Source organism: Kitasatospora arboriphila (assembly GCF_039528095.1).
GTDB classification, from domain to species: domain Bacteria; phylum Actinomycetota; class Actinomycetes; order Streptomycetales; family Streptomycetaceae; genus Kitasatospora; species Kitasatospora arboriphila.
In genome coordinates this window covers 56,952-145,491 of sequence record NZ_BAAALD010000011.1, presented here as the reverse complement: position 1 = coordinate 145,491, position 88,540 = coordinate 56,952, and the positions used below count along the sequence as shown (strand labels likewise).

69 protein-coding genes and 1 pseudogene (1 of these 70 running past the window's edge) are annotated in these 88,540 nt (G+C 72.3%); 38 read left to right on the top strand and 32 right to left on the bottom strand.

Annotation, left to right across the window (positions count from 1 at the left end; genetic code table 11):
- Together ABD353_RS09150 and ABD353_RS09145 are read right to left on the bottom strand one after the other, a co-directional pair.
- The coding region (locus ABD353_RS09150; protein WP_344622986.1) for a DEAD/DEAH box helicase at positions 1 to 1,324 on the bottom strand (1,324 nt) is incomplete at its 3' end.
- Between the two features lie 251 nt (positions 1,325 to 1,575).
- A complete protein-coding gene (locus ABD353_RS09145) occupies positions 1,576 to 1,779 on the bottom strand; it encodes a cold-shock protein (RefSeq protein ID WP_030918248.1) in 204 nt (67 codons plus the stop codon).
- Between the two features lie 458 nt (positions 1,780 to 2,237).
- On the opposite strand from ABD353_RS09145, the gene ABD353_RS09140 reads away from it, so the two are divergent.
- Positions 2,238 to 2,462, top strand: a complete 225-nt coding sequence (locus ABD353_RS09140; protein WP_030277647.1) for a hypothetical protein — start codon at positions 2,238 to 2,240, stop codon at positions 2,460 to 2,462.
- 258 nt (positions 2,463 to 2,720) lie between these two features.
- On the opposite strand, the gene ABD353_RS09135 is transcribed toward ABD353_RS09140, so the two are convergent.
- Both ABD353_RS09135 and ABD353_RS09130 read right to left on the bottom strand, forming a co-directional pair.
- Complete coding sequence (locus ABD353_RS09135) at positions 2,721 to 4,433, bottom strand: SpoIIE family protein phosphatase (protein ID WP_344622985.1); 1,713 nt, start codon at positions 4,431 to 4,433, stop codon at positions 2,721 to 2,723.
- An 876-nt stretch (positions 4,434 to 5,309) separates the two neighbouring features.
- Positions 5,310 to 5,735, bottom strand: coding sequence for a CBS domain-containing protein (locus tag ABD353_RS09130; protein WP_344622984.1), 426 nt, complete (start codon positions 5,733 to 5,735; stop codon positions 5,310 to 5,312).
- A gap of 260 nt (positions 5,736 to 5,995) precedes the next feature.
- Here ABD353_RS09130 and ABD353_RS09125 point away from each other — a divergent pair, with 260 nt between their 5' ends.
- The 3 genes from ABD353_RS09125 to ABD353_RS09115 all read left to right on the top strand — a co-directional run bounded on the left by ABD353_RS09125 (position 5,996) and on the right by ABD353_RS09115 (position 9,163).
- Positions 5,996 to 6,445, top strand: coding sequence for a DUF5994 family protein (locus tag ABD353_RS09125; RefSeq protein WP_344622983.1), 450 nt, complete (start codon positions 5,996 to 5,998; stop codon positions 6,443 to 6,445).
- Positions 6,446 to 7,476: 1,031 nt separating this feature from the next.
- A complete protein-coding gene (locus ABD353_RS09120; RefSeq protein ID WP_344622982.1) occupies positions 7,477 to 7,911 on the top strand; it encodes a CBS domain-containing protein in 435 nt (144 codons plus the stop codon).
- 232 nt (positions 7,912 to 8,143) lie between these two features.
- The gene (locus ABD353_RS09115) at positions 8,144 to 9,163 is read left to right on the top strand and encodes a site-specific integrase (RefSeq protein ID WP_344622981.1); all 1,020 of its coding nucleotides are present in this window, start codon (positions 8,144 to 8,146) and stop codon (positions 9,161 to 9,163) included.
- Here ABD353_RS09115 and tnpA read toward each other — a convergent pair.
- A complete protein-coding gene (gene tnpA, locus ABD353_RS09110) occupies positions 9,126 to 9,554 on the bottom strand; it encodes an IS200/IS605 family transposase (RefSeq protein ID WP_344622980.1) in 429 nt (142 codons plus the stop codon). The genes ABD353_RS09115 and tnpA overlap by 38 nt on opposite strands.
- A gap of 23 nt (positions 9,555 to 9,577) precedes the next feature.
- On the opposite strand from tnpA, the gene ABD353_RS09105 reads away from it, so the two are divergent.
- Positions 9,578 to 10,738 (top strand): RNA-guided endonuclease InsQ/TnpB family protein, encoded by a 1,161-nt coding sequence (locus ABD353_RS09105; protein WP_344622979.1) that lies wholly within the window; start codon positions 9,578 to 9,580, stop codon positions 10,736 to 10,738.
- Positions 10,739 to 10,843: 105 nt separating this feature from the next.
- Here ABD353_RS09105 and ABD353_RS09100 read toward each other — a convergent pair whose 3' ends face one another.
- Both ABD353_RS09100 and ABD353_RS09095 read right to left on the bottom strand, forming a co-directional pair.
- Positions 10,844 to 11,137 (bottom strand): DUF1330 domain-containing protein, encoded by a 294-nt coding sequence (locus tag ABD353_RS09100; protein WP_344622978.1) that lies wholly within the window; start codon positions 11,135 to 11,137, stop codon positions 10,844 to 10,846.
- Positions 11,138 to 11,170: 33 nt separating this feature from the next.
- Positions 11,171 to 12,205 (bottom strand): MFS transporter, encoded by a 1,035-nt coding sequence (locus ABD353_RS09095; RefSeq protein WP_344622977.1) that lies wholly within the window; start codon positions 12,203 to 12,205, stop codon positions 11,171 to 11,173.
- A 772-nt stretch (positions 12,206 to 12,977) separates the two neighbouring features.
- Between ABD353_RS09095 and ABD353_RS09090 the strand changes: the two genes are divergently transcribed.
- Entirely contained in the window at positions 12,978 to 14,402 is a 1,425-nt protein-coding gene (locus tag ABD353_RS09090; protein WP_344622976.1) for a hypothetical protein, read from the top strand.
- Positions 14,403 to 14,912: 510 nt separating this feature from the next.
- On the opposite strand, the gene kdpF (ABD353_RS09085) is transcribed toward ABD353_RS09090, so the two are convergent.
- The 5 genes from kdpF (ABD353_RS09085) to ABD353_RS09065 all read right to left on the bottom strand — a co-directional run bounded on the left by kdpF (ABD353_RS09085) (position 14,913) and on the right by ABD353_RS09065 (position 20,841).
- The gene (gene kdpF, locus ABD353_RS09085; RefSeq protein ID WP_043175968.1) at positions 14,913 to 15,002 is read right to left on the bottom strand and encodes a K(+)-transporting ATPase subunit F; all 90 of its coding nucleotides are present in this window, start codon (positions 15,000 to 15,002) and stop codon (positions 14,913 to 14,915) included.
- 276 nt (positions 15,003 to 15,278) lie between these two features.
- Positions 15,279 to 15,515: a hypothetical protein gene (locus ABD353_RS09080; protein ID WP_344622975.1), complete on the bottom strand. Its 237-nt coding sequence runs from the start codon at positions 15,513 to 15,515 to the stop codon at positions 15,279 to 15,281.
- 511 nt (positions 15,516 to 16,026) lie between these two features.
- Positions 16,027 to 17,976, bottom strand: a complete 1,950-nt coding sequence (locus tag ABD353_RS09075; RefSeq protein WP_344622974.1) for a potassium transporter Kup — start codon at positions 17,974 to 17,976, stop codon at positions 16,027 to 16,029.
- A gap of 107 nt (positions 17,977 to 18,083) precedes the next feature.
- Complete coding sequence (locus tag ABD353_RS09070) at positions 18,084 to 19,628, bottom strand: Na+/H+ antiporter (protein ID WP_344622973.1); 1,545 nt, start codon at positions 19,626 to 19,628, stop codon at positions 18,084 to 18,086.
- 457 nt (positions 19,629 to 20,085) lie between these two features.
- The gene (locus ABD353_RS09065) at positions 20,086 to 20,841 is read right to left on the bottom strand and encodes a DUF4118 domain-containing protein (RefSeq protein ID WP_344622972.1); all 756 of its coding nucleotides are present in this window, start codon (positions 20,839 to 20,841) and stop codon (positions 20,086 to 20,088) included.
- A gap of 536 nt (positions 20,842 to 21,377) precedes the next feature.
- Between ABD353_RS09065 and kdpB (ABD353_RS09060) the strand changes: the two genes are divergently transcribed.
- From kdpB (ABD353_RS09060) to ABD353_RS09010, 12 genes are all read left to right on the top strand, one after another.
- Positions 21,378 to 23,504, top strand: coding sequence for a potassium-transporting ATPase subunit KdpB (gene kdpB / locus ABD353_RS09060; RefSeq protein WP_344622971.1), 2,127 nt, complete (start codon positions 21,378 to 21,380; stop codon positions 23,502 to 23,504).
- A 227-nt stretch (positions 23,505 to 23,731) separates the two neighbouring features.
- Complete coding sequence (locus ABD353_RS09055) at positions 23,732 to 24,079, top strand: hypothetical protein (RefSeq protein WP_344622970.1); 348 nt, start codon at positions 23,732 to 23,734, stop codon at positions 24,077 to 24,079.
- Between the two features lie 366 nt (positions 24,080 to 24,445).
- Positions 24,446 to 25,261 (top strand): SDR family NAD(P)-dependent oxidoreductase, encoded by an 816-nt coding sequence (locus ABD353_RS09050; RefSeq protein WP_344622969.1) that lies wholly within the window; start codon positions 24,446 to 24,448, stop codon positions 25,259 to 25,261.
- A 32-nt stretch (positions 25,262 to 25,293) separates the two neighbouring features.
- A complete protein-coding gene (locus ABD353_RS40365; protein ID WP_380419867.1) occupies positions 25,294 to 25,368 on the top strand; it encodes a 50S ribosomal protein bL37 in 75 nt (24 codons plus the stop codon).
- Between the two features lie 214 nt (positions 25,369 to 25,582).
- Complete coding sequence (locus tag ABD353_RS09045) at positions 25,583 to 27,436, top strand: APC family permease (RefSeq protein ID WP_344622968.1); 1,854 nt, start codon at positions 25,583 to 25,585, stop codon at positions 27,434 to 27,436.
- Between the two features lie 196 nt (positions 27,437 to 27,632).
- Positions 27,633 to 29,666, top strand: coding sequence for an APC family permease (locus ABD353_RS09040; protein ID WP_425555105.1), 2,034 nt, complete (start codon positions 27,633 to 27,635; stop codon positions 29,664 to 29,666).
- A 331-nt stretch (positions 29,667 to 29,997) separates the two neighbouring features.
- Positions 29,998 to 30,087 (top strand): K(+)-transporting ATPase subunit F, encoded by a 90-nt coding sequence (gene kdpF, locus ABD353_RS09035; RefSeq protein WP_043175966.1) that lies wholly within the window; start codon positions 29,998 to 30,000, stop codon positions 30,085 to 30,087.
- 1 nt (position 30,088) lies between these two features.
- Entirely contained in the window at positions 30,089 to 31,750 is a 1,662-nt protein-coding gene (gene kdpA / locus ABD353_RS09030) for a potassium-transporting ATPase subunit KdpA (RefSeq protein WP_344622967.1), read from the top strand.
- Positions 31,750 to 33,849 (top strand): potassium-transporting ATPase subunit KdpB, encoded by a 2,100-nt coding sequence (gene kdpB / locus ABD353_RS09025; protein ID WP_344622966.1) that lies wholly within the window; start codon positions 31,750 to 31,752, stop codon positions 33,847 to 33,849. Before kdpA ends, kdpB (ABD353_RS09025) begins: the two co-directional genes overlap by 1 nt.
- Before the next feature lie 16 nt (positions 33,850 to 33,865).
- Complete coding sequence (gene kdpC / locus ABD353_RS09020; protein ID WP_344622965.1) at positions 33,866 to 34,483, top strand: K(+)-transporting ATPase subunit C; 618 nt, start codon at positions 33,866 to 33,868, stop codon at positions 34,481 to 34,483.
- A gap of 173 nt (positions 34,484 to 34,656) precedes the next feature.
- Complete coding sequence (locus ABD353_RS09015) at positions 34,657 to 37,206, top strand: ATP-binding protein (RefSeq protein WP_344622964.1); 2,550 nt, start codon at positions 34,657 to 34,659, stop codon at positions 37,204 to 37,206.
- A complete protein-coding gene (locus tag ABD353_RS09010) occupies positions 37,203 to 37,877 on the top strand; it encodes a response regulator (RefSeq protein ID WP_344622963.1) in 675 nt (224 codons plus the stop codon). The genes ABD353_RS09015 and ABD353_RS09010 overlap by 4 nt, the downstream gene beginning before the upstream one ends.
- A 312-nt stretch (positions 37,878 to 38,189) precedes the next feature.
- Here the strand turns inward: ABD353_RS09010 and ABD353_RS09005 are convergent, their stop codons facing one another.
- The 3 genes from ABD353_RS09005 to ABD353_RS08995 are packed head-to-tail and all read right to left on the bottom strand — an operon-like array spanning position 38,190 to position 40,001.
- Positions 38,190 to 39,155: a pirin family protein gene (locus ABD353_RS09005; protein ID WP_344622962.1), complete on the bottom strand. Its 966-nt coding sequence runs from the start codon at positions 39,153 to 39,155 to the stop codon at positions 38,190 to 38,192.
- Positions 39,148 to 39,660 (bottom strand): OsmC family protein, encoded by a 513-nt coding sequence (locus tag ABD353_RS09000; protein WP_344622961.1) that lies wholly within the window; start codon positions 39,658 to 39,660, stop codon positions 39,148 to 39,150. Before ABD353_RS09000 ends, ABD353_RS09005 begins: the two co-directional genes overlap by 8 nt.
- 35 nt (positions 39,661 to 39,695) lie before the next feature.
- The gene (locus ABD353_RS08995) at positions 39,696 to 40,001 is read right to left on the bottom strand and encodes a GNAT family N-acetyltransferase (RefSeq protein WP_344622960.1); all 306 of its coding nucleotides are present in this window, start codon (positions 39,999 to 40,001) and stop codon (positions 39,696 to 39,698) included.
- Between the two features lie 216 nt (positions 40,002 to 40,217).
- Between ABD353_RS08995 and ABD353_RS08990 the strand changes: the two genes are divergently transcribed.
- A complete protein-coding gene (locus ABD353_RS08990; RefSeq protein WP_344622959.1) occupies positions 40,218 to 40,979 on the top strand; it encodes an SDR family NAD(P)-dependent oxidoreductase in 762 nt (253 codons plus the stop codon).
- Positions 40,980 to 41,173: 194 nt separating this feature from the next.
- Here the strand turns inward: ABD353_RS08990 and ABD353_RS08985 are convergent, their stop codons facing one another.
- Positions 41,174 to 41,431 carry a lipopolysaccharide assembly protein LapA domain-containing protein gene (locus tag ABD353_RS08985; protein ID WP_344622958.1) on the bottom strand — a complete coding sequence of 86 codons (258 nt, stop codon included), beginning with the start codon at positions 41,429 to 41,431 and terminating at the stop codon, positions 41,174 to 41,176.
- Between the two features lie 129 nt (positions 41,432 to 41,560).
- Between ABD353_RS08985 and ABD353_RS08980 the strand changes: the two genes are divergently transcribed.
- Positions 41,561 to 41,839 carry a hypothetical protein gene (locus ABD353_RS08980; RefSeq protein WP_344622957.1) on the top strand — a complete coding sequence of 93 codons (279 nt, stop codon included), beginning with the start codon at positions 41,561 to 41,563 and terminating at the stop codon, positions 41,837 to 41,839.
- Positions 41,840 to 41,945: 106 nt separating this feature from the next.
- Here ABD353_RS08980 and ABD353_RS08975 read toward each other — a convergent pair whose 3' ends face one another.
- The 6 genes from ABD353_RS08975 to ABD353_RS08950 form a co-directional block, all read right to left on the bottom strand.
- Positions 41,946 to 42,689, bottom strand: a complete 744-nt coding sequence (locus ABD353_RS08975; protein WP_344622956.1) for a CBM20 domain-containing protein — start codon at positions 42,687 to 42,689, stop codon at positions 41,946 to 41,948.
- A gap of 376 nt (positions 42,690 to 43,065) precedes the next feature.
- On the bottom strand, positions 43,066 to 43,917 hold the full coding sequence (locus ABD353_RS08970) for a hypothetical protein (RefSeq protein WP_344622955.1): 852 nt from the start codon (positions 43,915 to 43,917) through the stop codon (positions 43,066 to 43,068).
- The gene (locus ABD353_RS08965) at positions 43,917 to 44,438 is read right to left on the bottom strand and encodes a SigE family RNA polymerase sigma factor (protein WP_344622954.1); all 522 of its coding nucleotides are present in this window, start codon (positions 44,436 to 44,438) and stop codon (positions 43,917 to 43,919) included. The genes ABD353_RS08970 and ABD353_RS08965 overlap by 1 nt, the downstream gene beginning before the upstream one ends.
- Before the next feature lie 675 nt (positions 44,439 to 45,113).
- The gene (locus ABD353_RS08960) at positions 45,114 to 47,588 is read right to left on the bottom strand and encodes a DUF3376 domain-containing protein (protein WP_344622953.1); all 2,475 of its coding nucleotides are present in this window, start codon (positions 47,586 to 47,588) and stop codon (positions 45,114 to 45,116) included.
- 185 nt (positions 47,589 to 47,773) lie between these two features.
- Positions 47,774 to 48,214: an Lrp/AsnC family transcriptional regulator gene (locus tag ABD353_RS08955; RefSeq protein WP_344622952.1), complete on the bottom strand. Its 441-nt coding sequence runs from the start codon at positions 48,212 to 48,214 to the stop codon at positions 47,774 to 47,776.
- 91 nt (positions 48,215 to 48,305) lie between these two features.
- Positions 48,306 to 49,655: a transaminase gene (locus ABD353_RS08950; protein WP_344622951.1), complete on the bottom strand. Its 1,350-nt coding sequence runs from the start codon at positions 49,653 to 49,655 to the stop codon at positions 48,306 to 48,308.
- Positions 49,656 to 49,906: 251 nt separating this feature from the next.
- Here ABD353_RS08950 and ABD353_RS08945 point away from each other — a divergent pair, with 251 nt between their 5' ends.
- Both ABD353_RS08945 and ABD353_RS08940 read left to right on the top strand, forming a co-directional pair.
- Positions 49,907 to 50,365 carry a Zn-ribbon domain-containing OB-fold protein gene (locus ABD353_RS08945; RefSeq protein ID WP_344622950.1) on the top strand — a complete coding sequence of 153 codons (459 nt, stop codon included), beginning with the start codon at positions 49,907 to 49,909 and terminating at the stop codon, positions 50,363 to 50,365.
- Positions 50,362 to 51,485: pseudogene (locus ABD353_RS08940) on the top strand (SMI1/KNR4 family protein); the annotation flags it as partial. The gene ABD353_RS08945 and the pseudogene ABD353_RS08940, both read left to right, overlap by 4 nt.
- A 32-nt stretch (positions 51,486 to 51,517) precedes the next feature.
- On the opposite strand, the gene ABD353_RS08935 reads toward ABD353_RS08940, so the two are convergent.
- The gene (locus ABD353_RS08935) at positions 51,518 to 52,888 is read right to left on the bottom strand and encodes a helix-turn-helix domain-containing protein (RefSeq protein ID WP_344622949.1); all 1,371 of its coding nucleotides are present in this window, start codon (positions 52,886 to 52,888) and stop codon (positions 51,518 to 51,520) included.
- A gap of 279 nt (positions 52,889 to 53,167) precedes the next feature.
- Between ABD353_RS08935 and ABD353_RS08930 the strand changes: the two genes are divergently transcribed.
- From ABD353_RS08930 to ABD353_RS08915, 4 genes are all read left to right on the top strand, one after another.
- A complete protein-coding gene (locus tag ABD353_RS08930) occupies positions 53,168 to 54,532 on the top strand; it encodes a M64 family metallopeptidase (RefSeq protein ID WP_344622948.1) in 1,365 nt (454 codons plus the stop codon).
- Positions 54,533 to 54,763: 231 nt separating this feature from the next.
- Entirely contained in the window at positions 54,764 to 55,621 is an 858-nt protein-coding gene (locus ABD353_RS08925) for a (Fe-S)-binding protein (protein WP_344622947.1), read from the top strand.
- Positions 55,618 to 57,075: a LutB/LldF family L-lactate oxidation iron-sulfur protein gene (locus ABD353_RS08920; protein ID WP_344622946.1), complete on the top strand. Its 1,458-nt coding sequence runs from the start codon at positions 55,618 to 55,620 to the stop codon at positions 57,073 to 57,075. The genes ABD353_RS08925 and ABD353_RS08920 overlap by 4 nt, the downstream gene beginning before the upstream one ends.
- Entirely contained in the window at positions 57,072 to 57,731 is a 660-nt protein-coding gene (locus ABD353_RS08915; protein WP_344622945.1) for a LutC/YkgG family protein, read from the top strand. Before ABD353_RS08920 ends, ABD353_RS08915 begins: the two co-directional genes overlap by 4 nt.
- A gap of 68 nt (positions 57,732 to 57,799) precedes the next feature.
- On the opposite strand, the gene ABD353_RS08910 is transcribed toward ABD353_RS08915, so the two are convergent.
- Entirely contained in the window at positions 57,800 to 58,549 is a 750-nt protein-coding gene (locus ABD353_RS08910) for a TioE family transcriptional regulator (RefSeq protein ID WP_344622944.1), read from the bottom strand.
- A 58-nt stretch (positions 58,550 to 58,607) separates the two neighbouring features.
- Between ABD353_RS08910 and ABD353_RS08905 the strand changes: the two genes are divergently transcribed.
- Together ABD353_RS08905 and ABD353_RS08900 are read left to right on the top strand one after the other, a co-directional pair.
- Positions 58,608 to 59,831: an erythromycin esterase family protein gene (locus tag ABD353_RS08905; protein ID WP_344622943.1), complete on the top strand. Its 1,224-nt coding sequence runs from the start codon at positions 58,608 to 58,610 to the stop codon at positions 59,829 to 59,831.
- 140 nt (positions 59,832 to 59,971) lie between these two features.
- A complete protein-coding gene (locus ABD353_RS08900) occupies positions 59,972 to 61,399 on the top strand; it encodes an FAD-binding oxidoreductase (protein ID WP_344622942.1) in 1,428 nt (475 codons plus the stop codon).
- 69 nt (positions 61,400 to 61,468) lie between these two features.
- Here the strand turns inward: ABD353_RS08900 and ABD353_RS08895 are convergent, their stop codons facing one another.
- The 5 genes from ABD353_RS08895 to ABD353_RS08875 all read right to left on the bottom strand — a co-directional run bounded on the left by ABD353_RS08895 (position 61,469) and on the right by ABD353_RS08875 (position 68,973).
- Positions 61,469 to 62,941, bottom strand: a complete 1,473-nt coding sequence (locus ABD353_RS08895) for a SulP family inorganic anion transporter (RefSeq protein WP_425555104.1) — start codon at positions 62,939 to 62,941, stop codon at positions 61,469 to 61,471.
- A 46-nt stretch (positions 62,942 to 62,987) separates the two neighbouring features.
- Positions 62,988 to 63,587, bottom strand: a complete 600-nt coding sequence (locus tag ABD353_RS08890) for a carbonic anhydrase (RefSeq protein ID WP_344622940.1) — start codon at positions 63,585 to 63,587, stop codon at positions 62,988 to 62,990.
- Positions 63,588 to 63,773: 186 nt separating this feature from the next.
- Positions 63,774 to 64,145: a hypothetical protein gene (locus tag ABD353_RS08885; RefSeq protein WP_344622939.1), complete on the bottom strand. Its 372-nt coding sequence runs from the start codon at positions 64,143 to 64,145 to the stop codon at positions 63,774 to 63,776.
- A 277-nt stretch (positions 64,146 to 64,422) separates the two neighbouring features.
- Positions 64,423 to 64,941 (bottom strand): pyridoxamine 5'-phosphate oxidase family protein, encoded by a 519-nt coding sequence (locus ABD353_RS08880; RefSeq protein WP_344622938.1) that lies wholly within the window; start codon positions 64,939 to 64,941, stop codon positions 64,423 to 64,425.
- A gap of 369 nt (positions 64,942 to 65,310) precedes the next feature.
- A complete protein-coding gene (locus ABD353_RS08875) occupies positions 65,311 to 68,973 on the bottom strand; it encodes a LamG-like jellyroll fold domain-containing protein (protein ID WP_344622937.1) in 3,663 nt (1,220 codons plus the stop codon).
- A gap of 856 nt (positions 68,974 to 69,829) precedes the next feature.
- On the opposite strand from ABD353_RS08875, the gene ABD353_RS08870 reads away from it, so the two are divergent.
- From ABD353_RS08870 to ABD353_RS08855, 4 genes are all read left to right on the top strand, one after another.
- Positions 69,830 to 77,248: a ricin-type beta-trefoil lectin domain protein gene (locus ABD353_RS08870; RefSeq protein ID WP_344622936.1), complete on the top strand. Its 7,419-nt coding sequence runs from the start codon at positions 69,830 to 69,832 to the stop codon at positions 77,246 to 77,248.
- 11 nt (positions 77,249 to 77,259) lie between these two features.
- Positions 77,260 to 77,625, top strand: coding sequence for a hypothetical protein (locus ABD353_RS08865; RefSeq protein ID WP_344622935.1), 366 nt, complete (start codon positions 77,260 to 77,262; stop codon positions 77,623 to 77,625).
- A 513-nt stretch (positions 77,626 to 78,138) separates the two neighbouring features.
- Positions 78,139 to 79,788, top strand: coding sequence for a phosphoglucomutase (alpha-D-glucose-1,6-bisphosphate-dependent) (pgm, locus tag ABD353_RS08860; RefSeq protein ID WP_344622934.1), 1,650 nt, complete (start codon positions 78,139 to 78,141; stop codon positions 79,786 to 79,788).
- Between the two features lie 52 nt (positions 79,789 to 79,840).
- Positions 79,841 to 80,368 carry a PadR family transcriptional regulator gene (locus ABD353_RS08855; protein WP_344622933.1) on the top strand — a complete coding sequence of 176 codons (528 nt, stop codon included), beginning with the start codon at positions 79,841 to 79,843 and terminating at the stop codon, positions 80,366 to 80,368.
- 12 nt (positions 80,369 to 80,380) lie between these two features.
- On the opposite strand, the gene ABD353_RS08850 is transcribed toward ABD353_RS08855, so the two are convergent.
- Positions 80,381 to 81,403: a hypothetical protein gene (locus ABD353_RS08850; protein ID WP_344622932.1), complete on the bottom strand. Its 1,023-nt coding sequence runs from the start codon at positions 81,401 to 81,403 to the stop codon at positions 80,381 to 80,383.
- A gap of 337 nt (positions 81,404 to 81,740) precedes the next feature.
- Here ABD353_RS08850 and ABD353_RS08845 point away from each other — a divergent pair, with 337 nt between their 5' ends.
- Complete coding sequence (locus ABD353_RS08845; RefSeq protein ID WP_344622931.1) at positions 81,741 to 82,370, top strand: class I SAM-dependent methyltransferase; 630 nt, start codon at positions 81,741 to 81,743, stop codon at positions 82,368 to 82,370.
- A 181-nt stretch (positions 82,371 to 82,551) separates the two neighbouring features.
- Here the strand turns inward: ABD353_RS08845 and ABD353_RS08840 are convergent, their stop codons facing one another.
- A complete protein-coding gene (locus tag ABD353_RS08840) occupies positions 82,552 to 82,755 on the bottom strand; it encodes a cold-shock protein (protein ID WP_045694210.1) in 204 nt (67 codons plus the stop codon).
- Positions 82,756 to 83,430: 675 nt separating this feature from the next.
- Between ABD353_RS08840 and ABD353_RS08835 the strand changes: the two genes are divergently transcribed.
- From ABD353_RS08835 to ABD353_RS08820, 4 genes are all read left to right on the top strand, one after another.
- Complete coding sequence (locus ABD353_RS08835; protein ID WP_344622930.1) at positions 83,431 to 83,793, top strand: hypothetical protein; 363 nt, start codon at positions 83,431 to 83,433, stop codon at positions 83,791 to 83,793.
- An 877-nt stretch (positions 83,794 to 84,670) separates the two neighbouring features.
- Complete coding sequence (locus ABD353_RS08830; RefSeq protein ID WP_344622929.1) at positions 84,671 to 86,059, top strand: hypothetical protein; 1,389 nt, start codon at positions 84,671 to 84,673, stop codon at positions 86,057 to 86,059.
- Between the two features lie 577 nt (positions 86,060 to 86,636).
- Positions 86,637 to 86,939: a DUF4193 domain-containing protein gene (locus tag ABD353_RS08825; protein ID WP_344622928.1), complete on the top strand. Its 303-nt coding sequence runs from the start codon at positions 86,637 to 86,639 to the stop codon at positions 86,937 to 86,939.
- Positions 86,940 to 87,174: 235 nt separating this feature from the next.
- Positions 87,175 to 87,468 (top strand): hypothetical protein, encoded by a 294-nt coding sequence (locus ABD353_RS08820; RefSeq protein ID WP_344622927.1) that lies wholly within the window; start codon positions 87,175 to 87,177, stop codon positions 87,466 to 87,468.
- 26 nt (positions 87,469 to 87,494) lie between these two features.
- On the opposite strand, the gene ABD353_RS08815 is transcribed toward ABD353_RS08820, so the two are convergent.
- A complete protein-coding gene (locus ABD353_RS08815) occupies positions 87,495 to 88,055 on the bottom strand; it encodes a hypothetical protein (protein WP_344622926.1) in 561 nt (186 codons plus the stop codon).
- A 104-nt stretch (positions 88,056 to 88,159) separates the two neighbouring features.
- On the opposite strand from ABD353_RS08815, the gene ABD353_RS08810 reads away from it, so the two are divergent.
- On the top strand, positions 88,160 to 88,540 hold the 5' portion of the coding sequence (locus tag ABD353_RS08810) for an FBP domain-containing protein (protein ID WP_344622925.1). It continues 120 nt past the right edge of the window; 381 of the gene's 501 nt are visible here — the first part of the coding sequence; it begins with the start codon at positions 88,160 to 88,162; the stop codon falls past the right edge of the window.

Here is an 88,540-nt window from a genome sequence, read left to right as displayed (position 1 = left end):
CGGCGATCACGGTGGGGATGCCGGCGGGTACGCGGGCGCCGGTGATGCGGGCCAGCTCCTGGCCGCCGGCCAGCACCGCGGTCGTGACGGGGACGAGGCCCGCCGTCGTCATCGTGCGTGCCATCCGACGGCGCTGGTTGGGCAGCACCAGTGTGACGACGGTGCCGGACTCGCCGGCCCGGGCGGTGCGGCCGCCCCGGTGCAGGTAGTCCTTGTGGTCCGTGGGCGGCTCCAGGTTGACGACCAGGTCGAGCCCGTCGACGTGGATGCCGCGGGCGGCGACGTTGGTCGCGATCAGCGCGGTGACCTGGCCGGCCCGGAACTGCTCCAGCGTGCGGGCACGCTGGGGCTGGGACTTGCCGCTGTGCAGGGCTGCGGCTCTGACCCCCTGCGTGAGCAGGTCATCGACCAGGCGGTCCGCACCGTTCTTGGTGTCGATGAACATGATCACCCCTCCGTCACGGGAGGCGATGTGCGCGATCGTGGCGTTCTTGTCGGAGTGCTGAACGTGCAGCACGTGGTGCTCCATCGTGGTGACCGCGGCGGCGGACGGGTCGACCGAGTGCGTGACCGGGTCGGTGAGGAAACGCTGGACCAGACGGTCGACGTTGCGGTCCAGGGTGGCGGAGAACAGCAGGGTCTGGCCGCCCGGGGCCACCTGTTCCAGCAATTCGGTGACCTGGGGCAGGAAGCCCATGTCGGCCATCTGGTCGGCCTCGTCCAGCACCGAGACGGCAACGTCGTCGAGCAGGCAGTCACCGCGGCCGACGAGGTCCGCGAGCCGACCGGGAGTGGCCACGACGACATCGGCGCCCCGGCGGAGCTGGTGGGCCTGGCGGCCGATCGGCAGCCCGCCCACCACGGTCGCCATCCGCAGCCGTACCGCGCGGGCGTACGGGGTGAGGGCCTCGGTGACCTGCTGCGCGAGGTCACGGGTGGGGACCAGGACGAGCGCCAGAGGGCGGCGCGGATCGGCCTTCCGCCCTGCAGTGCGGGCCAGCACTGCGAGTCCGAACGCGAGGGTCTTGCCCGAACCCGTCCGTCCGCGGCCGAGCACGTCGCGGCCGGCCAGCGCGTTCGGCAGCGTCGCCGCCTGGATCGGGAACGGCCTGTCGAGGCCCTGGCGTGTCAGTACGGACAGCAGCTGGCGCGGCATGTCCAGTGCGTCGAAGGACTCCACGGGCGGCAGTGCAGGAGTGGTGCCCACCGGCACCGCGAACTCGACCTGCGCAGGGTGGCCCTGACCGGCGGCCCGGCGGCCGGAACGTCCGTCGGCGACCGCTCGGCCGGAGTTCTGGTGCGAGGAGCGACTGGAGCGATTCATGCAGGGACCTTCCTGAGGGGGCACGTCGCCAGGAAGACCCCGTGGCGCGGGGCACCGGAGGAGACCACGAGAACGGGCCGAACGAGTGACGGGCTGGGAAGGGACGGAGGACCTGCGGCACGGCTCCTGCGGTCGATGCCGACCGGAAGGGACGGGAGCAGGGGCGCCGCCCCGCACATGCCGAGGGGCCCGCACCGTGCGTGTACGCGGTACGGGCCCCTCGCTGCCGGGCGGGTGCCTTCGGCGAAGAACTACAGGGGGCGAATGTTCTCGGCCTGCGGGCCCTTCTGGCCCTGCGTGACGTCGAACTCGACCTTCTGGCCCTCGAGCAGCTCACGGAAGCCGTTGGCGTTGATGTTCGAGTAGTGGGCGAAGACGTCCGGGCCGCCACCCTCCTGCTCGATGAAGCCGAAGCCCTTCTCCGCGTTGAACCACTTCACAGTGCCATTAGCCATAAAAAAATCTCCTAAACAAGGGCTGTTCGATACCCGCACGTGCGGATATCGAGTCGCCGCGGAGCACCCACCCGGAAAGATCCGGGAAACAAAAATGCGCCTGCGATACATCAGCAGGCGCACACAAAGTTCATGGGAACCACTACTGCAACTGAAACGACTGTAGCAGGTCGAGGCGTGCCGTGGGGTGAAAATTTCGCACCAGGTTTTGTGCAGGTCCCGTCCTCGGCTTCCGGGCCGGTGCTGGAGGGCACGTCAACTAGCTAAAGGGAAAGGCTGGTTGACGCCATCCGGCGGCTTCGCCCTGCCGGCGGCACTCTTCTGCAGGAGGTGTCGGTCGGGGAGTGCGCGCTTCCGATTTCGGGGACCGCGCCCGGGGCGGACGGCCCCCGTGGCCCTCCGCATCACGTTTTTTCGAACAGCCGCATCATCCCGCTTGCTGGCGCATACTTGTAAAAATGACCGACCATTCCGCTCGCCGTCCCCTGCCCACCAGCCCCTTCAGGACCCGGGCCGAAGCTCCGCAAAAGCGGTTCGCCGTCGGCGACCGGGTGACCCACGACGCCTACGGCCTCGGCCGCGTCATCGGCGTCGAAGGCGACAGCAACACCGCCGTCCTCGTCGACTTCGGATCGCAACAGGAGCGGATCACCCCGCCGTACGCCCCCATGCACAAACTCTGATCCCACGGGGGACGGACCCCGCCCTCGTCGCTCCACGGCCGTGGGCTCCTTCGTGCAGCGGATCGCCCGCTGTTCCCCGTCCGCCCGGGTCGGCGCCATCGGCACGCACCCGTGGACCGCGACGGACCACGCGGCCGGGACGGCGCAGGCGCGGCACCGGACAGGCGGTCGGAGTTCGGATCCGTCCCGGATGCCGGTACGGGCGGGCACGGCGGCCGGGTCACGTCCCGCACGCGTCCGGCACCGTGGCCGGGCTGCTCAGTTCGGTGGTACTCGGAGCGCGAGGAGGGCTGTGTCATCGGTGCTGCCGGGGGGTACGACTCGAAGGATCTGGTCGCAGAATTCCTCCAACGGGTGCGCCGCCATGCTGGCGGCGTGGCGGCGCAGCCTTTCCAGGCCGGCGTCGAGGTCGGTGCCGGGGGCTTCGACGAGTCCGTCGGTGAACAGCAGCAGTGTCGAGCCTGCCGGTAGGTCTTCGGTGCCATTGGGGCGTTCGGGGTCTCCGCCTGCTCCGAGGATGAGTCCCTGGCCGGCCTCCAGGTAGCGTGCGGCGCCGCTGTGGGACGGTGTTCCGGCGGCGGGTAGCAGTAGGGGCGGCGGGTGTCCGGCGCTTGTCCAACGCAGTCGCCAGGGCCCGTTCGGGCGTTTCTCGGTGTAGGCGAGGACCATGGTGGCCATGGGGATGTCGGTCAGACTCGTCATCGCGTCGTCGAGCCGCGTGACGACGGCAGCCGGCTCTTCGTGGCGGTCCCAGGCCAGCGTGCGCAGGATGTTGCGGAGCTGGGCCATCCGGGCTGCGGCCTGCAGGTCGTGCCCGATCACGTCGCCGATGACCAGTGCGGTCGCGCCACGGCTGAGCGGAAAGGCGTCGTACCAGTCGCCACCGACCCGCGAACCGGCCGGAGCCGGCTGATAACGGGCGGCCAGCTGCATGCCCGGACCGCGCGGCAGTTCGGTCAGCAGGTGGTGCTGCATGGCGGTCGCGATGTCGCGCTGTTCGCCGAACAGGCGGGCGTTGTCGATGGCCACCCCCGCCCGGTGGCCGATGTCGGCGAGCAGGGCGAGCTCGCCCTCGGCGAAGGGACGCCCCGCACCGGTGCGCACCGCCGTGATCGCCCCGGTGACCTCGCGGGCGCTGCTCAGCGGAACCACGGCGGCGGAGGTCGCGCCCAGCGCGCGCAGGAACCCGGCTTGGACCGCGGCAAGCGGGGCATCGGGTGGTTCGGCCATCTCCCGCGTGCCGAGCACGAGGGGTTCCGCGCCTTGCAGCACCCGCACCAGCGCGGAACGCGAGAGGGCCGTGGGCGGTGGCAGCGGACCCCGCCACGCCTCAAGGGCGGAGTCCCGCCCGGACGGACCGAGAACGGCCACGCGGCGGACCTCGCCGTCGGGGGTCCGCAGATCCACGGCCACCCAGTCCGCCAGCTCCGGGACGAGTAGTGGGCCGAGCCGGTCCACCGCCTCCTCGACGTCCAGTGTTTCCGAGAGCACCTCGGTGATCGCGCCGACGAGGGTCAGCCGTTCGGTCAGGTCCTTGAGGAGGCCCACCTGGACGGCCTCCGGCCCGACGGGCGCACTGCTTCCCGCAACGTCGGCGAACAGCACGGCCATGCCCACCGGTCGGCCCCCGGCCACGACGGGCGCCGCCGACCAGCGCACCGGCAGGGCCCTGCCGTCACCGGTCAGGAAGGCATCGCTCGCGCCCCAGGCCGGCCGCCCGGTTTCCACGACCGCCAGCAGCGAACACCGCGCGCGCGGAACGGCGGCACCCTCGGGACCCCGGTGCAGCAACTCGTGCGCATCCGCTCCCGTCATCGCCGCCGCCCCGCGGCCCAGCAACTCCTCGGCCCGCGGATTGACGGCCAGGATCCGCCCGTCCGCATCGATCAGCAACACCCCGGCCGCCAGCCCTCCGAACGCCGCGGCCAGCAACCGCTGCTCGTCTTCCCAACTGCCGTCGCCGGGCACCATCGCGCCGCCAGCCCGCCTACAGCCGCTGCTCTGGGCCGGAGGTCGCCGGTGCTCCGGAGCCGCCGGTCACCGGCGCGTACGCATGTGCCCGATCCACCGGCGCACGGTGGTGCTGCCCGCTGTACCGGCCGAGGGACCGGGTTTGCGCACCGATCGCCCACTGCAGCTCGGCGCGTGCTTCCGTCTTCGGCGACAAGCCCGGAGCCGAAGATTCATTCGCTGCCATCACGTCCCCTCTCGCGGTCCGCCCTGGGGTCCGGCACTCACCATCCACGGTGACCTCAACGACTCCGCACTGCGACCCGGCGGGAAGCGGTGGCCCGGGCAGGATCGACTGTCCCGTAGTGCGCACGACTGCAAGATCCTGCGCATGAACAGCCACCCCGATCACCGAGGCCCGCGCCAGGACGGGGGTGCCGACGCGGCAGGTCAGCGCCGAGCAGGAGCACGTCGCCGCAAGGCCGCGGCGAGGCCGTCCCTGCCGTCCCGCACGACGAACCACGGCGCCGGATCCTCGCAGAGAGCGGGTGACCCACCGCTTCGCACGGAGACCACTTCTCGTGCGGTCGGGAAGTACGCCACTGCCGACCGGGACGGCATCCAGCAGGTCTTCCACGCCGTCGACCTCCTCGCCGAAGACCCCTGCCCGGCCGGCGCCTTCACCGTCGGGGCCGGCGGCATCCACCGCACTCCGGTCGGCTCACGGGTCCAGTGCCGTATCCACGAGCAGACCGTCACCGTCACGGTCTTCCACCCCGGTCGAGTCCGACCGCCCGGACGGCACCCGGTCTGCCCGTCCCACCCGGCTGACGCTTGCCTGCGGCCCGCGTGCCGCAAGCCGCTCCCGCGGGCTCCGGTCGTGCGCCGCTCGGGGGTTCATACCGGCGTGGCGGCGAGCAGGACGGTGGCGCGGTCCGACGTCAGCACACCGAGGGTGTAGCCGTCGTCGTCGACGACGGGCCATACCGTCAGGTGCTTGATCCGCATGGTGATCGCTGCGAGGGCCAGGTCCATGGTCGGCCGGGCGAACGGGCCGTGCTGGTGCGTGGTGGAGCTGATCGCGGTCCGTTCGGTGTACCAGGAGCGGGTCAGGAACGGTCGCAGTCCCGCGCGGGTGACCAGCCCTTCGCAGCGGCCGTCGTGGTCGCGGACGAGCAGGTAGTCGACGGGGACGCTGCGGATGACGTCGTTGGCCCGGTCGACGGTGCTGTCGTCGGCTATCTGGTAGTCGCAGGGTTCCATGGCGTCGGCGACCGTGTGGCCGTGGCCGGGCCGTGCCGACCGGAGGGAACGAGTGGTCACGGTGTTCACCGCTTCCCGTCTCCGGGCCCACGTGGTCTGCCCGGGAAATCCCTTCACCCAGAACGAAGCCGGAACGGGTTCCGGGATGCGGAAGGCCCTGGATGTCTTCGAGGCTACTCCTGCTCCCGGTCCGGGCGGCCGGGCGCACCGTCGCCGCGGAGTACGGTTGAGACAACCGAGGACATTTTGCACACCGGCATCAGTGCCGACGTCGCCCTGGGTCATGAGTGGTCCCGCGTGGACCGGACGGGCGGCCCCGAATGATGCCGATCCCCCTCCCTGTTCCCTCCTCTCCCGGGCCGTGGTCGGTGCCCGGGGCTCCGACGTTGCCCCGTCTGGCCCTGGAACCGACGATGTTGCGGCAGGGTGTCTTCGACGGTGCCTGGTGGCCCCGTTCCCATCACGTCCTCGCCGAACTGCCGGACCTCATCACCGCGCTCGCCGCCCATCTCGGACGCATCGTCCGGGTGGGCCTCGACACCCCGGCCTGGGAGGGCGTGCCCCGCACCCTCGTGGTCGACGGCACGGTGATCAAGATCGGCCGGTTCGCCGGCAGCGATGCGACGATCAGCCTCACACGAGGCTTCCAGGACCACTTCCTCCTCCTGGTGGTGCCGCCCGGCACCCAGCCGGAAACAGCCTCCTCGGCGATGACGGGAGCCGCAGCAACCGGCAACCACACCCCAGCGGCAGAACTCCTGCACGGCTGACCGGACAGGCCGTACCCCGCGCAGTCCGACCGCCGAGCGGCATCGCCGTCACGGACTCCTCAAGACCGGTGCGGCCGCGATCGGCAACTGACCGCCCGTCGACCGGTTCGCCGACCGAGGCCACGAACCGGTGGCCGTCCCCCGGCCCGTGCACCCGGGTTCCGGGTAACCGTGCCAGCCAGATGTCGTGGTGATCGACCATCAAGATGGAACAGCCGGTCTCCACGACGGTGCCGCAGGCCCCGGCCCACCCGACAGCTCGACCACCGCACGACGCACTGCACCGGCGGCGACCCCGCACGCACGAACGGTCCCGGGAAGCGGTACTCCGGGCCGACACGTGAACGGCAACGGCCGCAGCGGTGGCGTAGGGGCGGGCGGTAGACCGTTGCCGCCTCGTCGGCGCCACGCTCGCCGGGATCCGATCCGCCGAACGCCGGCCACCGGCCGGGCCGGGGCGCACGCGTGCCGATGCAGGGTTCGCCGTGCTCGGTCCGCCGCTGCGTGGTGTGCCACGACACCCGGGAGGAGGCGCCGGCCGTGACACAGCCGGTGTCCCCGAAGCCCGTGCCCGCACGTCACTCCGGGCCCGTTCACGTTCACTCCGTGCCGCGTTCGGGAGCTGCGCGAGCGGCCCCTGCGTCAGCTCCCCTCCTGTTTTCCGGCCGTCGTTCGGATACCCGGGCGAGCACGACACCGCCACTGTTCCTCATCTCCGGGGCCGGCCTTCACGGCATCCACCGGCTCCTCGTGCGGGCGCCCGGCGCTGACGCGGCCCTCGCGGCCACCGGCTCCGGGGCGGCCTCGACGCCGATTGCCGCAAGGAGGTCCTGCCGGTCCGCCGTGTCTGCACCCACCATCCGAGCCGCCCGCCCTCGGGCACCCTCTCCACCGGCACAGGTCGGGGCCGATGAGCGGCGTAGTGTGGGAGGCAGTGTTCGGGGCTTGTCGATCCCGGCTGCCATGTCGGCCTCGTCCTGGGTGCGCGGAACCGGCAATGGGACGGCGCCGGGACGGGATTCGGTGACGCCATGACCGCCAAGAAGCACCCGACAGTCCCGGATGCCGTCGAGAACCGCAGGCTGACGGTCGCTGACGCGATGGAGCCCTGCGGGCCGCGCATCACCGGGGGCGCCGGCCTCGAGCAGGCCGAGCGCCTCCTCACCGATACCGGCGCCGCCTACCTGTCGGTGTGCACGGACGACGGCCGGTGCCAGGGCCTGGTGACCCTCGCCTCGCTCGCCCCGTTCCTCGCCTGCACCTGGTACACCGCCCACTCCCAGGTCAGCGACGCGACGCGCCACCGCGAACCGTTCGCCTGGCCCACCCTGTCCCTCTCCCTCGCCGCGGCGACCATGCACGTCCGACGCCTCGACCTGTGGCCCGTCGTCGATGACGACGGCCGGCTCCTCGGCATCCTCACCGGTACCCGCGTCACCGCCCTCCTCGCTGTCCCCAAGTCCTGAGCGGACGCGCCCCGGGGAGATCCGACCCGTCGGACGCACCGGCTGCGGGTGCGCGCACACGTGGTGCTGCACGCCGCGCGTGGACGCCCCAACGCCTGCACCCCACCTGCACCAAGCACATCCACCGAGCACATCCACCAAGCCCGGTGTCGCCGGGCCGGGGAACGAAGAGCGGGATCCCTTCCGGCATCTCCACACGGCGGACCCGCGTGCCGCGGGAGAGCTGCGGGAAATGCGCGGTGAGGTCGCCTCCCCGGCACAGCTCCGGACCCTCCGCACGGCCGGCGACGGCGCCTTCCGGCTGGTCGTCGACCTCATGAGCGGCTGCGGGCTGCGCCACGGCGAAGCGTACGCCGTCAACATCGACAACGTCGTCGCCGACGACGTCCACCGGGTCACCGAGCAGGTCAACCGGACCACCAAGCACTATGCGCCGCTCAAGCACCGGGCCGCCGGCGACTACCGCGACGTCCCGCTCCCGGCCCGCACCAGGCAGAGCATCGCGTGGTACGCCGACACGTACGGCACCGTGGACGGCTACCTCCCGCGCCACCCGCAGGACATCACGAGGCCGTTCCAGCACTACTCCATCAACAACCAGGCGTGTGCCCAGGCCCGGCAGCTGCTCGCCCCGCAGAGGTCCGCGGTCGACGCCCTCGCCCTGCTGCTCGCGAGGGAGCTCAGCGGTGCCCCTTCACGTGCGCGTCACCGAGGCGCCGGCCGACGCCTCGGTCATCCGCTGACGACGCCTCGGCCGGCGTCGCGGTCCGGCAGACCCAGGGCAACGCGGCGCTGCGGACGGCCGGGCACGGCGGCATGCCGGGGGCGTGGTGGCCCACCCGCGCCGGTCGACACCGGGTCGGGTGAACCCTCGGACGGGCCGGATTGCGTGGGGCCTTCGCCGGACAGCCGCGGCCTGATCCCGCCCCCCGACACCTCACACACCACCCGCCACCAACCTGCTCCGCGCCCTGCTCGTCCTGACGAACCTCGAACTCGACCGCTGACAGACGATCAAGACCGAAGACAGCCGCCCACGACCAGCACGAGCACCCACGAATCCCGCCGCACCAGCAGCCGCAGCAGCGAAAACCACGATGGTCGGATCTTCAGCGTGATCTTGCGAGGAACCCCGGCCGTTTACGGCCGGGAGGAATCGCATCCTTCGCGCTGCGGCGCGGAGCGCCACAGCATCGCTCCGGAAAGCTGGACGGTCAGTCGGATCGCTTCTGGTTCTCGATATACTCCTTGATGATGCTCAGTGGCGCGCCGCCGCAGGAGGCGGCGAAGTAGCTGGGGGACCAGAAGTGTTCGCCCCACAGGTACGTGCGGATGTGGCCCGGGAACTCCTGGCGGAGCCTGCGGGCGGAGACACCCTTGAGTGAGCCGACCAGCCGGGACAGGGCAACCTTCGGCGGGTAGTGCACGAGCAAATGGACGTGGTCCTTCTCGCCGTTGAACTCGACCAGCTCGGTTTCGAAGTCGGCGCAGACCGCGCGCATGATCTCCTCGCAGCGTCGAAGGATCTCGTCGGTGAACGGTCCGCGCCGGTACTTGGTAGTGAAGACCAAATGCGCATGCAGCGTGTAAACGACTCTTCGACCCCTGCGGATATCGGGGTTTGGCTCCCAGCGTGGTGACATAGATCAATGCTAGGGTCGGGGCCGTGAAGGTCGTGGTGCAGGTGAAGCTGACGCCGGAGGCCGACCAGGCCGCCGGCCTCCGGGCGACCCTGCGCACGGTCAACGAGTCGGCGAACTGGGTATCGGTGGTGGCGTTCGAGCGTGGGGTACCGCGTGAGTACGAGCTTCGCAAGCACACCTACGCCGAGTTGAAGGCGCGCGGACTGGGGGCACAGGCCGCCCAGCACGTCATCAAGAAGGTCCGCGACGCCTACACCACCCTGAAGGCGAACATCCGCGCCGGGAACCTCGGCAAGCCCGGTTCCAAGCGCCGCCGCAAGGCGGAGTCCAAACCGGTCACGTTCCGCCCCGCAGCCGCGCAGCCCTACGACGACCGCTGCCTGTCCTGGCAGCTGGACCAGCAGACCGTGAGCATCTGGACGACGGCCGGACGCCTCAAGGCCGTGCGCTTCGCCTGCTCGCCGGACGCGCTCAAGATGCTCCGCGACCACCGGCAGGGCGAGTCCGACCTGATCGAACGCGACGGCGTGTTCTACCTGATCGCCACCTGCGACGTTCCCGAGGCTCCGCCGAACGAGAACCCGACCTTCTTCATCGGAGTGGACCTCGGCATCGCCAACATCGCCACCGCCTCGACCGGGTACCGGGCCGCCGGGCGCGGCCTGAACCGGCACCGCAAGCGGCAGCTCGACCTCCGCGAGAAGCTCCAGGCCAAGGGCACCAAGGCTGCGAAACGCCTCCTCAAGAAGCGCTCCCGCAAGGAAGCCCGGCACACCGCCAACGTCAACCACATCGTCGCCAAGACCGTCGTCACCACCGCTGAACGCACCGGCTCCGGAATCGCCCTGGAAGACCTCACGGGCATCCGCAGCCGGGTACGGCTCCGCAAGGACCAGCGGGCCACCGTGCACTCGTGGAGCTTCCACCAGCTCGCCGCCTTCGTGGAGTACAAGGCGAAGCGGGCCGGGGTGCCGCTGGTGTACGTCGATCCGGCGTACACCAGCCAGGAATGCTCCCAGTGCCACCACATCGACCGGCGCAACCGCCAGTCACAAGCAACGTTCGCGTGCCGCGCCTGCGGCGTCATGATGCACGCGGACGACAACGCGTCCCACAACATCGCCCGCAAAGGCGCGACCGCGTGGACCGCGGGGCGTGAGTCACGCGTCCCAGCCACCCCATAGGCGGCTCAGACGTGGGAGGCCACGCGGCAGCCAGCCGCGCCCTACCCACAAGCCCGGTCCCTTCAGGGCCAGGTCAAGTTGACTGAAGATCCGACCGGACCTCGGTCAGTCGATGCCTTCGACGATGCGGAAGTCGCGCTCGACGCCGTCGGAGAGGGCGGCCAGCGCCTCCTGGTAGGCCGCACTCTCGTGCGCCGCGACGGCCTGCTCGAAGCTGTCGAACTCGACCAGGATGGTGCGCTCGGCGATTCCGGCGTCATGCGCCACGACCCGACCGCCACGGACGAAGGTCCGACCGCCTGCGGCCTTGACGGCCGGACCGGCCAGCTCGTTGTAAGCGGCCAGCTTCTCAGGGTCTGAAATGGTGCGGTATACGCTGACCCAGTAGCCCTTGGGCATGGCACCTCCAGTGTTGTAATAAGTGTACCTAGCTTACGAGTTGGCCTCGGACGGGCGTCGGCGGGCGAGGGCTAGGCCCGTCAGCGTCGTGATCGCCATGGCGCCGATGCCGGCCAGCGCCGCGGTGGTGTAGGCGCTGTCGTCGGGGAAGAGGTGGCCGGGGCCGGTGCCCGCGGCGAGGATCAGGCCGCCGATGGCGCTGCCCAGGGAGTACCCGACGCTGCGGACGACGTAGTTGAAGCTCATGGCGCTCGACGTCTCGCTCTTGGGGGTGACGGCCAGGATGACGCCGGGCATCGCGGCCGAGAAGCCGCCGACGCCGAAGCCGAGCACGCCCATCGCCGCGAACAGTTCGGCCAGGTCCGACCGGGCCGCCGCGAACAGGGCGAACCCGCCGCCGACCACGACGGCGCTGCCGGCCAGCAGCAGGGGGTCGGCGATCCGCGTCCGGACCCGCGGCGTGAGCTTGCCGGCGACGAACCCCAGCACCGAGAACGGGATGAGGACCAGCCCGGCGACGAAGGTCGTCAGCCCGAAGCCGTAGCCGGCGCCGTGCGGTGTCTGCGCGTACCGGGTGATGAGCGTGAGCAGGAGGTACATGCCGATCCCGCCGACGAACATGGCGAGGTTCGCCCCGGCGACCGCCGGGTGCCGCACCGCCCGCACATCGACCAGGGGCGTCGTGCTGCGCAGCTCGATGACGGCCCAGGCGCAGAGCAGCACCACCGCGACGGCGGCGAGGCCCGCCGCCACGGCGAGGTGCCGGCTCCACAGATTCCGTTCGCCGGCGAGGAGCAGCACCAGGAGCAGCGCAGCGGCCAGGACGACCGCGCCTGCCACGTCCACGTGGGCGGAGCGGCCTTCGGGGGCTTCGGGCATGGAGCGCCACGCGGTCAGGAGGGCGGCGGCGGTGACGACCAGGCCGAGGCCGTAGGCGGCCCGTACCCCGCCGGGCTCGGCGAGCAGTGCGGCCAGCGGGTAGCCGACGCCGGCCCCGATGATCGAGACCACCGAGATCAGGGCGATCACGGCCGCGCTGTGCTCCCCGGGGAGGTGGTCCCGGGCCACTCCGGATAGTCCACGACGGCGAGGAACTGGCCGTCCATCCCCGCACAACCGACGGGCCCGTCTCCCGGATCAAGGCATGGCCCAGTCACCAGTCCCGCCGAAAGCCGTCAAGCAATTCCTGAGAACGGAACGTCAAGCATGTCCTGAGTCCTCACACATCAGCGCACCGTCCCCCGACCGGCCGGGGCGGCAGGACACGAACCGTTCCCCGGAAGCCGCGCCGCCGCAATCAAGACCCTTTGGAGGCTCACGGCTGGCCGGGCCGAGTCCAACGCCCCTGCGCTGGCGTACGGCCGAGCCCCAGCGAGACGCTCGCCGTCCCCATCGCCCGCCGACACCATCCGACGCCGCCGTCGACCCGGCACGGGAGTTCCGAAGATGCTGTACGGGCTCATCAAGGAGGTGCTCGGGCAGTAGGAAGTTCGAGAGCTGACGGCGCCTCCACCGTCAATGATCCGTCAGGAAAACCGTCGCAGGCGTCAAGGGAGCGTCAGGGAGCGGTCGGCCGCGGTCGGGCGGCCCCTAGCGTGAGCTGCGCCGAACGGCCCCGCGTCCTTCGTGAGGAAGGAGCGCGGGGTCGTGCCGGAGTCCGGCTCTCCGGACGGGCACACCGAGGAGGGCGTTCGGCGGCCCACCGGCAGGGGGAGGGGGACGCGCGGTCATGGCACCGGGTGCGCTGGATACGACGACCGGTACCAAGGGGACGGGCTCGCCGGCGATGGCGGGCCCCGGGGCAGCTGCTGGACCGCCCGGATCGCGCGCTCCCCTTGCCGTGGCCTCGGCCACCCGCAGGCGTGTCGGTCGGTCCTCCTGGACCACCCCGAGGCTGGTCCGGGCGCTCACCGCGGCCTGCCTGGTCTGTGTGCTCGGCCTCGGCGGGGCCGTCGCATCGGTGCTCGCTGGCGCGCGGGACGGCATCGACGCCATCGGACACCGGGCCGCCCCGCAGGCCGTCCGCGCCGCGGACCTCTACTTCGCCCTCAGCGACATGGACGCCCAGGCGGCCAACCTCCTGCTGATCGGCGCGGACCCCGACTACCTCGCCCTGCGCAGGCAGACCCTGGATATCTACGAGCAGCGCCGCACCGAGGCCGGCGAGGACCTCCAGCGCGCCGCCGAGGCTGCCGTCGGAGACCCGGCCGGGCAGCGTGCGGTGCAGATCGTGATCGGCGAACTCGGCCGCTACGAGGCGCTGGTGGCCCGCACCCAGCTGCTGGAGGACCAGGCCCAGGCCCCCGCCGGCCGGCCGTCTGCGCAGGCACTGGAGACCTACCGGCAGGCCACCGACCTGCTCCGTCAGCGCCTCCTGCCCGCGGCGGACCAGGTCACCGCCGCCAACGCCACCACCGTGGACCGCGTCTACACGGAGCAGCGCGACGACCTCGCGGCCGGCTGGTGGTGGATCCTGGCGGCCGGCCTGCTCGCCCTCGTGGCGCTCGGCGCCCTGCAGCGCACCCTCGCCGTCCGCTTCCGCCGCCTGGTCAACCCGCTGCTCGCCGCCGTCACGCTGCTGACCGCGGTCGCCCTGCTCACCGGGCTGCACCTCACCGGACAGGCCGACCGGCACCTGGTGGTGGCCAAGAGCAACGCCTACGACTCCGTCCTCGCCCTCAGCCGCGCCCGCGCCACCGCCTACGACATGAACGCGGACGAGAGCCGCTATCTCACAGACCCGGCCCGGGCGGCCGCCTACGAGCAGAGCTTTCTCGACAAGACCCAGGCCTTCGCCCGGCTCGACGGCGCCGCGCTCGACGACTACGACCGCCGACTGGACGCCGCCGCCCGGGCGCACCGCACCGACCACTCCGACATTCCGTTCGGCGGATACCTCGGCGACGAGCTGCGTAACATCACCTTCGCCGGTGAACAGGGCGCCTCCGAGCGCGTACTGGAGACCTTCCGGCAGTACCAGCTCGACGACCGGAGGATGCGCGCCCTGCGAGTCCAGGGCCGCCTCAAGGAAGCCGTCACCTTCAACACCGGCCTCGCGGCCGGCCAGTCCAACGCCGACTTCGCCGAGCTCGGCGAGGCGCTGGACGCCGTCCTCGCCGTCAACCGGCAGGCGATGGACCGCGCAGTGGCGCAGGCGGACGGCGAACTCGACGGACCTGCAGCCGCCGGCGGTACCGCGCTGCTGGCTGTGCTCCTTGCGCTCACCGTCCTCGGTGTCAGGCCCCGCCTGCGCGAGTACCGCTGATCATGAGTACGTCCACACACCGGGGGAGACGTGGCGGACCGGGTCCGCGCGGAGGCCGGCGAACTCGGCCTCGCCCCGGGTGACCGGGCACCAGTGGCTGGATGGCGCCCGCGAGCACTTCACGGAGGAGTGGAAGTACGGGCTCGAGCAGCTCAACGGGACGCTCCCGGCCATCAGCCGCAACAAACCCCGGGCCGGGAGTTCACACCCGGCACCCGTGTCCCACAGATGCCGCCAAGGCGTACCTGCCGAAGCCGTCTGCTCTCTGCGGCGCCTTGATTGTCGAACTCGCCACCCCCGATCCGGACGGGTGGCAGCAGCTGTACTCCGCCTGTTCGTCCGGACCGTTCGAAGCATCGCTTCCCTGGTGCCACCGATGTCGACGACCTCGCAGCTGGCAGCCCCGGTGCCGGTGGCCTCGCCAGAGCAGGAGGCGTCGGCCCCGCAGCGCAGGCCCCGGGGGTCCCTTCAGGACGGTGCTCCGATGAGCCGCCGGGCCGGCAGCCCGCTTCAGAACTTGTCCGGGTACTTCAGGGCCAGGATCAGATAGACGACGAGTGCGGCGGCGACCAGGAGACCGGCGGCGGTGTCGGCACTCATGCCACTCCTCATGAGGTGTCAGGCCTACGTTGGAGCAGGCGGAGGGCGTCCGGGGGATCGGAATCCCCGAGCGGTGGTGCGGGCGCAGAGGAAGCCCGTGCCAGGGAGGCTATTCCCGCCCGCCGGTCAGCCGGTCCGATCCTGACGACTCCTTGATCCCGGCAGCATCCACCTTGACGGAACGTTGACGGGAACCGCGCGTACGGTCACGCCTGGGCTGCCGACGGGCCGGCGGGCTCCATGACCGGGCCACCCCCGTGCGGCGCAGACGGCCCGTCACGTGATCGCCGCCAGAGCCCATGTCTGCGACGGCCCTCGTTTCCTGGAGCCGCAAGGTGCCGTGAGGGTGGTGTGCGGTTGCCCGTCCACGTGGAGGCAGCCCTCGGCGGGATCGGCGAAGCCTTGCGGTGCCTGCCCGACATGGACGACGACGAAGATGCTGTCGCCGCCGGGTGCGCCGTCCGACTCCCGGTGGCGGTGGATGCCACCGGCGTGGAAGAACGACTCGGCCATCGCCAGGCTCCTTTGCCGCAGTCGGACGCCCGGCACGGGCGCGCTGTCCGGTCAGAATCGCGCGCCAGCGGCAGGGCCGCGGGATGCCGTGCCGGGGTGCCGGAGATTCTCACCCGCGCGTCGTCCGGCGTGCCGGGCGCGGACACCGGTGACGATGCGCGAAGACGGGCAACGCGCTCGCCGTTGCTGCGGGTGAAGGAGCTGGTCGCGGGAGTGGCTGTCGCGGGTGGCTGATTCAACGGGTTCGGGTCCCGGCTGCGGCTGGAGCCGGCTTCGGACGGCACGCTGACGGGCGTCTTCGAGCCGGGGCCAGGGCCGGCGGCCCGGCGCGAGCTGGTGGGGGCGGTTCGACGCGTGCCCGGCCGCTGCGGGCGTCGCACTGGGGTGGACCGTCGCCTGGCGCGACGAACACCTGCGCACCCATTTCACGCCGCCTACGGCCGGCGTACGCGGACATCGTGTCGGCGCCACCCTTCTGCCTTCTGCTCTCCGGGCCCGGTGGATGCGGTCGCTACACCTCGATGTGGGAGCCCATGATGACGGTGCGGTCGCGCGGGAGGCCGAAGTACTCGGCGGCATCGGCCGTGATGTAGGAGGTGGCGACGAACAGCCGTTTGCGCCACGGCGCCATCGTCGGTTCCTTGCCGCGCCGGAGTTCGATCTTCGACAGGAAGTAGGTCGCCTGGTCGAGTTGGAGCTCGCCCTCGGTGTCGGCCGGTTCGAGCAGCGCCAGTGTGCCGGGTACGTCGGGTGTCTCCATGTAGCCGACCCGGGCGGTGACGTGGATGATCCCGTCCTCCGCGTAGCCGAGGTCGTCGACGACGATCCGCTGCTCGGCCGCGACCCGGGGCACGGTCTCGGTCCGGATGGAGAGGATCACGACCTGGTCGTGCCGCACGTGGTTGTGCTCGACGTTGGCGCGCATCGCCAGGGGCGTGGTCTGCTTGCCCCGGTTGAGGAAGACGGCCGTGCCGGGGACCTTCAGCGCCTGCACTCGCCCGCTGTGGAGCTGATCGACGAACTGGCGCAGCGATCCTTCGTGGCGTTCCCGCTGGGCGGTGACGAGCTCGCGGCCGCGCTGCCAGGTCGTCATGACGGTGAACGCGGTGAGGCCGATGAGCAGGGGCAGCCAGGCGCCGTGGAAGAGCTTGGTGGCGTTGGCGGCCACGAAGAGCAGGTCGACGAAGAGCAGGACGGTCGCACCGACGGCGACCAGCCATTTCGGCGTGCCCCACCTGGCACGGGCGACGTAGAAGAACAGCAGGGTGGTGATGGTGATGGTGCCGGTGACCGCCATGCCGAAGGCGAAGGCGAGCGCCGTGGAGCTGCGGAACGCGAAGACGAGGGTGAGCACCGAGACCATCAGCAGCCAGTTGATCCAGGGGACGTAGATCTGGCCGATGGTGGACTCGGAGGTGTGCGCGATACGCAGCCTCGGCAGGTAGCCGAGCTGGGCGGCCTGGGAGGCGACCGAGTACGCGCCGGTGATCACGGCCTGGGAGGCGATCACGGTGGCCGCCGTGGCCAGCACGACCATTGGCAGCCGTCCCCAGCCGGGCACCAGCAGGAAGAACGGGCTGCTGATGTTGCCCGGGTCGTCGAGGATCAGCGCAGCCTGTCCGAGGTAGCTCAGGGTGCAGGCGGGGAAGACGAGGAACAGCCAGCCGCGGGTGATCGGCCGGCGGCCGAAGTGCCCCATGTCGGCGTAGAGCGCTTCGGCGCCGGTGACCGCGAGCACGACCGCGGCCAGGGCGAAGAACGCAATGTCGAAATGGCCGAACAGGAAGCCCAGGGCGTAGCTCGGGGACAGCGCCTTGAGGATCTCCGGGTGGTCGGCGATGCCGGAGATCCCGCACGCCCCGATGGCCGTGAACCAGAGGATCATCACCGGCCCGAACACCCGGCCCACCGCTGCGGTTCCCCTGCGCTGGACCAGGAAGAGCACCACGATGATCGCCGCCGTGATCGGGACGACCGCGTCCGCCAGGGACGGCTCGACGACCTTGAGCCCCTCGACCGCGGAGAGCACCGAGATCGCCGGGGTGATCATGCTGTCGCCGAAGAACAGCGACGCACCGAAGATGCCCAGCGCGGCCAGGACGACGGTGGTCCTTCGGCCCCGCTGCGAGGCCGACCGCCGCAGCAGGGTGATCAGCGCCATGATGCCGCCCTCGCCGTCGTTGTCGGCGCGCATGGCGAGCAGGACGTAGGTGACCAGGACGATGACCACCACCGACCAGAAGATGAGCGAGACCACCCCGTACAGGTTCTCCGTGGAGACCGGTACGGGGTGCGGGTCCTCCGGGTTGAACACGGTCTGCAGGGTGTAGATCGGGCTGGTGCCGATGTCGCCGAAGACCACACCGAGGGCACCGATCGTCAGCGCGAGGCCCGCCAAGCCGGTGGTACGACCCGGGTGACCGGGTGTCGGCTGCCGGGCTTCGGGACCGTTGTCGGCCATGGGTCCTCCTCCGCGCGGGCGTTCTGCTGCAGGGCTGGTGCACTGGGGCGGACGATACCGACCCCGTCGTCAGGCCGCAGGGGAGACTGCGCCGACCGCGCCGGCCGTCAGGCGGTGCCGAGGCCGGTCTCCTCGAGGTCGAGGTCGCGCTGCAGGGTGCGCCGAGTGGTGTCGCTGATCCGGTGGTCGTCGTAGAGACGGCGCAGCTCGTCGCCCTGGACGGCGATGACCTCTCGACGCAGTTCGCGGTAGACGACCAGCGCGGGTGTTCCGGCGGCCGGTTCGTCATGGGGTTCGAGCCTGGCCTCCAGGCCTCGGCGGACGCGCTCGACGACGTGCCCGGGGATGGTCTCCAGGTCGGCGAGCTGGTCGAGGTGGGTGAGGCCCGCCCGGGTGAGTGCGCCACGGGCGTCCTCTTCCTCACGGGCGGTGTGTTCCGGTTCGAGCGCCAGCCCGGAGCGGTTGACGACGGGTGCCAGGCTCAGCCCCTGGACGACGAGGGTGAAGACCACGACGGCGGTGGTGAGAACGAGCACCAGGGCCCGCCCGGGCAGCTGGGTGCCGTTCTCGGCGGCGAGCGGGATCGACAACGCGGCGGCGAGCGGCATCACCCCGCGGGTACCGGCCCAGCTGACCACGGCGGCGATCCGCCAAGAGGGCCGTCCGCGACTCGGCCCGACCGCTGCGGAGAGGGGGAGCATCCAGAGGACGCGCAGCGCGATCAGCACGGTGGCGATGGCGAGCGCCTGCAGCGGCCACATTCCGCTTCCGCCGGGGAGTTCCCGGACCAGCGTGGGCAGCTCCAGGCCGACGATGCTGAAGACCACGCTCTCCAGCAGGAAAACCACGACCGCGTACACGGCGTGCAGCTGCAGGCGGATCCGGGCGTCGGTCAGGCGGTGCCCGGAGCGGCCCAGCAGCACGCCGGCGACGACCACGGCGGTGACGCCGGAGGTGTGGGCGGACTCGGCGAGCACGTAGGCGCCGTACGGGGTGACCAGGGCGATGACCGTCTCCAGCACCGGGTCGGTGGTGCGGCGGCGGATCAGGGTGACTCCGCCGGCAACCACGGCGCCGATCGCGCTGCCGCCGCCGGCCAGCAGGACGAACTGCCCGCCCGCCGCCTGCCAGCCGACCGCGCCGGTGGCGACGGCGACGGTGACGGCGACCCGGAACAGCACCAGCGAGGTGGCGTCGTTGAACAGGCTCTCCGCCTGGACCAGGACCTGCACCCGGCCGGGCAGGGCGAGCCGCCGACCCAGTGCGGTCACCGCGACCGGATCGGTGCTGGCCAGGACCGCGCCCAGGACGAAGGCCATGGAGGCCGGCAACGGGGTCAGGGCGGCGGCGAGTGCGCCGACGAGGGCGGCCGAGGCGAGGACGAGGCCGAAGGCGAGGACGGTGACCGGGCGCCACACCGAGCGCAGATCGCGCAGGGACAGTTCCTCGGCGGAGGCGTAGAGCAGCGGGGGCAGGACGACCAGGCCGATGGTCTCGGGGGCGATGTGCAGGGCGGGTGCCCCGGGTATCAGGGCGACCGCGATCCCGGCGAGTACCAGGAGGGAGGGTGCCGGTATGCGCCAGCGGCGGGCGCCGGTGGCCACCGTGGTGGCCAGGACGACAAGAAGGAGGACTGCCCCGACCGCGCGCATCGCCGAAACCCCAGCTCAGTTCGCGGGGGCGCCGCGGCGGCCGCCGCGGTCCGTCCCCCGGCCGACCAGACTTCCCGGCACACCGTTGGCGGTCATTTTATCAAGGCCTTAGCGCCTCGAAGGTTCGTCCGATTCATGGAGTGCTGCAGGGGCGGCCCCAGTCGCGTGCCTGTCCGTCCACGGGAACGTGACCGGTGTCCGAGCACGCGCGTTGACGCTGCTCGACCTTGCCGCACGCGGACTGGCGGGATTGACCCCGCCCGCGGCGGCGGCATGCGTGGCGCCCGACGAGTACCAGGACACCCTCACCCACGAGCGGTTGATGCTCCGGCGGATCCAGGAGTCCGTGGCGTCGGGCGAGTTGCTTGAGGGCACGCTGAATGGGCGGTTGAGACCGGCCGCAGGACTGATCACGTCCTGCGGTCGGTTCGCCCTCATCCGGTGCGTCCGGCGTCGGTCAGGCCGCCTTGACCGGCCGGGTGAGGCTGTCGAGCGCGGCGCCCGCGTGGTCGGCCAGGGTCACGGCGACCAGGCGCGCCTGCCGCGAGGGCACTGTCCCAGGGGCGGGTTCGAGCATGAAGCGGCCGACGTACTTGCCGTTGCCGAACATCCGCAGTTCGACGTCCTCCTCGGGCAGGCCGAGGGCGTCGGCGTCCCAGGTGCGGCGGCCCACGGTGACGGAGCCGTCGTGCTGCAGGCTCGGCGGGTGGCCGATCAGGGAGCCGTACTCGAAGCGGCAGTTGCGCAGCTGGAGGAGGTCCACCAGCTCGTCGCGGACGTGGTCCACCACGGTGAGTGCGGAGTTGGCGTTGCGGGCCAGGACGGCGGTGTCGTGGATGCGGGCGAGGTAGCCCGCGTCGGTGATCGCTATCACCTGGAAGTGGCGGGCGCGGGCCGCGAGTTGGGAGACCGTGAGGCCTACGGTGAGCAGGAGCACGGCGGTGGTGATGTCGGTACCGGCGTCGATGGCGAACCGCTGGTAGGGCTGGGTGAAGAAGAAGTCGAACCAGACGGCCGCGCTGACCGCCGCGACGGCACCGGCCAGCCGGTGGCCGAGCGCGGCCACCGCGACGACCACGACGACGAGCAGCAGGGCCACGTTGGTGTTGGCCATGCTGTCGCGGAACGGCAGCAGGACCAGGCTCAGGATCAGCGGGGCAACAGCCGCCACGAGCAGGGAGAGCGGCCCCCGCAGGGTGAGGTATCGGCGCATGGTGCACCTCCTGTTCTCCGGTGTAACAGGCGCGGGGCGGAAGTCGGGCCCCGGCGCGGTCTCGTTAACGGGATCCTTGCGCTCGGTTCCCGCTCCCGGCCGTTCGGCGCCGGCCGCGGGCGAGTAGTACCCGCAGGCCGGCTCGCGTGGTGGCGGGCACGACGCGGTCCTCGGTGCCGGCACGCGGCGCGCACCAGCGCCGGGCCCGGCACGCCCTCGACCGCGCGGCAGAGGGCGGCCAGGCTGCTCAGGGTGTCGGTCACCCCGACGATGACTCTGGACGGTTCGTTCATGCTCCCGGTGGACACCGGTGAACAGCAGAGGACGGGGTCCTTGACGCAACGATGACGGATCGGGACCCAGGTTTCACGCGGCCCTGACAGCGGCGTCCGTGTCAACGCTCCGTCAATCGGTGCTGGCGCAGCGTCAGGATTCCGTCAGGGCGCGGGCAGCGGTGCCGCGGTGCGCGGTTGGCTTGGCTGCCGGCCGTCGGGTCGGCCTCCAGCCGCCGGTCCGTGCCCGAGAAGGTCTGCCGCATGCTCTCCCTTGCTCCCGAGAAGGACGTCGTCGCGCCCGCTCCGGTGGGGCGGCCCCCGGGTCGGCGGCACCGGGCGGGTGGCGCCCTGCTCGATCCGAAGCAGCTGGCCGCGGCCCTGCCGGAGGCGCTGCGCAAGCTGCACCCCCGGGTGATGGTGCGCAATCCCGTGATGTTCGTGGTCGAGGTCGGTTCTGCGCTGACCACCCTGTCGGCGGTCCTCTCGCCGAGCGTGTTCGCCTGGCTGATCGGCCTCTGGCTGTGGCTGACGGTGGTGTTCGCCAACCTGGCCGAGGCGGTCGCCGAGGGACGCGGCAGAGCGCAGGCGGCCTCGCTGCGCCGGGCCCGGACGGGCACCACGGCGCGGCGGCTGCGCAGTTGGCGGGTGGGGCTGACCCGGTTCGAGGAGGAGACCGTTTCCGCCGAGCGGCTCCGCCTGCACGACTTCGTGGTCGTGGAGGCGGGGGAGACCGTTCCCGGTGACGGCGATGTGGTCGACGGGATCGCGGCGGTGGACGAGTCGGCGATCACCGGGGAGTCGGCGCCGGTGATCCGCGAGGCCGGCGGCGACCGCTGCTCGGTGACCGGCGGAACGACGGTCCTGTCCGACCGGATCGTCGTGCGGATCACGGCCAAGCCGGGGCTGACCTTCATCGACCGGATGATCGCCCTGGTCGAAGGTGCGGAGCGGCAGAAGACGCCGAACGAGATCGCACTCAACCTGCTGCTCGCCTCACTGACCGTCGTCTTCATCCTCTCCGTGGTCACGCTCCAGCCGATGGCCGTCTTCGCGGGCGCCGAGCAGTCGACCGCGGTGCTGGTGGCTCTCCTGGTGGCGCTGATCCCGACCACGATCGGTGCCCTGCTCTCCGCGATCGGCATCGCCGGCATGGACCGGCTGGTGCAGCGCAACGTGCTCGCCATGTCCGGGCGGGCCGTGGAAGCGGCCGGCGACGTGGACGTGCTGCTGCTCGACAAGACCGGCACCGTCACCCTCGGCAACCGGCAGGCGGTCCGCCTCCTGCCCGCCCCGGGCGTGCCGGACGACCGGCTCGCCGAGGCCGCCCGGCTGTCCTCGCTGGCAGACGAGACGCCCGAAGGCCGCTCCATCGTGAGCCTGGCCAAGGACTACGGCCTGCGTGAGCGCGCGCCCGGGGAGTCGGGGCGCACGGAGTTCGTGCCGTTCAGTGCGCAGAGCCGGATGAGCGGCGTCGACCTGCTCTGGCCCGACGGAACGGTGATCAGCGTGCGCAAGGGCGCCTCGGCGGCGATCTCCGCCTGGGTGTACGAGCGGGGCGGGCTGGTGTGGGGCGAAGTGCTGGAGGCCGTCGACGCGATCGCCGCCCAGGGCGGCACCCCGCTGCTGGTCGCCGTCCACGACCGGCACGGAGCGCGCGTGATGGGCGTCGTCGAGCTGAAGGACGTGGTCAAGGACGGCATCCGTGAGCGCTTCGCGGAGCTGCGTCGGATGGGCATCCGGACGGTGATGGTCACCGGCGACAACCCGCTGACCGCGCGGGCGATCGCGGCCGAGGCGGGGGTGGACGACTTCCTGGCGGAGGCCACGCCCGAGGACAAGCTCGCCCTGATCAAGCGGGAGCAGGAGGGCGGGAAGCTGGTCGCCATGACCGGCGACGGGACGAACGACGCCCCGGCGCTCGCCCAGGCCGATGTCGGCGTGGCGATGAACACCGGGACCTCGGCCGCGAAGGAGGCCGGCAACATGGTGGACCTCGACTCCAACCCCACCAAGCTGATCGACATCGTCGAGGTCGGCAAGCAACTGCTGATCACCCGGGGCGCGCTGACGACGTTCTCGATCGCCAACGACGTGGCGAAGTACTTCGCGATCATCCCCGCCATGTTCGCCGGCGCCTACCCGGGTCTGCGCCACCTCAACATCATGGAGCTGCACAGCCCGACGTCCGCGATCACCTCGGCGATCATCTTCAACGCGCTGATCATCGTCGCGTTGATCCCGCTCGCCCTGCGCGGAGTGCGGTACCGCCCGGCCTCCGCCTCCCGGCTGCTCGCCCGCAACCTCCGTGTCTTCGGCCTCGGCGGACTGGTCCTCCCGTTCGTCGGCATCAAGCTGATCGACACGCTCGTGGTGCAGTTCCTCTTCTGAGCAGGGCGGGTCGCCGGCTTCGCACGTCAAGAATGCGTCGGGATCGGGGCCTGTGGCGTCAGGAACCCGTCAGGACCGGCTTCGCGGGGTGCGACGGCGGCTTGGCTGACGACCGACGAATGTCCGACCGCCGAGGGAGCGCACCCGTGAGGCTGTACCGTGTCCGGCCCGGGGGCCGCTGGCTTCACCCGGCAGTGCAGCGGCTGGGCACCGGCATGTCCCTGGCCGTGGCGCTGACCGTGAGCGGCTTCCTCACACCGGTGCTCGGCTGGGTCGGGGAGCTGAACGCGGGCTGGTACACCTTCGGCGCGTACGCGCTGCTGTGCACCCTCGTCGGTGCCGTGTCCCGCCCGGCAGCGGCACCTCTGACAGGTCTGTCGGGCTGGCTGTTCTTCAACGGCTTCGCCGTCCACCGCTACGCCGTGCTGGGTTGGGCCGGCCGCACGGACTTGCTGCGCCTGGGCGTCTTCACGGTTGCCGCGCTCCTCGCGGCCCTGCCCGGCGCGATGCCGCGGCGGAGGATCAGGCTCGAGGTCGTCCAGCTCGCCGATCACCGTGCAGACGACCGCTGTTGAGCGATGTCAAGGATTCGTCAGAGCGGGTGACGGTCCCTTGCGGGGCCCGGATGCCGACACTTGAATGGACGTCATGAACCGACCGGCACGCCACCACGACCGCCCGCCGCATCCGCGGGCGCTGGGCTGTGCCACGGTCGTCGTTCGCACGGTCCGGTAGGGATCGCCTCCCCGCGCCCCACCCGATCGTGCCGCGGCAGACGGGCAGAACAGCAGCCCGCCTACCGGTCGTGTCCCCGCCGGGCGCTCAGAGCGCTGACGCTCGCGCCCGGCGGGAATTCCGCTGCCACCTTCCGCACCTCCGACACCCGGACGCGCCCTCGCGCGCCCCGGCCTCCGGGGTGCCCTCCTTCCTGGGATCGAACCATGTCCGAAGTCCTGTCCGCCCGCACTGCCCTCGTGACCGGTGCCTCCTCCGGGATCGGCTGGGAGACGGCCCGGCTGCTCGCCGAGCACGGTGCCACCGTCGTCCTGCACGCCCGTACCCTCAACCAGGGCGAGCACGCGGTCGACCGCCTGGTGGCCCGGGGCGTCTCCCGCGAGCGGCTCCACCTCGTCACCGCCGACTTCACCCGCCTCGCCGAGGTCCGGAACCTCGCCGCCGCCGTGGCGGCGGGCTTCCCGGCGCTGGACCTGCTGGTCAACAACGCGGCGATCATGGCGCCGGAGCGGTGCACGCTGAGCGAGGACGGCATCGAGGTGTCCTTCCAGGTCAACTTCCTGGCGGCGCACGTGCTGGCGAACCTGCTGCAGGACTCGCTCTCCGCAGCGGGTGACGCCCGGATCGTCAACGTCTCCTCCTCGCTGCACCGCACCGCCGCGATGAACTGGAACGACCCCAACCGGGTCAAGAAGTACTCCCGGGTCGCCGCCTACGCGCAGTCGCAGCTCGCCCTGAGCATCGACACCCTCGCCATGGCCCCCGAGGGCTCCGGCATCACCGCCGTCAGCGTGAACCCCGGCCTGTGCGACACCGCGCTGCTGCCGCTGTACGGACGGGTCGGCGCGCCGCCGGCCGAGGGCGCCGCCGCGGTCGTCCGGCTCTGCCTGCCGGACGTCCGCCTCACCAACGGCGAGTACTACGAAGGCGGTGACATCGCCCCGACCGCGATCGCCGTCCACGAGGACCGCTCGCAGCGTCGCCTGGGACGGCTTGCCGACCGACTCGTCACCGGAGCCTGACCCACCCACTCGCACCACCCGACAGGAGGGACGTGTCCAAGCGCGCCCGGAAGAAGAAGGCCCGCCGCAAGAAGAAGGCCAACCACGGCCGCAAGCCCGGCCAGTAGCCGGCCCTGAACCACCCGGCGCCGCGTGCCACCGGCGCCGGGTGTCACCTCCGAACCCCCGGGAGCCCCGTCGCTCCCGGGGGTTCGGCCTGCTCTGCCGTCAGGACGGCATCAAGATCACGGGGTATGCCGTCAGGACGCCGTAGGGAAGGACTCCGCCGGTCGGAACGTGTCGGACGATCGCACCAACATGCCCTGTCCGTGGAGGTACCCGATGTCCGGTCCCGTCGATCCGTTGCCCGCCGGAGTCCAGGAGGCGGCCGAGCCCGAGCCGCCCGACAGCCGTCCGGCCGACGACCGCCACCGGCTGACCGCCCTCGGCGGCCTGGCCGCGCTCTCCCTCGACGCCATGGCCTCGGTGGCGTACGGACCGGAGTCGATCGTCCTGGTGCTGGCCGCGGCCGGCGGGTACGGGCTCGGGTTCACCCTGCCGGTGACGGCGGCGATCGCGGTGCTGCTGGCGGTGCTGGTCGCCTCGTACCGGCAGGTGATAGCGGCCTTCCCGGACGGTGGCGGCTCGTACGCCGTCGCCAAGGCACACCTGGGCAGACGCGCGGCGCTGACGGCCGCCGCCTCGCTGGTGATCGACTACATCCTGAACGTCGCCGTCTCGGTGACCGCCGGCGTGGCCGCGCTGACCTCCGCCTTCCCCGGGCTGTACGCGGACCGGGTCTGGCTCTGTCTCGGTGTGCTGGCTCTCGTCACGGCGGTCAACCTGCGGGGCATCGCCGAATCCGCTCGCTGGTTCATGGCGCCGACCGCGGTGTTCGTGCTGTCGATCCTGGCGATCATCGTCGTGGGCCTGTTCCGGGACGCGCCCGCCTCCACCGAGGCCGCCGCCGGGCACGCATCCGCACTGGCCGGCAACGCCACCGCCGTCGGTGCGCTGCTGCTGCTGAAGGCCTTCGCCTCCGGCTGTTCCGCGCTGACCGGTGTGGAGGCGATCGCCAACGCGGTGCCGTCCTTCCGGACACCCGGCGTCAAGCGGGCGCAGCGTACCGAGGTGGCGCTCGGAGCGCTGCTGGGCGTGATGCTGATCGGCCTGGCCGTGTTGATCGGCCGCTTCCACCTGCAGCCGGTCGAGGGTGTGACGGTGCTGGCCCAGCTCGCGGACGCCTCACTCGGCCACGGCTTCGGCTTTTACCTGGTCCAGTTCGCCACCGTCGTCCTGCTGGCGCTGGCCGCCAACACCTCCTTCGGCGGCCTGCCGGTCCTGATGCACCTGCTGGCGCGCGACAACCACCTGCCGCACGTCTTCGCGCTGCGCGCCGACCGCCAGGTCCACCGGCACGGCGTGCTCTTCCTGGCCCTCGTCTCGGCCGCCCTGCTGGTCGCCTCCGGCGGCGACGTGAACAGCCTGGTGCCGCTCTTCGCGATCGGCGTGTTCGTCGGCTTCACCATCTGCCAGGTCGGCATGGTCCGGCACTGGCGGCAGCAGCGCGGCCCCGGCTGGCACGGCAAGGCGCTGCTGAACGGCTTCGGCGCCCTGCTCACCGGCATCGCGACGCTGGTCGTCACCGGCACCAAGTTCACCGAGGGCGCCTGGGGCATCTGCCTGGCCCTGCCACTGATGGTCCTGCTGTTCGAGGTGATTCAGCGGGCCTACGCCCGGATCGGCGAGCGCCTCGGCCTCGGCCGGGTTCCCGCACCGGTCACCCGCCAACGCTCCCTCGTGATCGTCCCCGTCCACGCCATCACCAGGGACGCCCTCTCCGCCGCGGTGAGCCTCGGCGACGAGGTCCAGGCCGTCACCGTCGTCCATACCGCACCGGACGCCGAGGACCGACAGGCGGCCGAGGCTCTACGCCGCGACTGGGAACTGTGGCGACCCGGTGTCCCCCTGGTCGAGATCCCGGACGGCCACCGGCGCCTCGGCCGGCCCATCGCCGACCACGTCGATGCCCTGACTGCCGAACGCGCGTATGACCGGATCACCGTCCTGATCCCCGAGGTCGAACCCGCCCGGCTGTGGCAGCGCGCCCTGCAGAACCAGCGCGGCGCCGTCATCGACCGCGCCCTGCGCCGCCGCACCGACGCCGTCGTCTGCCGCCTCCGACTGCGCACGTGAGGCGTCCGAAATACCCCTTATGGCGTTTTCCGTGTGCGGATGTTGACGATCCCTTAACGGTCTTCTTAACGCACCCGAAACGGCATCAAATGAGAGCTGCCACCCATCTCACCTGCGGAAACGTTCAGCGGGCGGAGCAATGGAGGGGGCCGTACGACAACATTGCAGCCGTGTGCGCAAGCCATACGCTCGATTTGTGTTCAACCTGCCCCAGACGCTGAAGCGTCTCGTGATCGGCCGGGCGATGCGCAGCGAAGAGCTCGGCGAGACGCTGCTGCCCAAGCGACTGGCGCTGCCGATCTTCGCCTCCGACCCGCTGTCCTCCGTCGCGTACGCCACCGGCGAGATCCTGCTCGTCCTCACGGTCGGCGGTACCGCCTTCCTCTACCTGACGCCGTGGGTCGCCGCGGCGGTCGTCGTGCTGATGGCCGTCGTGGTGATGTCCTACCGCCAGGTCGTGCACGCCTACCCGAGCGGCGGCGGCTCCTACGAGGTGGTGTCGAAGAACCTCGGGGCGAGCGCCGGCCTGGTGGTGGCGGCGTCGCTGCTGGTCGACTACGTGATGACCGTTGCCGTGTCGGTGGCTTCGGGTGTGGACAACATCATCTCCGCTTTCCCCGGCCTGGCGGACTACCGGGTCGGCTTCGCACTCGGCTTCGTCGTCCTGCTCACGGCGATGAACCTGCGGGGCGTCCGCGAGTCCGGGCGGGCGTTCGCCGCACCGACGTACCTGTTCATCACCGCGATCCTGCTGATGATCGGCACCGGCATGATCCGGGTGGTGTTCGGCGAGACCCCGGTGGCCGAGAGCGCGGCGTACGGAATCGAACCGGAGCCGGGCAAGGCGAACCTGGCCGGACTGGCGCTGCTGCTCCTCGCGCTGCGGGCGTTCGCCTCCGGTTGTACGGCGCTGACCGGCGTCGAGGCGATCTCCAACGGGGTGCCCGCCTTCCGCAGGCCGAAGTCGAAGAACGCCGCCACCACGATGGCGGCGATGGGCCTGACCGCGGTCGTGATGTTCGTCGGCGTCACCTGGCTCGCCATGGTGGCCAAGGTCCACTACGTGGACGACCCCTGCCAGCTGACCGGCATCTCCGGTGACTGCGTGAACTACACCCAGCCCACCGTGATCGCCCAGCTCGCCGCCTCCGTCTTCGGCGGCAGCGACAGCATCCTGTTCTACGTGGTCCAGGCCGCCACGGCACTCGTGCTGATCCTCGCGGCCAACACCGCGTTCAACGGCTTCCCCCTGCTTGCGTCGATCCTCGCCCAGCACCGCTACCTGCCCCGCCAGCTGCACACCCGCGGCGACCGCCTCGCGTACTCCAACGGCATCATCGCCCTGGCGGTGGTGGCCGGCGCCCTCCTGTGGTTCTACCAGGCGAACGTCACCAGCCTGATCCACCTGTACATCCTCGGCGTGTTCACCTCCTTCACCCTCTCCCAGTTCGGCATGGTCCGGCACTGGAACGACGTGCTACGCACCGGGACGGACCCGGCGGTGCGTTCCTCGGCGCGCCGCTCCCGGGTGATCAACGCCTTCGGCGGCGTGTTCACCGCCCTGGTGCTGGTGATCGTGCTGGCCACCAAGTTCACCCAGGGCGCCTGGCTGGCGGTCCTGGCCGCAGCGGTGCTGTGGCTGATGATGCGGGGCATCCGCCGCCACTACGACGCGGTCTCCGACGAACTGGCCGTCGAGGACGCCCGGGCCGAGTCGGTGCGGCCGGCCAGGGTGCACGGAGTGGTGCTGGTCTCCAAGCTGCACAAGGCCACCCTGCGGGCCCTCGGCTACGCCCAGGCGTTCCGGCCGGACAGTCTGGAGGCCCTGACGGTGGCGGTGGAGAAGGATGCCACCGAGGAGCTCGGCTCGCAGTGGAGCGCCTACGACGTGCAGGTGCCGCTCAAGGTGCTGGACTCGCCGTACCGGGAGATCACCAAGCCGGTCGTCCAGTACGTCCGCGAGTATCGGCGCAACCACCCGCACGAGGCGATCGCGGTGTTCATCCCGGAGTACGTGGTGGGGCACTGGTGGGAGCAACTGCTGCACAACCAGTCGGCGCTGTGGCTCAAGTCCCGACTGCTGTTCACCCCGGGCGTGATGGTGATCAGCGTGCCGTGGCAGTTGTCCTCCGCGCCCCGGGCCGACCGGCCCGCGCGACGGGCGCCGGGGGCGATGCGGCGCGGCGAGCCGGCCCCGGTGCGGGACGTCCCCGAACCCGAGAAGCTCTGAGACCAGCGGTGTCCGGGCCCGGCGCAGCCAGGCTGCCCCGGGCCCGGACACGTTTCGGACGATGTCCGGTCTCGGCCGCGTGACGCCGTCGTCAAGGCGGCGTCAAGGTTTCCGGCCCCGCCGTATGGAGCGTGTCAGGACCCCGTGCGGCCGTCTGACCTGCTGATTGGCTTCCTGTGCCGGCCACCCGCCGGCGTAGTGCGGACCGCGTCGGCCCCGGCCCCGGTCCCTGAGCCACCCAGGTGGAACCCATGGCAGATCTCGTCTTCGTCGGTGTCACGGTCGCCGTGTTCGCCGTCATCGCCCTGATAGCGAAGGGGGTCGAGAAGCTGTGACCGCCGACAACATCGCAGGTCTCATCGTCGCCGTCGCACTCGTCGGCTACCTCGTCGTCGCGCTGATCTACCCGGAGAAGTTCTGACATGAGCTCCACTGCTGCCGGGTGGCTGCAGGCCCTCGCCCTGGTGGGCGCCCTGGCCCTGTGCTACCGCCCCCTCGGCGACTACATCGCCAAGCTCCTGACCACCGCCAAGCACCTCAGAGTCGAACGCGGCCTCTACAGGCTGGTGGGCGTCGACGGTGACGCCGACCAGCGCTGGCCGGTGTACCTGCGCTCGGTGCTGGCCTTCTCCGCCCTGTCGATCCTCTTCCTCTACGGGCTGATACGCCTCCAGACGCACCTGCTGCTGTCCCTGGGTGTGCCGGAGATGGAGGCACACCAGGCGTGGAACACCGCGGTCTCGTTCACCACCAACACCAACTGGCAGTCCTACAGCGGCGAGTCCGCGATGGGCCACCTGGTGCAGATGGCGGGCCTGGCGGTGCAGAACTTCGTCTCGGCCGCGGTCGGTATCGCGATCGTCGCCGCGCTGATCCGGGGCTTCACCCGCAACCGGACCGACCGGGTCGGCAACTTCTGGGTCGACCTCACCCGCATCGTGCTGCGTCTGCTGCTTCCGCTGTCGATCGTCTTCGCCCTGGTCCTGGTGGCGAACGGTGTGGTGCAGAACTTCCACGGCTTCCACGACCTCGCCACTTTGGGCGGCGGTACCCAGTCGATCCCGGGCGGGCCGGTGGCCTCGCAGGAGGTCATCAAGGAGCTGGGCACCAACGGCGGCGGCTTCTTCAACGCCAACTCGGCGCACCCGTTCGAGAACCCGAACGGCTTCACCAACTGGCTGGAGATCTTCCTGCTGCTGGTGATCTCGTTCTCGCTGCCCCGGACCTTCGGCAGGATGGTCGGCGACCACCGCCAGGGCTACGCGATCGTCGCCGTGATGGCGCTGTTCTGGGTCGCCTCCGCCGCACTGATCACCTTCTTCGAGCACCAACACGCCGGCACCGCGCTGCAGGCCGCGGGCGGGGCGATGGAGGGTAAGGAGCAGCGGTTCGGTGTCGCCGCGTCGAGTCTGTTCGCGGCCTCGACGACGCTGACCTCGACCGGCGCGGTGAACTCCTTCCACGACTCCTTCACGCCGTTCGGCGGCGGTCTGACGGTCTTCAACATGATGCTGGGTGAGATCGCGCCCGGCGGTACCGGCTCGGGCCTGTACGGCATGCTGGTCCTGGCGATCGTCGCGGTGTTCGTGGCGGGTCTGATGGTCGGGCGGACCCCGGAGTACCTGGGCAAGAAGCTCGGCGGCCGGGAGATGAAGTTCGCCTCGCTGTACATCCTGACGACTCCGGCGATCGTGCTGGTCGGCACGGGTGTCGCGATGGCGCTGCCCGGTGAGCGGGCGGGCATGCTCAACAGCGGCCCGCACGGCTTCTCCGAGGTGCTGTACGCCCTCACCTCCGCCGCCAACAACAACGGCTCCGCCTTCGCGGGCATCACCGTGAACACGCCGTGGTACGACACGGCGCTGGGCCTGGCGATGGCGTTCGGCCGGTTCCTGCCGATGGTGTTCGTGCTGGCGCTGGCGGGTTCGCTCGCGCGGCAGCAGCCGGTTCCGGCGAGCGCGGGCACCCTGCCCACCCACAAGCCGCTCTTCGTCGGCCTGCTCTCCGGTGTGGTGCTGATCGTCGTCGGCCTCACCTACTTCCCGGCCCTGGCCCTCGGCCCGATCGCAGAAGGTCTCCACTGATGTCCACCACGCTCACCCCCGCCCCCGCATCGGTCGAGAACGGCGAGGCGCCGCACAGAGTCCGGGGCGGCCTGCTCGACCCGAAGCTGATCGTCTCCTCGCTCCCCGACGCGGTGAAGAAGCTCGACCCGCGGGTGATGGTCAAGAACCCGGTCATGTTCGTGGTCGAGGTCGGCTCGGTCGTCACCACGGTCGCCGCGGTCGCCGACCCGTCGGTGTTCGCCTGGGCGATCACCGCCTGGCTCTGGCTGACCGTCGTCTTCGCCAACCTGGCCGAGGCCGTCGCCGAGGGCCGCGGCAAGGCCCAGGCTGACACCCTGCGCAAGACCAAGACCGACACCATGGCCCGTCGCCTCACCAACTGGCCGGCCTCGCAGGCCGAGGAGGAGGTCTCCGGCACCGCGCTGCGGCTCGGTGACCACGTGGTGGTCGAGGCCGGACAGACCATCCCCGGCGACGGTGACGTCGTCGAGGGCGTCGCCAGCGTGGACGAGTCCGCGATCACCGGCGAGTCCGCACCCGTCATCCGGGAGTCCGGTGGCGACCGCAGCGCGGTCACCGGCGGCACCAAGGTGCTGTCCGACCGGATCGTGGTGAAGATCAGCTCGGAGCCGGGCAAGACCTTCATCGACCGGATGATCGCCCTGGTCGAGGGCGCCGCCCGGCAGAAGACCCCGAACGAGATCGCGCTCAACATCCTGCTGGCCTCGCTGACGATCGTCTTCCTGATCGCCGTGGTCACCCTGCAGCCGATGGCGACCTATGCCGGCGCGCCGCAATCGATGATCGTGCTGGTCGCCCTGATCGTCGCCCTGATCCCGACCACGATCGGCGCGCTGCTCTCCGCGATCGGCATCGCCGGCATGGACCGCCTCGTGCAGCGCAACGTCCTCGCCATGTCCGGCCGGGCCGTCGAGGCCGCGGGCGACGTCAACACGCTGCTGCTGGACAAGACCGGCACCATCACCCTGGGCAGCCGGCAGGCCGCCGAATTCCAGCCCGCCACCGGTGTGGAGATCGGCGAACTTGCCGACGCCGCCCAGCTCTCCTCGCTCGCCGACGAGACCCCCGAGGGCCGCTCGATCGTCGTCCTCGCCAAGACCGAGTACGGGCTGCGGGCCCGCGCCCAGGGCGAGCTGGCGCACGCCACCTGGGTCCCCTTCACCGCCCAGACCCGTATGTCCGGCGTCGACGTGGACGGCCGGCAGGTCCGCAAGGGCGCGGCCGGCTCGGTCGCCACCTGGGTGACCGAGAACGGCGGCACGGTCGGCGCCGACGTCGCGCAGCTGGTCGACGGGATCTCCGCTGCGGGTGGCACGCCGCTGGTCGTCGCCGAGAAGGACGGCGGGAAGGCGCCGCGCGTCCTCGGCGTGATCCACCTGAAGGACGTGGTGAAGGAGGGCATGCGGGAGCGGTTCGACGAACTGCGCCGCATGGGCATCAAGACCGTCATGATCACCGGCGACAACCCGCTGACCGCCAAGGCGATCGCCGAGGAGGCCGGGGTGGACGACTTCCTCGCCGAGGCCACGCCCGAGGACAAGATGGCCCTGATCAAGAAGGAGCAGGCCGGCGGCAAGCTCGTCGCGATGACCGGCGACGGCACCAACGACGCCCCCGCGCTGGCCCAGGCCGACGTCGGCGTGGCGATGAACACCGGCACCATGGCGGCCAAGGAGGCCGGCAACATGGTCGACCTGGACTCCAACCCCACCAAGCTGATCGAGATCGTCGAGATCGGCAAGCAGCTCCTCATCACCCGCGGCGCGCTGACCACCTTCTCCATCGCCAACGACGTCGCCAAGTACTTCGCGATCATCCCGGCGATGTTCGCCGGCGTGTACCCGGGCCTGAAGCACCTGAACATCATGGGCCTGCACAGCCCGCAGTCCGCGATCACCTCGGCGATCGTCTTCAACGCCCTGGTCATCGTCGGTCTGATCCCGCTCGCCCTGCGAGGCGTCAAGTACCGTCCCTCCGACGCGAGTTCGCTGCTGGCCCGGAACCTCGGGCTCTACGGCGTCGGCGGCCTCGTCGTCCCCTTCATCGGAATCAAGGCGATCGACCTGGTCGTCCAGTTCATCCCCGGCCTGAGCTGAGAGAGGCCAGAACACCATGCCCACCATTCTGCGAACCCACCTCACCGCGCTGCGGATGCTGCTGGTGATGACCGTCGTCCTCGGCCTCGCCTATCCGCTGCTGGTCGCCGGCATCGCCCAGGTCGCCTTCCCGGTGAAGGCGAACGGCTCGATCGTGAAGTCCGACGGCAAGGAGATCGGGTCCAGCCTGCTCGGCCAGAGCTACGACCTGCCGAAGAAGAACCCCGACGACCCGGACGAGCAGGCGCAGCCGGACCCGAAGTGGTTCCAGCCCCGCCCCTCGGCCGGCTCGTACGACCCGAAGGCCTCCGGCGCGTCCAACCTCGGCCCGAACAGCGAGGACCTGCTGAAGACGATTCAGGACCGGCGCGCCGCGATCGCCGCCTTCGACGGCGTCGACCCGGCGAGCGTCCCGGTGGACGCGGTCACCGCCTCCGGCTCCGGCCTCGACCCGCACATCTCCGTCGCCTACGCGAAGGAGCAGGTCGACCGGGTGGCCAAGGCGCGCAACGTGCCCGCCGACACGCTGAACCGGCTGATCGGCAAGTACACCGAGGGTCGCTCGCTCGGCTACCTCGGCCAGGCCGGCGTCAACGTCGTCCTGCTCAACAAGGCACTGAGCGAGACCAAGTGACGTCGCACCAGTGGTCTGAGTGACCGAACCGACCCGGGCGCGGGGGACACCTCCCCGCGCCCGGGTCGGTTGCCCATGCGTCGTGTCTGTTGAGCGGAGCAAGGTGCCCGCCCGGGATGGCGACGAGATCCACAACGTTTCCGGCCGCCCTTCGTCGAGAAAGAGCAGCGCCCATGTCCCGTGACCTCACCCCCGGCACCGCCGTCCGCCGCGGGCAGCTGAGGGTATACCTCGGATCGGCTCCCGGTGTCGGCAAGACCTACCGGATGCTGGACGAGGCCCGCAGACGGCGCGACCGCGGCGCGGACGTGGTGGTCGGCTTCATCGAGTGCCACGGCCGACGGCACACCGAGAACATGCTCCAGGGCCTGGACCTGGTCCCCAGACTGACGCGCAGCTACCGGGGCACGGACTTCCAGGAGATGGACCTGGACACGATCCTGGCCCGCCGGCCGCAGCTCGCCCTGGTCGACGAACTCGCGCACACCAACATCCCGGGCGGCCGCAACGCCAAGCGGTGGCAGGACGTCGAGGAACTGCTCGCCGCCGGAATCGACGTGATCACCACCGTCAACGTCCAGCACCTGGAATCGCTGAACGACGTCGTCCAGAAGATCACCGGAATCCCGCAGCGCGAGACCGTCCCCGACGAGGTCGTCCGCCGAGCCGACCAGATCGAACTGGTCGACATGGCACCCCAGGCCCTGCGCCGCCGCATGGCGCACGGAAACGTCTACAAGGCGGAGAAGGTGGACGCCGCGCTCTCCAACTACTTCCGGGTCGGCAACCTGACGGCCCTTCGCGAACTCGCCCTGTTGTGGGTCGCCGGCCGGGTCGACGAGGGCCTGCGCGACTACCGCGCCACCCACAACATCGACCGCGTCTGGGAGACCCGCGAACGCGTCGTCGTGGCACTGACCGGTGGCCCCGAGGGGGAGACCATCATCCGCCGGGCGGCGAGGATCGCGGACCGGACGGCCGGCGGCGAGCTCCTTGCTGTCCACGTCACCCGGAGTGATGGCCTTTCCGGCGCCTCACCGGGCGCGCTCGCCGAACAGCGGCAGCTGGTCGAGACGCTCGGCGGCAGCTACCACGTGGTCGTCGGCGACGACATCCCCAGCTCGCTGCTCGCCTTCGCCCGTGCCCACGACGCCACCCAGCTGGTCCTCGGTACCAGCCGCCGCGGCCGCCTCAACCGGTTCCTCACCGGCCCCGGCAACGGGCAGACCACCGTCGACCTCTCCGAGGACATCGACGTCCACATGGTCACCCACGAGTTCACCGGGCGCGGCCGCCTGCCCTCCCTCGGCCGGCGACACTCCCTGCGACGGACGGTGGCAGGCTTCTCCGCAGGGCTCCTGCTGCCCGTGCTGCTGACCGTGATCCTTTCTCAGCTGACGGGGTCGCTCAACCTCACCACCGTGGCCCTGATCTTCCAACTCGGTGTGGTGGCCGTCGCATTGCTCGGCGGAGCAACCTCCGCGCTGCTGGCCTCGCTGGTCGCCTCACTGCTGCTCAACTACTACTTCATCCCGCCCGTCCACACGTTCACCATCGCCGAGCCCAACAACGCCATCGCGCTGGTGGTGTTCGCCGCGGTCGCGCTCACCGTCTCCACCGTGGTCGACCGCGCCACCCGGCTCACCGCCCGGGCAGCCAGGGCGACCGCCGAGGCCGAGACCCTCTCCACCCTTGCCGGCAGCGTATTGCGCGGGGCCGACGCCCTGCCCGCCCTGCTGGAGAAGACCCGCACCGCCTTCGCCCTCGACTCCGTCGCCCTCCTCGACCGGCGCAGCGGCGAGACCCTCGGCCGCAGTGACAGCGACGGCGCACCGGCCCCGGACCGCACGGTCACCGAAGTCCCGGTCGGACCGGAGGCGTTGTTGATCCTCGCCGGGCGCAGGCTGCCCGCCGCCGACCAGCGGGTGCTCACCGCGTTCGCCGCCCACATCGCCGCCGCCCTGGAACGCGACCGGCTCGCCACCGTCGCCGCCGAGATCGAACCGATCAAGGCCGCCGACAGGATGCGCACCGCCCTGCTCGCCGCCGTCAGCCACGACCTGCGCACCCCGCTCGCCGCCGCCCTCGCCGCCGTCGGCTCGCTACGCAGTGCCGAGGTGGAGTTCGCCCCCGAGGACCAGGCCGAACTCCTCGACATGGCCGACGAGTCACTCGTCAAACTCACCCGCCTCGTCGACAACCTGCTCGACATGAGTCGGCTCCAGGCCGGCGTGCTCACCCTGCACCTGGAATCCACCCCGCTGGACGAGGTGCTGCGGCGCGCGATGGACTCCCTCGCCCGGCCGGACGCCCCCGTCCAACCGCTGGATCTGGACACCGTGCCACCGGTGCTCGCCGACGTGCCGCTGCTCGAACGGGTGCTGGCCAACGTGATCACCAACGCCCTCAGGTACAACGCCCCGGGCGCACCCGTCCTGGTCGCCGCCAGCCACCACCGCGGACGGGTGGAGGTCCGGGTCATCGACCGCGGCCCGGGCATTCCCTTCGCAGACCGCGACCGGGTCTTCCTGCCGTTCCAGCGCCTCGGCGACAACGACAACACCACCGGTGTCGGCCTCGGCCTCGCCCTCTCCCGCGGCCTTGCCGAAGCCATGGGCGGCTCCCTGGAGGTCGAGGACACCCCCGGAGGCGGCACCACCATGCTCCTCACCCTGCCCGCATCCCAGGCGGCCGACCCGACGGACGGAGGTGTCGCGACATGAGCCACATCCTGGTGGTGGACGACGAACCGGCGCTGCTGCGCACGCTGAAGATCAATCTGCACGCCAGGCGCTACTCCGTACTGACCGCCGCCACCGGACAGCAGGCTCTCGACGCCGTGGGCCGCGGCAGCCCCGACGCCGTCGTGCTCGACCTGGGCCTGCCCGACTTCGACGGCGTGGACATCATCCGGGGCCTGCGGGCCTCACTCTCGGTGCCGATCATCGTGCTGTCCGGCCGCAGCGGGGTCGACGACCGGATCAGCGCCCTGGACGCCGGGGCGGACGACTACCTGACCAAGCCCTTCGTGGTGGACGAACTCTTCGCCAGGCTCCGCGCGGTGCTGCGACGATCCGCCGGCCTCGCGCCGCCGCTCAGCGTCGTCCTCGGCGACCACGTGATCGACACGGCCGCGAATACCGTCACCGGCCCGGACGGACCCGTGCGGCTCACCCCCACGGAGTGGCACATCCTCAAGCTGCTGCTCGCGGCGCCCGGCCGCCTGGTGCCGGGCAAGGAGATCCTGCGCGAGGTGTGGGGCCCCGAGGCCGAGGACCGCGGAAACTATCTGCGGGTCTACCTCGGCGGCCTGCGCCGCAAGCTCGAACCCGATCCCACCCGCCCCCGCCACCTGATCACCGAACCGGGCATCGGCTACCGGTACCAGCCCTGAACCGGGCGATGCCCGCCCATTCCCGATCAAGGAGCCGTCAAGATCGGTGCGGACAGCGCCAGGAACGCGTCAGGAAGGCCGGGAGCCGTCCCCTCCGCCGACTTCTGCTTCGTCCTCAGCGACATGGACGCCGAGGTGGCCAACCTGCTGCTGCTCGGCGCAGACCCCGACCAAGAATCCCTGCCGCGGGGCTGCGCGTCTGCCAGGCGGTGATCACGGCGCCGAGGAGCCTTCGCCGCTCGGCGCCGTGAGGCCTTCCGGCCTTCCCTGACTGCCTGGATCGCCTGTGTGATCGGTGATTGTTTTCGCAGGTCAGCGTACTCGTCCGCGGGGTTTCAGCGGGGTCACCGGCAGCTGCGGGGCATGCAGCCGGGCACCGTTGTAGCCGTGTACTTCGCCGAAGCGCGTGCCCTTCTCCCAGTCGTTCCGTGCCTGTGCGATCTCCTCACCGGATCGGCCGATGAAGTTCCACCACATGACGAGCTCCTCCTCGAAGGGTTCACCGCCGAGGAGCAGGACCGAGCCGTCCGTGACGGCGCGCAGCGGGAGTTCACGGCGGTCGGTCCCCAGGTAGAGCATCGAGCCGGGCTCCAGCCGGACGCCGTCGACCTCGGTGAGGCCGCTCATGGTGAGCACCGCGTACTCGAAGTGGGGCTCGACCGGCAGACGGACCTCGGTGCCCTCGCGGAGCGTCAGGTCGGCGCCGACCAGCGGGGTGTGGACGGTGCCGGGGGAGCGGACGCCGTCGAGTTCGCCGAGGATCACCGTCGCGTCGAGGCCGCCGCCGAGGTCGGTCACCCTGGGCAGGTCGGGGTGGTGTTCGAAGGCGGGTTCGGTGTGGCGGTGGGCGTCGGGCAGGGCGACCCAGAGCTGGGCGCCGTGCAGCAGCCGGGCGTGCTCGCGGGGTGATTCCTCGGAGTGCGAGATGGCCCGGCCCGAGGTCATCAGGCCGAGTTCGCGCGGCCGGACGGTCTGCAGGCTGCCGAGGCTGTCGCGGTGCAGCACCTCGCCCTCGTGCAGCCAACTCACCGTCTGCAGACCGATGTGCGGGTGCGGCGGCACCTGCATGCCGGGCTCGTCGGCGATGTCGTCCGGGCCGTAGTGGTCGACGAAGCACCAGGCGCCGACCATCCGGCGGCCCATGCTCGGCAGCAGCCGCCGCACCACGGTGGATCCGCCGAGCGCCGTCTCGCGGGCGACCAGCAGGTCCCGCACCGGACCCTCGGCGCGGTTGCCGCCGCAGGCGGTGGGGGTGGGGCGCAGGTCGAGGTCACTCATGGCGACCGGCCTCCTGCCCGTCGGCACCGGCACCGGCACCGGAACCGGAACCGGCTGCGTGCTGCCAGCGCACCGCGCCGTGGTGCGCCTGTTCGACGATCGGGGTGCCGCCGCGGACCGCCCGGGTCACCGGGGTGCGGTCGGCGATGTCGAGCAGCCGGGCCCGCTGCGCCTCGTCGAGGTCGCCGAGCAGCTCGATCCGCCGGGTGATCCGCACGCTCTTCTCCGGGCCCTTCTCGTAGCCGAGGTGCACCCGGACGGTCTCCAACGGCCAGTCCTTGCGCTGGGCGTACATCCGCAGGGTGATCGCGGTGCACGAGCCGAGTGCGGAGAGCAGCAGGCCGACCGGGGTGGTGGCGGTGTCGGCGCCGCCGACGGACGGGGGTTCGTCGGCGGCCAGCTTGTGGTGGCCGGAGCGGATCTCGACGCGGTAGTCCTCGCCGGTGCTGGTGGCGACGGCGGCTGCGGAGCGGACGAAGGCGGGGGCCTCGGTGGTGGTGTCCATGGTGTCCTCGGGGGAGTGCCCGGTTTGGGGCGCGGTCACAGGCCGAAGCGGTCGCGCTGGGCGGCCGGCACCAGCTCGGCGTAGTCGGGGTGCTTGGTGATCCAGCCGCGGATGAACGGGCAGTACGGCAGCACGGCGGCGCCCTGCTCGCGGGCGGCGTCCAGCGCGCCCTGCGCGAGCTTGCCGCCCAGGCCGCGGCCGCCGAACTTCGGGTCGACCTCGGTGTGGATGAAGGCGAGCTCGGTGCCGTAGCGGTGGTACTCGGCGAAGCCCGCGAGCTCCTCGTCGTCGAAGATCTCGAAGCGGGAGCTGTCCTGATTGTCCGTCACGCGAATCGCCATGGGTCCTGCCTCCTCGATCGGGCCGCGGGTCTCGCGGCCTATGTAGTTTACGATTAAACCAATCGTTGATCAACCGCATTCCCGGGACCCCGGTCCCGCCGCGCGGGGGCCGGCGGTGCTCCCCGTGACCCCTTCCGCGACTCCGGGTGGCCGACGGGCCGTCAGGAGCTACGCTGGCCCGACACGATTCGATCATGGACCGAGGGGGGCGCAGGGGTGCAACGGGTCGCGGTGGTGTCCGGCGGCGGCACGGGGATCGGCAAGGCCGTCGCCCGTGCGCTCGCCGCCGAGGGGTGCCGGGTGGCGGTCGTCGGCCGGCGCGTCGACGTACTGGAACGGGCCTGCGAGGAGATCGCCGAGGCCGTCCCGGGAGCGGAGGCCGTCCCGGTCGCCGCCGACCTCACCGTGCCCGCCCAGGTGGCCGCGGCAGCCGAGGCGATCGGCGAGCTCGGGCCGGTCGACGTCCTGGTGAACAACGCCGGCGCGATCGTCACCCCGCCTGCCGGCGACGACCTCGACGCCCTCGCCGCGGCCTGGCGGCGCGACCTGGACACCAACCTGCTCAGCGCCGTCCTGCTCACCACGGCCCTCACCGACCGGCTGCGCCGCCCCGGCGGGCGGCTGATCGTCATCAGCTCGGCGGCGGCCCAGCGCGGCGGCGCCGGCCCGCACTCGGCCGGCTCCTACGCGGCCGCCAAGGCCGCCCTGCACGGCTGGGCCTTCGGCCTGGCCCGACAGCTCGGCCCGGACGGGATCACCGTCAACGTCCTGGCCCCCGGCTACGTCGCCGAGACCGAGATCTTCGGCGCGGGGTGGTCGGAGGAGTTCCACGCCCGCAAGATCGCCGACACCCTGGTCGGCCGGGCCGGCACCCCCGAGGACGTGGCGTCCGCCGTGGCCTACCTGGCCTCGCCGGCGGCCGGCTACGTCACGGGCCAGGTGATCGGCGTCAACGGCGGAGCCGTGCTGGGCCGGTAGTCCCCCGCCCGTGGTCCGTGGCCCGTGGCTCGTGCCCTGTGACTTGTGGGCCGTGGTCCGGTTCGTGGCCTGCGGGCCGTGGCCGGCGGCCGTGACCGGCGGCCGTGTCCGCCCCCGGTCGGGCGGCGGGCGGCGTCTCCCCGTCACGTCCGGACGGGGCCTCGGGTGGCGGATGCGCGGGTTCGTCGGGGTCGCTACCGTCCCTTGCGGGCGGCCCGGCGGCGGGCGAGGAAGACGCCGATCAGCATGCCGACCAGGATGGTCACGGTCAGGACCACCCACAGCGGCATGGTGACGTCGGAGACCCAGAGGGTGATGGTCACCGACGCGGTGTTGACCGCGATGAACCACACGGCGAGGACCGCGATGACGCCGACCGCGATGGTGCGCAGCCGTACCTCGCGGCCCTTGACCGTGACACGCGACGGCTCGTGCTGGGTGTTCTGCGACATGGCTTCAGTATCGTGCGATTTGCCTGATTCGTCCCCGGAGGGCGGCCCTGCCGGGCCTCGGGCCGCCGTGCGGGCGGGTGCGGCCCGGCGCGAGGTGCGGCCGTCGGCCGTCCGCGGGAAGCTCGAAGGATGACGGCGCTGGTGGTGATGCTGGAGATCGAGCAGCCGGACACGGTCCACGATCTCGGCGGCGGCGAGCACGCCTCGGAGGGCCGCGCGGCCCTGGTCGTGCACGCGGCCCCGGTCGCCGCCGACGGCGGCCCCGAGCGGCGGACCTTCTGCGGATCGGACACCGCGGGCCTCGAACGCGACCCCTGGCAGCCCGCCGAGGACGCCGCCGTCTGGTACCCCTCCCGGTGGTCTCAGCGGGTCTGTGAGGAGTGCGCCGCCGCGGTGCGAGGCCGGTGAGCGCCGGCCGGTCGTCGTAGGCCAGCGAGCGAGCGGCTGCCCGGCCCGGCCCGGTCGGGGCCGGGCCGGGGGGGGGGGGGGCCGGGCAGCCGGAGTGGCCGGGTGGTCAGCGCCAGCTGTCGTGCAGCACGAGGGTGCCGGTCGGCGGGGTGACGGTGGCGTGGTTCGGCCCGTCCTCCCAGACGACGGTGCCGTCGGCGTTCTTCTTCAGCAGCTTGTAGCGGACGGCGGTGTTCGGGGGCAGTGAGGCGATGCCGGTCCACTCCGGGTAGACGGCGTGGCTGGTGCTGAGCGGGACGGCCTTGGCCGGGTCCCAGGCGCCGAGTTCGGCGAGGTCGCCGGAGACGTACAGGGCCTGCCCCCAGCTGGTGGTGGCGGTGGCGGTGAAGACGGCGGTCAGCGGGTGCTCGCCGGTGACGTTCCAGCGGTCGGAGAGGGTGGTCTCGCCGCCGGTGCCGGACAGGAAGACGGAGCGGTTGGGGATCGACTCCCACTCCACCGCGCCGGCGGCGGTCCGCTTCAGGTACTTGTAGGTGAGCTGGCCGCCGGGCGGCAGCAGGAGGTCGACCGACCAGGTCGGGTAGCTCCGTGCGTCGGTGGTGAGGGGGACGGCGGTGGCCGGATCCCAGGCGCCGAGTTCGGCCGTGCTGCCGGAGACCAGCACGGTGTCCCCGTACTCGGTGGCGGCCGTGACCTGCAGGTGCACGGGGGTGCCGAGGGTGCCGCCGGTGGCGGCCCGGGCGGCCGTGGCGGGCAGGAGCAGGCTCGCGATCAGGGCCGTGACCAGGGCGGGGAGCAGCAGGAGGGGTCGCAGCCGGGCTGCGGTGGGGTGCGGCTGGGGGAACGTCATGTCCGTTGTCCTCCAGGTCGAATGGCGGCGCGGGGCGCCGCGGAGGGGGACGGCCGGGGCTCGCGTGCGGCGTCGGAGGCGAGCGGCGGTCCGAAGTGCTGCAAAGTCTTGCAGCAAGTTTCATGGCGATGGACGATTTCCGGCCAGGTGGAGGAAGCGCCTGCTCGGCGGGCGGGCGGCAGGGGCCCCGACCTAGCCTGACCTGCACACGACATCAAGGCGGCGGGCCGCCGGGACGCCCCGGCTCCGCCCTCCCGGAACGCGGCGGCCACCCGACGGCCACCGGACGCACCCCGCCGAGGGCTCCGCCGTCACCGCGTGTGACACCGGGCCGCGCGACAACGGCGGGAACCCGGCCCCTCGCCGGACGGGCGGCTCAGCCCGTGCGGGCGAAGTCGCCCCAGACCGACGCCCGGCCGCCCGCCGTCGCGGCGTCGATCCGGTACCAGTCACCGCCCGCGTCCCGGCCGCCGGCGTCGTGCCCGTACTGACCCGCGAAGACGTGCTGGGCGACCGGGACCGTACGGCCCGCCTTCAGCACCCAGCGGTAGACCAGCACGCCGCCCTCCTCCCGGACGGTCACCGTGAAGTCGCCCGCCGACGGGGTCTGCCAGTGGCCGGTGTCCTTCACCCCGCCGGTCTGCGGCACGTGCAGCTCCACCGTCAGCGCGGTGAGCACCTCACGCGTCTTGAAGGTCACGTTGCTCTGCGCCCAAGAATCCGTGCTGTGCGGATCGACGGAGCCGTCCGCCCACAGCGGGCCGTCCTCCGTCCGGCTCCCGGCGGGCCTCGCCGGCGTCGCCGGCCGGGCGGAGGAGGGTGAGGCGGAGGGGGAGGCCGGGGTGCTGGGCCGGGGCGCGGCGGAGGGCGGCCGGGACCCGGAGGTCGGTGCCGGCAGCGCCTCGGGGGCGGCGGACGGCGGGGCGGTGCTCGCGGCGGCGCTCGGCGAGGGAGAGGGTGTGGGCGGCGTCTGCGGTCGCTGGGCGATCGCGGCCACCGCGAGGCCGCCGACCGCCAGGGCGGCGGTCGCGGCCAGCCCGGCCAGCGCCATCCGGGGCCAGGAGAGCAGGCCGCGGCGCACCCGGTGGCGGCCGGCCGCCGGGTCGGAGGCGTCGGCGTTCAGGGCGCCGGAGGAGGCGATGCCCCGCTCGACGCGGGCGAGCATGCGCTCCCGGTCCGGCCGGTGGGCCTCGGCGGCCTTGCGCAGCTGTCGGCGCAACTCGTCCATCAGCTCCTCCTTCCCGTCAGTTCGCCGGCCCGGTCGCCGAGCAGCCGCTGCAGTTCCGCCATCCCCTTGGAGGTCTGGCTCTTCACCGTGCCCACCGAGATGCCGAGGGCCAGGGCCGTCTCCTTCTCGGAGAGGTCCATGGCATGCCGGAGCACCACGCAGGCCCGCTTGCGGAAGGGTAGCCGGGCCAGCGCCGCCCGGACGTCCAGCACGGAGGCCACGTCCGGCCCGTCCGTCCGCTCGGAGCGGTGCGACCAGAACAGCAGCACCCGGCGCCGCTCGCGGACGGCGGTGCGGACCCGGCCGCGGGCCAGGTTGGCGACCACGCCGCGGGCGTAGGCGACGGGGTGGTCCGCGCTCCGGACTCGGTCCCAGCGGTGCCAGAGGGCCACCATGGCATCCGCCGCGAGGTCGTCGGCCGCGTCCGCCTCGCCCGTCAGGAGGTGGGCGAGCCGGGCGAGTTCGGCGTGGTGGCGTTCGAAGAAGTCGTGGAACTCCGCGGACGCATCGTCGGCGATCATGTCCGGGGCGTGACCTCTCGATCCGTTGTGAGCGTTCTCAATCAGCAGGGAGGGCGGCAGCCTACCAACCGCTCCCGCCACCGGATCAGCGGGTGCCCCGGTCGTCGCCGCAGGTCGCAGGGGTGTCGGCCGGGCCGTGCGGCCCCGCCGGCCGAGGCCGAGCGGGTCGGCGGCGGGTGCCGTGCCCAGCGCCGTCACCCCTCCGTACCCGACCGGGCGGCGCGCACCCCTGCGCGGGCGGACGGCACGGACGGACGGCACGGGTCGAACGGTCTCTCGGGGGCAGGGCCGGGCACGGGGGAGCCTCCTTCGGATCGGCGCCTTGCTGCCCCCGGGTTGCCGCCGACGCGCGAAAGGTTGCCGCCGGACGGGAAGTCGGTCCGGCCGCCGCCGACGGGAAGTCGGTCCTGCCGGGTCGGTGCGTGCCGCCGTGGCCGACGAACGGCACTCACGGCAGTGAGCGGGTCGCCGAGCAGCGAAGGGCCGTCGGAGCGGCGAGGGGCTGTCAGGGCGGCGAGGGGCCGTCCGAGCTGCGAAGGGCGGTCAGGGCGGCGAGTCACCGTCACATCAGCACGTTGCCATCCAAGAGTGAATGACCATCAGCCAAGCGATTGATCGATACCAAAGTGAATGGGTATCACACCACCAAGATGCCATCGCGAACACGAACGCCCATCACGTGAGCGGCAGGGCGATCGCCAGCGCGATGCCCGCGCCGAGCAGCGCGCAGACCAGCGCCGCCGCGCAGAGCGTACGGACGGTGTCACGACGCAGCGCGGTGCGCAGCGCACCCGGCAGCGGATCCTGGTCCAACTGCCGGCGGACGCGGCGGGTGGCGCGGCGCAGCAGCCACAGGCCCACCCGCCGGCGCAGTGGGAGACCGCCGGTGTCGGGCGGCTCCGGGTCGAGGGCGGCGCGGGCCGGGACGTTGAGCCGGCGCTGCGCCCACCGGGTGGGGCCGGCGGCGTCGGCCTCCGGTTCGGCGAGCAGCAGGGCGCGGGCGGACCGGGCGGTCCGCTGCTGGACGTCCCGGCCGCCGCGCCCGCCGACGGTGCGGTCGAGCAGGGCGGAGTCCGCGCCGAGCAGTTCGTCGAGGTTCTGCTGCATCCGTTCCCGCCCGATCTCGGCGGCGAGCAGCGCGCTGTGCAACTCCCGCTCGGCGTCCTGCCGTTCGCCCGGCTCGGGGACGAGGACGCGGAGCAGGTGGCGGGCGGCGTCCAGGCGGCCCCAGGTGAAGTCGGAGCTGCGCCAGTCCTCGTCGAGGAAGGCGCCGAAGTGGCCGAGCCGGGTGCCGTACAGCTTGCGGTCGCCCATGTCGGCGTAGCGGTCCTGGCGGAAGAGCGGGCCGAGGTCGTCGGGGCCGAGGCGGAGGAAGGCGAAGGCGGGGGTGGGTTGTTCGACGGCGGCTGCGGCGGGGGCGTAGGCGTGGCTGAGGACCTCGACGGCGAGGCAGCAGGCGAGGGCGTCGCGGGTGGTGGCGAAGCGCTGGTCGCCGAGGGTGTGCAGGGCGGTGAGGTAGCTGCCGGCGGCCTGCCGGACGAGGCCGCCGAGGGTGCGGGCGGCGTCGAGGCGGGTGAAGACCTCGCTGACCCGGTCGGCGATCCCGGCGTCGGACGGGCCCGGCGGCGGCCCCTCGCGCAGGACGGCGCGGACGGCGTCGCGCACCGCCCGGGTCTCGGCGAGCCGGCGGCAGACCAGTCCGGCCGCCGAGGCCAGCTGGCGGCGGACGGTCGGCTGGCAGTCGGGCAGGCGGCGCTGCAGGTCGCAGAGCATCATCCGCAGGACGCGTTCGGTGGGGACGAGCCCCCACCGCCAGTCGCCGGGGTCGGCGGCGTGCACGGGGTCGTCGTGCTCGGTGGCGGCCGGCGGCAGCCAGCCGGGGTTGCGGCCGGGCAGCCAGTCGGCCGCGGTACCGGGCAGGTCGAGCAGGGCGGTGACGTCGTCCGCGGAAGCCTGCCGGCGGACGTCCCAGACGACGGCCGCGGCCCGGCTGCGGCGGTAGTCGTCGAGGAGTTCGGCGGCCCGGTGCAGCAGGCGGGTGGCCCGGACGGGGTTCTCGTACAGCTCGCGGAAGAGGTGCTCCTGGACGCCGGAGACGCGGGTGCGCATCCGTTCGGCGAGGTCCTCGGTGGCGGAGCGGAAGTTGGCCTCGCGGGGGTGGTGCAGTGCGGTGGCGGCGGCCTCCGTCCAGGTGATGTCCTCGGGCCGTTTGCGGCCGACGGCCTCCTGCCGCAGGGTGCCGGCGAACGGCACCACGTACACCAGGACGCGTTCGGGCCGCCGGTCGGCGAGGCGTTCTCCGATCGCGTCGAGCACCGGGCGGAAGGGCTCGTTGTCGAGGACGCCGCCGTCCATGACGGAGCTGCTGGGGATGGCGGAGGGCGGGTCGCGGTGGTCGGCCATCGGCGCCTCCTGCACCGGGGCGAAGGCCACCGGGAACGCGGCCGTGGCGCGGGCGGCGCGCAGCAGGGCCGGCGCCAAGCGGCCGGCCGGGCCGTGGAAGTCGCGGAGCGGGCGCTTGCCGACCTGCCAGGCGCCGGCGCGGGTGCGTTCGTAGACCGGAGCCTCGTCGTCGTGGCGGAACCGGTAGACCCGGCGGTGGTCGGGCACGTCGAAGGCGCCGCCGTAGCCGTCGGTGCACCGGCGGGGGCGGCCGTCGAGGGCGGTGGCGGTGAGGAAGAGGGTGACCGGCTCGGCCAGTTGCGGTTCGCCGCCCATCGCGGCGACGGCCTCGGTGAGGGCCTCCTCGACGACGGCGCCGCGCAGCAGGCTGCCGGAGCCGTCCTCGGAGAGCAGCCGGCCGAGGTCGGCGGTGCGGTTCCAGGTGGCGTGCAGGTCGGGCAGGGCGGCGCCGCGGGCGACGGCGGTGGCCAGCAGCACGCCGTTCAGCCCGCCGGCGGAGGTGCCGGCGACCACGTCCACCACGACCCGCTTGTGCCGCTCCCGGGTGAGGCGCTGCCAGATCCGGAAGGCGGGGCGGTCGCGCTCGGCGACGCCCGACTCGTCGTCGCCCCGGGAGGCCCGGCGCAGCAGGTCGAGTTCGTGGGCCACGCCGCCCATCCAGACCGCGAGGCTGATGCCGCCGTTGAGGACGAGGGCGAGCCGGACCTCCTGCGGCGGGCCGGCGGCCGCGGTGTCCTGGTCGGTCATAGCGGAAGGCTAGGCGGCCGGCGGGGCGTCACCGTCCGGACCGGGCGGCCGGTTCAGCCGCTCGGCGGAACGGATTGCACCGGGCGGCGCAGTGGCCGCGGGCCCGGCCGACGCGGGGCCGGCCGGTAGGCGAGACCCGGCCGGCGCGAGGTCGGCGGGCCCGCGGCGTCAGGGCGTGGCCCGGGTCAGCCGACGTCCCAGAAGAACCGGTGGGTGTGGATGCCGAAGTAGGGGAAGGACTGGATGTGCTTGACGCCCTGGATCGGTCGGACGGTGTCGTTGACGAAGTCCAGCAGCTCGCGCGGCCCGGGGCAGACCACCTCGGCGAACAGGTCGAATCCGCCGGCGGTCAGCACCGAGTACACCACCTCGCCGTACCGGGCGAGTTCGTCGGCGACGCCGCGCGGGTCGCCGTCCACGGTGATGCCGAGCATGGCCATCGCCTGCCCGCCCATGGCCATCGGGTCGGTCACGCCGACGACCTGGACGGCCTTGGCGTCGATCAGCCGCTGCAGCCGCTGCCGGGCGGCCGAGGCCGACAGGCCCACCTTGGGGCCCAGGTCGGCGTACGCGATCCTGCCGTCCGTCTGCAGCTCGCGCAGGATGGCCCGGTCGATCTCGTCCAAATTCGCAACTCCTCGGTCCGTCGACCTCCGCACCCTACCGTCAGGCCGCCGGCCCGAGGAGGGTGCCGGCGGCCTGCGGGCGGACGGGGGGTCAGCCGATGAGCTGGGCCAGGGCGACGGAGAAGACGTCGGTGTGCGCGTCCACGTCCGCCTCGGTGGTGGCGGGGCACATCAGGGCCATGTTGTGGAAGGGCGTCATCAGGATGCCGCGGTTGGCCAGGTACAGGTGGAGGAAGTCCTCCAGCTCCGGGTCGGCGACCTCGGAGGAGGCGGTGCCGGTGCGGGGGGCGGGGCTGGCGAAGCGGTACTCGGTGCGGGCGCCGAGCCGGCTGACCGACCAGGGCAGGCCGTGCGCGTCGATCGCCTGCTGGACGCCGGCCTCGAAGCGCTCGGCGAGCTTGCCCATGCGTTCGAAGGCGTCGTCGGTGAGCACGTGCTCCAGGGTGGCGCGCATCGCGGCGACGGAGAGCGCGTTGCCGGCCAGGGTGCCGCCGACGCCGCCCATGTCGACCAGGTCGAGGTCGGAGCGGCCGAGCAGCCGGTCCGCGAGTTCGGCGGAGAGCCCGTACGCGCCGGCCGGGATGCCGCCGCCGATGGCCTTGCCGATGGTCAGCATGTCGGGTTCGAGGAGCCAGGCGGCGGTGCAGCCGCCGGGGCCGGCCGAGAAGGTGTGCGTCTCGTCGTTGATGAGCAGCACGCCGTGCCGGCGGGTCAGCTCGCGGACGCCGGCCAGGTAGCCGGGCTCCGGCAGCACGATGCCGATGTTGGTGAGGGCGGGTTCCATGAGGACGGCGGCGACGTCGCCGTGGGCGAGCTCGCGCTCCAGCTGGGAGAGGTCGTTGAACTCGGCGACCCGGCTGGTGAGGGTGACGTCGCAGGGCGCGCCGACGTTGCCGGGGCGGGAGGCACCGCGGCCGTCCGGGCCGACGACGATCAGCGACTCGTCGACGCTGCCGTGGTAGCTGTAGCTGTTCACCAGGATCTTGCTGCGGCCGGTGACGGCGCGGGCGAGGCGGATCGCCCAGCGGTTGGCGTCGGTGGCGGTCAGCGAGAAGCTCCAGTGCGAGAGCCCGAACCGGCGGGTCAGCTCGGCGCCCACCCACTCGGCGTCCTCGGTGGGCAGCATCGCGGTCGCGCCGCCCTGCTCGGCGAAGCGGCGCTGCACGGCGGCGGCGACCGCCTCGGGGGAGTGGCCGGCCATCGCGCCGGTGTCGCCGAGGCAGAAGTCGATGTACTCGTGGCCGTCGATGTCGGTGATCCGGGCGCCGTTCGCGGTGCCGAGGTAGCGGGGGAAGGTGCCGGCGGTCTTGTTCATCCAGGTCATCGGAACCCGGCCGAAGAGGTGGTCGGCGCGTGCGTAGGCGGCCTTCGACCGCGGATTGCGGCGCTCGGCCTCGGCGCTCTCGCGGGCGAGGAGGTGCTGCAGTCGGGTGCGGTCCATGGCGGTACCTCAGAGTCGGGGGTCCGGGGGGAGAGCCCTGACTGTAGGCAGGTATGGAGCGCGTGAGCAAGGAAACACGCTCGATTCAATTGTTTAAGCAATCGATTCGAGCGTCCATGGGGCCCGGTGCGACAGCGTGCACTCAGTGCCTTTACCGATTGGCACTCAGTGCCATACGCTCCCGGTGTCGTGTCGATCGGGCACCGGCGGCCGCTTTGCGCGCGCCCTGGCCCGGACCGGGAGGAGCCGCCATGAATCCTGTCGCCACCGCGCCCTCCGGGGCACCCGCCGTCGAGCAGCCCGGCCCCGAGCTGGTCTTCCGCCGCTGCCGCTGGTGCCGTGCCGCCACCGCGCCCGTCCGCATGCTCTGCCCGGTGTGCGGCAGCGCCGACCTGGACGACGAGGTCAGCCGCGGCACCGGAACCGTCCGGCGGCTGCTGCCCGCGGCCCGCCGCGGCGCCGGCGAGCCGATGCCCTACGTGGTCGCCCTCGACGAGGGGTTCACCGTGCAGGCCGCGGTCACCGGCACCATGCCCGGCGCCGTGCCGGCCGGCGCCCGGGTGGAACTCGCCGTCTCCAGCGGCCCGTTGGTGGCCTTCCGGCTGGCACCCGGCCAGCTCGGCCCGGTCGAGCCGGAGAGCCTCTTCGCCACCCGCGCGGTCGGCTGCGTCCGCCCGGCCGTCCTCCCCGCCGCCCGCCGCGCGGGCTGACGACCCCCGGGCCCGGCGCCGCGGGGCGCCGGAGCAGCCCCCTGAGCAGCCCCAGGGGCGGCCCGGCCGTGGAATCCGGCCTCGGCTACCCCGACCTCGGTGTGCTCGTCCTGGACGGGGACGCCCCCCCGAGCCCTGGCGCCGCCTCCCCGAGCCCGTCCCCGGCGCGCGGCCCGCCCCGACGGCGGACCCGGAACTGCTGGAGCGGACGCTCCGCGAGCGCCTGCCCGACGCCGCCGGCGCGACGGAGGAGGAGATCGCCGCCGCCGAGACGCGCCTCGGCGTCACGCTCTCCGACGAGCTGAAGGCGCTCTACCGGGTCGTCCGGGCGCGGTGGGAGGACCGGGGCGACGACTGGGAGGAGGCGGCCCGGGTGAACAGCGCAGTCGGCTGCGAGATCCACGACCTGGACGGCCTGTACGCCGTCGACGCGGCGGCCCGCCACACCCGGTGGCGGCTCTCGGCGACGGACGCGCTCCGCACCCCGCCCGACGCCCCGGTGCAGGGCCTGGCGGGCTCGCCCGGCTGGATCGTCTTCGGGAGCAACGGCGGCGACGAGCTGGCGGTCGACCTGACACCCGGCCCGGGCGGACACCTCGGGCAGGTGATCCTGGTCGGCCACGAGCTGAGCCTCGGCGCCGAACTCCTGGCCGACTCCCTCACCGACTTCGTCCTGGAGCGGACGACGGACGGACGCGGCGGCAGCACCGAGAGCGGCCTCCCGGTCGTGGCCAGGGTCGGGAACGGAGACCTCCGGTCCGTCCGGGCCGCCGCCCACCCCGACCTCGAGGTCCTGCGGATCGACAGGTCGGACGGCCCGCCGTCCGGCCTCGCCCCCGTCGCCGGACTGCCCCGGCTGCGCACCCTCACCGCCTGGCCCGGCACGCTGGCCGACCCGCTGGAGATCGCCGGGCTCACCGGCCTGGAGTTCCTCGAACTCGGCCCCCGGGAGTGGCGCGTCCTGCTGGATGCCGGAGCCGTCCCCCGCAGCCTGTCGGCCGCGGCCGTCAAGGTGGGCGACGGCGACCACCTGCCCGTCGTGGACCTCGCCAACGAGATCCTGGCGCTGTGGGGCCGTCCCCCGATCGACCGGACCCTCCTGGAGGGCGACCTCGGCCCCCGTGGCATGAGCGGCGCGAGCCGCCCGGGAGCTCAGGCGGAGGTGAACGGCGGCTGCGCCGGAGCGGGGCCGAGGGTGGTCGTGCCGGGCGCCGCGGCGTGCCCGAGGCCCGTCCGGTAGGTGTCCAGCGCGGCCTCGGTGCGGCCCAGCCGGCGCTGCAGGTCGCCGAGCAGACGGCACAGGTCGGCCAGGTCGCCAGCCGCGCCGGTGGGCTCCAGCAGGGCGAGGGCCCGGCCGTAGTGCTCCTCGGCCGCTGCGCTGTCGGCCCCGTCCTCCGCGAGCAGACCCAGCAGCCGGTGGGCGGCGGCGCGGTGCACCGGCCCGCGGTCGGGCTGCAGCCGGTCGAGGAGCCGCACGAGCAGCTGCCCCGCCTCCTCGCGGCGGCCCAGTCGGCGCAGCACGTCGGCGAGCTCCACCTCCACCTGGGCGGTGTACAGCTCCGCCCGCCCGGCCGCCAGCATGTCGCGGGCGGTGGTGAGTTCGCGGGCGGCCGCGTCGAGGGCGCCGTCCTGGGCGTGCACGTAGCCGCGCATCCAGTGGCAGTGCGCCAACTCGGTGCGGATCTGCAGCTGTTCGTACAGCGCCGCGGCCCTCGCCAGTGAGGCGTCGGCCTCCGCGGTGCGGCCCTCGGCGAGCAGGGTGCGGGCGACGGTGCGGTGCATGCCCGCGACCAGGGCCGGGTCGGTCACCTGCGGGGCCAGGCCGAGCGCGATCTCGGCGGCCTGGGCGGCCCGGGCGTGCGCGCCCATGTCCAGGTAGGGCGCGATCGCGGCGGTGTACAGCAGGACGAGGGCGTCCGGGTCCTGCAGCCCGGCGGCGTTCAGTCCGTCGATCGCGCTCTCCAGCAGGTAGCAGGAGTAGCGCAGTTCACCCGCGAGCAGGTGGGCGACGGCGCGGCCGCGGACGGCCCGGGCGCGCTGCACCGGCGGCGCCCCGGCGAGCAGCGGCTCCGCGGCCTCGAAGTGCCCGCGGGCGGCGGTCAGGTCGCCGGCGAACAGCGCGCACTGGCCGAGGCCGAGCAGCGCCGCGGCCCGTTCGTCCTCCAGGCCGTGCCGCTCCGCCTCGGCGAGCAGCCGCCGGTACGCGGCGGCCGCCGGCTCGCCCTCGCCGAGGGCCAGCAGCCGCTGGGCGTCGACCAGTTCGCCCCGCAGGCCGGTCGCGATGTGCGGCGGCCGCCCGGTGGCGAGCTCCTCGTACGTCACGCCGAGCCGTTCGGCGAGGTGCCGCAGGGCGGCCTCCGAGGGCCGCACCCGGTCCGACTCCAGTATCGAGATGTAGGCGGCCGTGTAGGCGGGCTCGGCGAGTTGGCGCTGGGTGAGGCCGCGCTCGACCCGCAGCCGGTGCACCCGCCGGCCGACGGTGCCGGAGGCGACCGGCTCCGCCGGGGTCGTCGTGTCCGTCACTGCTGTCCCACCTGTCCGCTCGGGCCCCGACGTGCGAGGGCCACCCTATGCGCTGCCCGGCCCGCACGGCGCGGATGCCGCCCCGGCTCCGGTGTCCCGGGCGCGGGCCACCGCGCCGGGGCGCCCGACGGGCCGTCGGGCGGCGACACGAAATGCCGCCGCCCGCACGGGAATCGGTGCGCCGCCCCTTGCCGGTCCGCGTCGGCGGGCCTATGTTCAGCGGCGAGTTAAACACACTTAACTCGCCTCTTAACAAGCCCTCGACCGAGAGGAGGGCATGTGCGCACCCGCATGCCCCGCTACACCGCGCTCGCCGCCGGCCTCACCCTCGCCGCCGCGCTGACCGCCCCTGCCGCGGCCGCCCCCACCCCGCCCGCGGGCCCGGCCGCCGCAACTGCTGCACCGGACGGGCGGACGGTCACGGCCGAGGCCTTCACCGGCCCGGACGCGGAGGGCCGCAGAGTGCGCGTCCCGGTCGCGGCACCGGGACACCGCAAGGGCGTTTCCGGGCGCACCGCACCCGGCGACGTCACCGGGGACGGCGCCGTCGGCCGACTCGCGGTCACCGGCCCCACCGCCGACCGCCTCGACGTGGTGATCGTCGGCGACGGCTACACCGCCGACCAGCAGGACGCCTTCCACGCGGCCGCCGCCGCCAAGTGGGCCGCCATCAGCGCGATCGAGCCGTACCGCAGCTACCGCGGACTGTTCAACGTCTGGACGGTCGACGCCGTCTCGCACGACTCCGGCATCAGCGGCGATCCCGACACCGGCACCGTGCGGGACACCGCCCTCGGCAGCTACTTCTGGTGCGCCGACACCGAACGACTGGTCTGCACCGACCTCGACAAGGTCGCCGCCTACGCCGCCAAGGCACCCGCCGCCGACCTGGTCGTGGTCGTCGCCAACTCGGCCAAGTACGGAGGCGCCGGCTACTACGGGCTGGAGGCCGAGGGCTACCCCTTCGACGGCGTGTCCACCCTCTCCTCCGACAACGCCGCCTCCAGCCTGATCGCCGCCCACGAGATAGGCCACTCCGTCGGGCAGCTCCACGACGAGTACGCCTACGACTCCTACGGCACCTGGACGGGCGGCGAGACGGACGGCCCCAACTCCACCGTGCGCACCGCCGACCAACTGCTCGCCGACCGCGCCAAGTGGTACCGCTGGCTCGGCGCGGACGACCCCGCCGGCGGCACCGTCGGCACCTACGAGGGCGGCGACTACTACCCGCACGGCCTCTACCGGCCGACCGCGACCTCCATCATGCGCGCGCTCTCCAGCACCGAGTTCAACCTGCCCGGCCGCGAGGCGATGATCGCCGGCTTCTACCGCAAGGCCAACGGGCTGAGCAGTGACCTGCCCACCGGCAGCACCGTCCGCAGGAGCACCCGGATCACCGTCGCCCCGGCCGCGCTGACCGGCCTCGCCGCCCCCGAGCTGCGCTGGTACCTCGACGGCGCCGAGGTCGGTGCCGTCCGCGGCCGCACCTCGGTCGTGCCGGCTGCCCTCGGCGTCCGCCCGGACGGCAGGACGCACCGGCTCACCGCCGTCTCGGTGGACCGCACCGCCGCCGTGCGCGACCCGCAGATCCGGGACCTCGCCACCGACACCCTCACCTGGCGGGTCACCGGCACCCCCTGAGCCCGGAGGCCGGATCCCGCAGGCCCCCGGGCGGCGGGATCCGGCCGACCTCGGCCGACATGCGTGGCGGATCCACCCGGGGGGCGCCCGGCGGCCGTACACTCCCCGCGACGACGCCCCGCGCCGCCGCCCCGCCTCGCGCCGTACCGCACTGCCGTGCCGCAGCACAGCAGCACAGCAGCACCGCCGAACCGCAAGACGCCGCCAACGACCGCCGCCGAGGGAGCCGCGATGCGTGTCGCACTGTTCGCCACCTGCGTCAACGACGCCGTGCGCCCGCGCACCGCCCGGGCCGTGGTGGAGCTGCTGGAGCGGCTCGGGGTGACGGTCGACTTCCCGGCCGCGCAGACCTGTTGCGGGCAGCCGCAGTACAACACCGGCTACCGGCGCGAGGCCGAGCCGCTGGTGCGCCGCACCGCCGCCGCCTTCGCCGGCTACGACCACGTGGTCACCCCGTCCGGGTCGTGCGCGGCGATGGTCCGGGAGGCCTACCCGCGGATCGGCGCCCGGGCCCAGGCCGAGGGCCGCGGCACCGAACTCGCCGACGCCGCCGCCTCGCTGGCTCCCCGGATGCTCGAACTCACCGAGTTCCTGGTGGACGTGCTCGGCGTGGTGGACGTGGGCGCGTACTTCCCGCACACCGTCACCTACCACCCGTCCTGCCACGGGCTGCGGATGCTCGGCCTCGGCGACCGCCCGCGCCGGCTGCTGGCCGCGGTGAAGGGGCTGGAGCTGCATGAGCTGCCCGGCGCGGAGGAGTGCTGCGGCTTCGGCGGGACCTTCGCGGTGAAGAACCCGGACGTGTCCGCCGCGATGGGGGCCGACAAGGTCCGCAACGCCCTCGGCACGGGAGCGGACGTGCTGTGCGGCGTCGACAACTCCTGCCTGCTGCACCTCGACGGCACCCTGCGCCGCCGAGGCGCCCCGATGCAGGCCGTGCACCTCGCCGAGATCCTCGCCGCCACCGAGGCCGCCCCGTACCGACCGCCCGCACCCCGCCGGGCCCACACCGTGCCCACGGCCGTCGCCTCCTCCGCCGTCGCCTCCGCCACGGCCGCCACCGCCGGTGCGGGAGGGCACACCGAATGAGCTCCGCGTACCTGGGCATGCCCGCCTTCCCCGAGGCCGCCAAGGACTCCACCAAGGACGCCACCCTGCGGGCCAACCTCGGCCACGCCACCCGCACCATCCGCGAGAAGCGCGCCCGGGCGGTCGCCGAACTCGACGACTGGGCCGAACTCCGCGCCGCCGGCAAGGAGATCAAGGACCGCGCGCTGCGCCGGCTCGACCACTACCTGCTGCAGGCGGAGGAGGCCGTCACCGCGGCGGGCGGCACCGTGCACTGGGCGGCCGACGCGGCCGAGGCCAACCGGATCGTCGCCGACCTGGTGAAGGCCACCGGCGAGAGCGAGGTGGTCAAGGTCAAGTCGATGGCGACGCAGGAGATCGGGCTCAACGAGGCGCTGGCCGCCGAGGGCATCACCGCCTACGAGACCGACCTCGCCGAGCTCATCGTGCAGCTCGGCGACGACCTGCCCTCGCACATCCTCGTCCCCGCCATCCACCGCAACCGGGCCGAGATCCGCGACATCTTCCGCGAGGCGATGGGCCGTTGGGGCCGCCCCGCGCCCGAGGGCCTCACCGACTCCCCGGCCGAACTCGCCGAAGCCGCACGGTTGCACCTGCGGGAGAAGTTCCTGCGCGCCAGGGTCGGCGTCTCCGGCGCCAACTTCCTCATCGCCGAGACCGGCACCCTGGTCGTCGTCGAGTCCGAGGGTAACGGCCGGATGTGCCTCACCCTGCCCGAGACGCTGATCTCCGTCGTCGGCATCGAGAAGGTGATCCCCACCTGGCAGGACCTGGAGGTCTTCCTCCAACTGCTGCCCCGCTCCTCCACCGCCGAGCGGATGAACCCGTACACCTCCACCTGGACGGGACTCGGGCCGTCGAAAGGGGCCGACGGCGACGGCCCCAAGGCCTTCCACCTCGTCCTGCTCGACAACGGCCGCACCGCCACCCTCGCCGACCAGGTCGGCCGCCAGGCGCTGCGCTGCATCCGCTGCTCCGCCTGCCTCAACGTCTGCCCGGTGTACGAGCGGGCCGGCGGCCACGCCTACGGCTCCCCGTACCCAGGCCCGATCGGTGCCATCCTCACCCCGCAGCTGCGCGGCCTCGGCACCGAACTCGACGCCTCGCTGCCCTTCGCCTCCACCCTGTGCGGCGCCTGCTACGAGGTCTGCCCGGTCGCCATCGACATCCCCGAGGTCCTCGTCCACCTGCGCGAACAGGCCGTCGAACAGGGCCCCGGCCACCGCGTCGAGAAGGCCGCGATGAAGGCCGCCACCTGGCTGCTCGACCACCCGGCCGCGCTGGCCGCCGCCGAACGCGCCGCCTCCGCCACCCGCGCCCTGCACCCCCGCAAGCTCCCGCTGCCCGGCCCCGCCAAGGCCTGGACCGACACCCGCGACCTCCCCGACCTGCCCGCCGAATCCTTCCGCGCCTGGTGGGCCGAGCACCGCGACCGCAAGGACGGCCCTGCATGAGCACCTCCCGCGACACCGTCCTCGCCCGCATCCGCAGTGCCCTCACCGACGTCCCCGCCGGTGAGGAGGCCGGCCGCTCGCCCGTCCGCCGCGACTACCGCTTCGCGCACGTCCTCGACGACCCCGAGGCCGTCCTCGACCTGCTCGCCGAGAACCTGGCCGACTACCGCGCCCGGGTGCACCGCTGCACCGAGGAGACGCTGCCCGGCCTGCTCGCCCGGCTGCTCGCCGACCACGGATCCCGGTCCGTCGCCGTCCCCCCGGGCCTGCCCGCCGCCTGGCTCGCCGCGACGGAGGCCGAACGGCGCCCCGACGACGGCACCCTGACGGCCCACCGGCTCGACACCACCGACAGCGTCGTCACGGGCTGCGCCCTCGCCGTCGCCGAGACGGGCACGATCATCCTCGACGGCGGCCTCGGCCAGGGCCGCCGGGTGCTCACCCTCGTCCCCGACCACCACGTCTGCGTGGTCCGCGCCGACCAGGTGGTCGCCTCCGTCCCGCAGGCCCTGCCCCGCCTGGACCCGGCCCGCCCGCACACCTGGATCTCCGGCCCCTCCGCCACCAGCGACATCGAACTGACCCGGGTCGAAGGCGTGCACGGCCCCCGCACCCTGGACGTCGTCCTGGTCGAGGACCACGACCCCCGGGGCTGAACCACGGCCCGGCCCGTCCCTGCCGGGCCCGACTCCGCCGACCCCGCCGGTGCCGGGATGTCCGGTGCTCAGCCGCGGGCCCGCAGGTACGCCTCCAGCGCGGCCGCCCCGACCAGCATCGCCCGTCCGCGGGCGGCCAGCCGGGCGTGCCAGTCCTGCAGCGTCGCCTCCAGCGGCTCCAGCCCGCCGGCCGCCCGCACCTGGGCGATCAGCGGGGCGATCCGCTCCAGCAGGTGGCCGCCGCGCCTGAGCTGGTGGACGAGGCGGACGTCCCGCACGTCCGCCTCGTCGTACACCCGGTACCCGGTCAGCGGGTCGCGGCGCGGACGCACCAGCCCGGCCCGCTCCCAGGCGCGCAGCGTCGCGGGCCGGAGGCCGAGCTCCTCCGCGAGCGGCCCGATGAACGTGCCGCGCGCGCGGACGGCTCCGGGTCCGTCCGACGGCCCGGCACGACCCTCCGCGGCCGCCGGAGCCAGGCCGCGGAGCGCGTCCTCCACCGCGCGGAGGGTCTGCCGGTCGCCGAGGAGCTGGACGTGGCTTTCGTCGATCAGCCGGAAGGCCTCCTCGTCCGCGCCCGCGTTCACGGCCTGCATGACCGCCGTCGCCGTCCGGTGGCCGTGCCCGGGCAGCAGGGCGAGGAAGGCGCGCAGCGCCGCCGCGTGCAGCGGGGTGTAGCTGCGGTAGCCGTGCTGGCTGCGCTCGGCGGCCGGCAGGATCCCGGCCTCCTCGTAGTTCCGGACCGCCTGCGTGGACAGCCCGTGCCCGCGCGCCAGGTCGACCGGCCGGAGCCGCTCACCGCTTTGAAGGTTTCGTGCCATGACCCTGGTGGTGTCGGGGAAAAGTTTCAACCGAAGCTTCAACGATACCGTTGAACGCATGGCGACTGACATCAAGGAATCCGTCCGCCCGGTCGACGCTGCCGCGCTGCTGGCGCTGCTGCCGTCCCGGCCGCGGATGCTCGCCCTGGGCGAGCCGACGCACGGCGAGGACGACCTGCTCGACCTGCGCAACCTGCTCTTCCGGCAGCTCGTGGAACAGGAGGGCTATCGGACGATCGCGATCGAGAGCGACTGCCTCGCCGGCCTGCGCGTCGACGCGTACGTCACCACCGGCGCCGGCACCCTCGACGAGGCCGTGGCGCACGGCTTCAGCCACGGGTTCGGGGCCTCAGCGGCCAACCGCGAGCTCGTCCGCTGGATGCGCGCCCACAACGAGGGCCGGCCCGCCGCCGAGCAGGTGCGCTTCGCCGGATTCGACGGCCCGCTGGAGATCACCGGGGCCGAGAGCCCCCGCACGGCCCTCACCGCGCTCCACCGCCACCTCGCGGAACACGCGGACCCGGACCTGCTCCCGTGCACCGCGGCGACGCTCGACCGGCTGCTCGGCGCCGACGACCGGTGGACGGAGCCCGCCGCGATGATGGACCCGACCCGCTCGGCGGGTCAGTCCGCCGAGGCGGCGCAGCTGAGGCTGATCGCCGACGACCTGGTGGCGCTGCTCGACACCCTCACCCCGCAGCTGGCCACAGCGCCCCCGAGCGAGGAGCGGGACCCGAGCGAGGAGTGGGACCGCGCCCGCCTGTACGCGCGTACCGCCGTCGGCCTGCTGCGCTACCACCACTGGACGGCCGACACCTCGCCCGGCCGGATGGCCCGCCTGATCGGCCTGCGCGGCGCGATGATGGCCGACAACCTGCTCGCCCTCGCCGAACGCGGCCCGGTGCTGGTCTTCGCCCACAACAGCCATCTGCAGCGGGAGAGGAGCAGCATGCGGATGGGCGGCGTACGGCTGGAGTGGTGGAGCGCCGGAGCGCTGGTCGCCGCCCGCCCCGGCGCCGACTACGCCTTCGTCCACACCGCCCTCGGCACGATCCGGCACCGCGGCGTGGACACCCCGCCGCCGGACACCGTCGAAGGACTCCTGCACGCACTCCCGGACGACCGCGTCCTCGTCGATGCCCGCGGGCTGGCCGCCGCCCTCACCGGGACGCCGCCCGCACCCCGGGAATCCCCCTGGTTCGGCTACGCCCCGCTCGACCCGGCCCACCTGGCCGCCGTGGACGGGCTGCTGTACGTCAGGGACGTGGGCCCGCAGGGCTGAGGCCGCCGGAGCGGACGGCGGCGGGCCGCACGGTGGCGGGCCGGACGTCGGCTGACCGGGCCCGTGGCGGACCGGACGGTGCAGCGGCGGGCCCGGTGCCAGACTGGGGAGGCGGGGGGCCGCCCGAGACGGGAGTGGCCATGGACACGGTGACCGGCACAGGCACGACCGACCGCGCGGCGCCGCCGCCCGACCCGGAGACCGACGGCCTCGCCGCCGCCCTCCGCGGCGACCTGGTGACGCCGGCTGACCCCGGCTACGACCTGGCCCGGCAGATCTGGAACGGCTCCGTCGACCGCAGACCCGCGGCGATCGCCTACTGCGCCGGGGTCGCCGACGTCATCGCCGCCGTCCGCCACGCCGCCGCCACCGGGGTGCCGTTCGCCGTCCGCAGCGGCGGCCACAGCTTCCCCGGCCAGTCGCTCTGCGACGGCGGACTGGTCGCCGACCTGTCCCGGCTCAAGGGCATCCGGATCGACCCGGAGGCCCGCACCGCCCGCGTCCAGGCAGGCGTGCTGCTCGGCGAACTCGACCACGAGACCCAGCAGTTCGGTCAGGCCGTGCCCGCCGGGATCGTCACCCACACCGGGCTCGCCGGCCTCACCCTCGGCGGCGGCATCGGCTGGCTGATGCGCCGCCACGGCCTGACGATCGACCAACTGCTCTCGGTCGACCTGGTCACCGCCGAAGGCGGCTACGTCCGGGCGAGCGAGAACGAGAACCCCGACCTGTTCTGGGGCGTCCGCGGCGGCGGCGGGAACTTCGGCATCGTCACCGAGTTCGAGTTCCGGCTCAATCCGGTCGGCCCGGCCGTCCTCGCCGGCCCGATCATCTGGGACGCCGCGGACTCCGCCCGGCTGCTGCGCTTCTACCGCGAGTGGATCGCCGACGTGCCCGACGGGCTCACCACCGCGGTCGTGCACCGCAAGGCCCTGCCGCTGCCCGAGATCCCCTCCGAGTGGCACGGCCGGCCGATCGCCGTCGTCATCTGCTGCTGGACGGGCGACCTCGACGAGGGCGAGCGGGTGCTGCGCCCGCTGCGCCGCTTCGGCCCGCCGGTCGCCGACCTGTGCCGGGCGAAGCCCTTCACCGAGCACCAGGCGATGCTCGACCCGTCCTATCCGCGACGCCGCTGGTACTACTTCAAGTCCTTCGACACCGCCGAACTCACCGACGAGATCATCGAGATCACCGACGACCGGGTCCGCGGGATCCGCTCGCCGCTGACCAGCTTCCCGATCTTCCACCTCGGCGGTGCGATCTCCCGCACCGGCGAGGACGACACCGCCTTCAGCGGCCGTTCGGCCGGGCACACCTTCAACATCAACGGCAGCTGCGCCGGCCCCGAGGGCTTCGAGGAGGAACGGGAGTGGGTCCGCGACTTCTGGTCGGCGCTGACCCGGCACCACACCGGCGTGTACGTCAACTTCCTGATGGACGAAGGCGATTCGCGGATCGAGCAGGCGTACGGCGCCGCCAAGTACCGACGGCTGCGCGCACTGAAGCGGCGATGGGACCCGGGCAACCTGTTCCGTCTCAACCAGAACATCCCGCCCGCGGAGGACTGAGGCCCGTACGCGGGCGAGCGGCCCGCCGTGCCGCGGCCGTGGCGGTCGGCGGCACGGCGGGCGGCGGGCTCAGCGCAGCGCGGGCGCGTGCACCGGGTCGACCCCGAACTCGTTGTGCCGGCCCGCCCAGTCCTGCAGCGCCGTGCGGCAGGCGTGGTCGAGGTGGCGCAGCGCGCTCAGGTCGAGTTCGATCGCGCGGTCCCGGGGCAGCGCCTCCAGGGTGTCCAGGATGCGCGGCAGCCGCAGGAAGGTGGCGTTGCCGAGGATCGCGACCCGGATCGGGCCGTCGGCGGTGTCCGTGACCTCCAGGTGCACCGAGGAGGTCTCCCACGCCGTCTTCAGCACCGCGAGGACGAGGCCGAGCAGCACGCCCTCGAACATGTTGGTGGCGACGATCGCGACGGCCGTGGCCACCAGCACCACGGCCTCGCCGCGGTGCGAGCGCCACAGCGGCCGGATCGCGGAGACGGGCAGCAGCTTGCACCCCGCGTGCACCAGGACGCCGGCCAGTGCGGCGAGCGGGATCACCCCGAGTGCGGCGGGCAGCAGTGCGGCGAACAGCAGCAGCCAGACGCCGTGCATGACGCGGGAGGCCTTGGTCCGGGCGCCGGCCTGGACGTTGGCGGCGCTGCGGACGATGACGGCGGTCATCGGCAGGGCGCCGAGCAGACCGCACAGGGTGTTGCCGGCGCCCTGGGCGATCAGCTCCTTGTCGTAGTCGGTGCGCGGGCCGTCGTGCAGCCGGTCCACCGCGGCGGCGCTGAACAGGCTCTCCGCCGAGGCGATCAGCGTGAACGCCAGGACGGTGGCGATCGCCCCGGCGTCGGCGAGCACCGCGAGGCCGGAGGCGGACGGCGGCTCGATCACCCCGAGCAGGCCCTTCACCTCCACCTTGGCCACCGGCAGGCCGAGCACCGCGACGACCGCGGTGGCCAGGCCGACCGCGGCGAGCTGCGCCGGCAGCGCCCTGGCCTTGGCGGGCAGCTTCTTCCACAGCACCAGCACCGCCACGGTGCCGGCGCCGACGGCGAGCGAGGCGAGGCCGGTGGAGGAGCGGGCGGTGTCGGCGACCAGGCCGGGCAGTCCGGCGATGTTCGCCGGACCGCTGCCGCGGGCCTTGGCGCCGGCCAGCGCGTAGAGCTGTCCGGCGATCAGCACCAGGCCGATGCCGGCCAGCATGCCGTGCACCACGGACACCGAGATGGCGCGGAACAGGCGGCCCAGTCTCAGCACGCCCATCAGCAGCTGCAGCAGGCCGGCGGCGAGCACGATGACGCCGAGCGCGGCCACGCCGAACTCGGCGACCGCCTCGTACACGAGTACGGTCAGGCCGGCGGCCGGCCCGGACACCTGGAGGCTGCTGCCGGGCAGCAGGCCGGTCAGCAGGCCGCCGACGATGCCGGTGACCAGGCCGAGTTCGGCGGGCACGCCGGAGGCGACGGCGACGCCGACGCAGAGCGGCAGGGCCACCAGGAAGACGACGAGGGAGGCCGCGAAGTCCGCCCGGAGGGCGGGCGGGTCGAATGCGGTTGTACGCAACATGAGGTCCTCTGTGGGTCGGTCGTGGAACGGCCGGCTCAAGGGCCGCTCAGAGCGGGAGGAAGGCGTCGGCGTCCGGCCGGTGGGCCAGGACGAGGCCGGTGTGCACCTCGTAGAACCAGGCGTGCAGCCGCAGTTCACGGGCGGCCGTGCGCCGGGCGACGCCCGGGTAGGCGCGCAGCCGGTCGAGCTGCGCGAGGACGTGCCGTTGCACCGGCCCGGCCACCGTGGGGTCGAAGACCTCGGTGGGCCCGGCGAGGGCGGTGCGGTCGGTGGTCGCCAGCCAGCCGCGGACGGCCGGCACGGCACTGAGGTCCTCGCCGCGGACGACCGCGCCGACCGCGCCGCAGTGCGAGTGGCCGCAGACGACGATGTCGCGGACGGCGAGCACCTCCACGGCGTACTCGACGGTGGCGGCCTCCCCGGAGGGGCGGTCGGTGCGGTACGGCGGGACGATGTTGCCCGCGGTGCGCAGTTCGAACAGGTCGCCGGGGTCGGCGCCGGTGATCAGCGACGGGACGACCCGTGAGTCGGAGCAGGTGATGAACAGGGCCTGCGGGGACTGCCCGGCCGCCAGGCCGAGGAACTGCCGGCCGTCCTGGGCGGCACGGTCGCGGAACGAACGGGCACGGTCGATCAAAGGGTCCATCGGGGCATACCTCCATGGCCCCGGCGCGCCTCGGCGCGGGGGCGTGGTGTCGACGAGGTCTTCACGCCGCAACGGCGACGGTCGCCGTGGGCGTGCGGCGGAGCGGCCGGGCGCGGATCGGAGAGGATCAGCGCGGTACGGCAGCGGGCCGGGCGGCGGGGCCCGAAGAACGGGCCGCGGGCCCGCTCAGCAGCGGAAGACCTGGTACACGGAGGCGGTGGACCCACCGGTGGGTCTGGACGGGTAGGGGAGGGGAGCCCCCGGCGCCCTCGGACGGGCGTCGTGGCCGGACGCCGCAGCGGACGCCACGAGCTGGCCGACCGGCCGCAGGGCGGCGCCGCCGCCCGGGGCGGGCCGGCCGACGGCGTGCGGGCCGTGCCTCAACGGCACGCCCGCGGGCAGCTCCTTCTCCGTCTCCTTGTGCTCGGCGACGTTGGCGGAGGCCGCGGCCGGGACGGACTGACGGGGCTTCAGCGTCCCCGCGGCACCCCCGCCCAGCAGCAGGGCGAGACCGAGCAGGGCCGCCAACAGGCCCGTGACCGAGCTGCGCGTACGCATCGGTGCTCCCCCTTCCGTCGCCGTTCAGCTGGGCATGTTCACGGTGATAAACGCATCTGATGACAGATCAGTTTCCTCGAGATGTGGAGATCGTGACAGGAAGGCGGCCGGTATCGGTACGTGTCCGAGCGATCCGCCCGGGAGCCACGGTGACGGAGAGTGAGGGGGAGTAGGAAGGGCGCACGGGGGTGACGTCACTCGTGCGTGTGATCGTCCGGCGAATCCCCGTCCGCCGGAGCAGAGCCGTCCCGCCCCCCGGTCACCCCGTCCGCAAGCCCTAGCCGTCCGCCCGGGTCCAGAACTGGCGGGGCGCGAATCCCTCGCGCCGGAGCCAGTGTTCGGTGTAGACGATCCGGTCGGCCTCGATCACCACGATCGGCCCGGTCGGCGGCTCGTCGAGGGAGCGGGAGCGCTCGACGTGGTCGGACTGCCAGCGGAAGGCCGGCCAGTAGCGGTCGAAGCCGGGATCGCCCTCGGACAGCACCCGGGCCCGGCCGAAGAGCTGTGCGCCCCGGCTGCTGGCCTGGCCGACCAGCGGGGCGAAGACCCCCACCGACGCCCGGGGGTCCGCGGCCAGGTTCCTCATCTTCGGCGAACCGGCGGCCGTGGAGAACATCACCGCGAAGCCGAGGTGGAAGTACCGCACCGGCGTCGCGAGCGGCCCGTCCGGCCCCGCCGTCGCGAGCACGCACATGTTCTGCGAGGACAGCAGGTTGAGTATGCGTTCCTCCAACCGCTCGCGATCGAGCCGCTGCTTCGGTGCCGGGCCGGCCAGCCAGGGATTGGTCACAGTCATGATCAAGTCTCGCACGGCCCGGCCCCGGTCCTGCCGGGGCCGGGCGGCGACGGCCACCGGAAGCGTCGTCAGGGCCGCTGCCGCGCAGGCCCGATGCTCAGCTCCAGGGCGGCCGGCCGGTGCCCTCGGCCCACAGGGCGAGTGCGCGCACCGGTGGCCACCACGGTAGCCACGTCGCACCGTTGCGGGTCCGCTGCCTGCCCGGCGTGGTCGCAGGACGTCCGTGGCGGGTCACAGGCTCCGCATCTGCGGTGACGATGCACCGGGCTGCGTGCGTGTGAACGCGTCTCTCGGCGCCAGAACCAGAAGATCTCTGAACGGATCGAGAGCCTGCGGGTTGGTTCCCGCAGGCCCTTCGACTGGACGGTTTCAGCTGGTGTAGAGGGCGGTGATCTGGGCCGGGGTGAGAGCGTAGGGGAAGGTACGGACGTCGCTGACGGCGCCGGTGGTCTTGTTGTCGACGGGGTACTGGGTGGTGGCGTTGGCGCCGATGGTGGTGGGGCCGGCGGCGTTCCAGGGGGTGGGGTTGGTGCCGGCGCCGGCGAACTGGCCGTTGACGTAGAGCGTCATGGCGTGCGTGGCGGCGTCGTAGGTGGCCACCAGGTGGGTCCACTGGCCGGTCTGGGGCGGGGCCGTGGCGTGGGCGGTGTGGTAGGCGGTCGGGGAGATGTTGTCGGTGGAGGGTGAGACGAAGGTCCAGGCGTTGAAGGCCTGGGAGTACTGGAGGTAGTACGCGCCGCGGGTGTTGGCGTTCTGGGTGACGAGCGTCTGGTAGCCGTTGAGGTTGCTGATCTTGGCCCAGACGGAGACGGAGTAGCTCTGGCTTGTGTCGACCGAGGCGGTGGTGGTCTTGAGGTAGGTGCTGCCGTTGAGGGTCATGGCGGCGTTGACGGTGCCCTTGTGGTCGGCTTCCCAGGCGGCGCTGCCGGTGATGGTGGCGGGGTTGAGTCCGCTGCTGTCGGTGGCGGTGCTGTTGTTGGTGCTGGCCGCGGTCAGCGGCCACTGGTCGGCGCCGAGCGTGGTGCTGAGGACGGTGTCGGGACCGGTCGTCCAGGTGTAGCCGGGGGCCGTTGTGGTGCCGGTGCGGTGTCCGGTCCAGATCTGGACGGCGCCGGCGGAGGTGATGCCCCACAGGGTGGGGTTGGCGTTGCCGGTGAGGTCGCCGTCGGAGCCCACGTGCGGCCAACTCGAGGAGTTCACCCAACTGCCGATCTGGGTGTTCGTGGCGATGTCGGTGAGGGTGGGGTAGGTGGTCCGGGTCCCGAGGTCGGGGTCGGTGTACGTGCCGGTGCCGGTGGTGAAGGTGTAGCCGCGCAGATCGCCGTTGCCCGAGTTCCGCGCCCACAGGCCGGGATGGCCTTGGCCCGCCCAGTCACCGGGGGACATCAGTTCCCAGCCCTTCCAGCCGTCAGAGCTGATCTTGATGGGGGCGGCAAGTGCGGTGTCGCTGTAGGAGGGGTAGAACCAGAGGGTGCCGTCCTGGGTGGCCGGGTTGGTCTCGACGGTGAGCAGGCCGGTGCGGTTCTGGAACTTCTTGGCCGAGTCGAGGTCGCCGGTGGCCGGGTCGCCGAGGGCAGCGATCTGCAGGGTGGTCGACCAGTCCGTGGCGTTGTAGCCGGTGCAGTTGTCCGGACGGTCCGCCAGGGGCGCACATACAGGCTTGGAGACGGTCTGCTTCGTGTCGAAGACGCCGGGGATCCCGGTGTTTCCGGGGTTCTTGTAGTAGTACAGCGCGGCGGCGCCGTCCTTGTGGACGATCAGGTCGTCGATGTTCATGCCGCCGCGCAGGCTACCGCGGTGGGTGGTGCGGTAGTTGGCCCAGGAGTCGCCGCTCGGGGAGCTGGCCTTCTTCGCCGCCAGCAGCGTGGTGGGACCCCCGGCCTGGGGGTTGCCGGGGACGGTGTGGGCACGCAGGTTGCCGCCGGCGTCCGGGGCGAGGACGTCGGGCACGCCGTCGCCGGTCACGTCGCCGAAGACCGGGGCCGGGCCGTTGGGGTTCCACGGCACGTAGAAGGCGTACGGCGCGATCGCGGAGAGGTTGCCGGCGTTGTCCTCGGCCTGGACGTAGAGGATGTTGGTGCCCCAGTGGCCGGGGGTGACGTTCGGGATCTGACCGGTGGGCATGGCCGCACCGCACTGCCAGGCCGCGCCGGCGAGCTGTGGGTCCCAGCTCCAGCGTAGGCAGGCCTGGCCGGAGGTGTTCATGCCGCTGGGGTTGGGGTCGACGGCGCTGAACGGTACCGCGCCGCTCTGCCCGGCGTAGATCTTCGGTGTCTGGCCGTTGCCGGAGGGCGGGAACTGCGTGGCGGGGTCGTTGACCGTCGCGGGGAAGGAAAGAGTGGGCGGTGTGGTGTCGACCTTGAAGAAGCACATCGGGGTGGCACCCGACCACGGCACACCGGGCAGCTTGTCACTGGCCATGATGCTGTAGCCGTAGGAGTGCCCGTCCTTGATCACACCGGGCTTGACGGTGAACGGCGCGTTGCCGCCGCTGGTCACCTCCGGTGAGTAGCCGCTGTCCACGTCGGGTGCGTTGGGCAGGTTGTAGTCCCAGATGTGGTTCCAGGTGTAGAGCCGGCTCTGGATCGGGCTGGAGACGGTCGAGTTGATCGTCACTCCGCCGGTCTGATCCGCGCCGGCGCCGAGCCAGCCCCAGGCGGCGCTGATGCCGTTGCCGCACGACTGCGTGGTCTGCGACGGGCTCACGATCTTCGGTGCGGGCGAGACGCCCGGGTTGGTCGGGGTGTTGGGCACCCGGTCGTACTCCACGTACAGCGAGGGCTGGTAGGTGAAGCGCTTGAAGCCGTTCTGGTTGCTCTCGTCGCCGTACAGGCCGAAGGTCAGCGTGTCGTGGTCGCCGCCGTACTGCTGCAGGGCTCCGGTCACGTCGTAGCTGAACGGCACGTTGTCGTAGCAGTTGCCGTGGCCGGAACCGCCGACCCACTGACGGCCGAGCGCACCGCCGATCGTGCTGGGCTTTCGGTCCCAGCTCGTCGTATCGTCGATGGCACCAGTGAGGTACAGGTCAAGCGGGTAGGTGTTGGTGCAGGACCAGTCGGCCGAGACGTACTCCTGCAGGTCCATCCTCGCGTAGTGGAAGACCGCGCCGTGCAGGGGGCTGGTGTTGAACCGGTAGAACGTGCGGTGCACGTCGGACGGCGAGCAACTGCCGCCGGCCGTGTAGTACCCGCAGACGCCCGCCCCGGGGTGATCCTGATCGGAGCTGCCGGTGCGGTTCCAGTTGGTGGTGGTCGGGTGGGCTGACTGTATCCAGGTCCAGGCATTGGCCGCCGTGCTCCACGGAACCCAGGCGGGGTCGATGAAGTACGGGGCGGTGCCGTGGGCGAGCAGGTCCTGGTCGGGCGCCAGGTTGATGCCACCGGCGGTCGCGGTGACCGGCATTTCCGCGGTCCTGGCGCCGGCTCCGGGTCCGTCGGGGGTGCTGGTTGCCGATGCTTTACCGGCGGTGCCGATTGTGGAGTCCGCGTCGCCCGCATTCCGCGCCGGGGAGCGGGTCTGTGCGCTCTTCACCGTGCCGGTTGCAGGGGCAGTGCTGTCCCACATCTTCGGGGTCGGGGCGAGCCAGCGCGGCTTGCCGTCGGACCCGCTGGCCGTCAGGTTGCCACCCTGGTCGCTGGTGACGGTGACGCCGTCGGCGAGGGTGTTGAAGTGCAGGTTCTTCAACGCGGGATTGGCCGCAGCGGTCTGCGTCCTGACGACCAGTACCGTGGTCAGGCCACCGGCCTTGGTCGCGGTGACCTTCAGGTCGATGTCCGGTGCCACCGACGGGTAGAGCAGGCTGTCGCCCTGGACACTCGGTGGGGGCAGCGTGAACGGAGCGGTCAAGGCCAGCTTCTTGCCGTCCGGACTGGTCATCGTTGCAAGCGGGCCGCTGCCGCCCTCGGACAGCACCAGTTCACCGGCCGCAGCCTTCGGCGAGAACGTTCCGTCCGCATTCGCCGTCAGGCTCGCGTCGAGCGCCGTCCAGACGCCGCCCTTCTTGACCCGTTGCTGGTCGGGGTGACTGGTCAAGGCCAGATGCCCCGCCGGCGTGGCGACGGTCTCGCTGAACTCCGTGGTCAGCGATGCGATCGGAACCTTCTGGCCGGTCGATTTCGCCTGTGCGAGAGCTTGCCCGGTTTCGTCGGCCGGCGGTCGCTCTGCGGCCCGCTCGGCCGTGGCGGCTTCGATGTCGAGCTGCGACGGCATGACGCTGGAAGGGGCAGGGACTGTGTCGGCACGGGCGGCCGGCACGGCGAGCGCTGTGATCAGCGCGGCGGTTGCGGCGATCAGGGCGCGTGAGGGCGCGGCGTTTGGGCGGCGTTGTCCGGACAAGGTCGCAATTCCCCCAGAAAGGTAGAGGCCTCGAACGCGTGATGGGCGCAGGTCCACCACACGGTTGCGGCCTGGAAATGGTGGCGGCAAGCCGGTATCTGCGATGTGCGCCCGACTTGTGCAGGAGTTGGTTGGTTTACGGATGAAGTGAGATGGATCACATTGAAGGGTCTGCGTCAAATCTGAGCGGCCGTGTGAGGTTGAGCGATACGATGCGGATGTTTTTTGCTGTGGCGAAAGACAATTGACGATCAGTCAGCATGGGGGGATTGTGGCGACTTCGCATGCATCGGTGCTCCTGCGTCCGCAAGGCGCACGGCCCGGCGCGAAGCGACGGCTGGCTGTCGTCGCAGTGGCGGCACTCATCGGATCGCTACTCGCACCCGTGACGGCAGCAGCGGCAGCCAGGCCGGACTTCTCCCGCAAATGGGCGCCTCCGAACACGCAGTTACCCAAGACGGCCTCGGTGAAGGGGCACCCCGTTCCGGGTGTCGCGGTGACGGAACCGGTATTTCCGGTTCCTCCGGTCTGGATACCGGCAAAGCTCGTCAGCATGCCAACCCACGGGCATGCAAGCGTGAAGCTGGCCGCCTCCCCGCAGTCCCGGCTCGGGGTCCAGCGCGACAGCGCCGTGCCCGTCGGGCCCCAGGCGTCGGCGGCGGGCCTCCCGGTCGCTCTGGCGCCCCTCGCCGCGGCGGACGGTGAGCAGGTCGTCCAGATCGACGTCCCCGACACCAAGACCGCCAGGGCGGCCGGTATCTCAGGTCTGGCCGTCGCGCTCTCCCGTACGGAGAAGGCCGAAGCCCGACCCGTCCGTGTTTTCGTCGACACCGCCCGCCTGGGCACCGCCTACGGCGCCGGTTGGGCTGCCCGTGCCCGCATGGTCGCTCTGCCCGCCTGCTCCCTGACCACGCCGGAGGCCAAGGGCTGCCTCGAGCAGACGCCGCTCCCCTCGCACTACGACACCGCCACGAAGAAGCTGGTCGCGGACGTCACCCTGCCGGGCAGCGGTGGCGCGAGCGGTACGCGTGTCCAGGCACTGACCGGGGCATCCGGAGCCGGAAGCGGCGCGATGGTGGTGGCCGCGGTGTCGGGTTCCTCCGGTGGCGCAGGCACCTATGCGGCGACGCCGCTGGATCCGTCCCAGGCGTGGACCAGCGGAGGATCATCAGGCGCTTTCACCTACTCGTATCCGGTGCAGAGCCCAGCCACGCTCGGCGGTGCGGTCCCCGGGGTCGCACTCGGCTACGACTCGTCGTCCGTGGACGGCAAGACGTCCGCGACGAACTCCCAGGCGTCCTGGATCGGCGACGGTTGGGACTACAGCGCCGGTTTCGTCGAACGCTCCTACAAGCCGTGTTCCAAGGCCGGCCTCGCCACTTCGGGCGACCAATGCTGGGCCGGCGCCAATCTGACGATGTCCTTGGCGGGCCACACGGGCGAACTCGTCCCCGATGACGCCTCCTGCCAGGGCAGTACGCCCGCCGCGGCGGAGCAGTCCAACTGCATCTGGCGGATCAAGGGCGACGACGGTACGAAGATCGAGTTTCTCACCGGAGCCACCAACGGTACGTGGAACGGCTCCTACATCAAGGTCACGGACACGGGTGGCACCGTCTACTACTTCGGCCTCAGCCACCTTCCGAGCAGCAGCGGCACTCCCACCGGGACCGGACCCGACAGCGGCTCCGCCTGGACCGTGCCGGTGTACTCGCCCAACAGCGGCGACCCGTGCTACGACCCCGCCAAGGGCAAGGCCTCCTGGTGCCAGATGGGTTGGCGGTGGAACCTCGACTACGCCGTCGACCCGCACGGCAACCTCACCACCTACACCTACACGCCCGAGGCCAACCACTACGCCCGCGGCGGTGGTCAGAACAACGGCACCGGCACCAACACCTCGTACACCCGCTCCGGTGTCCTGTCCTCCATCGGCTACGGACAGCGGCTGGCCGACCAGCTGAACGCCAACGGCTCCTACAAGCCCGCCGCGAAGATCGTCTTCAATTCGGGCGAGCGGTGCGTCACCTCCGCCAGCGCGTGCGACCCCTCCCAGCGCACGGCCGCGAACGCAGCGAACTGGCCGGACGTTCCCCTGGACGAGCAGTGCGGGGCCACCGGCACCTGCACCAACTACGGGCCCACGTTCTGGACCACCAAGTGGCTGACCGCCATCACCACGCAGGTCCGAGCCGGCGGCGCATACCAGGATGTGGATTCCTACGCCCTGAAGCACGTCTTCGTCAACGTGCAGAACACCACCGAGAGCACCCAGGTCCCCTGGCTCGCCTCCGTCCAGCACACAGGCAAGGACACCCAGGCATCCTCCACACCGATCACCTTGCCCGCGGTCTCCTTCACCCCGGTACTGCTGCCCAACAGGGTGGACGGCACCAACCTGGTACCTGCACCTCCGGCCTACAACCGCCCCCGCATCCAGCTGGTCACCACCGAGACCGGCGGTGCCCTCGGCGTCGACTACAAACCGGCCGGCTGCTCACGGGTCAACAACGTCATGCCGCCCTCGGCCGACACCAACACGCGCTCCTGCTACAACGTCAAATGGAGCCCACCGGGTGCGATCGCCGGTAGCGATCCCGTTGACGACTGGTTCCTGCGCTACCCGGTCAACACCGTCACCGTCAACCCGAACACCCCCGGCGCGGTGCCGATGACCACCGCCTACACCTACGGCAACGCGGCCTGGCACCGCAACGACTCACCGTTGACCGAGGACAAGAACCGCACCTGGGACGGCTTCCGCGGCTACGCGTCCGTCACCGTCGTCTCCGGCAGCGGCAACGACGGCCCCAAGGCCCAGAGCACCACCACCTACTACCAGGGCATGGACGGGGACAAGACCGCCACCGGTACTCGCAGCGCCACCGTCGCCGGCCCCAACAGCGGACAGGTCACTGACTCCGACTGGCTCTCCGGCCAGACGTTGGAGACCGACACCTACACCCAGGTCGGCGGCACCGTCGCGGCCTACACGGTCAACACCAGCAGCGGTCCGGTCACCACCGCCACCCACAACCGTGGCACCCTGCCTCCGCTCGTCGCCCGCTATTCCGCCACCACCGCCACTGCCCTCGCCAAGGAGCTCAAGGCCGACGGCACCTGGCGCACCACGGCCAAGACCACCACCACCGACTCCGCCCGCAACAACCGCCCGCTCACCTCCCTCGACACGGCCGACGGACTTCCGGACGTGTGCACCCGCTACGCCTACGCCACCGGCCCCGACCCGCAGCGCACCGGCCAGTCCGCTCAGGCCGTCGTCGTCAGCGGTGCCAATGCCTGCAGTGCCACGGCCACCGCAGCCAACACCGTCTCCGGTGCACGGACGCTGTACGACAACCTGGCCTACGGCCAGACGGGCACCGTCGGCGATGTCACCGCGAGTCAGGTGCTCGAGTCCTGGGACAGCGGCGGCAACCCGGTCTACTCCACCACCGCGACCAGCACCTACGACTCCTACGGTCGGGGGCTGAGCACCACCGACCCGCACGCCACAGACAGCGCCCACAGCGCCGGCGCCACCACAACCACCTCCTACTCGGCAGCGAACGCAGGCGAGCTGCCCAACTCCCTCACCCTCACCAGCCCGGCGCCGGCCGGCGCCAGCGACGCGGCTGCCGGGCGTACGGCCATCACCACACTGGACACCGCCCGATCCCTGCCGCTGACCGTCACCGATCCCAACGGCAGGGTCACCACGCAGACCTACGACGCACTCGGCCGGATCACTGCAGTTTGGCTACCCGGACGAGCCACCGCCGCAACTGCGAGCAAGACGTTCGCCTACTCCGTGCCCGGCGTCGTCGACAACCGTGCGGTCCCGCCGACCGTCACCACCACGACCCTGTCCGGCCTGACCGCCCAGGCCGACAACCGCACGGTGGCAATCCAGATCATGGACGGCCTGGCGCGACCCGTCCAGACCCAGTCGAGCCCGGCATCCAGCGCCTACACCGGCCGGATGATCACCGATACGGCTTACGACTCCCAGGGCCGGGTGTTGCGGTCCAACGCCGCCTGGTACAACAACGACACCGCTCCCGCCGCCACGCTGTACCAGACCAACAGCACCCAGGAAGCCCCCGCCCAGACCTACACCGTGTACGACGGCCTCGGCCGACCGGTGACCACCCAGTTCATCGCCTACGGCACCGTGCAGACCACCGCCACGACGGCCTACCCCGGCGCCGATCGCACCGATGTCTCCCCGCCGACCGGCGCGACACCGACATCCAACGTCACCGACGCCCGCGGTCGTACCGTCCAGCTGTGGCAGTACAAGACCCCCACCGCCACGGGCAACAGCGCCGATGCGGACGTCACCACCTACACCTACACGTCCGCCGGTCAGCCGGCCGGCCACACGGACGCCGCGGGAAACACCTGGACCTACGGATACGATCAGCGCGGCCGCCAGACCACCGCGACCGACCCCGACGCCGGTGCCAGCACCAGGACTTACGACTCGGACGGCCGCCTCGCGGCCACCACCGATGCCCGCGGCCAGACCATAACCCACACCTACGACCTGCTCGGCCGCCCGACCGCCTCCTACGCAGGGACCGCCGGCGACCCGACCAAGCAGCTCACCGCCTTCACCTACGACACGGTCGTCAAGGGACAGCCGGCCACCTCCACGCGATACGTGGGCGGATCATCTGGCGCCGCGTACACCACCTCGGTCCTCGCCTACAACACCGCGTACCAGCCGACCAGGACGACCATCACCATCCCCGGATCGGAGATCGGGTCGGCCGCGCCGCTCACCTACACCTACGCCGCCGTCTACGACCCGGGCACCGGGCTGCTCCTGAAGGACGCCCGCCCGGCGGTCGCCGACATCGCCGCCGAGCAGGTCAACTACAACTACGACACCGCCGGCACCCTCCAGTCGTACGGCAGCCCCGGCTTCACCTACGACCTCTCCAACGACTACGACGCCTACGGCCGACCGATCCGCGCCACACTCAACCCGTGGGGCACCCAGATCGTCGTCACCAACACGTTCGACGAGCCCACCGGTCGCCAACTCGCCCAGTACGTCGACAAGCAGACCGCCAGCACCGGCGCCGTCCAACAGACCACTTACGCCTACGACCCCGCCGGCCGGATCACCGCCATCCGCGCCGTCCCCGACAACACCCCCTCCGCCACCGACCTGCAGTGCTTCACCTACGACTACCTCGGCCGGCTCACCACTGCCTGGTCCGACACCGGCAGTCTCTCTCAGGCGGCACAACCCGCGGTCGGTGGCCGGGGCTCGTGCACGAATGCCACACCCACCAGCGGCGCGCAGTCTCCCCGGAAGACCACCATCGGCGGCCCAGCCCCGTACTGGCAGACGTACGGCTACGACCTCACGGGCAACCGGAAGCAACTCGTTCAGCACGACCCGGCCGGTGACACGACCAAGGACGCGATCACTTCTCAGACGTTCACCGCCAACGGCACCGTCAACAGTGGCAACGGCGCCGGAGGGCCGCACGCCCCGACCGCCGCCACCACCACGGTCAACGGCGCCGCCATCAATACCACCAGCACCTACGACGCAGCGGGCAACACCGCGACCCAGTACTCCTACGGCAGCGGGATCACCAACTTCACCTGGAACACCGAAGGGAAGCTCGAGGCCGACACGCCCGCCGTCCAGATCCAGGGCATCGGCGCCAAGTGCCTCTACACGCAGGACGGTTCCAGCGCTGCCGGCACACCGGCCGAGATCACCACCTGCAGCTCCAGCGGCGCTCAGAAGTTCGCCACCACCGACAACCTCCTCAAGCTCATGGGCAAGTGCCTGACCGCCATGGGCGCCACCGCCGGCTCGGCCGTGCAGCTCCAGACCTGCAACGGTGCCGCGACACAGACCTGGGCCGTACGCGCGGACGGCACGATCCTCAACGCCACTGCCAACCTGTGCATCGCCGTCCCCGGCGACACCACCACGAACGGCACCGACGTCGTCCTCGCCGCCTGCGGTACCCCTGTGCCGGCCGGCCAGAAGTGGACCGTCCCCGACAACTCCACCACCTACGTCTACGACGCCACCGGCAACCAGCTCATTCGCCGAAACCCCGGCAAGACCACCATCACCCTCGGCGCCGACGAACTCACGTACGACACCACCACCAAGACGACCACCGGCACCCGGTACTACCAGATCCCCGCCGGTCTGACCCTGGTCCGACAGGGCAATACATCCACGTACCAGATCACCGACCACCACGGCACGGGCAACCTCGCCCTGGACGCCACGACGCTCGCCGAGACCCGCCGAGCCAGCGACCCCTTCGGCAATCCCCGCGGTACCCAACCCACCACCTGGGCCGGGACGCACGGGTTCGTCGGCGGTACCAAGGACGACACCACCGGGCTCACCACCCTCGGCGCCCGCCAGTACCAGCCCACCACCGGTCGCTTCCTCAGCCCCGACCCCGTCCTCGCCACTGACAACCCCCAGCAATGGAACGCCTACGCCTACAGCAACAACAATCCCGTCAACCTCAGTGACCCCAGCGGACTGTTCTGCGACGGTTGCAGCACCAACAACCCCACCTCCGCCTGGAACGACGGTCACCCCGGCTGCGCGGCCACGACGTGCTACAACCGCGACGGATCCACCACGAACGTGGAGAACCACGTCCACGTCCACAACACCACCTCGGGCACGACCCACCACGCGGACGACGGCCACGACGGAGACCACTACGTCGCGGGCATCCGCATCCCCACTGCCAAGGAACTCGCCGCCCGGGGCTGGAGCGGGTCGTACCAGGAACAAGTCGGCCTGTGGACCCGGAACGTCTGCCTCACCCCCGGCGGCCCCACCCCCAACTACGGCGGCATGTGCGACCTGGCGGACAAGGCCGGGCTGCTCGACGCCGGCAGCCCCGGCCAGAAACTGGCAGCGGCCGCCTTCACCGCTCTCGCCTTCTGCGTCCTCGCTCCCGAAGTCTGCGTCGGAGCAGCAGTAGCGGCCGTCGAGGGAGAAATCGACATTGCTTCCGGCGGCAGCCTCGCCCTGGGCGGAGGCAGCCTCGCCGTCGCACGGCGCGCCGCCGAGGCGTTCTACGGCAAGACGGCAGCCAGGGAAGTCGACGACATCGCGGCGGCCTGCTTCCGCCGCAACAGCTTCACCGGTGACACCTTGGTCCTCATGGCTGACGGCAGCACCAAGCCGATCAGCGAGGTCAAAGACGGCGACATGGTGGTCGCGACCGACCCAGTAACAGGCGTCACCGCGCCGAAGGCGGTCATCGCGACCATCACGACCCCGGACGACGAAGACTTCACGGATCTCGCCATCACTGGGGCGCAGCCCTCCGTACCGAAGGAGACCGAACCCCAGAAGAAGACCCTGACCACGACGTGGCACCACCCGTTCTGGAACGCAACGACCGGGCAGTGGACCGACGCCTCGGAACTGCACGCTGGTGACGAACTGCGTCAGCCTGACGGTGCCACAGTCGCTGTCACCTCAGTGCGCAATTACCACCAGCGTGCGGTCACCTTCAACCTCACCATCGCAGACCTTCACACGTACTACGTGCTTTCGGGGACGACGCCGATCCTGGTTCATAACTCAGACTGTGGTGTAAGGATCGCGCTGGGTTTGTCGTCCCGAGATCTGGTGGGGAAGGCAGATCGAACAGGCGCGTGGCACCTGATGGAGAATGGACTCGACTGGGAAGGTGTTCTTGCTGATGCGATCAAGGAGGCGCAGGGAAGTAGCCCGTTTGTGAAGTTCGATTTCTACATGGACGGACTCTCGGCGGAACGCTTGGGGCTGGGATCCGGGGCTTCGCTTCATCAGAGAATTACCACTCTTGCCGACTTGGGGGACAAGGGGGTCGGGGGGCCGGTAGCATATGAGGTGGCTCAGCTGAGGGGGGCAAATCTGTTATCTAAGATTGACTTCTACGAGAATGGGTCCCTTCAGGCGAATCCGTTTTAAAGGAGGTGGCGGTGGAGCTTCTCTGGGAAACCGGTAGACAGTTTGTCCTGGCGCGGTATGTGGCTTCGCATCAACAGCTTCTGTTCAGGAGTGACAAGGGGATGGGAGGGGGCTCGCGGGTGGAGGTCCTCTTTGGTCCGGTTCAAAATATGAACCTGAGCTGTCTTGTCTATGAGCAGTTCAATATCTATTTGCTGCCGAGGGGGGATCTGCGAGAGTATTCGGGGGGGTTGTTTGGTGATCCGCCTGCGAGTTGCAAGGTGTACGGAATTGGCGGGCCGGAAATTCGAGGCCTGGTAGTGGCTTCTGGATATACAAGCGTCGAGGATGACGGTAATTATTGGGAGCGGAGCAGCCTCCTTCGGTTTGATTCATGAACCTCGGCACCCATGGCCGAGTCGGTAGATGGCCGGGTTGGGATGAGCAGTGTGTCGGGGACAGCCACGTCGACAGCCTCCAGCACCTCGAACAATGCGAGGCCGGCGACACGCGGCCGTGTCCGGGAGGGGACGAAGGTGAGGGCGAACCTGCTGGTTCGGGATGCTGGCGGATTCCGCACGTCGGACCGGCCGGACGGGCGGGTCATGGCTCGGAACATCACGCAGACCCCCGGTCCGGTGGACGACCAGGGCGCCAGCGTGCCGCAACTCTGCGCTCGGACGGCCGGGTCGTGGGAGTCGGTAGGCACGGGCCCCGCCGCGAGTTCGACTGGTCCGTTCCAGGGAACCCCCGCCGGGCGGGTGCGACGCGCCCGACCGGGTCGGTTGTCGAATGCGGGCCGGTGGCCGGGGTAGGTCTGAGGGCGTACGCGCTGCGGCCGCCGACGGAGGCGGCGCACACGCCCCGCCCCGCCGGTCCGGACGGCGGGCGGTGACCAGGAGGTGGAGACGATGGTGCACGCTCGTGCCGGTGAGCCCGCAGGCCCCGAGGACCTGGTGGACGTGGCCCGGCTGGTGACCGCGTACTGGACGCTGCACCCCGACCCGGCGCAGCCCGGCCAGCGGGTGGCGTTCGGCACCTCGGGGCACCGCGGTTCCTCGCTGGACACCGCGTTCAACGAGGACCACATCGCCGCGACCACCCAGGCGATCTGCGAGTACCGGGCGGCGCAGGGCACCACCGGCCCGCTGTTCCTCGGCATCGACACCCATGCGCTCTCCGAGCCGGCCCGGGCCACCGCCCTGGAGGTGCTCGCCGCGAACGGCGTCACCGTGCTGCTCGACAGCGAGGACGGCTACACCCCGACCCCCGCGGTGTCGCACGCGATCCTCGCCCACAACCGGTCCCACCCGGCCGGCCCGCTCGCCGACGGCATCGTGGTCACCCCCTCGCACAACCCGCCGCGCGACGGCGGCTTCAAGTACAACCCGCCGAGCGGCGGCCCGGCCGGCTCCGCCGCCACCGGCTGGATCCAGGACCGCGCCAACGCCCTGATCGAGGCGGGCCTCGCGGGCGTGCGCCGGATCCCGTACGCGCGGGCGCTGGCCGCCGACACCACCGGCCGCCACGACTACGTCGGCGCCTACACCGAGGACCTTCCGCAGGTGCTGGACCTGGACGCGGTGCGGGCCGCCGGCGTGCGGATCGGCGCCGACCCGCTCGGCGGCGCCTCGGTCGCCTACTGGGGCCGGATCGCCGAGACCCACCGCCTCGACCTCACCGTGGTCAACCCGCTCACCGACCCGACCTGGCGGTTCATGACGCTGGACTGGGACGGAAGGATCCGGATGGACTGCTCCTCGCCGTCCGCGATGGCCTCGCTGATCGGCCGCAAGGACGAGTACACCGTCGCCACCGGCAACGACGCCGACGCCGACCGGCACGGCATCGTCACCCCCGACGGCGGCCTGATGAACCCCAACCACTACCTCGCCGTCGCGATCGACTACCTCTACCGGCACCGCGGCGGCTGGGCGGAGACCGCGGCCGTCGGCAAGACCCTGGTGTCCTCCTCGATGATCGACCGGGTGGCCGCAGAGCTGAAGCGCGAGCTGGTCGAGGTGCCGGTCGGCTTCAAGTGGTTCGTCGACGGGCTGCTCGACGGCAGCGTCGCCTTCGGCGGCGAGGAGTCCGCCGGCGCCTCCTTCCTGCGCCGCGACGGTTCGGTCTGGACGACCGACAAGGACGGCATCCTGCTCGCCCTGCTGGCCTCCGAGATCACCGCCGTCACCGGCCGCAGCCCGTCCGAGCTGTACGGCGACCTCACCGCCCGGTTCGGCGACCCCGCCTACGCCCGGGTCGACGCGCCCGCGACCCGCGAGCAGAAGGCCGTCCTGGCGAAGCTCTCGCCCGCCCAGGTCCGCGCCGACCGGCTGGCCGGCGAGCCGGTGACCGCGGTGCTGACCGAGGCGCCCGGCAACGGCGCGGCCGTCGGCGGCCTCAAGGTCTGCACCGAGAACGCCTGGTTCGCGGCCCGTCCCTCCGGCACCGAGGACGTCTACAAGATCTATGCCGAGAGCTTCCACGGCCCCGAGCACCTCGCCCAGGTCCAGGCCGAGGCCCGCGCGGTCGTCGCCGAGGCGCTCGGCGGCACGGACTGACCGCACGGACCGGTCCTGCACCGCCGGTGCCCCGACGATCTAGGATCGGTCCATGTCGCTGCCGCACGCCATCCTCACCGCCCTGCTGGAGAAGCCGTCCTCGGGGCTGGAGTTGACGCGCCGCTTCGACAAGTCGATCCGCTACTTCTGGTCCGCCACCCACCAGCAGATCTACCGCGAGCTCGGGCGGCTGGAGAAGGACGGCCTGATCCGCGCCGTCCCCCAGCCGCCCAGCCGCGGCCAGCGCAAGGAGTACGAGGTGCTCCCGGAGGGCCGGGCCGCCCTCACCGACTGGATCGGGCAGCCCCAGGACCCGCGGCCCAACCGCGACCCGCTGCTGCTGCGCCTGCGCGCCGCCGCCGCGGTCGGCACCGGCGCCTCCCTCAAGGACGAGCTGCGCCGCCACCTGGAGCTGCACCAGCAGCAGTTGGCCGAGTACCGGGAGATCGAGCAGCGGGACTTCCCGGCCGAGCGCGCGGACGCCGAGAACCGCCTGCAGCACCTGGTGCTGCAGGCCGGGATCGGCCTGGAGACCCACTGGGTGGAGTGGCTGGAGGCCGCGCTCGCCGAGTTCGGGTGATCCGGCCGGCCGTCAGTGCCCGGTGCGCCGCCACTGACGGAACCGCCACACCAGGCAGGAGCCGATCGACACCCCGACCACCCCGGCGGCGACCGCCAGCCACCGCTGGTTCGCGATGTGGGCGCCGGTGAAGACCATCAGCACCGAGACGGCGAACGGCACCACCAGCACCGCGATCGTCCGCAGGGCGACCAGCATCGCGAGCGGTCGCACCCTGCCCCGGCCGCGGGTCTTCGCCGCCTCGTCCCGCTCGTCCTCGACCAGCCCGAAGAGGATCGACGCCCGGGTCGCCAGCCGCAGCGTCGCCGAGCGGTACGCCACGCCCAGCACCGGCACCCAGACGAACGGCAGCATCAGGCCGACGGCGACCAGCAGCGCCACCGCCGCCCAGCGCAGGTACCGCAGCCGCCCGGCCGCCGCGCTGCTGCCGCCCGGCGAGATCACCCCGAGCACGTACGCCATCCGCTCGACCACGCGCAGCCACTCGCGCAGCGACAGCCTGGGCGCCGGCTCGCCCTCCGCCGGGCCTTCCGCCGAGCCTTCTCCCGCGCCCTCCGCCGGGCCTTCGGGCACGCGCGTCGCCGGCTCGGGCTCCGGCAACTCGGCGATCGCCCGCCGGGCCTCCTCACGGGTGGGGTAGGCGCCCTGCAGCACCAGCATGTCGACGGCCCGCTCGGGATCGGTGGCCGACCGCCCCGACAGCTCGGCGAGCTCCAGCACCATCCGGCCCTGGGCGAGCAGCGCGGCGCAGAACATCACCGGGATCAGGCCCATGAAGGGCCCGCCGACGAAGGCGCCCTCCGCGATCGCGGTGTGCACGCCCCGCTCGATCACGGTGTGCTTCAGCTGCTCCGGCGGCACCGACCTGCGCATCTTCGCCAGCCGCTCGACCGACTCGCGGCCGAGCCGCTCGACACCGAACAGGGCGGCCCGCTCGGCCATGTGCGTGGGGTCGTGCCGGATCCGTCCGAGCAGGTCGATCGGCGGCCACGGGGCGCGGCCGCGCTCGGGTGCACGGGGCTCGGCACCACCCATCCGAGCTGCCTCCGTCCCGTGCCGCGGCAGGCCTTTCAGGGCTTGTCCGACGATTCCCGCCGCGCGCGCGACGCCGGATCATCTCTCCCAGCCCCGAGGGGGCCGGGAGGTGCCCCCGGCCCGGACGCCCCGCCGCATCGCCCGAGTACGTCCAGTACGAGGCCGATACGGCAGCACGCCCGGCCGGGCGCGAAATGGGGGCACCTCCCGGCCGGAGGCTGGGGGAGCCGCGCGCCGATGCGACGCGAATCGTCAGACAAGCCCTGGGCCCGGCCCCTCCCGGCCACGGCGAGGCGGTGCCGGTCGGTGGCGGCCGGCCGTGGTGGATACTCTGCGGATGGACAGCACCTCGATCCGGAACTCCTACGACACGGTCGCCGACGAGTACGCGCAGGGCCTCACCGCGGACCTGGCCTCGAAGCCGTTGGACCGCGCCATGCTGACGGCCTTCGCCGAGCAGGTCCCGAAGGACGGTCCGGTGGCCGACGTCGGGTGCGGTCCCGCGCAGGTGGCGTGCTTCCTGGACGACCTCGGGGTTCCGGTCCTGGGCCTGGACGTGTCACCGGGCATGGTCGCGGCGGCGAGGCAGCGCCGTCCGGGCCTCGACGTGCGGGTCGGCTCGATGCTGGACCTTCCGCTGGCGGACGGAGAGCTCGCCGGCATCGCGGCGTTCTACTCGCTGATCCACCTGCAGCCCGACGAGCGGCCACGCGCCTACGCGGAGTTCGCCCGGGTGCTGCGCCCGGGAGGCCTCGTCCTCGCGGCCTTCCACGCGGGTGAGGAGGTCCGGCACCGGGACTCCTGGTTCGACCGCCCGGTCTCGCTCGACTTCTTCGCGCTCCGCCCGGAGGACGTCGCCGCAGGTCTCGCGGATGCCGGGTTCGCCCTTGCGGCCACGCTGATGCGGGGGCCGTACCCGGGCGAGGCCGACACCGAGCGTGCGTACCTCCTGGCCCGCAGGCTCTGACCCGCAGGCTCTGATCCGCGTGGGGACGGCCCCTGCGGGGAAGGCCCGTGAGCCGGGTCCCGCGCGGTCGGGAGCGCGCCGACGGGGGCAGTGCGTCGTGACGCAACGCCGAAGGGCCCGTACCGGGCATGTGCACGGTACGGGCCCCTCGCTGCCGGGTGGGTGCCCTGGCAGGAAACGACTACAGCGGGCGAATGTTCTCCGCCTGCGGGCCCTTCTGGCCCTGCGTGACGTCGAACTCGACCTTCTGGCCCTCGAGCAGCTCACGGAAGCCGTTGGCGTTGATGTTCGAGTAGTGGGCGAAGACGTCCGGGCCGCCACCCTCCTGCTCGATGAAGCCGAAGCCCTTTTCCGAGTTGAACCACTTCACAGTGCCATTAGCCATTTAAAGATCTCCTTCGAGGGGCTGTCCGGAGCTCGCACAACGCGAGTTCCGGGTCGCCGTGATGAGCACCCGCCCGGGCAAGAGCCGGGAAACAAAAACGCGCCTGCGAAATACATCAGCAGGCGCACACAAAGTTTCATGGGAACCACTACTGCAACGAAATCCACTGTAGCAGGCCGATCCCGCCAGCGGGTGGACATCGCACCCCGAGTTTTTCGGAGGCCCTTTTGCCGGGTCGCCGCCGCGGGCCGTCCGTTCCGTCAACGCGCCCGGGGGGTAAGCCGGTTGGCGCGGGCGCGGTGCTCGTTCGAGCCGCGGATCTTCGAGGGAACGGCAACACTTCGGGTCCGGCGCGCCCTCCTCCCTTACTGCGGACAGCCCCGCGCGGACGGTGCATTCCGGTGTCCGGCCGCAACCCGGGCGGCGTGCTGCACGGCAACGTCGGTCATTTCGGCTCCGCCCGCCCGGTGCCACGGAAAGGGCCGCTGGCTTGCAGCCGCCAAAGGGTTGCGAAGCGCTGCGGGGAGAGTTCGCCGCCGGCGTCGGGGGAGGCACCGTGGGGCGTCGGCCTCGGGCCGCCCGCACCGCGGGCGCAGCCGACCGGCAGGCCGGGCGGCCACGGTTTCTGCGCCGCGGAGGTCGGCGGGCGCCGGGGCTGTGTCTAGGCTGGGACCCATGCCGAACCCAGACGGGCTGCTCGTCGACATCGCCGCGTTGGTCGAGTCCGAGCACAGCAACCAGATGTCCCTGACCGTGGTCGTCCCCGGAGCGGTGATCACCGGCAGGCTCGCGCCGATGGCCCTGTGGCAGGAGCGCGTGGCGGAGGTCCTCCAGGCCTCGGACCACCTGAAGCCGTTCGCGGCGCTCTTCGCCCCGCCCGCCGACGGACCGACCGCACGGCCCACCCACCTCCATCTCCACCGGGCGAAGATCCTCCAGGGCAGCTTCGCGCTGCCACACACCGGCGGCATGTACCGCATCGCCATCGAGGACATCAGCAGCTGGACCGTCGGTGACCTCGGCTACGTGAACACCTGACGGCCGCGCCGGGGCGCGCGCCGGCCGCGCGGGGCCGGGCCACGGGCCCACCCCCGCACCGGTGCGTCCCCCGACGGTGCCCGTGCTGCCCGGATGCATGGTGTACCGGGCGTTCGGAGCCGTCCTCCCACGTCGGTCGCGCATCCGCACGCTCTGCCCGGCCCGCTGCGTGCGGCGGGACGATGGACGGGGCCGGAATCCGGCCGGAGGAGACCGCCGGCCGTCGTCGCAGTGCGGGCGGCGGCGGGTGGTAGTCGGCGGTGCCCGATCCGTGCACCGCCGAGGAAAGGGGAGAGGGACATGGCCGTGGTGATGTCGATGGACTGGGCCGGAGTCACGCCGGAGCAGTACGACACGGTGCGGGACGCCGTCGACTGGGAGGAGGTCCCGGCGGCCGGGGGCCAGGTCCATATGGCCTGGTTCGACGCGCAGGGCCTGCACGTGACCGACGTGTGGGACTCTCAGCAGGCCTTCGAGGCGTTCCTCGCCCAGCGGCTGGCGCCGGCCGTGGAGAAGGCCGGCATCACCGGCGCCCCCCGAGGTCTCCTTCAGCCCGCTGCACCGCCGGTTCGTCGCCCCGGGAGTCAGCGGCGCCGAGTAGCCGGCCCCGCGGTGGCGGCCCGGACGACCGCTCCGGCCGCCACCGCGAGCGCCACCGCTGCCGCGAGCGCTCCGGCTGCGCCGACCACACCGACGCGCCGTCGTCGTGACGGTGGCTCACCGCACGTGCCGGGCACACCCGCCCGAGTGCACGACCGGATCGCTGCCGAGGCCGTCCCCCGTCCTCGTGCACCGCCGGTCGGGCGCGGTGGGCGGCCCGGCCGCGGCCGCGGAAATCCGCTGGGAGGCACCGGCCCCGCCCGGCCAGAATGACCGCATGCCGCACCACGCCGAACAGTTGCTCGCCGACGTCGACCCGCTCCCGTACCCGGACCGCCAGCGGCTCGTCGCCCGCAGAGCCCGCGAACTCGCCGCCGACGGGCAGCTCCCCGCGCTGCTGTCCGAACTGGAGCACTCCGGCGTGTACGGCCGCCGGCTCGCCGCGCTCGCCGCGTCGGCCGGCCGCGCCACCGAGTACCTCACCGAGCGGCTGACCGACCCCGACCCGGTGGTCCGCGGGTACGCCCTGCGGGCCGCCCGCACCCAGGACGTCCCGGACGAGGCCATCGAGGCGGCCTTCACCGGCGCCTCCTGCACCCTGCGCCGGCAGCTCGCTCGGGTCGTCCGGCACGGCCGCCGGCACCGGCTCGCCGAACGGCTGGTGGGCCGCCTGCGCGCCGAGTGGGGCGACGCCGAGGCCGGCCGGCTGCTCTCCGCCTGCAGCCCCGAGTTCGTCGCCCGGACCCTGCCCGACCTCGCGCACGCCGTCCCGCTCGCACCCCTCGCCGCGCGCTTCCCGGACGAGGTCCTGGACCACCTGGAGCGGGTCCTCGCCGAGCACCCCGGGACGCTGCGGCTCGGGCAGTCGCCCGAACTCGCCGACGTCCTCGCCGCCACCGTGCGGGCCCGCCCCGAACGGGCCCTCGACCTGCTGGAGCGGTTCGGCCCGGACCTCCCGCTGCGCCACGACCTCCTGCCATCGCTGGCCGCCGCCGACGCCGAACGCACCGTCCGGCTCCTCACCGACCCGCGGCGCGGCACGTCCGGGCCCTACAGCCTGCCGCCCACGAGCGGCACCCTGCGCCGGCTGGTGCGCGCCAACCCGCCCTCGCTCCCCGCCCTCGGCCGCCACTGGCTGGCCGTGCCCCGCTGCTTCGCCGCCCTGCTGCGCGCCCTCCCGCCGGGCCGGCGCGACGCGTTCCTCGACGGCGTGTACGACGGCGCCGTCCCGCGGGCGGCCGAACTCCCCCTCCTGCTGCCGCTGTTTCCGCACACCCGGCGCCACGCCGAGGCACGGCGGCAGGTCGCCGCACTCCGCGCCCAGGGCCGCCCCTGGGCCGGGATCGCGTCCTTCCTGGCACACCTGCCCACCGGGGAGGCCCAGCCCGAACTGCGCGCCGCCCTCTCCCGCCCGGACGCCGACGACCGGGCCGCCGCCTGGACGGCCCTGCTCGCCAACGCGGCCGCCGCCGACGATCGGGACGCCGTCCAGGACGCGCTCGGACTGCTCCCGCGGCTGCGCAACGAGCAGGACCCGGTGCGCAGCGCCGCGCTGACCGCGCTCGCCCAGGTGCCCGCCCGGCGGCGGGCGCGGCCACCGCGGCCGTCCTGCTGCGGCAGCACGCACACGGCCCGCTGCCGCCGCCCGGGACACTCGACGCGCTGACCCGGACGGCCCGCCGGAACGGGGACACCGGCCCGGCCGCCGGGCTGTTCGCGACCGCGCTGACCGAGGTGTTCGGGGACCGCCTCGGCTGGCCCGAGGAGTGGCGGGTCCTGCTGCGGGAGCTGCGCCGCCACCCCTCGGCGGACGTCCGGGAGCGTGCCCTCGCGGCGGTCACGCACCGGGAGTGACCTGCGGCCGGGCCGTTCCCAGGACCCCGCACAACGGAGGCGAACGATTCCGCGGGTACGGCCGGCCCCACTCCCCGGGGCCGGCCGCACGACCACCGCCACCGCGGGCCACGCGCCGCGGCCGTCCGCGCCGACAAGGCGCCCGGCCCCCGCCACGCCCGGCCCGCCCGCTGGCCCCGACGGCCTGCCGACCGGCTACAACGGCCCGCCGAACCCGTCGGTCGTCCGTCACACGGTGCGTGGTCACACGCCGGACGGCCGATGGATGGGATGGTGGTGCGCCATGGGAGGGACTGATCACCGACCCTGACCGGCCGGCACTCCGCCGACCGGCAGGCGGCACTCCCCACCCGACGAAGCGAAACCCCGAACGACGAGAAGGCACCGACTTGGCAACCGACTACGACGCCCCCCGCGACACCGGCGACGGCGGCAGCAACGACGAAAGCATCGAGGCGCTGAAGGGGCGCCGCGACGACAAACAGACTTCCGCGGTCGACGTCGATGTCGAGGCCGTCGAAGGGCTGGAGCTTCCGGGCGCCGACCTGTCCGGAGAGGAACTCACCGTCCAGGTCGTGCCCCTGCAGGAGGACGAGTTCACCTGCATGACCTGCTTCCTCGTTCACCACCGCACCCAGCTCGCCGGCACCGACAAGAACGGCCGGCCCGTCTGCCGCGACTGCGCTCCCTGATCGCGGCAGGGAGCGGTCGAACCGGCCGCACCCCGATCGGCGCACGGCCCGGGCGCCACGCGTGGCGCCCGGCGCGTCGGTCGGGATGCGGCCGGGGTGCGCCCGAGGGCGAGGAGTCGGACATTCTGGCGGAAACCGCCTGCCGACTCTGGCGTTCGTGCACGCACCAGGCTGATAATCAGAGCGAAATCAGGCGCTCCGGCTGCGCCTGTCCGGCCAAGGGGCAGTGAGAACCATGGACGAGCTCGGTCGGGTCGGATGGTTGACCGTCGGTGTCGCCGGCATGGCGCTGGCGGGAACCGCCCGTGCCGTGAGCCAGGCGGGCCGCATCGCGCGCGGCCTGCTGCAGTCGCCCCCGGCGCAGGCCGACGGCACCCCGGCGGCGGGCGGCCCGGACGCGCAGGCCGACGGCGGACCGGGCGGCTGGATCCTGCTCGCCGCCCTGCTCCTGGCCGCCGGCGCCGCCTATCACGCCGTGACCGGAGCCGAAGCGGTGGTGAAGGAGATCCTGCACGGCCCGGCCCGCTGACCGGCCGCGCCAACGCGACACCGCCGTCACGTACGGCTCGGAGGCCGAACGCCGTCGTCCCCGTCGGGCAGGTGCGGGTCGGGGGCCGGGCACTCGCGGTGCGAGAGGCCCCAGACGTTGACCTTGTCGAGGATCAGATCGGCGAGCGGTGGGGAGTCGTAGCTCTCCCGGTCCGTGAAGGTGAAGCTCACCCGCACGTCCTCGGCCGGTTCGGTCACCAGGGAACGCTGGTCGGGGAGGCCCGGGTACTCCACGGTCCCCCACCGGCAGCCCGCCCCGACGAGCGCGGCCGTCAGGTGCGACTCGGTGATGCGGGAGTCGACGGTGCGCAGCCCGGCGGGGCCGGGGATCTCCAGTTCCCGGTGCCAGGCCGGGACGATCATCGAGTCCACCCGGCGACAGCGGCAGACGACCAACTGGATGCTGCCGTAGCCGAACCACCGGGGCCAGCGCTCCTGCGAGTACACCCGGCCGCCGGCCCCCGGCTCGCCGTACACCGCCGCCAGGTCCCCGAGCGCGGCACCGTAGTGCAGTGCACCCAGCCGTCCCGTTCCGGCCAGGACGGCCAGTTCCCCCACCAAGTCCATGCGGTCGATCATCGCACCTCTCCGGCGGGCCACCGTACGGGGTGACGTCCGGTGGGCGGAAATTCGGGCGACGTCCCGGTCGGCGGGTCGTTAGCGTGCGGCACATGCGTGCGCTGAGCGACTCCGAGATCCGCGGATCCTTCGTCAACTGCTCGAAGGGCGAGGCCCGTCGGCTGCCGGTGCCCCGCGACCTGGCCGGCCTGCCCTGGCCGGACCTGGACTTCCTCGGCTGGCGGGACGGCGGCGCACCCGACCGGGCCTACCTGGTCGCCGACCGGGCGGACGGTCCGGTCGGCATCACCCTGCGGGTGCCGACGGGCCCGCGCCGCAGTCTGACCCGCACCAACGTGTGCTCGCTCTGCATCACCTCGCACGCCGGTTCCGGGGTGGCGCTGCTGGCTGCCCGCCGGGCCGGCGAGGCCGGCCGGGAGGGCAACACGGTCGGCACCTACGTCTGCGCCGACCTGGCCTGCTCGCTGTACGTC

Bases quoted from the DNA above. Each gene is read 5' to 3' on its own strand.
- ABD353_RS09120 (WP_344622982.1), top strand. From the start codon at position 7,477: ATGACCGCCAAGAAGCACCCGACAGTCCCGGATGCCGTCGAGAACCGC.
- kdpA (WP_344622967.1), top strand. From the start codon at position 30,089: ATGAGCTCCACTGCTGCCGGGTGGCTGCAGGCCCTCGCCCTGGTGGGC.
- ABD353_RS08980 (WP_344622957.1), top strand. From the start codon at position 41,561: ATGACGGCGCTGGTGGTGATGCTGGAGATCGAGCAGCCGGACACGGTC.
- ABD353_RS09140 (WP_030277647.1), top strand. From the start codon at position 2,238: ATGACCGACCATTCCGCTCGCCGTCCCCTGCCCACCAGCCCCTTCAGG.
- ABD353_RS09125 (WP_344622983.1), top strand. From the start codon at position 5,996: ATGATGCCGATCCCCCTCCCTGTTCCCTCCTCTCCCGGGCCGTGGTCG.
- ABD353_RS08975 (WP_344622956.1), bottom strand. From the start codon at position 42,689: ATGACGTTCCCCCAGCCGCACCCCACCGCAGCCCGGCTGCGACCCCTC.
- ABD353_RS08890 (WP_344622940.1), bottom strand. From the start codon at position 63,587: ATGGACCCTTTGATCGACCGTGCCCGTTCGTTCCGCGACCGTGCCGCC.
- ABD353_RS08915 (WP_344622945.1), top strand. From the start codon at position 57,072: ATGAGCACCTCCCGCGACACCGTCCTCGCCCGCATCCGCAGTGCCCTC.
- ABD353_RS08960 (WP_344622953.1), bottom strand. From the start codon at position 47,588: ATGACCGACCAGGACACCGCGGCCGCCGGCCCGCCGCAGGAGGTCCGG.
- ABD353_RS08880 (WP_344622938.1), bottom strand. From the start codon at position 64,941: ATGACTGTGACCAATCCCTGGCTGGCCGGCCCGGCACCGAAGCAGCGG.
- ABD353_RS08945 (WP_344622950.1), top strand. From the start codon at position 49,907: ATGAATCCTGTCGCCACCGCGCCCTCCGGGGCACCCGCCGTCGAGCAG.
- ABD353_RS09070 (WP_344622973.1), bottom strand. From the start codon at position 19,628: ATGCGCGCGGTCGGGGCAGTCCTCCTTCTTGTCGTCCTGGCCACCACG.
- ABD353_RS09135 (WP_344622985.1), bottom strand. From the start codon at position 4,433: ATGGTGCCCGGCGACGGCAGTTGGGAAGACGAGCAGCGGTTGCTGGCC.
- ABD353_RS08995 (WP_344622960.1), bottom strand. From the start codon at position 40,001: ATGGCGATTCGCGTGACGGACAATCAGGACAGCTCCCGCTTCGAGATC.
- ABD353_RS09075 (WP_344622974.1), bottom strand. From the start codon at position 17,976: ATGGCCGACAACGGTCCCGAAGCCCGGCAGCCGACACCCGGTCACCCG.
- ABD353_RS08840 (WP_045694210.1), bottom strand. From the start codon at position 82,755: ATGGCTAATGGCACTGTGAAGTGGTTCAACTCGGAAAAGGGCTTCGGC.
- ABD353_RS08815 (WP_344622926.1), bottom strand. From the start codon at position 88,055: ATGGACTTGGTGGGGGAACTGGCCGTCCTGGCCGGAACGGGACGGCTG.
- ABD353_RS08920 (WP_344622946.1), top strand. From the start codon at position 55,618: ATGAGCTCCGCGTACCTGGGCATGCCCGCCTTCCCCGAGGCCGCCAAG.
- ABD353_RS08850 (WP_344622932.1), bottom strand. From the start codon at position 81,403: ATGGGTGGTGCCGAGCCCCGTGCACCCGAGCGCGGCCGCGCCCCGTGG.
- ABD353_RS08885 (WP_344622939.1), bottom strand. From the start codon at position 64,145: ATGCGTACGCGCAGCTCGGTCACGGGCCTGTTGGCGGCCCTGCTCGGT.
- ABD353_RS09115 (WP_344622981.1), top strand. From the start codon at position 8,144: ATGCGCGGTGAGGTCGCCTCCCCGGCACAGCTCCGGACCCTCCGCACG.
- ABD353_RS09000 (WP_344622961.1), bottom strand. From the start codon at position 39,660: ATGGACACCACCACCGAGGCCCCCGCCTTCGTCCGCTCCGCAGCCGCC.
- ABD353_RS09005 (WP_344622962.1), bottom strand. From the start codon at position 39,155: ATGAGTGACCTCGACCTGCGCCCCACCCCCACCGCCTGCGGCGGCAAC.
- kdpB (WP_344622966.1), top strand. From the start codon at position 31,750: ATGTCCACCACGCTCACCCCCGCCCCCGCATCGGTCGAGAACGGCGAG.
- ABD353_RS09045 (WP_344622968.1), top strand. From the start codon at position 25,583: ATGTCCGGTCCCGTCGATCCGTTGCCCGCCGGAGTCCAGGAGGCGGCC.
- ABD353_RS09015 (WP_344622964.1), top strand. From the start codon at position 34,657: ATGTCCCGTGACCTCACCCCCGGCACCGCCGTCCGCCGCGGGCAGCTG.
- ABD353_RS09100 (WP_344622978.1), bottom strand. From the start codon at position 11,137: ATGCCCAAGGGCTACTGGGTCAGCGTATACCGCACCATTTCAGACCCT.
- ABD353_RS08950 (WP_344622951.1), bottom strand. From the start codon at position 49,655: ATGGACCGCACCCGACTGCAGCACCTCCTCGCCCGCGAGAGCGCCGAG.
- ABD353_RS08820 (WP_344622927.1), top strand. From the start codon at position 87,175: ATGGACGAGCTCGGTCGGGTCGGATGGTTGACCGTCGGTGTCGCCGGC.
- ABD353_RS08925 (WP_344622947.1), top strand. From the start codon at position 54,764: ATGCGTGTCGCACTGTTCGCCACCTGCGTCAACGACGCCGTGCGCCCG.
- tnpA (WP_344622980.1), bottom strand. From the start codon at position 9,554: ATGTCACCACGCTGGGAGCCAAACCCCGATATCCGCAGGGGTCGAAGA.
- pgm (WP_344622934.1), top strand. From the start codon at position 78,139: ATGGTGCACGCTCGTGCCGGTGAGCCCGCAGGCCCCGAGGACCTGGTG.
- ABD353_RS09145 (WP_030918248.1), bottom strand. From the start codon at position 1,779: ATGGCTAATGGCACTGTGAAGTGGTTCAACGCGGAGAAGGGCTTCGGC.
- kdpB (WP_344622971.1), top strand. From the start codon at position 21,378: ATGCTCTCCCTTGCTCCCGAGAAGGACGTCGTCGCGCCCGCTCCGGTG.
- kdpC (WP_344622965.1), top strand. From the start codon at position 33,866: ATGCCCACCATTCTGCGAACCCACCTCACCGCGCTGCGGATGCTGCTG.
- ABD353_RS08895 (WP_425555104.1), bottom strand. From the start codon at position 62,941: ATGTTGCGTACAACCGCATTCGACCCGCCCGCCCTCCGGGCGGACTTC.
- kdpF (WP_043175968.1), bottom strand. From the start codon at position 15,002: ATGAGTGCCGACACCGCCGCCGGTCTCCTGGTCGCCGCCGCACTCGTC.
- ABD353_RS08870 (WP_344622936.1), top strand. From the start codon at position 69,830: ATGCCAACCCACGGGCATGCAAGCGTGAAGCTGGCCGCCTCCCCGCAG.
- ABD353_RS09050 (WP_344622969.1), top strand. From the start codon at position 24,446: ATGTCCGAAGTCCTGTCCGCCCGCACTGCCCTCGTGACCGGTGCCTCC.
- ABD353_RS08905 (WP_344622943.1), top strand. From the start codon at position 58,608: ATGGCGACTGACATCAAGGAATCCGTCCGCCCGGTCGACGCTGCCGCG.
- ABD353_RS08845 (WP_344622931.1), top strand. From the start codon at position 81,741: ATGGACAGCACCTCGATCCGGAACTCCTACGACACGGTCGCCGACGAG.
- ABD353_RS08830 (WP_344622929.1), top strand. From the start codon at position 84,671: ATGCCGCACCACGCCGAACAGTTGCTCGCCGACGTCGACCCGCTCCCG.
- ABD353_RS09010 (WP_344622963.1), top strand. From the start codon at position 37,203: ATGAGCCACATCCTGGTGGTGGACGACGAACCGGCGCTGCTGCGCACG.
- ABD353_RS08965 (WP_344622954.1), bottom strand. From the start codon at position 44,438: ATGATCGCCGACGATGCGTCCGCGGAGTTCCACGACTTCTTCGAACGC.
- ABD353_RS08855 (WP_344622933.1), top strand. From the start codon at position 79,841: ATGTCGCTGCCGCACGCCATCCTCACCGCCCTGCTGGAGAAGCCGTCC.
- ABD353_RS08985 (WP_344622958.1), bottom strand. From the start codon at position 41,431: ATGTCGCAGAACACCCAGCACGAGCCGTCGCGTGTCACGGTCAAGGGC.
- ABD353_RS08970 (WP_344622955.1), bottom strand. From the start codon at position 43,917: ATGGACGAGTTGCGCCGACAGCTGCGCAAGGCCGCCGAGGCCCACCGG.
- ABD353_RS08835 (WP_344622930.1), top strand. From the start codon at position 83,431: ATGCCGAACCCAGACGGGCTGCTCGTCGACATCGCCGCGTTGGTCGAG.
- ABD353_RS08900 (WP_344622942.1), top strand. From the start codon at position 59,972: ATGGACACGGTGACCGGCACAGGCACGACCGACCGCGCGGCGCCGCCG.
- ABD353_RS09065 (WP_344622972.1), bottom strand. From the start codon at position 20,841: ATGCGCCGATACCTCACCCTGCGGGGGCCGCTCTCCCTGCTCGTGGCG.
- ABD353_RS09080 (WP_344622975.1), bottom strand. From the start codon at position 15,515: ATGGCCGAGTCGTTCTTCCACGCCGGTGGCATCCACCGCCACCGGGAG.
- ABD353_RS08910 (WP_344622944.1), bottom strand. From the start codon at position 58,549: ATGGCACGAAACCTTCAAAGCGGTGAGCGGCTCCGGCCGGTCGACCTG.